This is a genomic window from Aureimonas phyllosphaerae, from assembly GCF_900113065.1.
Classification (GTDB): domain Bacteria; phylum Pseudomonadota; class Alphaproteobacteria; order Rhizobiales; family Rhizobiaceae; genus Aureimonas; species Aureimonas phyllosphaerae.
This window is the reverse complement of sequence record NZ_FOOA01000008.1, coordinates 56,970-166,347: the sequence shown is the minus strand read 5'-3', so window position 1 is coordinate 166,347 and position 109,378 is coordinate 56,970. Positions and strand designations below refer to the sequence as shown.

Here is a 109,378-nt window from a genome sequence, read left to right as displayed (position 1 = left end):
AGCTCGTGCGGGCGCCGAAGCAGTTCGACGTCATCGTCACCGACAACCTCTTTGGGGACATGCTGTCCGACATCGCGGCGATGCTCACCGGCTCGCTCGGCATGCTGCCGTCGGCCTCGCTGGGTGCGCCCGACGCCGCCACAGGCAAGCGCCGCGCGCTTTACGAGCCGGTGCACGGCTCCGCGCCGGACATCGCCGGACAGGGGATCGCCAACCCGATCGCGATGATCGCCTCCTTCGCGATGATGCTGCGCTACTCCTTCGCGCTGATGCGCGAAGCCGACGCGCTGGAAGCTGCGATCGCGGCGGTTCTGGAATCCGGCACCCGCACCGGCGACATCATGGCGCCCGGCTGCCGGCAGGTCGGCACCGCCGAGATGGGCGATGCGGTGGCCGCCGAGTTCGCGCGCCGCCTCGCGGCCTGATCCTTTCGATCATCCGAAACAGAAAGGGCCCCGGCATCGCTGCCGGGGCCCTTTTTCATGTCGGCCGTCTGCGTCAGTCGGCGAGGTCGACACCCTTCTTCTCGCGCACGAAGAGAAGGCCGATCGCGACCGTCAGCAGCGCGAAGATCACCGGGTACCAGAGCCCCGCGAAGATATCGCCGGTCGAGGCGACGATCGCGAACGAGGTGGCCGGAAGCAGGCCGCCGAACCAGCCGTTGCCGATGTGGTATGGCAGCGACATGGCGGTGTAGCGGATGCGCGTCGGGAAGAACTCGACGAGCGCGGCCGCGATCGGGCCGTAGACGATGGTCACGTAGATCACCATTACCGTCAGGATCGCAATGACCTTCAGGGCCTGGGTGTTGCCGAGCGCCGAGAAGAAGCCGTCGATCTTGACCTTGGCCGGGTCGGTGGCGGCGGGGTAGCCGGCCGCGACCATGGCGGGTCCGAGCGCCTCGGTGAAGGCCTTGGCGTCGGTGAAGGCGATCGGCGTGCCGCCGTTGACGACGAGCTGCGCCGGGGTGCCGGCGGGCGCATCGACCTGCGTGTAGCGGAAGGCCTGCTGCGACATGGTGCGGCGCATGACGTCGCAGGGGCTCGTGAAGGTGCGGATGCCGACCGGATCGAACAGCGAGCCGCAGGTGGCGGGATCGGCGACGACTTCGGCGCGCACGTTCTGGATGGCGCTAGAGTAGGTCGGATTGGCGGCCTGCGTCAGCGCGCTGAACAGCGGGAAGTAGGTGGCGGCCGCAAGCAGGCAGCCCGCCAGGATCACCGGCTTGCGGCCGATGCGGTCGGACAGCGCGCCGAAGATCAGGAAGCCGGGCGTCGCGATGATGAGCGCCCAGGCGATCAGGACGTTGGCGGTCAGGAGGTCGATCTTCAGCACCGTCTGCAGGAAGAACAGCGCGTAGAACTGGCCGGTGTACCAGACCACCGCTTGGCCGATCACGAGGCCGAACAGCGCGATCAGCACGATCTTGCCGTTCTTCCAGTTGCCGAAGGCCTCCGACAGCGGCGCCTTGGACTGCGTGCCCTCCTCCTTCATCTTCTGGAAGATCGGCGATTCGTGCATCTGCAGGCGGATGTAGATCGAGATCAGGAGAAGGATGATCGACAGGAGGAAGGGAATGCGCCAGCCGCCCTCGAGCCCGAAGAACAGGGGCTGCGAGGTCTGGAACGCGTCCTCGCCCATGTTGAGGCGCAGCGTCACGATCACCGCGAGCGACAGGAGGAGGCCCATCGTCGCCGTGGTCTGGATCCAGGCGGTGTAGAAACCGCGGCGGTTGCGCGGCGAATGCTCGGCGACATAGACCACCGCGCCGCCGTACTCGCCGCCGAGCGCCAAGCCTTGCGCCATGCGCAGCGCCACTAGGATGATGGGCGCCGCGACGCCGATCTGGTCGTAGCTCGGTAGGAGGCCCACCGCGAAGGTCGACAGGCCCATGATGAGGATGGTGAGGAGGAACGTGTACTTGCGGCCGACGAGATCGCCGAGCCGGCCGAACACGAGCGCGCCGAACGGGCGGACCAGGAAGCCGGCGGCGAACGTCAGGAGCGCGAAGATCGCCTGTGTCGCCGGCGGGAACTGCGAGAAGAACTGTTTGCCGATGATCGCGGCGAGCGTTCCGTAGAGATAGAAGTCATACCATTCGAAGACCGTGCCGAGCGAGGAGGCGATGATCACCTTCCGCTCCCGCTTCGTCATGGGTTTGCGTTCGGACGCCAGATCGGCGCTCGTTGGATAACTCGTCACGCCCTTGCCCTCCCAGGCCGCGTTGGTGCGGCGGCGCTCCGCGGCGCCTTAACCGGAAAAGTTACCGAATTCTGACGGAAAGGGAAGTTGCAAACTTGTCTTCGCCACAATCACAGGAATGTCATCCGGGTCGCGCCTGATGGAACCGACACTGGGGACCCGCATTCATCTCCCAACTCAACTGATCGGGAGCATCCCCATGATCCGCAGCATCCTCAAGGCCCTCTTCGTCGGCTGGGTCACCAAGAAAGTCACGCAGCGCGCCGCCCGCGACACGGTGCGCCCCCGTCCGATGGGCGGCGCCTATCCGGACCGTCGCATCTGACATTCGGCATCCGTTTCGACGGATCGCGGCCGGCGCCTTCGGGGGCCGGCCGTTTTCGTTTGCCGCCTCCATTTCGGCGACCTCATCCCGGCGATTGACTTCACCGCGCCGAGAGCGCATGAGCCTTGCCCATGTCCGCGCTCACCCTGACCAAAACCACGATCATTATCTGACCGCTCGTCCCGCTTGCCCCCGGGACGGGGCGACAGGAGCGTGACTTCAGGTTCTCGGGGCGAAGAACTGGCGGGTTTCAAGATGGGCTACAAGGTGGCTGTGGTCGGCGCGACGGGCAATGTCGGCCGCGAGATGCTCAATATCCTCGACGAGCGCGGCTTTCCGGCCGACGAAGTGGTGGCGCTGGCCTCGCGCCGCAGCCAGGGCACCGAGGTGTCCTACGGCGACAAGACCCTCAAGGTGAAGGCGCTCGAGAACTACGACTGGGCGGGCACCGACATCTGCCTGATGTCGGCCGGCGGCTCCGTCGCCAAGGAGTGGGCGCCGCGCATCGGTCAGGCCGGCTGCGTCGTGATCGATAACTCCTCCGCCTTCCGCTACGACGCCGACGTGCCCCTGATCGTGCCGGAGGTGAACGCCGACGCCGTCACCGGCTTCACCAAGCGCAACATCATCGCCAATCCGAACTGCTCGACGGCCCAGCTCGTCGTGGCGCTGAAGCCGCTGCACGAGAAGGCGACCATCAAGCGCGTCGTCGTCTCGACCTACCAGTCGGTTTCCGGCGCCGGCAAGGAGGGCATGGACGAGCTCTTCGAGCAGAGCCGAGCCGTCTTCGTCGCCGATCCGGTGACCGCGAAGAAGTTCACCAAGCGCATCGCCTTCAACGTCATTCCCCATATCGACGTCTTCATGGAAGATGGCTCGACCAAGGAAGAGTGGAAGGTGATGGTCGAGACAAAGAAGATGCTCGACCCGAAGATCAAGGTCACCTGCACCGCGGTGCGCGTGCCGGTCTTCATCGGGCATTCCGAGGCGGTCAACATCGAGTTCGAGAACCCGATCACGGCCGACGAGGCGCGCGAGATCCTGCGCGAGGCACCCGGCTGCCTCGTGATCGACAAGCAGGAGGACGGCGGCTACGTCACGCCGATCGACACCGCCGGCGAGGATGCGACCTATATCAGCCGCATCCGCGAGGACCAGACGCTGGAGAACGGCCTCAACATGTGGGTCGTCGCCGACAACCTGCGCAAGGGCGCCGCGCTCAACGCGATCCAGATCGCCGAGCTTCTCGTGAACCGCAAGCTGATCGGCCAGCGGAAGGCCGCCTGACGCCGCTTCCGCCCGAACAGATCGAGGCCGGTCTCCCTTAGAGGGGGCCGGCCTTTTTCGTGGGCCCCCGGTCGATCGGCAGTCGGCCACGATTTGCGCGCCGAACGGCCCGTGCCGTCCCGGCGTTCGTCCTGTGATTCAACGGGAAACGCAGCATGGCCGGTCATCGTCGCACGCTTTCGGGAATGGTGGTGGTGCTGACGGGCGCAAGCTCGGGCATCGGCCGGGCGACAGCGCTGGAGGCCGCCCGGCGCGGCGCGCGCCTCACACTCGTCGCGCGGGGTCAGGGGCAACTAGAGGCCGTGCGCGCCGAGGTCGAGGCGCTGGGGGCCGAGGCGATCGCCCTGCCGGTGGATGTCTCCTCCGACGAGGCCCTGCGCAGCGCGGCCGAGGCGGTGGTCGCCCGCTTCGGACGCTTCGATGCCTGGGTCAACAATGCGGGCGTCGCAGCCTACGCGACGCTCACCGACCTGCCGCTCGCCGATCACCGGCGCCTGTTCGAGACCAACTACTGGGGCACGGTCCACGGCTCGCTCGCCGCCGTCGCCCATTTCCGCTCGCGGCCGGGGCGTGGCCGCCTGGTCAATGTCGGCTCGGTCAACGGCGACGTGCCAGTGCCGCTGCTTAGCGCCTATTCCGCTTCGAAGCATGCCGTGAAGGGCTTTACCGACGCGCTGCGCATGGAGCTTCTGGCCGCCGGCGACCGGATCGACGTCGTGCAAATCAAGCCGTCCGGCATCGCCAGCGCCCTGCCCCACCATGCACGCAACCATCTCGCCGCCGAGCCGCGCGTCATGCCGCCGCTCTACGCGCCAGAACTGGTCGCCACGTCCATCTGCGACGCGCTGGAGCGGCCCGTGCGCGAGGTTACGATCGGCCTTCCCGGCGGTCTCCTGCGCCTCGGCATGGCGGTGGCTCCCAGCCTCACCGACCGGGTCATCGCCGCCGTCGTGCCGCCCATCACCCATTCGCGCCATCCCCTGACGCCGACCGACAATCTCGACCGGCCGACCGAGGGCGGCCGCATCCATTCGCCTTATACGCGCGGCATCCCGATCAGCCCCTACACCGCTCTCCAGCTGCATCGCGCGGCGCTCAAGATCGCCGGCCTGTCGCTCGGGGCGCTCTGGCTTCTCGCCCGGCGGCGGCGGCGATGACACGGCCGGGGCATTTATTTTCAGGCCGGAGACGAAAGCGGGTCGTCAGCCCCAATCCAGCCCAGACTGTTTTCTAGCCCTTTCCTCACGACCATCGAGGGCCTCCCGCCGCACGAGGAGCCCCGAACCATCGGAAGGCTGGAACTCGTCATGAAGAAGCTCATCCTGGCTGCCGTCGCGTCGGCGAGCCTTTTGGCCGGCTGCACCACCGACCCCTATACCGGCGAGCAGAAAATCTCGAACACCGCGGGCGGTCTTGGCATCGGCGCGGGCGCGGGCGCGCTCGGCGGCTACCTCGTCGGCCGCGCCACGGGCACCGATCCCGGCCGCGCCGCGCTGATCGGAGCCGGCATCGGCGCCATCGGCGGTGGCGGCATCGGCGCCTACATGGACCGCCAGGAGGCCGACCTGCGCGCCCAGCTGCAGGGCACGGGCGTCTCTGTCACCCGCCAGGGCGACCGGATCATCCTCAACATGCCCTCCAACATCACCTTCGACACCAACGAGGACCAGGTCCGCTCGGAGTTCTATCCGACGCTCCAGTCCGTCGCGATCGTGCTCAACAAGTACGACCGCTCGATCGTCGACGTCGCGGGCAACACCGACAACGTGGGCGGCGAGGGCTACAACTTCGCCCTGTCGCAACGCCGCGCCTCCTCGGTCTCGCAGTTCCTGGCAAGCCAGGGCGTCAACCCGCGCCGCCTCAACACGCAGGGCTACGGCATGAGCCGCCCGATCGCCTCCAACGCCACGGAAGCCGGCCGCGCCCAGAACCGCCGCGTCGAAATCTCCATCTCGCCGCTCGAGGCGGGCTGATCAAACGGGTCGTTCGTGGGAGACGCAGGGGTTTCACCCCTGCACCCCACCAGGGGAATGATTCCCCTGGACCCCCATCTCTCGTGACATGGAAAAGGGGCCGATGGCCCCCTTTTCCATGTCAAAAAGAAAGAAGGGTCCGGGAATTCTTTCCCGGATGGGGTTCGGGGCGATAGCCCCGCCGTTACCCCCGAGATGCCCGCCCGTCCATCCGCCAGCTGACGGCGGCGACGCCGAGCGCCGACAAGGCCAGCGCGGCGGAGGCGAGCGGCAGGGCGTCGTAGCCGAGGCCGGCCGAGATCATCATGGCGCCGAGCCAGGCGCCGAAGGCGTTGCCGAGGTTGAAGGCGCTCTGGTTGATGGTGGAGGCGAGGTTGCGCGCCCCTTGCGAGGTCGCGACGATGCGCATCTGGATCGGCGAGGTGAGGCCGAAGACCACCATGCCCCAGAGGAGCATCAGGGCGACCATGACGACGGGGCTCGACGCGAAGACGTGGATGCCGACGAGGATCGCGGCCATGGCGGCGAAGAGCCCCATGATGGAGGGCATGAGCTTCCAGTCGGCGAGCTTGGCGCCCGCGAGGTTGCCGATGGTCATGCCGGTGCCGAGCACGAAGAGGAGGTAGGGGACGCTCGTCTCGGCAAGGCCCGTGACGCCGACGAGGAGCGGCGCGATGTAGGTGTAGAGGACGAAGAGCGCCGAGGACGCGAGGACGCTCAAGGACATGGCGAGGAGCACGGGCGGACGTACGAGCGCCCGCAGTTCCTCGGCGAAGCGCACGCCCGGGCGCGGCCGGCTGACGGGCACGAACAGGTAGATCATCGCGGCGGTCGCGGCCGCGAGTGCACTGACCACGAGGAAGGCGGAGCGCCAGCCGAAGGCCTGGCCGATGACGGTGCCGAGCGGCACGCCGAAGACGTTGGCGAGCGTCATGCCGACGAAGAGCATGGAGATCGCCTGCGCCTCCTTGCCAGGCCGGGCGATCTCGGCGGCGAGCACCGCGCCGATGCCAAAGAAGGCGCCGTGGGCGAGCGCGGTGAAGAGGCGCGCGGCCATCAGGAGCGTGTAGGTCGGTGCAAGCGCGCAGGCGAGGTTGCCGGCGAAGAACACGAGCGCCAGCAGGAACAGCGTGCGCCGGCGCTCCCAGCGCGAGGTGAGGACGGCGAGGAGCGGTGCGCCGAACACGACGCCGAGCGCGTAGCCGGTGACGAGGAGGCCGGCCTGCGGGATCGAGACGCCGAGGTCGCTCGCCATCGTGGGCAGGAGGCCCATGATCCCGAACTCGCCCGCGCCGATCACGAAGGAGCCGAGGGACAGCGAGGCAAGCGCCAGGCCGACACGAGGTGCGGCGCGGTCACGCGCCTGCGTCAGGTCGGCCGGACGGACGGCGGGGGCGGACGGGTGGGTCATGGATCAATCACTCATGCGAATCAGCCGCAGGCTGACCACGAATCGGTATCGTGCACCATGTCCCGAATTGCATGTCAGGCATGCGAAGACGGGCCCGGTTCCGCGGCCACGTCGTCGAAGGTCTTAATATCGGCGATATTGGACAACTAAGGGTCGATAATTCAATAACGATGTTGTCGCGAGCCGCGGCGACTGGACCAATATACGCGACTACGTTATTTGTCCGAAAAACTTCGAGAGGGTTGAAATGGACAGCAGTAAGGACGTCTCGCGTCGGGCTCTGACGGCTCAGATCGTCAAGGCCTATGTCAGCAAGAACCATGTGACGCGCGACGACCTGGCGCCCCTGATCGGCGTCGTCTACGCCTCGCTCGACTTCGATGCTGCCAAGGAGCCGGAAGCGGCGCCGGCCGCACCGCTGGTGCCGGCGGTTCCGGTCAAGAAGTCGGTGACGCCGGACTATCTGATCTGCCTCGAGGACGGCAAGCAGTTCAAGTCGCTGAAGCGCCATCTGAAGACGCATTACGACCTGACCCCCGAGGCCTACCGCCAGAAGTGGGGCCTCGCGCCGGACTATCCGATGGTCGCCGCCAACTACGCCGCCAAGCGCTCCGAGCTCGCCAAGAGCATCGGACTCGGCCGCAAGGCCGCGCCCGAGTTGGAGCCCGAGGTCGAGGAGGCGCCCGCCCCCGTCGAGGTGGAGGCCGAGAAGCCCGCAAAGCGCCGCCGCGCCACCAAGAAGGCGGCCGCCGCCGAGTAAGTCATCCGCCCTCGGGCCGGCGTCTCGTCGGCCCGAGGCCTGACCGGCGCCGCCCGCTGCGCCGTCCTGCGCAGGCCTTCTCCCGATCGCCCCACGCCGGTCACCATCCGGTGATGCGACATCGCGCCCGCCCCGCGTGTGGGAACGATTGCCCCTCCCGCCGATTGCGCCACGATGCACACGGCCGGAGACGATTCCCAGATGAAGCCGCTTCCCACCGCGTTCGCCGTCCTGCTCGTCGCAGCCGGAGGGCTCGCAGCGACCGCCTATGGTTTCGGCTGGCCGGAGCCCGTGGCCGCGCTCCTGCCCGGCGCGACCGCGGAAGCCGAGGCGGAGGAGCGCGAGGAGCCGCCGACGCCGGTGGTTCTGGCGAAGGCGGGGCTCGCCGACATCGCCCTGACGCTCGAAGCCGTCGGCGACACGGTGGCGCGCGAAAGCGTGACCGTCTCGGCGCGCGTGTCGGGCCGGGTGCAGGAGATCGCCTTCACCGACGGGCAGGATGTCGCCGAGGGCGACATCCTCGTGCGCCTCGATCCGGCCGATGCGGAGGATCAGGTGCGCGTCGCGGAAGCGGCGGCCGACGAGGCACGCCAGGCCTTCGGCCGCGCCGCGCAGCTGGCGCAGGACGGCACGGGCCCCCGTGCCGTCGCCAACGACCTGCAGCGGCAGGCGGAAGCGGCCGAGGCCGAGGTCGCCTCGGCGCGCGAGCGGCTCGACGACTACAACATCCGCGCCCCCTTCGCGGGCCGCCTCGGCCTGCGCAACATCAGCCTTGGCGCCCTGATCCAGCCGGGCGCGGAGGTGGCGCTGCTCGATGCCGTCGATCCGATCGAGATCCGCTTCACGGTGCCGGAGCGCTATCTCGGTCAGATTCGCATGGGCGCGCCGATCGAGGCGACGTCCGTCGCCTTCCCCGACGAGCGGTTCCGCGGCGAGGTCACGGCGATCGCAAGCCGTGTCGATCCGGCGCTGCGCACCGTGACGATCGAGGCGAGTGTGCCGAACGGCGACGAGAAGCTCCTGCCGGGCATGCTGATGAACGTGACCGTGGAGACCGGCCAGCGCGAGGACGCCGTCGTGGTGCCCCCGCTCGCGGTGCAGGTCGAGGGCGCGAACCATTTCGTCTTTGCCGCCAACGACGGCAAGGCCGAGCGCGTCGAGGTGCGCGTCGGCCAGCGGGACGCCGACCAGGTCGAGCTTCTGGAAGGACTGGAGGCCGGTCGGGAGGTCGTGGTCGAGGGCTTCCAGGACCTCACCTCCGGCCAGGCGATCGAGCCGAAGGATGCGGGTGAGGGCGACACGCCGCCCGCCCGCGACGGGCCGGAGACCGGCCCCGGCGAAGCCCAGGCCGCCACCCCGGCCGCAAGGGGCTGATCGTTCATGCGCCTCCTCGACAGCGTCATCACCCGGCCGATCCTGGCCGCGTCGTTCAACCTCCTCCTGATCGCGATCGGCATCGGCGCGATCCTGTCCCTTCCGATCCGCGAGTTCCCCGACGTCGATCCGCCGTCCGTCACGGTGAACACGATCTACCGGGGCGCGCAGGCCGAGGTGGTGGAGCGCGAGGTGACGCGCATCATCGAGGAGAACCTGTCGGGCATCGCCGGCATCCGGCAGATCCGCTCGACGACGCGCGACGAGAATTCCGACATCGACCTCGAATTCGTGGCGGGCACCGACATCGACGCCGCCGCGGCGGACGTGCGCGACAAGGTCTCGGCAGTGCGCAACGACCTGCCCGACCTCGTCGAGGAGCCGGTGATCGAAAAGGCCTCGGCCGACGATCAGCCGATGATGTACCTGACGGTGCGCTCGGACGAACTCGACACCGCCGCCCTCACCGACATCGTCGACCGGACGGTGGTGGACGCGATCGGTGCCGTGTCGGGCGTGTCCCAGGTCCAGATCGGCGGCGAGAAGCGCTATGCCATGCGCATCTGGCTCGACCGGCGCGCCATGGCCGCGCGCGGCGTGACGGCCTCCGACGTGTCGGCGCGCCTCGAGGCCGAGAACGTCGAACTGCCGGCGGGCGAACTCGAGACCGCGACGCAGGCGATCACCCTGCGGGCCGACACGCGATTCTCGTCGGCCGACGAATTCCGCGAGTTGTCGCTCGTAGACCGGCAGGGCAACCGGGTCCGGCTCGGCGACATCGCGACCGTCGAGGTCGGCGTCGAGGACCGCAATTCCGGCTTTCGCGTCGACGGGCAGGACGCGATCTCGCTCGGCGTCGTGCGCCAGTCCAACGCCAACACGTTGGAGATCGCGCAAGGCGTGATCGAGGAACTCGATTCGGTGCGCGACCAGATCCCCGATTCGGTCGAGATCGCGGTCGGCTACAACGAGGCCGTCTTCATCCGCGAGAACCTGAAAAACGTCGCCTCGACGCTGATCCAGACGATCGTGGTGATCGTGGTCGTGATCTTCGTCTTCCTCGGCTCCGTGCGCTCCACCATCATCCCCGCCGCGACGATCCCCGCCTCGATCATTCCGGCCGCGATCGTCGCCGTGGCGATGGGCTTCTCGCTGAATACCCTGACGATCCTCGCCGTCATCCTCGCGATCAGCCTGTGCACCGACGACGCCGTCGTCATCATGGAGAACATCCGCCGCCGCCAGCAGCAGGGCGAGCCGCTGCTCCTCGCCGCCGCGCGCGCCACGCGGCAAGTGGGCTTTGCGGTCTTCGCGAGCGCGCTGGTGCTGATCGCGGTGATCCTGCCGCTCGCTTTTCTCGGCGGCAATGTCGGCCTCCTGTTCCGCGAGTTCGCCGTCGTCCTCGCCGCGATCGTCGGGTTCTCGACCACCGCGGCGCTGACGCTCGCGCCGATGCTGTCCTCGAAGCTCTTCACCACGCGCACCGAGCCGACGCGCATGGAGCGCTTTGTCGGGGACCGGCTCGAACGGCTCGGCAACGCCTACAAGCGCGTGCTGGGGGTCGCCGTCCGCCATGTCTGGCTGACGCTCCTCGCCGGCCTCGCCTTCGCCGGCATCGGCGCCTTCGCCTTCACCGTAGTGCCGAGCGAACTGGCGCCCGACGAGGACCGCGGCGCGATCATCGTGCGCGCGGAAGGGCCGGAGGGCGCCTCGCCCGCCTACATGTCGGACAAGATGCGCAGCCTCGAGACCGTGGTGCGCGAGACCAACGGCGAGGACGGGCCGATGCGCGCCATCCTCACCGTCCTGTCACCCGGCCGCACGGGACAGGGCCAGCCGACGGTCGGCATCCTCATCGTCCAGCTGAAGGACTGGTCGGAGCGCGAGGAAACCCAGATGGCCTTCCAGCAACGGCTGCAGGAGGCCCTGCCGGCGGTGACCGGCGTGCGGGCTTTCGCGATCAACCCGAACGGCCTCGGCATCGGCCGCGGGCGCCCGCTCTCGATGGTGGTGAAGGGGCCGGACCGCGACGTTCTCGACGCGTGGTCGCAGGAGATCGTCGAAAAGGGCCGCTCGATCCCCGGCCTCATCAATCTCGATTCGGACTACGACGACACGAAGCCCCAGGTGCGCGTCTCCGTCGACCGCTCGCGCGCCTCGGCGCTCGGCGTCGACGCGCAGGCGATCGGCGAGACGCTGCAGATCATGTTCGGCGAGGCGGAGATCACCCGCTATGTCGAGCGCGGCGAGGAATACGAGGTCATCCTCCAGGCGCGCGCCGAGGACCGGCTGACGCCGTCCGACATCGACAACGTCTTCGTGCGATCCGGCCAGGGCGAGCTGATCCCGCTGTCGAGCGTCGTGATCCGCGAGGAGGTGGGCACGGTGCGCGAACTCGAGCGCCTCGACCGCCAGCCCTCGATCACCATCGGCGCCAACCTCGCCCCCTCGCTCTCGCTCGGCGACGCGCTGGCGCAGCTGGAAGAGATCGCCGTGGAGACGCAGCCGACGGGCACCGAGATCGCCTATACCGGCCAGAGCCTCGACTTCCAGGAGACGGGGTCGGCCGTCCTCTTCATCATGCTGATGATCCTCATCCTCGTCTATCTCCTGCTCGCCGGCCAGTTCGAGAGCTTCGTCCACCCGTTCGTGATCCTGATGGCGGCCCCCGCCGCGCTCGCCGGCGGCGTCCTCATCCTCTGGGCGATGGGTCAGACGCTCAACATCTACAGCCAGATCGCGATGCTGCTCCTCATCGGCCTCGTCGCCAAGAACGCGATCCTTCTCGTGGAATTCGCCAACCAGCTTCGCGAGGAGGGCGCCGAGCCGTTCGAGGCGGCCGTGGAAGCCGCGGGCCAGCGGCTGCGGCCGATTCTGATGACGACGCTCACCACCATCATCGGCGCGGTGCCGCTACTTCTGGAATCGGGCGCGGGCGCCGAGGCGCGCACCACGGTCGGCGCGGTGATCGCCGCCGGCACGACGCTCGGCACGTTCCTGACGCTCTTCGTGGTGCCTGCGCTCTACGTCCTCCTGTCGCGCTTCTCGCCGCCGCGCAACGCGCTGGAGGCCGAGCTTGAGACACTGGAGCGCGAGAACCCCGACCGCGGCCAGCCCCAGCCGGCGGAGTGAGCGCGGCGGGATGAGGCAGGCCGGCTCGGGCCGCCTCGCTCAGCGGGACGGACGGGTGACGAGCCAGGAGCCGACGCAGACGAGGATCGCGGCGACGCCGCCGATGACGGCCGTCGGCGCGCCGGATGCCGCGAGCATGGCGAGGCTTGCGGCCATCGAGGCGCAGGCGAGGATCTTCGCCCGCACCGGGACGGCCCGACGCGTGCGCCAGTCGTGCAGGATGGGACCGAACCGGGGATGGTTTTCGATGCGCGCCGCAAGCTCGGGCGAGCCGCGCGAGGCCGCCCAGGCGGCCAGGAGTAGGAACGGGGTCGCCGGAAGTCCCGGCAGGACGACGCCGGCAATGGCCAGCGCGAGAGCCGTCGATGCCAGGAGGCGGTAGCCGAGGCGCTGAAGGTGTCGTCCTTCGACGACCGGAACCGGTGGATCCGCCGTGCCGGTCGCTCCCGTCGATGGCGACACCGGGTCCGGGTCCGGCCTTTCCTGCATGTCGGCATGCCTGTGCTTCAGGGCGTCGCGTCCGCCTCGCTTCCCAGTCTTGCACGGGATGAGAAGTCGATGTCGAGGACTTCGATCAGGCTTCGAAGGTGGTGGCGCACTTCCGGGCTGCCGATCCGGTCGAGCGCCGCAGCGAGGGTCGGCTCGCCGTCGGCCATCAAGGCCGCGGCATCGCTCTCCCCGTCGAGGCCGCGGAAGAAGTAGCCCGGGTCGACCGACAGGAGCACCGACAGATGGTAGAGCCGGCTGGCGCTCAGCCGGTTCTCGCCGCTCTCGTACTTGCGGATCTGCTGGTAGGTCAGCCCCATGCTGCGCCCCACCTGCCCCAGCGTCATCCGACGCATCTCCCGGGCTGCGCGCAGACGACTTCCGATGCGGGTGTCGATGGGGTCTTTGCTCGGCACGATCAACTCTTCACGCAAGGGGACGAAGTTCGACATTCGCGCCGGACCTCTCCTGGCGCGTATGTCTAGCCGTCGAATCGGGGCTGATTCAACCGGCCAAGATCAATTTGGACACGAAATAAGATGTGGTGCCCATTTCGATATCAGCCAGTGCTTCGGAATGTCGCCCTCACCCTTTCGTTCCGGGCTCCGCGATCTTTCTGTGCTGCTCCGCCAGGAGCCCCGAGGGGGTGATCGCGGCGAGCGTCGTCGCCAGCTTGTTCTTCCAGCCGCTGACGACGTCGCCGCGCCCCGACATCATCGCGTCGAAGCCCGCCTTGGCGACCGCGGCGGCGTCGTCCTTGGGTCCTTGCCCCATCGCTGTGTCCATGAGGCCGGCACGGCGGAAGAACTCGGTGTCGGTCGGTCCTGGCATCAGACAAGACACCGTGACGCCCGTGTCCTTCAGCTCGTTGCGCAGCGCGAAGGCGAAGCTGTCGATGAAGCTCTTCGTGCCGTTGTAGACCGCCTGGAAGGCGCCCGGCATGAAGCCCGCGATCGACCCGGTGAGGAGGATATGCCCGCGCCCGGCCGCACGCATGTCCCGGCCGATCCGGTGGATCACCTCGATCGTCCCGGTGATGTTGGTGTCGACGACACGCCGGGCGGCGTCGAAGTCCTGGTCGAGGAAGGCTTGGCCGAGACCGCGTCCCGCGTTGGCGAGGAGCGCCTCGACCGGGCGGCCGTGGAGCGCCTCGCAGAGGGCGGCGACCCCTTCGCGCGTTGCAAGGTCCACCTCCACCGCGTCGACCCGGGCGCCGAGCGCCCGGAGTTCCTCGGCGGCGTTGCGAATCTGCGGCTCGTCGGCCGCGACCACGAGGTCGAAGCCGTTGCGCGCGCAGAGCCGGGCAAGTTCCAGCCCGATGCCCGTCGAGGCTCCAGTGACCACGGCGAGCGGGCGCCCGTTCGGGAATGCGCTCATGGCTTCAGCACCACCTTGACGCAGCCGTCCTGCTTGTCGCGGAAGGTCTTGTAGAGCTCCGGCCCCTCTTCGAGGCTCGCCCGGTGCGTAATGATGAAGGACGGGTCGATCTGCCCCTCCTCGATCCGCTGGAGCAGGATCGGCAGGTAGCGCTGCACCGGCGTCTGCGCCATGCGGAAGGTGAGGCCGCGGTTGATCGCCGAGCCCATCGGGATCTTGTCGAGGAAGCCGCCGTAGACGCCGACGATCGACACGGTGCCGAAGTTGCGCGTGCAGTGGATCGCCTGCCGAAGGACATGCGGGCGGTCGGTGCCCATGAAGGTCGCCTGCTTCACCCGGTCGATCACCGCATCGAACGAACCCGTGCCGTGGGCTTCCGAGCCGACCGCGTCGATCGAGGCGTCGACGCCGCGCCCGCCCGTCAGCTCCTGGATGCGTTCGAAGATGTCTTCGTCCATGAAGTCGAGGACGATCGCGCCGCTCTCTGCCGCGATGGCCTTGCGCTCCGGCACCGTGTCGATCGCGATGACGCGGCCCGCACCCAGCATGAACGCGCTCTTGATCGCCATCTGGCCGACCGGACCGCAGCCCCAGACCGCGATCGTGTCGCCCTCCTGGATGTTGCAGAAATCGGCCGCCATGTAGCCGGTCGGGAAGATGTCGGACAGGAACAGGACCTGTTCGTCAGTGAGATGCGAAGGCACCTTGATCGGCCCGACATCGGCATAGGGCACGCGCAGGTATTCCGCCTGACCGCCCGCGAAGCCGCCGAGGAGGTGCGAATAGCCGAAGAGGCCGGCGGGCGAATGACCCCAGGCCTTGGCGGCGAGGTCCTTGTTGGGGTTGGAGCGCTCGCAGCCCGAATAGAAGCCGCGCTGGCAGAAGAAGCATTCGCCGCAGGAAATGGTGAAGGGCACGACGACCCGGTCGCCGACCTTGAGCTTGGAGACGCCCGAGCCGGTCTCGACCACCTCGCCCATGGTCTCGTGTCCGAGAATGTCGCCCGACTCCATGCCGGGGATGACGCCGTCGTAGATGTGCAGGTCCGAGCCGCAGATGGCGCAGGCCGTCACCTTGATGACGACGTCGCCGGCGTCCTCGATCGTCGGATCGGGGACGCTTTCGCAGCGGATATCGCTCTTGCCGTGCCAGGTCAGGGCCTTCATCGATCGCCTCCATGACTTTGGGATGTCGGAGGGGAAGGCGATGGCGTCCGCACGCGTTCCGGGTTCCAGGCCCACTGTTCGCTTAGGTGCGTATCGTTAGGCGGCTGGCGGCAGCGCCCGTTTCCCCAGGGATCGGAAGGCGATCCGCGGCGTTTCGGGCGCGGGGATTTGCAGCTGAGACCAGAGGGGACAGGCCATGGAGTTTTCCGCCCGCCGCCGGCGCCGGCACCGTATCGGAACCGGCGAGATCGTCGTCGGCCTCGCCTCGCTCGGGCTGCTCGGCGCGCTCGGGCTTCTGGCGCGCCGCGACGGCGCCGGCGAACGCCAGGACGAGACGGGTGAGGGCTTTCGCTCCGAAGGCGCCGGCCATGCCGACGCGTCGGCGGCCGTCGCGGAGCGCGGACGCGGCCGAGAGGCGCGCCATCCCGGCGAGATCCCGGCACGCGGCTGGATCGACGTCCTCTGGCGCACCGCCCTCGAGTTTTCCGCCGACCGGCTGATGTTGGTCTCGGCGGGCGTCACCTTCTACGTCCTCCTCGCGCTGTTTCCTGCGATCACCGCGATGGTCTCGATCTACGGGCTGTTCACGGACGCCTCGAACTTCGGCGACCAGATGCGCCTCCTGTCCGGGTTCCTACCGGGCGGCGCGATGGACATCATCGGCGAGCAGATGGCGCGTGTCGCCTCCAAGGGCGAGACCAAGCTCGGCCTCGGCCTCGTGTTCGGCCTCGGCCTCGCGCTGTGGAGCGCCAATGCGGGGATGAAGACGCTCTTCGACGCGCTCAACATCGTCTACGAGGAGGAGGAGGCGCGCGGCTTCGTCCGCCTGACGCTGGTCTCCCTGTTCTTCACCCTGTGCGCCATCGTGTTCCTGATCCTGGCGCTCGCCGCCGTCGTGCTCATGCCGATCGCGCTCGAGTTCATCGGCCTCGGCGGCATCGAGCCGTGGCTGCTCGTCCTGCGCTGGCCGCTGCTTCTCGTGGTCGTCGCGGGCGGCCTCTCGATCGTCTACCGATACGGGCCGAGCCGCGAGCGGGCGCGCTGGCGCTGGATCACGCCCGGCGCGGGTCTGGCGGCGGTGCTCTGGGTGATCTTCTCGATCGCCTTCTCCTGGTACGCGCAGAATTTCGGCAGCTACGACGAGACCTATGGGTCGCTCGGCGCGGCGATCGGCTTCATGACCTGGATCTGGGTATCCACCATGGTGGTGCTCGTCGGCGCCGAGCTCGACGCCGAACTCGAGCACCAGACCGCGCGCGATTCCACCACGAGCCCGGCGCGGCCGATGGGCCAGCGCGGCGCCCGCATGGCCGACACGCTGGGAGAGGCGCGCGGCTGAGGCTTCGGCGGCGCGGCCTTGCGCCGGGCGGGGCCGAGCGCTAGGGGAAAGGTGACTGAAGCACTCCACAAAACGGGCCGATGCTGCCGTTCTCCCTTCACCGCCGGGCTTTCCTGTCCGCACTCGTTGCCGCCAGCTGCCTGCCGGGCGTCGCAGCCGAGGCTGCCGCTCCCTTTCCCCGGCGTATTGCCTGCTTCGACTATGCGCTGGCCGAGCTCCTGCTTCTTCTCGGCGTCGAGCCGATTGCGGTGATGTCGGCGGCCGACTGGCCGGTCTGGACCGGCGAGCCGCCGCTTCCCCCCTCGGTCGCCGACCTCGGCGCCTCGCAGGAGCCCAATCTCGAGCGCCTCGTGGCGCTGAAGCCCGACCTTATCCTGTCGACCGACTATACCGCGATGGCCGAGGCCGCCGCGGCGCGCATCGCGCCGGTGGAGCGGCTGACGATCTACGGGGCGGGCACCGACCCCCTGCCGCGCGCCCGCGAGGTGCTCCTCACGCTTGGCCGGCGGCTGGGCCTCGAGGACCGCGCCGCGGCCGCGCTCGCCGCCTTCGACGCGGAACTCGCCGGCCTGTCGCAGCGCCTGCCGGCGAACCCGCCGCCGCTTCTCATGGTCGCCTTCATGGATACGCGCCACGCCCGCGTCTTCGGCCGCGCCAGCCTGTTCGGCAACGCGATCGAAGCGCTGGGGCTCGCCAACGCCTATCCCGGCGAGGTGAACCCGTGGGGCTTTGCCACCGTCGGCGTGGAGGCGCTCGCGCCCTACGGCGACGCGCTTCTCCTATCGGTCGACCCGGCCCCCGCCGACACCTGGCCGACGCTGGAACGCAGCCCGATCTGGACCGAACTGCCCTTCGTGCGCGAAGGCCGCGTCCGGCGGATCGATCCCGTCCTCACCTTCGGCGCCGTTTCGGCGGCGGCGCGCTGCGCCCGCCTCGTCACCGGTGCGCTGGCGGGGGAGGCCGCGTGAGCGCTGGCGCCCTGGCCCGGCCGCGCGGCGGCCTCGTCCTCGCGCTTCTCGCGCTGCCCGCCCTGGCGCTCGCTGCCTATGTCGTGTCCGGCCCCCTTCGCGCCGCGCTCGAAGCGCCGTCGGGCGGGACCTACGACATCGAGCGCATGGTGCTGCTGCACGCCACCCTGCCGCGGCTCGCGATGGCGGTCCTGTGCGGGGGCGCGCTCGCGGCCTCCGGCGCGTTCCTGCAGCAGGCCCTGCGCAATCCTCTGGCCTCGCCGACGACGCTCGGCGTCGAGGCCGGCGGACGACTGGCGCTCGCCGTCGCGACGCTCATGGCCCCCGCCCTCTTCGGCTGGGGCCGCGATCTCGTGACGCTCGCCGGCTGCGGACTGTCGACGCTCCTCGTCTTCGCGCTGGTGCGCCGCCGCCACTTCGCCGCGGTCTCGCTGATCCTCGCAGGCCTCGTGGTCGGCCTTTATGCCGGCGCCCTCTCGGCGCTCCTGACGCTGCTCAACGACCGCTACCTCGCCAGCCTCTTCATCTGGGGTTCGGGCTCGCTGTCGCAGCAGAGCTGGGACCCGTTCCTGTCGCTTCTCCTGCGCCTCGCGCTCCTCGTGCCGCCCGCCCTCCTCCTCGTGCGTCCGTTGGCGCTCCTCGATCTCGACGACGCCAACGCGCGCGCGCGCGGCCTCGATCCGGCGCGCCTGCGCGCGATGGCCGTGTTCCTATCGGTCGCGATCTCGGCCTTTACGGTCAGCGCCGTCGGCGTGATCGGCTTCGTCGGCCTCGTCGCGCCGCTTCTCGCGCGCCTGTCCGGCGCCCGCTCCTTCGCCGCGCGGCTGGCGCTGTCGACGGGGCTCGGTGCGGCGATCCTGCTTCTGACCGACGCCGCGCTGCAGGCCGTGCCGGGGCCGGTCGGCACCTTCCTGCCGACCGGCGCGGTCACCGCGATCGTCGGCGCGCCGCTTCTGCTTCTACTCCTGCCGCGGCTCGCCACTGCCGATCGTGCGCCGATTCCGGCCGACGGCGCCATCCGGCAGGCGGCGGGTGGGCCGATGCGCCCGCGCGCACGGCTCACTGCCGTCGCCTGCGGGCTCCTCGCGTTCGGCCTCCTTGCCCTCTTCGTCGGCCCCGATCCGGTGACGGGCGCCTGGGGCCTGCTCCCGCCGGCCCTCTTCTCCGACATCCTGCCGCTGCGCTGGCCGCGCATGCTGGGCGCGGGCGCGGCGGGCGCGATGCTCGGCACCGCCGGCCTCGTGCTCCAGCGCCTGACCGGCAACGAGATGGCGAGCCCCGAGGTGCTCGGCGTCAGCGCGGGCGCCGCCTTCGCGGCCGCGATGGTGCTGTTCCTCATGCCGACGCCGGGGACGGCGGCGATGGGCGCGGCGGCGGTCGCCGGCAGCCTCGCCGTTCTGATGGCGGTCCTTGCCTTCGGACGGCGCTCCGGCTTTCAGCCCGAGCGCGTGCTCCTCGCCGGCATCGCGCTCAACGCGCTGCTCGACGCCGTGGTCGGCCTCCTGTCGGCGGGCGGCGATCCGCGAGCGCTGATGCTGCTGGGCTGGATGGCCGGCTCGACCGGCGGGCTCACCCCCGAGGCCGCCATCGCGGCGGGCGTGGGTGCGGCGGTCCTCGTGTCGCTCGCCGCCCTGGCCGCACGCCCGCTGGCCCTCCTGCCGCTCGGGGCCCCGGTGTCGCGCGCGCTCGGCCTGCCGCTTGCCCGCACGCGCCTCGCGCTCTTTGCGCTGGCCGCGGTCCTCACCGCCGCGGCGACGCCAATCGCCGGCCCGCTGACCTTCGTCGGCCTGATGGCCCCGCATCTCGCACGGCTCGTCGGCGTCCACCGTCCGCTGCCCGCGCTCGGCGTCAGCGCCCTGTCGGGAGCGGCGATCCTCGTGGTCGCGGACTGGCTCGGCCGCAGCCTCGCCTTTCCCTGGACCCTGCCGACCGGCATCGTCGCGGCCCTTGTCGGCGCACCGTGCCTGATGCTGCTTCTCGCCCGCCGGAGAACCGCCGCGCCATGAACGATCGTTCCGACAGCCCCCGCTCCGGTTCGGGTTACGCCCTTCAGGGCGCGTCGTTCGCGGTGTCCGGCCGGACCCTGCTGCATCCCCTCGACCTCGAACTCGCACCTGGCCGCGTCGTCGGGCTCGTCGGCCATAACGGATCGGGCAAGTCGACGCTCCTGAAGCTTCTCGCCCGCCAGGAGCGACCGACGGGGGGTCGCGTCCGCTTCGGCGATCGCGATCTGGCCGCATGGGGCGAGCGCGATTTCGCCCGTCACGTCGCCTATCTGCCGCAGACGACGCCGCCGGCGCCCGGCCTCACCGTGCGCGAACTCGCAGCCCTCGGCCGCTACCCTTGGCACGGACCCTTCGGCCGCTTCACCGACAACGACCGCGCCCATGTCGAGACCGCGCTCGAGGCCACCGGGATGCTGGCCCTGGCCGAGCGCGCGGTGGACGCCTTGTCCGGCGGCGAGCGCCAGCGCGCCTGGCTCGCCATGCTGGTCGCGCAGGACGCCGGCTGCCTGCTTCTCGACGAGCCGATCTCGGCGCTCGACGTCGCCCACCAGATCGAGGTCCTCGGCCTCGTGCGGTCCTTGAGCCGGTCGCACGGCGTCGGCGTCGTGGTGGTCCTCCACGACATCAACATGGCCGCCCGCTTCTGCGACGAGATCCTGGCGCTGAAGGCGGGGCGGCTCGTCGCGCGCGGCCGCCCGCAGGAGGTCGTCACCGCGCCGGCGCTGGAGGCGATCTACGGCCTGGCGATGGCGATCCTCGACCATCCGGGCCAGACCGCGCCGGTCGCCATCCCGCTGTAACCCGAGGCGAAAAATTCCTGCAACTTTGACAGGTAGCCTTAATGCCGCCATCAACCGGAGCGTGGTATGCAACCGTAGAGCCTTTCCCCAGACGCCCCACGACTGGACGCATCGGGACGAAGGCCGAAGAGGGCGTCGGGGCACGTGCAGGACAGGTCGGAGCGAAGCGACGGCGGGAGGGATGATATCGCCACGCGCGATGCTGGGTCGCCCGGTGCCGACGTGTGGCTCGATCATCATGTCCGCGGTTTCGAGGCGCTCGAGCATCTGAACGATCAGGCGCGCATGCCGATGCATTTCCGGCCGACCGGCCGCGAGGCGCCGCAGGTCGATATCGGCGGGATCCGCTCGCCGCGCCTCGCGATCTGGTCGGTGCAGTCCTCCACCGGCTTCGAGAGCGCGCCCTCGGAAGGCCTCGATCTCTATTCGATCCGCATCCCCTTGCGCGGCGGCGTCGTGCGTCGCACCGCCAGTCGCGAGTTCGAGACGGTGGTCGGCACTGCGACGATCCTTCCGGCGAACGAGATCGTCGCCACGCGCTTCCAGCCGGGCTCCGACATCCTCAACTGCTCAGTCGGAGGATCGGATCTGCGCGCGCGCTTCGAACAGCTCGAAGGGGAGCGCCCGTCCGCCCTCCGGCTCCAGCCATCGACCAATCTGGAAGGCCCTCGCCTCCAGGCGCTGGTGCACACGATCCGCCAGATCGGCGACCACCTGGGAACGCCGGCCGCCACGCTGACCGGCCCGCTCCTGATGGATCTTCTCCTGAACCAGATCCTGACCTCCTGGCCGCGCGGGCAGGCCCAGCCCGCGGACGGCTCGCTGCGGGCGGCGGACAAGGCGGTGGACTTCATCGAGGCGCACCTCGCCGAGCCCATGACGATCGGCAGCGTCGCGGCGGCCGCCGGCGTCAGCCTGCGCACCCTGCAGTCGGCCTTTCGGATGCGCACCGGAAAGACGCCGCTCGGCTACATCCTCGACCGACGGCTGGAGAACGCCCATCTCGAACTCCTGGCGAACGAAGGGCGCCTGCCGGTCTCGCAGATCGCCTATCGCTGGGGTTTTCTTCACATGGGAGAGTTCGCGCGCCGCTACCGCGAACGCTACGGCGCGCCCCCTTCGCGCACCGGCCGGCGCAGCGCCTGACACGCGCCGCCCGGGCGCCGCCGCCCTAGATCGCGTCGATGATCTTCTTCACGGCCGATACCCATTTCAACGACCCGCGCGTCTTGCGCATCGACCGCCGGCCGTTTCCCGATCTCGCCGCCCACGACGCCGCGCTGATCGCCGCCTGGAACGCGGTCGTCGGGCCGCACGACGAGGTCTGGCACCTCGGCGACTTCGCGCGAGGTCCGAGCGAGTTGAAGGACGCGCTCCTCGACCGGCTGAACGGCGTGAAGCACCTTGTGACCGGCAACAACGACGATGCCGCGACGCGCTACAATCCGCGCTGGCAAAGCGTCCAGGCCTATGCCGAACTCACCGTCGAGGGCCGGCCGCTCGTCCTCTGCCACTATGCGTTCCGCACCTGGAACGGGATGGGCAAGGGCGCGATCGACCTCCACGGCCATTCCCACGCCCGGTTGAAGCCGATCCCGCGCCAGTACGACGTCGGCGTCGACGCCTTTCCCTTCCGCCCCGTCGCACTGGAGGAGATCCTCGTCTCGCGCCGGCGCGGCCGCGCGGCCCCTCGAGACGCCTCCCCCTCGCCGGCGTCCTGACGGTTCATATGTAGGCCGAACGGTCCGTTGGAGGCCGGCAGGGCGACGTGGAGATGTGACGATGAAGGCGATGGCGTTGAGGGCACCCGGCGGGCTGGATCGGATCGTGGCCGAGGACCGTCCCGATCCCGGCCGGCCCGGACCCGGCGAGATTCGCGTCGCCCTGCATGGCGGTTCGCTGAACTATCACGACCTGTCGGTCGCCACCGGAAAGATGAAGGCGGACGACGGCCGCATCCTTCTGGCCGACGGCGCGGGCGTCGTGGAGAGCGTCGGCGAGGGCGTGTCGGACTTTGCGCCGGGCGATCTCGTCGTCTCCTGCTTCTTTCCGGACTGGCAGGACGGAGCGCCGACGGCCGGCGACTTCGCCCGCACGCCGGGCGACGGTATCGACGGGTTCGCCCGGGACGTCGCGGTCCTGCCGGCGACGGCCTTCACCAAGGCGCCGAAGGGCTACGACGCGGTCGAGGCCGCGACCATCACCACCGCCGGTCTGACGGCGTGGCGTGCGCTGGTCGGCGACGGCGGGCTGAAGGCGGGCGACACGGTGCTCCTTCTCGGCACCGGCGGCGTCTCGATCTGGGCGCTGCAGATCGCCCGGATGTTCGGGGCCCGGGTCGCGATCACCTCATCCTCGGACGAGAAGCTGGAGCGCGCCCGCCAGCTCGGCGCCGAGTTCACCCTGAACTACCGCTCCGAACCCGAATGGGGCCGCCGCATCCGCGAGTGGACCGGCGGCGCGGGCGTCGACCACGTGGTCGAGGTCGGCGGCCCCGGCACCCTCGCGCAGTCGATCGAAGCGGTGCGGATCGGCGGCCATATCTCGCTGATCGGCGTCCTCACCGGCTTTTCCGGCGAGGTGCCGACCGGCACCTTCATGACCAAGCAGGCGCGGCTGCAGGGCCTTATCGTCGGCAGCCGCCGCCAGCAGCAGGACTTCGTGCGTGCGCTGGAGGCGAACGGCGTGCGCCCGGTCGTCGACCGCCGCTTTCCCCTCGCCGATCTCGCCGAGGCCTTCCGCCACGAGGAGGGCGCCAGCCATTTCGGCAAGATCGGCATCGAGTGGTAGCCAAGAACCTTTGAGGAGACGGTGCGCGGCCTTGCGGCGCGCACCTTTCCCGGCGGCCTCCGGCATCCATTTCCCGCCTGACGAACGGGCGCGCGCGTCTCGTCCCGCCAGCGCAAGGATGGAGCGCACCCATGTCCGACGAGAAGTCCGCCACCACGATCGACGACGCGTCGCCGCCCGAGACGGCCAAGAACGCCCTCGCCTATCTCGCCGCCAAGGTGAAGAAGCCGACCGGCGACGTGTTTCTCCTCGGCGCGCTGGCCGGCGCCTTCATCGCCTTCGGCGCGATCCTTTATCTCGTCACCGCGGCCGGCGAGGGCTTTTCCGGACCGCAGCATCTCCTGTCCGGTCTCGGCTTCTCCGTCGGGCTCGTCCTCGTGACGGTGGCCGGCGCCGAGCTCTTCACCGGCGACACGATGCTGGTGATCCAGCGCGTGCGCGACCGGCTCGACCGCGGCACGATGTGGCGCTTCTGGGGTGTGGTCTATGCCGGCAACCTCGCCGGCGCGCTTCTGGTCGCGATCCTCTTCGTGATCGCCGGGGGCCATATGGCGGGCGACGGCGCGGTCGGCCTCGCGGCGCTGGAAACCGCGGCGGGCAAGGTCGAGAAGGGCATCCTCCAGCTCGTCGCCAGCGGCATCCTCGCCAACATGCTCGTCTGCCTCGCGGTCTGGATGGCGCAGGCCGCCCGCACCGTGCCCGGCAAAATCCTCGCGATCGTCGGCCCCGTCACCGCCTTCGTGGCCGCCGGCTTCGAACATTCCGTCGCCAACATGTCGATCATTCCGATCGCGCTGTTTGTGAAGGGATTTGCGGGGTCGGACTTCTGGGCCGGCGCCGGCACAGACCCGTCGGCCTTCGCAGCGCTCGGGATCTTCGGGTTTCTGAAAAACCTCCTGTTCGCGACGATCGGCAACATCCTCGGCGGCGGCTCGGTCGGCCTCGCCTACTGGTACGCCTACCTGCGAAAGGTCGGCTGAACGGCAGCCGCGGTCTTGTAGCGCGGGGCACGCCACGCCTACCATCCCCAAACGGGAGCCGCCGGTCGCTCCCCGCAGATCGCCGCCAACGGGGAGCCGACCCATGCCCTTCTCGCATACGGTGGAAGGCACCGTCTTCCGGTTCGAAACGCTGGCCGACCTTCTCGCCAAGGCGACGCCCCAGCGCTCGGGCGACGCGCTCGCCGGGATCGCGGCGTCCGGCCCTGTCGAGCGCCTCGCCGCGCAGATGGCGCTCGCCGACACGCCGCTGAAGACCTTCCGCGCCGAGCCGCTGCTGGCGGATCGGGGCGACGAGGTCACCGACCTCATCGACCGGCAGTTCGACGAGGCGGCCTTCGCGCCCGTCGCCTCGCTCACCGTCGGCGCCTTCCGCGACTGGCTGCTCGCCGCCGACGGCGAGGCGATCGCAGCGCTTTCCTGGGGTCTGACGCCGGAGATGACGGCGGCGGTATCTAAGATCTGCCGCCTGCAGGATCTCGTGGCGATCGCCGCCCGGCGCCGCGTCGTCACCCGCTTCCGCTCGACCATCGGGCTCGAGGGTCGCCTGTCGACGCGCAACCAGCCGAACCATCCGACGGACGATTCCCTCGGCATCCTCGCCTCCGCGCTGGACGGGCTCCTGATGGGCTCGGGCGACGCGGTGATCGGCGTCAATCCGGCGACCGACACGGTCGAGGACTACCGGCGCGTCGTCTCGCTCTTGGAGGAGCTGCGCACCCGCCTCGGCGTGCCGACGCAAGCTTGCTGCCTCGGCCACGTCACCGTCGCGATCGAGGCGATGGCCAAGGGTGCGCCGGTCGACCTCGTGTTCCAGTCGGTCGCCGGCTCGCAGAAGGCCAATGCCGGCTTCGGCATCGATCTCGCCGTGCTGCGCGAAGCGGCGGATGCGGGACGCGCGCTCGGCCGCTGCCCGGCGGGCGGCCAGTTTATGTATTTCGAGACGGGGCAGGGTTCGGCGCTCTCGGCCGACGCCCATTTCGGCATCGACCAGCAGACGATGGAGGCGCGGGCCTATGCCGTGGCGCGCGAGTTCGATCCGCTCCTCGTCAACACGGTGGTCGGCTTCATCGGGCCCGAATACCTCTTCAACGGCCGCGAGATCATCCGCGCCGGGCTCGAGGACCACTTCTGCGGCAAGCTCCTCGGCCTGCCGATGGGTGTCGACGTCTGCTACACCAACCATGCCGATGCCGACGGCGACGACATGGACGCGCTCCTGACGCTGCTGGTCGCGGCCGGCGTCAACTTCGTGATCACCGTGCCCGGCGCCGACGACATCATGCTGAACTACCAGTCGCTGTCGCATCACGACGCGGCGTTCGCGCGCCAGACGCTCCAGCGTCCGCCGGCACCCGAGTTCGAGCGCTGGCTCGCCGAGACCGGCATCCTCGACGATCGCGGTCGGCTCGGCGCCTCGCGCGCGCTCCTCGACGATCTTGGGAACCGCCTGCCGCTTCTCTCCGGCTGGGGAGCGGCGGCATGAGCGGCGAGGATCGGCCGGCTCCCCAGGGCCCGCGCGCGCTCGACCTTCGCCGGCTTACCGGTGCGCGCGTGGCTCTCGGCGAGGTGGGCGGCGGCGTGCCGACCAACGCCCACCAGCGCTTCCTCCTCGATCACGCGCGGGCGCGCGAGGCAGTGTGGACGGAAGTCGACTGGCCGCGCGTGCGCGAGGCGGTCCTCGGCGGCGGGCTGGCAGCGCTCGACGTCGAAAGCCTCGTCGGGGACCGGGCGGAGTATCTGCGCCGACCCGATCTCGGACGCCGCCTGTCGGACGCCTCGCGCGAAACTCTCAGCAGCGAGGCGCAGGGCGCCGACCTCGCGCTGGTGATCGCGGACGGGTTGTCGGCGACGGCGGTGACGCTGAACGCCGCGCCGCTCGCGCTGCGCATCGCCGCGCTCGCGGCCGGGCGCGGCTGGCGGCTGGCCCCCGTGGTTCTGGCGCGCCAGGCGCGCGTCGCGCTCGGCGACGAGGTCGGCGCAGCGCTCGGCGCCCGCATCGTGGTGCTCCTGGTCGGCGAGCGGCCGGGGCTCTCGGCCGCCGACAGCCTCGGCGCCTACATCACACACGCGCCCGTACCCGGCACCCCGGACTCGCGGCGCAACTGCATCTCCAACATCCGCGAGGGCGGCCTGCCCGTGGAGACAGCCGCCCGGCAGGTCGAGGACCTCGTCTCGCGCATGCTGGCGCAGGGCCGGAGCGGCGTGGAGCTGCGGCGCGACGCGTCGCCTCTCCTGCCGGGCGGGTGAGAAACCGGCCGGGCTGGCCGCGTGCCGAGTTGGAAGATGTCCTTCGCCGTGCGAAGATGGCGCGCTGCGGAAGGGCAACCTGACGGGCGCAGCCAAGCCCAACCGGGAGCCGTCACCGGCTTCCGGTTGGGTGGTTGGCTTTGGGTCGAATCGGTTGCCGGAAGCGGGGGAAGATAGCTGGACGCCCGATGAAGGGCGCCCAGCCATAGGCACCTGCTCGCGAAGGGACGGGAGCAAGCAGGCGCTTCTCGTGAAGACACGTTCGATTTACGCCCACCCACATGAACGGCAGATGAACCGGTTCGACGGACTTCGAACCATCAGCCGCTGACGAGCCGACGCGTCGAGGACGGCGGCACGGACAAAATAGCCCCGGCCGGCTCCAAGCCGCGAGACAGCGGCTTGGCGGTGCGGGGGAGGCCCGATCGCCTCACCCTCGCCGTTCGATCTGCCGCCAAGGATCGTTCGTCAGCGCACCCGCTCGAGGATCGAGACGTAGCTCGCGACCGCCGCCCCGCCCATGTTGAAGATGCCGGCGCGGGCGGCGTTCGCGACCTGCATATCGCCCGCCTCGCCGCAAAGCTGCATGGCCGCCATCACATGCATCGAGACGCCCGTCGCGCCGATCGGGTGCCCCTTGGACTTGAGGCCCCCGGACGGGTTCACCGGCAGACGCCCGCCCTTGCTCGTGGTTCCCTCGCGCACCACGCGCCAGCCCTCGCCGGGCCCCGCGAGCCCCATCGCCTCGTATTCGATCAGCTCGGCGATGGTGAAGCAGTCGTGCGTCTCGACGAAGTCGAGGTCATCCAGCGACAGGCCGGAGGCGTCGAGTGCCTGCGCCCAGGCGCGTCGTGGCCCGTCGAACGTCGTCGGATCGCGGCGCGACATGGCGAGGATGTCGTTGGTGTGGACGCGGGCGCGAAATCCCACCGCCCGCTGCAGATCGGCGGCGACGTCGGGATGGGCGATGACCAGCGCCGCCGCGCCGTCCGAGATCAGCGAGCAGTCGGTGCGCCGCAGCGGGGCCGCGACATAGGGGTTCTTGTCCGACACCGTGTTGCAGAACTCGACCGAGACGTCCTTCCGCATATGCGCATAGGGGTTGAGGAGCCCGTTGGCGTGGTTCTTGGCCGCGATCATCGCAAGCTCCTCCGACCGGTCGCCGTAGCGCTGGAAATAGCCCTGCGCGATGCGCCCGAAGAGACCGGCAAAGCCGCCCTCGACACCGGCTTCCTCCTCGCGGAACGAGGCAGAGAGGAGAATGTCGCCGGCCCGCCCGGTCGGCACCGCCGTCATCTTCTCGGCACCGACGACGAGCGCGATGCGGCCGCGGCCGGCGGCGATGAAGTCCATCGCGGCATAGAGGGCCGCCGAGCCCGTGGCGCAGGCGTTCTCGGTGCGCATGGCGGGCGTGCGCGACAGCGCCTCGGTGCCCATGCCGACGAGCGCGGCCTGAAAATCCTGCGACGAGAAGCCGTTGTTGAAGACACCGACGAACAGGGCGTCTACGTCCTCCGGCTGCAATCCGGCATGGGTCAGCGCCGGCAAGGCGACCTCGGCCATGAGGTCGCGCGTGTCGCGGGCGTCGTCGCGCTTGCCGAACTGCGAATGGGCCCAGCCGACGATCTGCGGCTCGATCATGATGCGGTCTCCTCCCGTGCCGGCGGGCGAAGCCGCCCGCTGGTCCGGGGAAGCTTACCCCCGATCGGGGCCGGCACCAGCGGGAAAACGCCGCGACCGCCGCCAACCTCGCAGTCCGGCCGCAGCGAAAAATCATCCGGGCGAACCCGCCCCATGCGAACGTTTCGCGCGCCAGCGTCTTTACCGGTCGACCAGACGGGAGACAGCGATGGACATTTCGGACGACGAACGCGAGTTCCTGCGCGGCATGCGCGCCCTGACGATCGACGACGACGGGCACGAGGTCTTCGTCGGCCTCGACGCCGCCGAGAGCGAAGAGTTCTGGGCGCTTACCCGGCGCAACGAATCGGGCGAGGACATGAACGCCGTGCCGCGCTTCAAGGAGCTGCGCGACCGGCACGAGGCGGCGCGCCAGGAGATCGTCGAGGGCCGCGCCAGCCTCGACTGACCGGAGCCGGTCAGGCCGGGGCGGCGCGCTGCAGGAGACCGCGATAGATCTCGTCGTCGCCGCATAGGCCCGCCAGCCGCCCCAGCTCGTCGACGAGGAGGATCGGGTGGTTGGTCTGGCGCTTCAGCGCGATCGCGGCCCGCAGCTTGAGGTCGGCCGGCGCCACGATCACGTCGCAGGGGCGGTCGACCCGGCCCTCCAGCGCGTCGGCGTGGCCGAGCGTGCCGGCGCCCGCGCCGATCCGCACGCCCGCCGGCCGGTCGGCGGCGTCGAGCTCGAGGCGGATCGCGCCGTCCCGGTCGAGCAGCACCGTGTCGCCATCGCGCCGCAGCGTGCCGGCCGGGCGCATCAGCGCCGAGCCGCGCAGGACGTTGAGCGGGTTCATGTGCTGCACGAATTCGGCGACGTAGGGCGTCGCAGGCGACAGGAGGATGTCCTCCGCGCTGCCCTGCTGCACGATGCGCGCGTCCTGCATGATGGCGATGCGGTTGCCGAGCTTCATCGCCTCGTCGAGATCGTGGCTGACGAAGAGGATCGTCTTGCGGATCCGCTTCTGCAGCTCGAGGAGCTCGTCCTGCAGCTTGGTGCGGATCAGCGGGTCGAGCGCCGAGAAGGGCTCGTCCATCAGGAGGATGTCGGCGTCGGTCGCGAACGCCCGCGCAAGACCCACGCGCTGCTGCATGCCGCCCGACAGCTCGTGCGCATACTTGTCGGCCCACTGCGTGAGGCCGACCATGGCGAGCTTCTCGTCCACGATGCGCCGGCGGTCAGTGGCGGGCATGCCCTGAAGCTCCAGCCCGAGGCCGGCATTCTCGCGCACCGTGCGCCAGGGCAGGAGCGCGAACTGCTGGAACACCATGGAAACCGTGTGCGTGCGCAGGTCCCGCAACGTCGCCTCGTCGCAGGTCCCGACATCGACCGGCCGGCCGCGATGGCTGACGATCGTGCGTCCGCGCGACATGGTGTTGAGGCGGTTGACGGCGCGCAGGATCGTCGACTTGCCGGAGCCCGACAGGCCCATCAGGACGCAGATTTCGCCCGGCTGGATCGTCAGGTTCACGCCGGCCGCGCCAAGCACGGCGCCGGTCGCCTTCAGGATTTCGTCGCGTGTCGCGCCCTTGTCGAGCATGGTGATGGCCTGTCCGCCCCGATCGCCGAAGACGATGTCGACGTCGCGGAACTCGATCGTGGGAAGCGTGTCGCTCATGCCCGTGCTCCCCTGGCGGCGCGGCGCGCCGGCGCCTTGCAGATGCGGTCGAGAAGGATCGCGAGGATGACGATGCAGAGCCCCGCCTCGAAGCCCATGGCGATGTTGACCGTGTTGAGGGCGCGCACCACCGGCTTGCCGAGACCGTCGGCGCCGACGAGCGCGGCGATCACCACCATCGACAGGCTCAGCATGATGCACTGGGTGATGCCGGCCATGATGGTGGGCAGCGCGTAGGGCAGCTCGACCTTGAACAGGAGCTGACGCTTGGTGGCCCCGAAGGCGCTCGCCGCCTCGCGCAAGGCGCCCGGCACGGTGGTGAAGCCGAGATGCGTCAGGCGGATGGGCGCGGGGATCGCGAAGATCACGGTCGAGATGAGGCCCGGCACCACGCCGAGGCCGAACAGCACCAGCGTCGGGATGAGGTAGACGAAGGTCGGGATCGTCTGCATCAGGTCCAGAAGCGGGCGCATTGCCTGATAGAGCCAGGGCCGGTGCGCCGCCGCGATGCCGATCGGCACCCCGACGATGACGCAGACGAGCGTCGCGCAGAACACGAGCGACAGCGTCTGAATCATCTCGGCCCAATAGCCGAGGTTGACGATCAGAAGCAGCGAGAGGACGGCGAAGGCGGCGAGCGCAAGCGACCGGTGCAGGACATAGGCGCCCACCGCGACCAACGCGATGAACAGAAGCGGCGGGATCGCCTCAAGCCCGGCGGTCAGCCCGCCGATCAGGAACTCGAGGCTGACCGAGATCGCGTCGAACACCCCTTGCGCATTGGTGGTGAGCGCGTCGACGAAGGCGCGCAGCCAGGCCCCGAGCGGTATCTTGTGGTCGACGAGCCATTGCGTCATGCGGCCTCGAAGTTCGCGCGAGAAGGATGGGACGAGAGGCGGGAGGCGGGCGATCGACCCGCCGCCCGTGTCTTTCAAGGGTTCGGCGCCCCTCAGCCGCCGAGCGCTTGACTGAGCGCCGACTCGGCCGGCTGGCCGTCGAAGGTGGTGACGCCGGTCAGCCACGGCTTCCAGGCGTCCGGATGGGCGGCGAGCCAGGCCTTGGCGGCCTTTTCCGGCGCCTCGCCCCCGTCGAGGATCGCGCCCATGATCTCGTTCTCCATCGGCAGCGAGAAGACGAGATTGGCGAAGAGCTTGCCGAGGTTCGGGCAGTCGGTCGACAAGCCCTTGCGCGTCAGCGTGTAGATCGTCGCCCCGCCGTAGTTCGGCCCGAACACGTCGTCGCCGCCCGCAAGATAGGACAGCTGGAAGTTGGCGTTCATCGGATGCGGCTCCCATCCGAGGAAGACGATCGGCTTCTTCGAGCGCGTCTCGCGCGCGACCTGGGCCAGCATGCCCTGCTCGGAGGACTCGACGAGCTCGAAGCCCTTGAGGCCGAACTGGTCCTTGTCGATCATGCCCTGGATCAGGCGGTTGCCGTCGTTGCCGGGCTCGATGCCGTAGAGCTTGCCGTCGAGCTGGTCGCGGAACTTGGCAATGTCGCCGAAGGATTTCAGCCCCGCATCGAAGAGGTAGGTCGGCACGGCGAGCGTGTATTTCGCGCCCTCGAGGTTGGCGCGGATGATCTCGATTGAGCCCTCCGCTCGGTAGGGCGCGAGGTCGGCCTCCATGGTCGGCATCCAGTTGCCGAGGAAGACGTCGATGTCGCGGTTCTTCAGCGAGGCGAAGGTGACGGGAAGGGCGAGGACGTCGGTGCGGGGCTGGTAGCCGAGCCCCTCGAGGACCGCGGAGGCGGCGGCGGTGGTCGCGGTGATGTCGGTCCAGCCGACATCGGCAAAGCGCACCGCGCGGCACGAGGCCGGGTCGGCGGCCTGGGCCGCTGTCGCCCCGAGGAGAAGAGCCGTCAGCCCGGTCAGAAGGAGGGAACGCGATGACGCCATTGAGGTCTTCTCCTGATGTGACGGGCCGATGCCCCGACGCCGGTGATAGCAGATGGACCGACCTGCGGACCATTGCATCAATCGAACGACCTCGTGAATTGAGAACGGGCTTTCCGCAGCTGTCAAGCGTCAGTTGAACAGTCGTTCAATTCTTTTTAGAGCGCTCATGACTTCTGTCGAAACGAGAGACAGACTGCCCTTTTCCTGATCTCTCATGCTCAACGATTGAAGACCACGAGGCGCAGGCCAGCATCCCCCATGCAGCGCGATACGGGGATCAAGGGATTGCATTCCACCGGTTTTCGTTCGATTGAATGAGTGATCAATCCTGCCGTCCGATGCTTGCGCCGGAGACCCCCCGCATGACCCGCCTTTCCATCGCCCTCCGCTCCGGCTCCGAGGACCAGCGGCGCCGGCAGCTGATCGAGGCGACGATCGAGGCGCTGGCCGATGTCGGCTTCGCCGCCGCCAGCCTGTCGGAGATCGCGGGCCGCGCCGGCGTCGCGCCCTCCCTCGTCTCGCATTACTTCGGCGACAAGGACGGGCTTCTCGAAGCGACGCTGCGTCACCTCGCCTCGCGCGTCTCGGACGGCACGCGCTGGCGGCTGAAGCGCGCCGAGACGCCGCGCGAGCGCATCCAGAGCGTGATCGACGCCAATCTCGCGCCCGAAGAGTTCGACGGGCGCACGGGGTCCGTATGGCTCGCCTTCTGGGGCCAGGTCCTCCATTCCGCACGGCTGAAGCGCGTGCAGCGCGTCTACCAGCAGCGCATGCTCTCGAACCTGCGCCACGATCTCAAGGTGCTGGTGGCGGCCGACGATGCCGCGCGCATCGCGGTGGCGATCGCCGCCGTGATCGACGGCCTGTGGCTGCGCTCCTCCCTGTCGGACGCCGGCGAGACGGACAGTGTGCTCGCCCGCACCATCGCCACGAGCTTCACCGACGCGCAGATCGCCGAGGCGCGGCCGCCGCACGCCGGAGGGCAGCCGAAGGCGCTGGCGCGCGCCGCCGACGCCCCGGTGCTGACGAGCCATGTCGCCGGCGCCTATCTCCCCTGGCGCGAGGGCACCGAGACCTTCGCGACCGTCAATCCCGCGACCGGCGAGACGATCGCCGAGATCGCGATGGCCGGCGAGGCCGAGGTGGAGGCGACGGTCAGGGCGGCCCGCGAGGCGCAGCGCACGTGGGGCGCGATGACCGGGGCCGAGCGCGGCCGCATCCTCAACCGCGTCGCCATGCGGCTTCGCGAGCGCAACGAGGAGCTGGCGCTTCTCGAAACCCGCGATACCGGCAAGCCGATCCAGGAGACGATCGCCGTCGACGTCCTGTCGGGCGCCGACTGCATCGAGTATTTCGCCGGGCTGGCCGCCGGCATCGCGGGCGAGCATGTCGATCTCGGGCCCGCCGCCTTCGGCTATGTCCGGTGCGAGCCGCTGGGGCTCGTCGCCGGCATCGGCGCCTGGAACTATCCGCTGCAGATCGCCTGCTGGAAAGCCGCCCCGGCGCTCGCCGCCGGCAACGCGTTCATCTTCAAGCCGGCCGAGCTGACGCCGCTGACCGCCCTGAAGCTCGCCGAGGTTATGACCGAGTGCGGCGTGCCGCCCGGTGTCTTCAACGTCCTGCAAGGCGACGGGCGCACCGGGCGCCTCCTGTCGCGCCATCCCGGCATCGCCAAGATCTCGCTGACCGGTGAGGTCGGCACCGGCAAGAAGGTGATGGCGGACGCCGCCACCACCCTGAAGCAGGTGACGCTGGAACTCGGCGGCAAGTCGCCGCTGATCGTCTTCCCCGACGCCGATCTCGACGACGCCGTGGGCGGGGCGATGCTCGCCAACTTCTATTCCGCCGGCGAGGTCTGCTCCAACGGCACGCGCGTCTTCGTGCACGAGGACGTGCGTGAGGCCTTTCTCGAGAAGCTTGCCTCGCGCACCCGCGCCATGGTGGTCGGCGATCCCGCCGATCCCGCGACGCAGGTCGGCGCGCTGATCTCGCAGACGCACATGAATAAGGTCCTCTCCTATATCGAGGAGGGCCGCCGCGGCGGCGCCCGGCTCCTGTGCGGCGGCAACCGGGTGACGGCCGGCGCGCTCGGCCGGGGCTACTTCGTCGAGCCGACGATCTTCGACGGGTGCCGCGACGACATGACGATCGTGCGGGAGGAGATCTTCGGCCCGGTGATGACCGTCCTCCCGTTCCGGAGCGAGGACGAGGTGGTGGCGCGCGCCAACGACACGCGCTTCGGGCTGGCCGCCGGCGTCTTCACGCGCGACCTCGCGCGCGCCCACCGCGTCGTCGCCCGGCTCGAGGCCGGCACGACCTGGATCAACACCTACAACATCACGCCGATCGAGCTGCCCTTCGGCGGTGCCAAGGAATCGGGCCTCGGGCGCGAGAACGGGCGCGCCGCGCTCCTCGCGCATACGCAGGCGAAGAGCGTCTACGTCAATCTCGGCCGCGTCGACGCGCCCTACTGATCCGGAGCGGCAGGCGATGGAGATCGAACACTTCGACTACGTGATCGTCGGTGCCGGCTCGGCCGGCTGCGTCCTCGCGAACCGGCTGACGGAGGACGGGCGCAGCACCGTCCTCGTCCTCGAGTTCGGCGGTTCCGACCGCTCGGTGCTGATCCAGATGCCGAGCGCGCTGTCGATCCCGATGAACATGCGGAAGTACAACTGGGGCTACGAATCCGAGCCGGAACCCCATCTCAACGGCCGCCGGATGAACTGCCCGCGCGGCAAGGTGCTCGGCGGCTCGTCCTCGATCAACGGCATGGTCTACGTGCGCGGCGCGCCGGCCGATTTCGACCGCTGGGAAAACCAGGGCGCGACCGGCTGGAGCTACCCGGACGTCCTTCCCTATTTCCGCCGTGCCGAGAACCGGCGCGCGGGCGGCGACCCCTACCGCGGCGGCGAGGGCGCGCTTCACACGACCTACGGCACGCTCGCCAACCCGCTCTACGACGCGTTCGTGCGGGCGGCGGGCGAGGCCGGCCATGCGATGAACGAGGACATCAACGGCGCGACGCAGGAAGGCTTCGGCCGGATGGACATGACCGTCCACAACGGCCGCCGCTGGTCCACCGCCAACGCCTACCTGAAGCCCGCGCTCGGGCGGCCGAACCTCAAGGTCGTCACCCACGCGCTCGTCGAGCGCGTCCTCTTCGACGGGCGCACGGCGTCCGGCGTCGCCTTCCGCGTCGGCGGCACCGCGCGCCAGGCGCTGGCACGCCGCGAGGTCATCCTTGCCGCCGGGTCGATCAACAGTCCAAAGCTCCTGAAGCTCTCCGGCGTCGGGCCCGGCCACGAGCTGAAGAGTTACGGCATCGCGGTCGTCGCCGACCGGCGCGGCGTCGGCGAGAACCTGCAGGACCACCTCGAATTCTACTTCCAGGTCGCCTGCCGCGAGCCGATCACGCTGTTCTCAGCCATGTCGCCCTTCGCCAGGGGTTCGATCGGGGCGCGCTGGCTCTTCACCAAGCGGGGCCTTGGGGCGACCAACCATTTCGAGAGCTGCGGCTTCATCCGCTCGCGCCCCGATGTCGAGCATGCCGACATCCAGTACCACTTCCTGCCGCTCGCCGTGACCTATGACGGCCGGGGCCTCGCCTCCGAGCACGGGTTCCAGGCCCATGTCGGGCCGATGCGCTCGAAGTCGCGGGGGCACGTGCGCCTGGCCTCCGCCGATCCGGCGGCGGCGCCCCGCATCCTCTTCAACTACATGAGCCATCCCGACGACTGGGCGGAGATGCGCGCCTGCGTTCGCCTGACGCGCGAGATCTTCGCGCAACCCTCGTTCGACCGCTATCGCGGGCGCGAGATCCAGCCGGGCGAGGCCGTCCAGAGCGACGAGGAGATCGACCGCTTCGTCACCGAGCATGTCGAGAGCGCCTACCACCCGTCCTGCACCTGCCGGATGGGCGCGAGCGACGATCCGCTGGCGGTGGTGGACCCCGAGACGCGGGTGATCGGCATCGATCGGCTGCGCGTCGTCGATTCCTCGATCATGCCCTCGATCACCACCGGCAACCTCAACGCGCCGACGATCATGATCGCGGAGAAAGCCTCCGACATCATCCGCGGGCGCGAGGCGCTGCCGCGCGCCGACGTGCCCTACGAGCGCGTCGCCTACCTGCCGATGCCGGCGCAGGCCGCGCTCTGACAGGCCTCAGCCGGGACCGGCCCGGCCGTCGAGGATGGCGATCGTCGCCAGGTCCTCACGGCCTGCGAAGAACCCGGCCATGGCCTCGGTGAAGACCGCCTCGCCGCCCGACGCACGGGCGAACAGCGTCATGCTGGAATGGAACTTCATGTCGTCGGGCGGACCGAAGACGTCCAGGGCCGAGCGGCCGTGGTGCCGGTTCACCAAGTCCGTCAAACGCCGGAGGCGGGCCCCGAGAACCGGATGGGCGAGGAACGCCTCCGCCTCGGCGAGCGATCGAATGGCGAAGTGCCGGGCGGTCGGGCTGCGGCCGAGGCCGTCGATCTGCGGAAACACGAACCACATCCAGTGGCTGCGCTTCCGCCCGTCGCGCAACTCGCTCTCGACCGTTTCGATCACGGGCGCCTGCGCATCCAGAAACCGCTGGAGGTTGTGAGGGTCGTCCATCTCGAGTCTCCCGGCGTCGTCCGGTTCAACGCGAAAGGCGCGACCGTGGCTCCCGCCCCGCCTTCTCAATGCGTGACGCCGGCAAAGCACCGGTGCCGAACTGCGCCTGATAGGCCTTCGGGCTGATGCCGACGCGCCGCGCGAAATGGTGGCGCATCGTGTCCGCGGTGCCGAAGCCGGTGGCGGCCGCGATCTCGTCCAGCCCATGCTGCCGCGCGACGAGGAGATGCTTGGCCGCGTCCACCCGCTCACCGGCCAGCCATTCGCCGGGCGGCATGCCCACGGCCTCCTGGAAGCGCCGTGCGAAGGTGCGAAGGCTCATGCGGCAGGCATCGGCCATGCGCTCGACCGTCCAGGGATGGGCGAGGTCGGCGCGCACCGCGTCGAGAAGCGGCGCGACGGCGCCCGAGCGCTGCACGGGGACCGGCCGCTCGAGGAACTGCGCCTGACCGCCGCCGCGATGAGCCGGCATCACCAGCCGACGCGCCACCGAGTTGGCGGCGGCATCGCCGAAGTCCTCGCGCACGATCGCGATCAGGAGGTCGATGCCCGCCGCGCTGCCCGCCGAGGTGTGGATGCGCCCATGCGAACGGTAGAGTGAGGCGTCGTCCACCGCGATGCTGGGATGAAGCGCACGCAGGGCCTCCGCGTAGCGCCAGTGGGTGGTCGCCGTCCCACCGTCGAGAAGGCCCGTGGCGGCGAGCACGAAGGCGCCCGAACAGATCGAGACGAGCCGCGCGCCCCGCTCGTGCGCCGCCCGCAGCCGCTCGGCGAGCGTATCCGGCACCGCGACGCCCGCCCCTTTCCAGCCCGGCACGACGACGATGTCGGCCGCGTCCACGAGCTCGATCCCGTGGTCCGGCTGGAGCGCGAAGCCGCCATGGGCGCGCAGCGGCCCCGCCTCCACCGCCGCGCTCGCGAAGCGATACCACCCCTCCCCCATCTCGGGACGCGGCAGGCCGAAGACTTCGGCGACGATGCCGAACTCGAAGGTGCAGAGACCATCGTAGAGGAGTGCGACGATGAGGGGGCCAGCGGTGTTTGGCATGATCTGCCCGTACTCTGTCATCCCTGCCAATGGCAAGCGCCGGCGGCTTGCGGCGATATGGCGGCATTCCGCTGAAGGAGGTTTCCATGCCGTCCAACGTCACCGCCGTTCCCGCCGCCCCGAGCACGCTGGCGCGCGAGCACTTCGCCGCCGCCTTCCGCTTCGAGACCGACTGCTGGGACGTCCACGACGCCCTGTCGCACGGGCCCGACTTCGTGCTGCTCGACGTGCGGGGTCCCGCCCAGTTCGAGGCCGGGCACGTGCCGGGCGCGATCCATCTGCCGCATGGCAAGATCGTCCGCTCGCGGCTGGAGGCCTATCCGCCGGACACGCTCTTCGTCACCTACTGCGCCGGTCCCCATTGCAACGGGGCGGTGCGCGGGGCGTTGCGGCTCGCCGAACTCGGCCGCCCGGTGAAGATCATGGCGGGCGGCATCACCGGCTGGATCGACGAGGGCTTTGCCCTCGCGACCGGGGCGTAGGGGCGCTCAGGCGCCCCAGGTCCGCCGCAGCACCGACAGCCAGTTGCGCCAGGCGATGCGCTCGACGAGTTCGCGCCCGTAGCCAGCCGCCATCATCGCGTCCAGGAGGCGCGGGAGGCCGGCGGCCGATCCGACCGCGCTCGGGATCGTCGCCCCGTCGAAGTCGGAACCGAGCGCCACGCCCTCCTCGCCGAGATGCCGGAGGAGATGGTCGAGGTGGCGCAGCATCGGGTCGAGGCCGATCGTCTCGTCCATGCCGCCGTCGCCGAGAAACGCGGTCGCAAAGTTCAGGCCGACCAGTCCGCCCGTCTCGCGGATCGCGCCGAGCTGCCGGTCGGTGAGGTTGCGGCTGTGCGGCGTCACCGCGTGGGCGTTGCAGTGGGTGGCGACCAGCGGCGCTTCCGAGAGGGCGGCCACGTCGTCGAAACCCTTCTCGTTGAGATGCGAGCAATCGACGAGGATGCGCAGCGCGTTGCAGCGCTTGACCAGTCGCCGGCCGGCCTCCGACAGGCCCGGGCCGGTATCCGGGGACGATGGAAAGCGCATCGGCACGCCGTCGCCGAAGACGTTCGGCCGGCTCCACAAGGGGCCGACCGAGCGCAGGCCGGCGGCATGGAGCACGTCGAGCATGTCGAGGTCGGCATCGATTGCCTCCGCGCCCTCGATGTGGAGGACGGCGGCGAAGCTGCCGCGCCCGATCGCCGCCTCGATCTCGCCGGCCGTTCGGCAGACGGCGAAGCGCCCGCCGGACGTGCGCTCGAGGCGCAGGAGGATCGCGATCATCCGCAGCGTCGTCTCGCGCGCGTCGGCAAGGCTCGGCGTTTCGGGAAAGGGCAGCGCGTAAGGGGGCACGCGCATCGCATCCGACAGCGAGGCGTCCATGTGCGAGGGCGGGAACACGGCGAAGAGGCCGCCGACGAGCCCACCTTCGGCCGCCAGCGCCAGGTCGATATGGCCGCCGGCCCCCCCGTCGAAGAAGCGCCGCTCGGCCTCGCCGGTCGCGTCCTCCATCAGGCGGAGCAGCGTGTCGTTGTGGCCGTCGAAGACGGGAATGCGGGAGGTGTCTAGCAAGGCGGCAGTCCTCGAAGAGCGGGTGCGGCCCGAGGGAAAATCGCTCCCGCCCCGGCCGCCGTCGCCCCCTCGTATCACCGCTTGGGTCCATGTGCACCCGGCACCGGGCGTCGGCCGAGCAGCGCCTCAGAGCGTCGCCAGCACGCCCCCGTCGACATAGACGATCTGCCCGTTGACGAAGGTGGAGGCGTCGGAGGCGAGGAAGATGCAGGCGCCCTGCAGTTCCTCGACCTTGCCCCAGCGCCCGGTCGGCGTGCGCACCTGCAGCCACTCGGTGAACTTCGGATCGTCCACCAGCGCCTGGTTCAGCGGCGTCTCGAAATAGCCGGGACCGATCGCGTTGACCTGCAGCCCGTGACGGGCCCAGTCGGTGCACATGCCCTTGGTGAGGTTCAGCACCGCGCCCTTGGTCGCGGTGTAGGGGGCGATCGAATAGCGCGCCGCCTGCGCCTGGAGGCTCGCGATGTTGACGATCTTGCCGCGTCCGCGCCCGATCATGTGGCGGGCAACGGCCTGGCCGACGAAGAACACCGAATCGACGTTGGCCCGCATGATCAGGTCCCACGTTTCGGCCGGATAGTCCTCGAGCGGCGCGCGGCGCTGGATGCCGGCATTGTTGACGAGGATATCGATCGCGCCGATCTCGGCCTCGATGCGATCGACGCCAGCCTTCACGGCCGCAAAGTCGGTCACGTCGAAGACGGCCGTCTCCACCGCGATCCCCTCCCCGCGCAGCCGCTCGGCCGCGGCATCGAGCTTGCCCCCGTCGCGCCCGTTCAGCACCACGCGCGCGCCGGCCCGCCCGAGCCCTTCGGCAAGCGACAGGCCGATACCCTGGCCGGAGCCCGTGACGAGGGCCGTGCGGCCCGTGAGATCGAAAAGCTTCAACGACATGCCAGTCTCCCGAATGCGACGGCCGGCATGATACCGGTTTCGCCGCCCTCGCGAAGGAGGGACACAGGGGCCGGGCGGTGCGCACCGCCGCCCGGCCGTGTCGCCGGGTCACTTCGGCGACAGGGACGCGAAATCCTTGTCGAGCCGCGCCAGCGCCGCGTCGATATGGGCGCGGCGGTCGCCGATCCAGGTGGCCTGCGCGTCGAGGTTCTGCCGGGCGGCGACGATCATCCGCTCGAGTTCGACCGGCTGCGGGCCGCCGCGGGTCGTGCGGTTGCGCACGATCGCCGCCGGGTCGAGCGCGGCGCGAAATTCGGCCTCCGTCATCGGCAGCACCTGCGGGAACGCCGTGCCCTTCACCGTCTCGGCATAGATGCGCTGCGCATCCGCGAACGGGAAGTCGAGCGGCTTGATGCCGTTCGCCCGCGCATAGGTCACGATCTCCGAGGCGACGTGATGGCCCTCGCGGAACGGCAGCCCATGGTCGCGCATCAGGATGTCGGCGATCTCCTGCGAGGCGGTCCAGTCGCTGTTCAGCTCCTCCAGCGCCCGCTCCGGGCTGATCATGAGGCCCTTCAGCACCTTGTCGAGGCCGGCCAGCGTCTCGACGCCAGCGGCCACCACGGCGGAGTTCGCCTCGACGTCCTTCGGGTCGTTCATGCCGGGCGTGATGTTGTGGGCCTGGAGGATCGGCCCGAGCGCCAGCGCGATCGCGGCGGAGGCGTCGCTGCGGGTCGAGTTCAGGAGGCCGGGGTTGCGCTTCTGCGGCATGGCGGACGACACGTAGGTGTTGCCGCCGCCCTCCTCGAGCAGGATCCAGGGCCGCGTCTGCGCATATTGCGTCATCACGTCCTCGATGAAGTGCCCGGTGTGGAGGGCGATCGAGGTGACGATCGACCCGACTTCCACCGGATGTTCCATCGAGGAGATCTGCGAGGCGTCGTAGGCGTTGTCGACGATGCCGGCAAAGCCGAGATAGCCGGCCATCCGGTCGCGGTCGAGCGGCCAGCCGGTGCCGTTCAAGACCGTGGTGCCCATCGCCGACCGGTCGACGCGGGCATAGGCCTCGCGGATGCGCTCGGCATCGCGCCCGAAGCCGGCGGCGTGTCCCAGGAGATAGTGCGCATAGCTGTTCGGCTGGGCCGCCACGCCGTTGGTATAGTTCGGCACGATCGTCTCGCGATGCCGGTCGGCGAGGTCGACCAGCGTGCGCGTCGTCGCCTCGAGCTGCTTGGCCAGCGACAGGAGATCGTCGCGCAGGATCGCGGCCCGGTAGGTCGCATGCATGTCCTGGCTGGAGCGGCCGGCATGCAGCAGCGTCACCTCGACGCCGCCCGCCTTGATGAGGAGAGGCTCGAAACTGATCACGGTGGAGGGGCGCTTGGCGCCGGGCTGCGAACCATCGGCCAGCACCTTGGTGATCGCGGCGGCGATCGCCGGCACCTTGTCCTTGGGAAGCAGTCCGGCCTCGCTGTTGATGACGGCGGTCGCCTTGTTCATCTCGCCGAGCCAAAAGAACTCGTCGCGCCCGGCATCATCGGCTTGCGCGAAACCGGGCACGAGGGCGACGAGGCCGAGGGCAATCCCAAAACGCGCGAGCCCCGTGGCCCGAAGGGGAATGGCGGTCATGGCAGCTTTCCTTTGTGTGTGCGGGACGCCGGAGCGCCCCGGCCTTCGCCGTCATGGGAAGGGGCAAGGCGGGCGGCCGAAGCCGCCCCCTCGCGCCTTAGGGTGTGAGCTTCAGCACCTCGGCTGCGCTGGTCTCGACCGCCCCGCGCGAATACAGGAGCGGCACATAGGCGCCGGCCGCCCAGAGCGGCGCAAGGTCGCGGTAGTGCGGGCTCATCGGGTCGCCCGACTGACCCGGCGTGTTGATGGTCCGGCTGGCGTCCCAGTTGCCGACGTCGAGCACCATGCGGAACGAGGCGCCCGCGCGCACGCCGAAGTCCGGCCCGTAGCTCGTGGCGCGCGGGGTCGAGGCGGAGCCGCCGATCGCCAGCGGCCCGACGCTCATCTGCGCCTTGTCGCTGGCCGACAGAAGCGGCGCGACGTCGGGGACGAACAGCGCCCGATGGATCGCACCCCAGCGCCAGTCGGAGGGATCGTCGCCCATCAGGTCCTTCGCCTTGGCGACCGCCGTGGTGAGCGCGGCGGACAGGATGCGCTCGCGCGCCCCACGCGGGTCGGTGCCGAGCCGGTCGTCCGGCGCTTCCAGAAGATCGAGCACCGCGCCGATGTCGCCGTCGTCCACGATGGCGCGTGCGGGCTCGGGCACCGCGAGCTTGACGGTCTCGCGCCCGAGCGGCCCGGCCACCATGATCTCGGCGACCGCGGCCGCCGCGCTGTCCGCCCGCACCTGCCCGTCCCAGTTGCGCAGGCCGTCGAAGGCTTGCCGCTCCAAGGCATCGGCCGGCGCGGGCTGTCCGGCGAAGAGCTTGGCGATGCGCCGCCCGACCATGCTGCCGTCGTCGTTCTGGAGCCGCATGGCATCGTTCAGCGACACGTGGTCGTCGGCCGACAGGACCTCGGCGATACGCTGGTAGCGCGAGGGATTGGCCCATTCGAAGCCGATCGGCTTCTCGGCGGCGGGATGGTCCGCCGGCAGGTTCATCTGGTTGGCGGTCGCGAACCAGCCGTCGGCGGGATTATATACGGAGGGCAGGTCAGAGCGCGTGAAGAAACCCCATTCGTAGCGCCCGTCGCCCGGCACCGGCAGGAGCCCGTCCCAGTTGGTGCGCCGGGGCGTCATGCCGGCCGCGATCCAGCCGATATTGCCGCCGGTATCGGCATAGACCTGATTTTCGGACGGGGTCGCGAACCGGTCCATCGCCGCCTTGAACTCGTCCCAGTTGCGGGCGGTCATGTAGTCCGAGGAGCCGAAATAGGCGGAGGTGCCAGGCTCCAGCCAGACCGTGCGCAGCGCGAAGGCGCGGTTCTTGGCCGGATCGCTGCGGAGCACCGCGCCGTGCCGGGTGTAGCGCAGCTCGACCTCCTGCGGTGCGCCGCCCTTCACGGCGACCGTCTCGCGCTCCACCCGCATGTCCTCCCATCCGTCACCGTAGCGGTACTGGTTCGGATTGCCGGGATTCGTCTCGTAGACGTAGAGGTCCTCCTGGTCGATCGCGAAGATCGTGAGGCCGAAGGCGATGGTGCCGTTGTGGCCGATCGAGATGCCCGGCAGCGACGGCTCGCCCGCGCCGATCACCGACAGGCCCGGCGCGTTGAGATGGACGATGTAGCGCAGCGAGGGAACGCCGTGCGCCCGGTGCGGATCGTTGGCAAGGATCGGGCGCCCGGTCTCGGTGCGCTCCGGCGCGACGACCCAGTTGTTGGAGCCGATCGTGTCGCGCTTCCCGCGCGAGGCCGCCAGGAACGAGCGCGCGTCGAGCGCGGCGTCGCGCTGCGTCTCGGGCGAGAAGCTCACGCCCTTGGTCGCGAGCTCGTAGTCCTTGAGAACGTCCTCCGGCACGAGGCAGGGGTCCAGCCCGTCCGGCACCTTCGTCGTCCAGGCCGGCTCGAGCTTGGCGCGCAGGGCATCGGCCCGCAGCCCGGCAAGGCAGGCGACGCGCGCCCGCTCGACCTCCGAGGTCGCGTTGCGCGTCAGCCCGTGGCTGCGGATGCGCACGACGTCTTCGGGCGACCAGCGTTCCGGTCGGCTGTTGCTCGCCTTGAACTGGATCGGCAGCTCGAGCGTGCCGTCCGCGACCTGGTCGACATAGGCGTTGATGCCTTCGACGAAGGCCTGTGTGTAACCCTTGGCCTTGGGGCCGTAGGCGGACCACTCCTTGTCCATGTCGCCCCGGAACAGGAACAGGCGGGCCGCACGGTCCTGCTCGACATAGGCAGGGCCAAAGCTCTCCGACAGCCGGCCGAGACCGCGCTTGCGCCAGAGGTCGATCTGCCAGAGGCGGTCGCGTGCCGCGTTGTAGCCCTGCAGGAAGAAGGCGTCGCGCTCGTTGGCGGCGTAGATGTGGGGGATGCCCCAGAAGTCGACGACGATCTCGGCCGGGCGCTCGAGACCCGGTACGCGACGCGTCTCGGTCTCGACCGAACCGGCCATTTCGGCGTGGGCGAGCGGCGCGAACGCGCTCACGGTTCCCAGCAGCAGCGCCGCTGTGATGATGCGCTTGGTCATGATCGGCACCTCCCAATGCCGATCCCAGGTTTAGCCGCCCATCGCGATGATAAGCAAATCATAGGAATTTGACGGGCAGCCGACCGCCGCCCGAAAAGGCCCTCAGCCGAGCGCTTGGAGCACCGCATTAGCGATCGTGTCGGTTCGGTCCTGTCCGGGCCGCGTGCCGATGCCTTTCGCTGTCGCCGCCTCAACCGCGCGCATCACCGCGGCGCCCGCCTCGCGCTCGCCAAGATGCTCCAGCATCATCGCCCCCGACCAGATCGTCGCGATCGGGTTGGCGATGCCGAGATGCGCGATATCGGGCGCCGAGCCGTGGACCGGCTCGAACATCGAGGGCGCCGTGCGGTCGGGGTTGATGTTGGCCGAGGCCGCAAAGCCGAGCCCGCCCTGGATGGCGGCGCCGAGGTCGGTCAGGATGTCGCCGAAGAGGTTGGAGGCGACCACGACGTCTAACGTATCCGGCGCCATCACCATGCGCGCCGCCATCGCGTCGATGTGGTAGGGCGTCACCTCGACGTCGGGGTATTCGGCCGCGATCACCGTCGTCATCTCGTCCCAGAACACCATCGTGTGCTTCTGGGCGTTCGACTTCGTCACCGAGGCGAGCTTGCCGCGCCGCGCGCGGGCCTGCTCGAAGCCGAAGCGCAGGATGCGCTCGACGCCAACCCGCGTGAACACGGCCGTCTCGACCGCCACCTCGTCGGGCGTGCCGACATGCACCCGGCCGCCGGCGCCGGAATACTCGCCTTCCGTGTTCTCGCGGATGCAGAGGATGTCGAACCCTTCCTTGCGCAACGGTCCCTCGACACCCGGCAGGAGCTGGTGCGGGCGGATGTTGGCGTATTGCCGGAAGGCCTTGCGAATCGGCAGGAGCAGCCCGTGCAGCGAGACGGCGTCGGGCACGGCCGCGGGCCAGCCGACGGCGCCCAAGAGGATCGCGTCGAAGCCACGCAGCGTCTCGATGCCGTCCGCCGGCATCATCGCGCCGGTCTCTCGGTAGAAGTCGCAGGACCAGGGAAAGCGCGTCGCCGAAAGCTGGAAGCCGTGGCGAGAGGCGGCGCGCTCCAGCACCGTCCAGGCCGCATCCACCACGGGCACGCCGATCCCGTCGCCGGGAATGAGAGCGATGCGATATGTCGTCATGGGCGTCCTCGTGCGAACGGTCGGCGGGGGTTCCTTCCTAGCCGCAGATCGCCGGGGTTGCGAGGCGGGAAAACCGCCCCTGTCACGGCAGCGCCCGATATCGTAAGCCGGGGCGCATCACGAGGAGAGCCGTCCGCCATGAGCGACCCGATCACCATTCGCACCGACACGCTGACGGTCGTCGTCGATCCGCTGGGTGCGGAACTCTCGAGCATCCGCAGACGCGACGGGGTGGAACTTCTCTGGCAGGGCGGCACTGCCTGGACGCGCCGGGCACCGGTCCTGTTTCCGATCGTCGGACGCCTCACCGGCGACACGCTGCGCCACGAAGGCCGAGCCTACACGATGACGCAGCACGGCTTCGCGCGCGACCGCGCGTTCCGCGTGGTGGAGGCGAGCCCCGCGCGCGTCGTGATGCGCCTTTCCGACGACGCGGCGAGCCGCGCGATCTTCCCGTTTCCCTTCGCGCTCGAACTCGTCCACGAGGTCGAGGGCTCGACGCTCACCGTCATCGCTCGTGTCGAGAACCCCGGCCCCGGCACCCTGCCCTTCGGGCTCGGCGCGCATCCGGGCTTCCGCTGGCCGCTGGTGGACGATGTCGCGAAGGAGGACCATGTCGTCGAGTTCGACGCCAACGAGCTCCCCGAGGCGCTGTCGGTGGTCGGCGGGCTTCTCGGCCCCCCGCGCCCGATCCCGCTCGATGGGCGGACCCTGCCTCTGTCCGAAGCGTTGTTTGCCGACGATGCGCTGGTGCTGCCGGATGTCAGGAGCCGCTCGGTGCGCTTCGTCGCGCGCCGACCGGACGGGAGCGAAGCGCGGGCGCTCGCCTTTTCGTGGGAGGGCTACCCCGACCTCGGCATCTGGTCGAAGCCGACCGGCGCACCGTTCCTGTGCATCGAGCCGTGGCTGTCGATGGCGAGCCCCGTCGGCTGGGACGGGGAGTTCGCTGAAAAGCCGGGCGTCGTGAGCCTTGCGCCCGGCGAAAGCCGGACCATGACGTGGCGCGTCACGGTCTGACGAGGTTTTGGCAGCTTACCGCGCCGGCGTGAGCGACGCCTGCGCGGGTTCGGACTGCGAGACGCGCCAGATCGTGTTGGACAGGTCGTCCGCGATCAGGAGCACGCGCTTTCCCGGATCAAAGGCGACGCCGACGGGCCGTCCGCGCGCCTGTCCGTCCGCGGTCAGGAAGCCGGTGGCGAAGTCCACCGGCTCGCCCGCCGGGCGCCCGCCCTCGAAGGGCACGAAGGCGACCTTGTAGCCAGACAGGTCCTCGCGGTTCCAGCTGCCGTGCTCGCCGATGAAGGCGCCTTGCGCGAACGGGCCGCCGAAGCCGCCGTCGCGGGCGAAGGAGAGCCCGAGCGCGGCGACATGCGAGCCGAGCGCGTAGTCCGGGGCGATCGCCGTCTCCACGAGGTCGGGCCGCTGCGGCTCGACACGCGGATCGAGGTTCTTGCCCCAGTAGCTGTAGGGCCAGCCGTAGAAGGCGCCGTCCTTCACCGAGGTGAGGTAGTCCGGCACGAGCTGGGGCCCGAGCTCGTCGCGCTCGTTGACCACCGCCCAGAGCGCGTTGCTCGTCGGCTCGATGGCGAGCGCGGTCGGGTTGCGGATGCCGCGTGCGATGGTGCGCGCGGCCCCGGTCTCGCGGTCGATCTCCCAGACCACCGCGCGCTCCTCCTCGACCGTCATCCCCCGCTCGCCGACATTGCTGTTCGAGCCGATGCCGACATAGAGCTTCGAACCATCGGCGCTCGCCGCGAGCGATTTCGTCCAGTGATGGTTGATGGCGGAGGGGAGCTTCGTCACCTGCTCGCCCGGCGCGGTGATCTCGGTCTGCCCCTCCTGGTAGGGGAAGCGCGTCAGCGCGCCCTGCTCGGCGACGTAGAGGAACCCGTCGACCAGGGCGAGCCCGTAGGGCGCGTCGAGATTGTCAATGAGGACGGTGCGGACCTCGGGCTGGCCGTTGTTGTCGGCGTCGCGCAGGAGGGTGATGCGGTTGCCGCCGCTGCCGCTCGAATTGCCGCGCTTCTTGATGACGCCGGCGATGACGTCCTTCGGGCGCAGCGCCGGCGCATGGCCGCCGCGCCCTTCGGCCACCAGCACGTCGCCGTTCGGCAGCACCAGCATCTGGCGGGGGATCGACAGGTCGCTTGCGAAGGCCGCGATCGTGAAGCCCTGCGGCACCGTCGGCACCTCGCCGTTCCACCCGGTGGGCGTCGCGATGTTCATCGGCGGCACCAGCGTCTGGCGCACCGCCGGCAGGTCGGGCTGCGCGCCGGTCTGGTTCAGCGCGGGGTCGCTGCCCTCACACCCAGAAAGGGCGAGCGTGGCGAGAAGGGCGGTCCAGAGAGCCTTGGTCATCGCACGATCTCCACCGCCTGCGTCCGGGAAAAGAACATCCAGCCTGCGACGAGCGCCAGAAGGGTCGACACGGCGGACAGCGCGAGACCGGTGGTCCCGACCGAGCTCCATCCGTCCTGCGCGTGATGGAAGGCGTTGACGAGGCCGACCGCGAACAGGGCGGCCAGCACCAGGAGGTAGACGAGGCGCCGGACGCCGCCCGGCCGGCGGATATGCCGCAGCCAGCCGGCGAGCGCGAAGAGGACCGTCAGTCCCGTGAAGACCAGCGCCCCGGCGATCGCCCAGCTGGCGAAGTTCGTCCACTGGATCTCGGCGCTGCCGAGATAGGCGGCGTCCGCGGCCAGCGCCGTCGAGAACAGGGCGACGGGAAAGCTCAGGAAAATCCCGTGCAGCCCGCTCGCGGCGGAGCTGGGCGGATGGGTGAGGGTCGACATGGGGCCTGGTACTCCTTCAACGCGCGCCCGGCACCAACCGGCCCTTCGCGAGGAGGAGCCAGGCAGCGGCATCTCCGGATCGTGTCGGCCGCGTGGATGGAAAGGTATCGCTCGAAGCCGGTTTGCACAGGTCGAAGGATCGATACCCGGGTGCCGATCGCGGTCGAAGCTGCTCGCATCAACGTATGGGATTTCCTGTTCGTCGCTGCCGCATCCCGGTCCGTGCGGTACGCATCACCCTGCGCCGCCTTCTTTTCGCACAAGCCCATCGCGAACTCGAAACGCGCCCGATCGCAACGGCTCCCTCTTCTTCCCTCATTCTCGTCGCGCGTACCATCCTCGTCCCGGCAGAGCGTCGGACGAGCCATCGCCCCCGCAGATTCGCCGCAACATGTCGTGGGAGACCTGCCTTCGACGGCAACTGGCCGGCTTGAGGGATGGGTGTGTCGGTTAAGGTCGAGCGGCTATAGTCCCGGCCGCCGGAGGCGTCCGGCCGGAGGGATCATCGCTTGCGCCCATCGACCATCCTCGTCGCCGCGACGCTTATGGCGGCAAGCCTGACGGCCGGCACGGCGCGCGCCGAGGAGTCCTCGCGCGCCGTGATCTGCGCGGTGATCGACCGCGCCGCCGCGACCCACTCGCTGCCCGCCTCGTTCCTGACCCGGCTGATCTGGCGCGAGAGCAGCTTCCGGCCGAAGGCGGTCAGCCGTGTCGGCGCCAGGGGCATCGCCCAGTTCATGCCGGCCACCGCCAGCGAGCGGGGCCTCACCGATCCGTTCGACCCGGAGGCCGCGATCCCCGCCTCCGCCTCCTATCTGTCGGAACTGCGCGGCAGCTTCGGCAGCCTCGATCTCGCGGCGGCCGCCTACAACGCCGGCCCGGGCCGGATCGCGCGCTGGCGGAGCGGTGAAGCGAGCCTGCCCGACGAGACCCGCGCCCATGTGCGCTTCGTCACGGGTGCCAACCTGACGGCCGACGCGCGGGACGGGGACGCCGGGCGGCACGCCGACACCGGCGCCAACTGCCTGACAACGCTCGCCGCGATCCAGGCGTCGAACCCGCGCGAGACGCGCAGCGCGCTAGCGGAAGCGATCGCGCCCTGGGGCGTCCAGCTCGTCGCCGGGCCGAACAAGGCGCGCGCGCTCGACGACTACCGCGCGCTGCAGGGCCGGGTCGGCGCGCTCCTCACTGGACACCAGCCGACCGTGATCACGACGCGGCTCGGCGGGCGCGGGGCAAGGTCCTACTACCGCATCCGCGTCGCCTTCGACGACCGCGCCTCCGCCGACCGCCTCTGCCGGCGCATGCGCTCGGGCGGCGCGGCGTGCCTGACGGTGCGCAACTGAGGCGGCGGGCGGCGACAGATCGCCATCCACGGCCACAACCTCCGGTCCTCTGATAGACAGGTTGTTAACCACACATCAATGTTACCCCGGCAGGATGCACCCCGACGCGGCAGGCGCGTGCGATAGGGGGAAGGCATGGGTTTAGGATTGTTCCACCGCGCGCACGGCGCCAGCGCCCGGATGGCGCTCGAGGGCCTCAACGCCAACGTCATGCTCGCCGACGCGGACCTGCGCATCACCTTCGTCAACCAGGCGCTGACCAAGCTCCTGAAGGAAGCCGAGGCCGACCTTCGCAAGGAACTGCCGAACTTCTCGGTGGCGACCCTCATCGGCAGCAACATCGACATCTTCCACAAGGCGCCCGCGCACCAGCGCAAGCTCCTCGCCGCCCTGCAGTCGCGCTACAGCGCCACGATCCGCGTCGCCAACTGGAGCTTCGACCTGATGGTGACGCCGATGCGCCGCGACGGTCGGCTCCTCGGCTTCAGCGTCGAATGGGCGGACGCCAAGGAGCGGCTCGCCAACATCGATTTCACCGCTCAGATCGCCGCGATCAACCGCTCGCAGGTCGTCATCGAGTTCCGTCCCGACGGTACGGTACTGACCGCCAATGCCGCCTTCCTGAAGGCCTTCGGCTACCAGCTGTCCGAGATCGCCGGGCAGAACCATGCGATGTTCCTCGACGGCACGCAGCGCGCCGGCGAGGGCTACCAGAGGTTCTGGGACGAGCTGCGCGCCGGTCAGTTCCAGGGCGGCGAGTTCAAGCGCGTGGCCAAGGGCGGCGAGGCCGTCTGGATCCAAGGGTCGTACAATCCGATCCTCGACGGCAAGGGCCAGGTCGCCAAGATCGTGAAGTTCGCCACCGACGTGACGCCGCGCATCCGGGCGGTCAGCCAGATCGGCGGGGCGCTCGGGGCCCTTGCGGAAGGCCGGCTCGACCAGCATCTCGCCGCGCCCCTCACGCCCGAGCTTGACCAGCTGCGGCTCGACTACAACCGGGCGCGCACGACGCTGCGCGACACGATCGTCGAGGTCCAGAACGCCTCCAACCGCATCGCCGAGGGGATGACCGAGATCTCGGTCGCCGCCGGCGACCTCGCCCAGCGTACCGAGCAGCAAGCCGCGGCGCTTGAAGAGACATCGGCCGCCATCGGGCAGGTCAGCCAGGGGGTGCGCGAGACGACGACGGAGGCGACGCAGGCGCAGAAAACCGCGAGCGTCGCTCTCCGTAACGCCCAGAAGGGCGAGGAGATCGTCGCTTCCGCCGTCAAGACGATGGGCGCGATCAAGCAGTCGTCCGACATGGTGGGCAAGATCATCGGCGTGATCGACGAGATCGCCTTCCAGACCAACCTCCTCGCCCTGAACGCGGGCGTGGAAGCCGCGCGCGCCGGCGAGGCGGGCCGTGGCTTCGCGGTCGTCGCGCAGGAGGTGCGCGGTCTCGCCCAGCGCTCGGCCGAAGCCGCCAAGGAGATCAAGGACCTCATCCAGGCGTCCGGCCAGCACGTGGAGGCGGGCGTCGAACTCGTCACCGCGACCGGCCAGAGCATCGAGGAGATCGTCGCGCAGGTCGGCGAGATGAGCCGCCTCGTCAGCGCCATCGCCCAGAAGGCGCAGGACCAGTCGATCAGCCTGACGGAGGTCGCGACCGCGGCCAACCAGGTCGACAAGGTAACGCAGCAGAACGCGGCGATGGTGGAACAGACGACCGCCGCCACCAAGACGCTGATGGCCGAGACGATGAGCCTGTCGGAGCGGGTCGGAACGTTCCGGACCGACGGCGAGCGCGAGAGCCTGCACGCCGCCCCGCCCGCCCAACGCGCGCCCATGCGCCGCGCGGCCGGCGGCCGGCACTGACGCTCGCGGAGCGACGGCGCCTCAGGCGGCGGGCGCGAGCCCGCGTTCCACGCTGTCGTGAAACAGGGCCCGGCGCTTGCCGGCCCGCTTGCCCGCATAAAGCGCCTCGTCGGCCTGGCGCAGGAGCGCGAGCGGGTCGCTGCTGTCGCCGGGCGCCAGCGACAGGCCGACCGTCGCGCTGACCGAGGCCTCCACCCCGTTGCCGAGCGCGATCGGCGTCTCGATCGCCGCAATGAAGCGCCGTGCGAGGCCGTCCAGCCGGCCGCGATCACCACGCCCCGAAAACAGGAGCAGCGCGAACTCGTCGCCGCCGAGACGGGCCACGGTGTCGCGCTCGGCGGCGACGAGGTCACGCAGGCGCGCGGCGACCGCGCACAGGACCCTGTCGCCTTCGGCATGGCCATGCCGGTCGTTGACCGCCTTGAACCCGTCGAGGTCGAGATAGGCGACCGCGAACGGCGCGCCGCCCTCGCCGAGCGCCCGCGCGGCGGCATCGAGCCGCTCGAACAGGAGGACGCGGTTGGGAAGGTCGGTGAGCGCGTCGTGCGTCGCCCGGTGGACGCTGGCGGCCACGATCCGCGTGGAGGACCGAACCTGTCCGGTCCCGGTCCAGATCAGGAGCCCGAAGGCCGCCGCGACGGCCAGCCAGATCGGGATCGCGACCCGCAGGAGATCGTCGCCCGGCCGCTCGCCGTCCCAGGCAAGTCTGGCGATCGTTCGGCCCTCGTCGTCGACGATCGCCGCGCTCGCCGCCGCTGCGAACGACGGCGTCTCCAGCCGCAGATGGGCCAGCGGATAGGCGCGCTCGAACTGCGCGAGGGTTTTGTCGTCGAGGACGTCGACGAGGATCAGGACGTGGCGCTCGGCCTCGGCCGGCTGATCGTGCTCGCCGCGCCGGATGATCGCGGCGGCGGCGATCGCCGGGCCCGCATCGCTGAGAAGGAGTCCCGACGCGGCACCCTCGCCCGTCGGCAAGACCGCCGCGCGAACGATGGCGTCCGCCCCGTCCGGCAGCATCGCCGACATGGAGGACGAGACGCGTTCGCCATGGTCGGCGATATACTCGGCCTCACCGTCCGGCCCGACCACCAGCGCCATGTCGAAGCCGTAATGGCTGGACGACCAGAAGCCGATGTTCTCGTCGCTCCATGCGGCATCGGGTTCCGCGACGAGGTTCTGGTAGGCCTCGTCCCAGGTGCCGTAATCGAGCGCGATCTTGCGCATGTACTCGCCGCGCATCGCGAGCGCGCTGCGCACGAGCCGGATTTCCTCGCCCACCGCCGCGCTGGTCTGGTGCGCGGCGACGACCCACACGGCCGCGAGAAGCCCGACGAGAAGCAGCGCCACGAGACCGATCATCGGTAGCAGCACGCGTCGAACGAGGTGGGTGTATGCCTTTTGCGAGGCGATCATGTCGGACCTTCGGCGTTTCTCCGCCCAAGCTGGCGGATCCTGCCGAAGGATCGGTAAGCGCCAGGGGAATTTCCCCCGGCCTGGTGAATCGATGCTTGCGGGAATCGATCGCTATTCGGCGGCCGGACCGCCGTTGACGGCCTGGCCCGGCGTGTTCGATGATCCCGCGCTGTTCGTCGGGCCGTCGCCGCTGCCCGTCCGCTTGCCGGCCGTCGGGTTGCAGGCGGCGAGCGACAGGGCGGCCGCGACGATGAGCACGCCGCGCGCGAGCGAGGAAGCGCGCGCCGTCATGACGGGTGCGCCTCGGTCTCGTCCTCGCCCTCGACCTCGAGCGAAGCGGCCATGCGCTCCGCCTCGGCCTCGTCGACCATGACCGGACGACCGCTGTCGTCGGGAAGGCCGCCGGCGCTCTGGCCGATCGACGCGTCGCGGGGCCGGTCGTTCGCCCCGTCCGTGATCTTGGGATGGTTCATCGGATCAACTCCATCATGGATGCCGGTCCAACGCGAAAGGCGCCGGGTTGGATGCCGGGCTGTTTCGTCGCGGGGGAGTTCAACCGGCCGGCGCCTTTCCGCGCAGCCGCTCGGGCGGTGCGATCGCCTCGAAGTGCTCGGCGAGATGATGCAGCGCCGCGCGCATCGATGGTCCCGCCATCGCCCGGCCATGGCCGGTGACGAGAAGCTCCGGCTCCAAGGCGGCCAGATCGCGCGCCGAGCGCGCGGTCGATACCCAGTCCGGCGTGAAGTAGCGCGGGGGTCCGTGCATCTCCGGCGTCTGCAACGCCACCTCGTAAGCCGATTCCTGCCCCGTCGTGATCACGGCGTCGCCGGCGATCAGCGTCCGGTCCGCCTCGCGCCAGAGCGATACGTGGCCGGGCGTGTGGCCCGGCGTGTGCAGCCAGCGCCAGCCCGGCAGTTCGGCGATGCCGCCGTCGGGCGACAGGGTCCGGAGACGTGCGCGGACATCGACGGGGCGGCGCGGAAACAGGGGGGCGAGCTTCGGTATCAGCCCGCCGTCCGCGGAGATGTCCGGTGGCGGGTAGGATTGCCGCCCGTCGAGGAACGGATGCTCCAACGGATGGGCGAGCACCGGGGTGTCCCATTCGGCACTGAGGTCCTCCAACGCGCCGATGTGATCGAAGTGGCCGTGCGTCTGAAGGATCGCCGCCGGTCGGGCCCCCGCCCCGAAGCGGGCGGCGGCGGCGCGGGCGATCCACTCGAGGCCGCCGACGATCCCGGTGTCGACGAGCACGAAGCCGCGGTCGCCCGCCGAGGGCAGGCCGATGAAGACGACGTTGACGAGCGCGAGCCTGAGATAGGCGATGTCGGGGCGAACCTCGTGGAGGTGGGCGGGCCCGGCCTCTTCGGGCGCCAGCGCGTCATTGCCGAGCGGAATCTGGACGGTCATGGGTACCCCCGCCTCACGCCGTCTCGTCACCCTGCAGCGCGACGCAGAGGTCGAGCGCGGTGATCGCGGCGACCATCGCAAACGCGCCAAGGCCGACGGTCCGGTGCGGATTGTCGTGGCGCAGGGTCGGCGCGAGCACCGCCAGATCGGCGAGATCGCCCGCGACGCGGCCCCAGACCATGGCGACCGGGCGGCGCGAGGCGAGGATCGCAGCACCCGTTCCGATCTCGCGCCAGCCGAAGGCGCGTACGAGGCCGGACGATGCCGGCGCCCCGGTGCCGTCGCGGATCGCACGGGGCTTTGCCAACTCGGCGAGGCCGAGCGCGATCGAGAACCATCCGAGCCCGCGCGCCAGTGTCTGCGCATCGGTGTTCTCGTGGCGGGGTTCGATAAAATGAGGCATCGGATTTCTCCCTTTGAAGAGAGGAAAGGGCGGAAGGCCGAACTCCGTTCGCCGCAAAGTCCTTCGACGGCTGGCGGCCGTGTCGCCGACCGGTCTTCGCTTTGAAGACGATGAGGTCACCGCCCCGCACCTCGACAGGGACCCGCCGAGGGGGCACCTGTCGGCCATCGCGCGGCGCCCCCGGCCGCCCATCCGTTCCGGCGTCAGGAGATGACCCATGAAGTCCATCGGTTTCCTGTCCTTCGGCCATTGGTCGCCCTCGGCCCGCTCGGCCACGCGCTCGGCCGCCGACGTCCTCCTCCAGTCGATCGATCTCGCCGTCGCTGCGGAAGAGCTCGGCGCGGACGGCGCCTATTTCCGCGTCCACCATTTCGCCCGCCAGCTCGCCTCGCCGTTTCCGTTGCTGGCGGCCGTCGGCGCGAGGACGCGCCGCATCGAGATCGGCACCGGCGTCATCGACATGCGCTACGAGAACCCGCATTACATGGTGGAGGACGCAGGTTCTGCTGACCTCATCTCGGGCGGGCGCCTGCAGCTCGGCCTCAGCCGTGGGTCGCCCGAGCAGGTGATCGACGGCTGGCGCCATTTCGGTCACCTGCCCCGCCCCGGCGAAAGCGACGCCGACATGGGCCGGCGACACACGGAGACGTTTCTCGATCTCCTGCGCGGTGAAGGCTTCGCCGAGCCGAACCCGCGTCCGATGTTTCCCAATCCGCTAGGGCTCTTGCGCCTCGAGCCGCATTCGGATGGCTTGCGCGAGCGGATCTGGTGGGGCTCGGCGTCGGATGCGACCGCGGTCTGGGCGGCGCAGCAGGGCATGAACCTCCAGAGCTCGACGCTGAAAGCCGACGAGACCGGCGAGCCGTTCCACGTCCAGCAGGCCCGGCAGATTCGCGCCTACCGCGCGGCCTTCGAGGCGGCCGGGCACCAGCGGCGGCCGCGCGTGTCGGTGTCACGCTCGATCTTCGCGATCGTGAACGATCTCGACCGGGCCTATTTCGGCGGCGACACGTCGCACGACCAGGTCGGCGTCATCGACAACATGCGCGCCGTGTTCGGCCGCTCCTATGCGGCCGAGCCGGACCGTCTGGTGGACGAATTGCGGCGCGACGAGGCGATCCGGGAGGCCGACACGCTGCTCCTGACGGTGCCGAACCAGCTCGGCGTCGCCTACAACACCCATGTGATCGATGCGATCCTGACCCACGTCGCCCCGGCGCTCGGCTGGCGCTGACGCTCGCTACTCGAAGATCGGGACGTGGGGTGCGGCGTCCCGGGGCAGCAGGCCGGCAAGGCGCGGATCGTCGTTGATCTCGACCTCCTGGCCGACCGCGGTGAAGCCTGAGCGCGCGTAGAAGGCCAGCGCGCGCGGGTGGTCCATCGTGTTGGTGTGGAGCCAGAGGCGCGTCGCGCCGGACGCGAAGGCGTGGGCGATCGCGTGGTTCATCAGGCGGCGCGCCGCGCCGGTCGCCTGGCGCGCGGCGGTGACGCCGAAATACTTGATCTCGCAGTCGCCAGCGCCCCCCCGCCAGTCGAACTCGAGGAGACCTTCGAGGCGACCGCCGACGCGCTCGCCGAAGACCTGCGTTTCGGCGCTTGCGAGCTGCGCTTCCAGCGTCTCGCGCGCCATGAACAGGCGGGTCAGCCAGAGGTAGTCCTGCCCGACGCGGCGGAAGAGGTCGAGATACTCGTCCGCCGAGATGCCCTCGAGCGACACGACCTCGCCGTCGAGACCCGCCGGCACTGGGCGCGGCGGGGCGGGCGCGCGCATTTCCAGCGTGGTGGCGATCGCCGCGATCTTGCCGCGGCCGATCGGGGTGAAGCGGGGCGTCTCGCTCATGGGGGGTCCTCGGGAACGTCCGTTATCGCGTGCCGGATGCCACGCCACCGGGTGCCGGGCAAGGCGCGCGCGGACAAAAAGAGACCCGCGCCGGAGGTCCGGCGCGGGTCTCTCTGTCTCACGTGAAACGGGCGGCGCAAGCCGCCCGGATCGAAGCTTACTCGGCGTCGCGCTTGTTCATCGCGGCGGCGAGGATGTCGCCGAGCGAAGCGCCGGAGTCGGTCGAGCCGTACTGAGCCACGGCCTCCTTCTCCTCGGCGATCTGCAGCGCCTTGATCGACACGCCGACGCGGCGGGCCTTCTTGTCGAACTGCGTGACGCGCGCGTCGACCTTCTGGCCGACCGAGAACTTCTCGGGGCGCTGGTCGTCGCGGTCGCGGCCGAGGTCGTTGCGGCGGATGAAGGCGGAGTACTCGGTGTCCACGATCTGGACCTCGATGCCGCCCTCGTTCACCGACGTGACCTCGCAGGTGACGATCGCGCCGCGGCGCAGGTCGCCAGCCTCGGGGGCCGAGGTGACGGCGTCGCCGCCGACCTGCTTGATGCCGAGCGAGATGCGCTCCTTCTCGACGTCGACGTCGAGAACCTGGGCGCGCACGGTGTCACCCTTGTTGAACTCGTCGATGACCTGCTCGCCCGGACGCGACCAGTCGAGATCCGACAGGTGGACCATGCCGTCCACGTCGCCCTCGAGGCCGATGAACAGGCCGAACTCGGTCTTGTTCTTGACCTCGCCCTCGACGATCGTGCCAACCGGGAACTGGTCGCGGAACGCTTCCCAGGGGTTCTGGAGCGTCTGCTTGAGGCCGAGCGAGATGCGGCGCTTGACCGGATCGACCTCGAGCACGACCACTTCGACTTCCTGCGAGGTCGAGAGGATCTTGCCCGGATGGACGTTCTTCTTGGTCCAGCTCATCTCGGAGACGTGGATCAGGCCTTCGATGCCCGGCTCCAGCTCGACGAAGGCGCCGTAGTCGGTGATGTTGGTCACGCGACCCGAGACCTTCACGCCCATCGGGTACTTGACGCCGATGCCCTCCCAGGGATCCGCCTCGAGCTGCTTCATGCCCAGCGAGATGCGGTGCGTTTCCTGGTTGATGCGGATGATCTGCACCTTCACCGACTGGCCGATCTGGAGGATCTCGGTCGGGTGGTTGACGCGGCGCCAGGCCATGTCCGTCACGTGCAAGAGGCCGTCGATGCCGCCGAGGTCGACGAACGCACCGTAGTCGGTGATGTTCTTGACCACGCCGTCGACGATCTGGCCTTCCTCGAGGTTCTGGACGATCTCGGAACGCTGCTCGGCGCGCGACTCTTCAAGAACCGTGCGGCGTGACACGACGATGTTGCCGCGGCGCTTGTCCATCTTGAGGATCTGGAACGGCTGCGGGGTGTTCATCAGCGGGCCGACGTCGCGGATCGGACGGATGTCGACCTGGGAGCGCGGCAGGAAGGCGACGGCGCCGTCGAGGTCGACCGTGAAGCCGCCCTTGACCTGGTTGAAGATCTGGCCTTCGACCTTCTCGCCGGCGTTGAACTTGACCTCGAGCTTGACCCAGCTCTCCTCGCGGCGCGCCTTGTCGCGCGACAGGACGGCTTCGCCCAGCGCGTTCTCGATGCGCTCGACGTAGATGTCGACGACGTCGCCGACCTTCAGGGTGGACTCGCCGCCCTTCTGGCCGAATTCCTTGAGGGCGACGCGGCCCTCGACCTTCAGACCGGCGTCGATGACGGCCATGTCCTTCTCGATCGCGACGACCGTTCCCTTGACCACGGCGCCTTCGGCGACATCGTTCTCATGGAAGGACGCTTCGAGAAGCGCGGCGAAATCGTCGCGCGAAACTGCTGCGTTGGACATTCGTTCTCCTTGGGACCCCGCCTCTATCCGAGGCTCGGGGCATCGCGCCGGGGGTTCGTCGCTACGGGGCCGTCCGGCCGGTTCCGCCACCGGCCACGCCCGCGCTTTGCGGGGAGGGCTGGCGGCACGGAACCATGACGCCTCGAGGGCGACAGGTCCGTTTCGGCGCGAGGAACCGGCAGCCGGCGGTGAATTCTCGTGTTCCGGAACGCATGCGCGCCGCCCGGCACCGGCCCCCTCGAGGGTTCGGCGTTGGACGGCTCGGCGCTACGGTCCGTTCCGGTGATGTGGCGACGCGTCGACGATCCGACAAGCCGCCCGGAACGCGTCCTCTATATCGAGTTCGCTCGTGTCCAGCAAGGCGGCGTCGGGTGCGGCCTTCAACGGTGCCGCGGCCCGGCCCGAATCGCGCTCGTCGCGCGCGCGCACCTCCTGGAGGATCGTCGCGTAGTCGACGCTGCGCCCCTTGGCGACGAGCTCGGCGGTGCGGCGGCGGGCCCGCACCTCGGCCGAGGCGGTGACGAAGATCTTCACCTCGGCCTCCGGGCAGATCACCGTCCCGATGTCGCGCCCGTCCAGGACCGCGCCGCCCGGCCGGCGCGCGAAGCCGCGCTGGAACTCGGTGAGCGCCGAGCGCACGGCCGGGTGCACCGCGACGCGCGAGGCGAGCTCGCCCGCCTCGCGGCCGCGCAGCGACCCGTCGTCGAGGACCGCGGGATCGAGCGCACGCGCCACGGCGCCCATCGCCTCGCCGTCGTCGAGGTCGAGGCCGCGCTCCGCGGCCACCCGCCCGATCGCCCGGTAGAGGAGGCCCGTGTCGAGATAGGCGAAGCCGTAATGGTCGGCGAGGCGCTTGGCGATCGTACCCTTGCCGGCCGCCGCGGGCCCGTCGATCGCCACCGTGAACCCCATGCGCCCCAGCCCTTCCCGATCCGCCGTCCCGGCATCCGTTGTGAAGCCTCGGGCGCCGAAGCTCAACGGATCGTCGCGCTGCCCGGCGAATTTCCCCATCAGCGCGAAGGCGGCGCCGAGAATGCGGCCGAGCACGAAGGGTATGGTGACGAAGAACAGGATCGCGGCGATCGAGCCGAGGAACCAGACCAGAGACAGCGTGGCCGCAAGCGTCCCACTGCCCGTCGCCGCCTGCCATTCGGCGAGGTCCGAACCCGACAGGCGGAGCGCGAGGGCCGCAGCCAGGACCAGCGGCCAGACGAGCTTGGGCACTGCGACGGCCGCGACCGAGCGACCGCCGGCAGCGGCCCGCGCCTGCAGGCGCCCGGCGAACGCACGCGCATAGATGAAGGCGAGCGGCGAGAAGAAGAGAACCGCGAGAAGACCGGCCAGCCAGCCGTTCACCGGGCGGCCGGCTCCAGCACGCCGCCGAGGCCCGTCACCAACCCTTCGAACTCGGGAAAGCTCGTCGCGATCATGGTCGCGTCGTCCACCGTTACCGGCTTCTCCGACGCAAGGCCCATGACGAGGAAGCTCATGGCGATGCGGTGGTCGAGATGGGTCTCGACCGTGCCGCCGCCGAGGCCCCGGCCGTCCGGGCGCCCGGTGACCGTGAGCCAGTCCGGCCCCTCCTCATGGGTGACGCCGTTGGCGGCAAGCCCTGCGGCAACGGCCGCCAGGCGATCGGACTCCTTGACGCGCAGCTCCTCCAGCCCCTCCATCCGCGTCGTGCCGTCCGCAAACGCGGCGGCAACCGCGAGCACCGGATACTCGTCGATCATCGAGGGCGCGCGCGCGGCCGGCACCGAGACGCCGCGAAGCGCGGAGTGGCGCACATGGAGGTCGGCGACGTCCTCGCCGCCGGACAGGCGCGGATTGAGGATCTCGATATCGGCGCCCATCTCGCGCAGCGTCTCGACGAGGCCGGTGCGGGTCGGGTTCATCAACGCGTTCTCGATCACGACGTCCGAGCCCGGCACGAGAAGCGCGGCGACGACGAGGAAGGCCGCCGAGGATGGATCGCCCGGCACCACGAAGTCCGGCACGCCCCGCAGCTCGCCCTGGCCCTCGAGCCTGATGGTGCGCACGCCGGCGCCGTCGGTCTCCACCGCGACGCGGGCGCCGAAGCCCTCCAGCATCTTCTCGGTGTGGTCGCGCGTCATCACCGGCTCGATGACGGTGGTGACGCCCGGCGTGTTGAGGCCGGCGAGAAGGACCGCCGACTTCACCTGCGCCGAGGCCATCGGCACGCGGTACTCGATCGGGGCGGCGACGCGCGGGCCCCGCAGCGACAAGGGCAGGCGGTCCTTGGAGCGGGCGAGCACCTGGACGCCCATCTCGCGCAAGGGATCGAGGACGCGACCCATCGGCCGGCGCGACAGGGACGCGTCGCCGACGAAGGTCGTCGTGAACTCGAAAGGGCCGACGAGGCCCATGGTGAGGCGCGAGCCGGTGCCCGCGTTGCCGAAGTCGAGGACGCCCTCCGGCTCGAGCAGCGCGCCGTTGCCGGTGCCGTCGATCACCCAGGCATCGCCCTCGCGCTCGATCCGCGCCCCCATCTGGCGCATCGCGCGGCCGGTGGCGAGCACGTCCTCGCCCTCCAGGAGCCCGGTGACGCGGGTGCGGCCGGACGCGAGCCCGCCGAACAGGAAGGCGCGGTGCGAGATCGACTTGTCGCCGGGAACCCGGACGCGGCCCCGGAGGGCGCCGTCGCGCCGGCTGGTCAGGGGACGGGGATCGGAAGCGTGGGCGGTCATGGCATCCTCGGGAGGCTTCGGCAGGCGGCGGCGGGCGCCGGGATCTTCGGCGCAACGCCCTAACATGCGCGGTCCGGGGCGTCACGCGCGACGCGCTGGCGCCCCTCCGGCCCTCTTTGACAAGCCGGGCCGCAGGACGCTAAGGGACCACCGATTTTTCGGCGGGAACGATCGGCCGTCGCCCGGTTTCTCCCAACGACCCTCGAACGGCCGCTTCCACGGCCCGCCCCTCTCCCGTCCGCGAGGCCCACCCCATGGCAAAACCCGAACTCGGCACCAAGCGCATCGACCCGGAAACGGGCCGCAAGTTCTACGATCTGGGCAAGGACCCAATCGTCTCACCCTTCACCGGCAAGAGCTATCCGCTCTCGTTCTTCGAGACCGTCAAGGCGCCCCCGCGCGCCTCGCGCATCAAGGACGAGGACGAGGAGGAGCAGGAGGTCGAGGTGACCGAGGTCGCCGATACCGACGAGGAGACGGTGTCGCTCGCCGACGTCGCCGAGGACGAGGACGGCGGCTCGTCAAACGACCTGCCGAACGTCGACGGCAACGAGGATGACGACGTCATCGACGACGACGACGATTCGGACGACGACGACACGTTCCTCGCCGACGACGAGGACGAAGACGACGACATGACCGACATCATCGGCGGCGGTCGCGACGACGAGGACGACGCCTAATCGGGCAGGGAACTCCGGTTCTGCGGGGGCGGCGAGGGAAATCCTCCCGCCCCTTCTTTTTTCGCTTGCGCTCCCGCGAGCATTGTCATACCTAGCCGCCACACCGGTCGCGGGGCCAGCCCAAGGGTCCCGACACGATGTCCGCCGCAAGGCGGCGATGGGGCCATAGCTCAGCTGGGAGAGCGCTACAATGGCATTGTAGAGGTCAGCGGTTCGATCCCGCTTGGCTCCACCACCTTCCCTCCGACTGCGTCACCGCCGATCCGAACGAACCACCCCGCCCGCGACCTGCGTCGTCGGGCTTACTGCCGTTCGGGCTTCCCCTCGCACGCCGGCTTTCCCGCCGGCCGGGTTCGTCCTATGAGGGCGCGGCTCGTGCGAGAGCTGTGGCGGCCGGCAGGCGCGATGTCGGCGCCTCGGGGCGGATGGGGGATGACTTGGTTTCGTCGAGCGCCGCTGCGCCCTGGGGCTATCTTGCCCTCCTCGCCGTCTGGCCGGTGGCGCTCGGCGTCGCCTGGGGGATCTCGCGCTGGCGTCCCGGCCCGGCGACCGCAATGGCGCGCCTCGGATCGCTCGATGGGGTGCGCGGGGTCCTCGCGCTCGCCGTCATGGCGCATCACTTCCGCATCGCTTGGAACTGGCGTCTTACCGGGCGCTGGGACCTGCCGGCGGAAACGCTCTTCAAGAACCTCGGCCCGGCCGGCGTGATCGTGTTCTTCATGATCACCGGCTTCCTGTTCTGGGGCAAGCTGGTCGATGCGCGAGGGCGCCTCGACGTGCCGCGCTTTGCGATCGCGCGCGTGTTCCGGATCTATCCGGCCTATCTCCTGTCGCTCGTCGGGATCGCGGCGCTCTCGTGGGCGGCAGCCGATACGGTCTCGGCGCTGCCCGCACCGGAGGCGTGGGGCAGCCTATGGACCTGGCTCACCTTCGGCTTTTCCCCCGACATCGGCTTTCGCGGCACGCCGGAGGCGCATCTCATCAATGCCGGCGTCATCTGGACCCTTCAGTACGAATGGGTCTTCTATGCCGCCCTGCCCGTCATCGGCCTCCTCCTCATGCTGCGGCCGAGCGGCACGGCGCGCGTCGCGGCCCTCGTGATCGTCGCGGCGCTGATGAGCCTTGTCCCCGCCGCTCCCATCGACTGGTTCCAGTGGCATATCGCAGCCGGCTTCGCCTACGGCGCACTGACCTCGGAGGCACTGCGCGGGCAGGCGCTCGCTCGCGCGCTCCGTGGCCGGGCGGCAGCGATCCTCGGCATCGCCGCAGTCGGCGCCATGCTGGCGCTTCCCGGCTATCCGTTCGGGGCGATCGCCTTTCTTCTCCTGTGGATCCCCTTCTCGGCGGTGGCCGCCGGCAACACGATGTTCGGCACCCTCGCCTCGCGCCCGGCCGTCGCACTCGGCGACGCGAGCTACAGCCTCTATCTCTTCCACGGGCTGTTCGTGTTCGTCTTCTTCCGCATGGTGCCGGTGGAGGCGCTCGGCCACGCCGCGGTCTGGCTCGGCCTGCCGCTCGTCGCCGCCGCCGCGAGCGCCTTTGCGCTTCTCTGCTTCCGCCTCGTCGAAGCGCCATCGATGGCCGTGGGCCGACGGCTGGCCGGACGCGGCCGCTCGCCTCGGCCGAGCGAGGAAGTCGCGCCCTAAGGCAGGCACGAGGCGGGCAGCGGCCCGGCTGGGAGGTCCGTGCCGACAGGAGACGCTGCAAAATCACGGTCGCGCTGCCGCGACGCGGCCCTTGCCAAGGCAAAAATCCGACATAGCGTCGATCCCGGTTGCCAAATGGCGTGTAAAACCGTAAGCATTGGCAATCGAACTTTGTCGGTCGATCCCTTTTTTCAGCTCGACGCTGACTGAACGATCCTCTTCTGCACTGTCGATTTCTGCATCGCTGCGCACTCGGCGCCGCGAGCAATCCACTTTGTCTGAAGGGACACTGTCATGCCGAACGGAACCGTCAAGTTCTACAACGACACCAAGGGCTTCGGCTTCATCGCGCCGGACGAGGGCGGCAACGACGTCTTCGTGCACGCCACGGCGCTCGAGCGCTCGGGCATGCGTGGCCTCGCCGAGGGCCAGAAGGTCAGCTTCGAGGTCGTCGCCGACCGTCGCTCGGGCAAGAACGCCGCCGAGAACATCAAGGCCCTCTGAGCGCTGACGCCGTTCCGCCTCCGGCGGGACGCTCGCTCATCCTACGAGGTTGAATGGAAAGGCCGAGCCGATGCCCGGCCTTTTTTCGTATGGTTCGCCAGGCAATATTTAGCAAGGCATACTTGCCAAGCGAAATATGATACGGCCAATTATTGCAGAAATGCCGCTCGCCGGCCAAGTAAAACGAAATCATCGTCTCGGAACAACAGTTGTCCCTGCCGCTTAGTCGACCACGACGCTCGGTCGACAAAGGGACAACGATCATGAACAGACGACAGGTCGCCGGAAGCCTTCTCGGGGCTGCGGTCCTCAGCGCGGCGCCAGGCCTGGCGCTTGCCCAGCGGCGGGCGCCCACGGACTGGATGAAGATGCCGATCCTGATGGGCGGCGACTTTTCGACCGCCACCAGCAAGCTCGCCGCCCGCAAGGCGCGCGATCCGGCCGTGCGCGAGTTCGCCAAGCTCGAGATCACCGAACAGGCGGCCGTCGCCGAAGCCTTCGGCGCCCGCCCCGGCGGGGCCGGACTGCGGCCCGACCAGGCGGCGATCGTCGCCGAACTCGAGGCGGCGAACGGCGCGATGTTCGACATGATGTACATCGACGGCCAGATCGCAGGCCATCGCGAGCTTCTCGACCTCCATCGCCGCTATGCGCGCAGCGGCTCCGACCCGATGGCGCGCGGCGCCTCGCTCGTCGGCGTGACCGGCATCGAGACGCACCTGTTCCTTCTCCAGAACATCAAGCGCCAGATCGCCTGACCGGCGAGCGGTCGCTCCCAATCCGGCGCGCCGGGGACCCTTTCGGCGCTGCCACCCTTCGTTCCAGCGAGGATCATTCCATGGCCAAAGAGAAGACCCTGAACGACGCGTTCTATGAGACCCTGAAGGACGTCTACTACGCGGAAAAAGCCTCGGTGCGGGCCTTGAAGAAATCGGCCAAGGCCGCGCGCGCCGACGCGTTGCGCCAGGCGTTCCAGACCCATGCCGAGGAGAGCCAAGGGCAAGTCGAGCGCCTCGAGCGCGTCTTCGAGATCATCGGCAAGGCGGCGCGGGGCAAGACCTGCGAGGCCATGCAGGGCCTCACGGCCGAGATGGAGGAGGATCTCGAGGACTTCGGCGACACGGAAGCCGCCGACGACGTCCTGATCGGCTGCGCCCAGGCGATCGAGCACTACGAGATCGCCCGCTACGGCCTCCTGAAGTCCTGGGCCTTGAAGCTTGGCCTCGACGAGGCCGCCGATCTCCTCGGCCAGACGCTCGAGGAAGAGAAAAAGACCGACGCGCTCCTGAACGAGGTGGCCGAAGCGCTGCCCGCAGAGCGCGCCAGAGCGGCCTGAGCCGCCCCGACCTCCATCCGAAAAGCGACCATTTCCATGTTCTACACCGACGGCAAGCTGCAATATCCCGTGCGCGTCGAGCGCCCCAACCCGCATTTCGCGAGAGCCCTCCAGCAGGCGATCGGCGGCGTCGAGGGCGAAATCCGCGTCGCCCTCCAGTACATGTTCCAGGCCTTCGGCGCGCGTGGGCCCGCCAAGTACCGCGACATGCTCCTCAACACGGCGACCGAGGAACTCGGCCATATCGAGATGCTCTCGACCGCCGTCGCCCTCAACCTCGAGAACGCGCCGCTCTCATTCCAGGAAGAGGTCTCGGCCGACGCAATGGGCGGCGTCGTGCTGAACGGCATGGACATGCGCCACATCCTGTCGACGGGCCTTGCGGCCCTTCCCTCGGATGCCAACGGCGTGCCCTTCGACTGCTCGCACGTCTATGCGTCCGGCAATCTCGCCGCCGACATGTATGCCAATGTCACGGCCGAAAGCTCGGGCCGGGTGCTGGCCGTCCGGCTCTACAACATGACCGACGATCCCGGCATGAAGGACATGCTGAGCTTCCTGATCGCCCGCGACACGATGCACCAGCAGCAATGGCTGGCGGCGATCGAGGACATGGGCGGGGCGGTGGAGAACCTGCCGATCCCCAATTCCTTCCCGCAGTCGCAGGAGGCGGGCGAACATTCCTACGCCTATTTCCGACACATGGTGGACGGCTCCATCCCGGAAGGGCGCTGGAGCGCCGGCCCGTCGATGGACGGCCGGGCCGAGTTCACGGCGGTCAAGTCCGTGCCGATGGGCGACAAGCCCTCGCTGGCTCCGGCCCGTCCCGATGGCGGCGCGCAGGCACAGCAGAGCTCGAAATCCGGCACCACTGGCCTTCTCGGCAAGGTGGAAGGCGCGATCGAGCGCAATCTCTGACCATCCGTCCCGCGCCCAGCCCGACCGGCCCGGCGCGGGACGCCCTATGCCGATCGGGCGCCGCCGCTTAAAGGTGGGCGCGAAGCCGGGCAGGACCCGGCGCGATTTGCGGGGACCTTTCGACCCATGCCCATTTCCGACGATACGATCCGCGTGATGGCCGGCGCGGTGATGAAGCTGCAGGCGCAGCTCCAGGCGCAGGACCTTCTCCTGCGCGGCCTCTACGCCGAGCGCGCCCTGCAGCGCGGCACCTTCCCGCAGGAAGCCGCCGAAGAGGTGCTGGGGCTCGGCGCGTCCCTGCCGTCCGATCCCGAGGACTTCGAAGGCCACGAACGGCACCTGGCCGACGTGCGCGCCGCCCTCAACGCCTTCGCGATGACGCTGAAGGCGCAACTCGACGAAGCTCGAGTCTAGAAGAGGCCGGCCGGCGCCTTGTCGGCGCCGGCTGTTCTTGCCGCGTCAGACCACGGTGCCGAGGGTCTCGTCCGCGTCGCGATCGGGGTCCTCGTCCGAGGGTGTCGCATCGTCGTCCACCGCGAGGCCCGTGCCGCCGGTGCCGCCGGGTCCCGTCTGCGGGGTGCCGTTGCCGGGATTTTCCGAGGTCTGGTCGATCGGCTGGCGACCGACGTCGCCGATGCCGCCGCCATGCTGCGCCTCATCCCTTCCAGTGCCGTCTTTCACGTCTGCCATGATCGGTCTCCTTTCGCAGGGGAGACGTTTGGCCGCCGATCCCGTTCCGGCGATTCATTTCGGCGCGACACGATCGACTTGGGATAAGCGCCGCCTATCTCACCTTCCGTGTGTGGGAGGCTTCGATGAAACGTCTTCTGGTGCTGGGCGCCGCCCTTCTCGGACTGTCGGGCTGCGTGTCGGAATACCCCGTCTACGACGACTATCCCGTCTACGAACCGCGCCCGCGCATCTACGATCCGCGGCCCGTGGTCGTCTACGAGGACCGTTACCGGCCGCGGCCGATCTATCGCGATCGCGACCCCTACTGGCGCGACGACCGGCGCTATGGCCGCTACGACCGCCCGCGCTACCGCGAGGACGCCCGCCCCTATTACGGCCGGCCCGGCTACGATCGGCCGCGGCGGGACTACGACCGGCCCGAGCGCGTCGGCTACGACCGTCCCGGCCGCCCGCCGCGCGTCGCCCCCGCACGCCCCGACGTCGATCGTCGCTACGATCCGTCCCTCGTCCGTCCCGCCCCGGGGGCCCAGCCGGAGATCAACGCCGGCCGCGCCTTCGGCGGGCGCGCCCTGCCGGCGCCCGGCGGCGGCCCGCGGCCCTACATCCCGCCGCAGCCGGCGGACTGACCGCCAGCGCCGGGCGCGGATGCGTCCGGCACCACCCTCGCGTGTTGCGCGATCGCGGTGGCACGGTCGCGCAATGCGGTCGACGACCGGGATCATTTGGCCCTCCTCGGCGGATGGATCCCGCCGCCGATCCAGCCCCGCGCAACGCATGCCCTCGTGCCGACGCATTCGGTGTGTCATATTGGCCTCACGGAAACGAGAGCAGAGCGTGAAGCATGGCCGTTGGGGGATCGGTTCGACGGCGCGTGCGCCTTCGTCATGCGGCGGCGCTGACTGCCGGACTGATGGGCGTCGCGCTCGGCACGACGGCCACCGCGCGGCCCGAGACGCGAACGCTTCGCATCTACCACATCAACCTGCACGAGAGCTCGGAGATCACCTTCAAGCGTGACGGCAAATACCTGCCGGACGGCTTGAAGAAGGCGAACTGGGCGCTGCGCGACTGGCGCCGCAACCAGCCGACCACGATGGACCCGCGGCTCCTCGACCTCCTCTGGGAAGCCTACCAGAAGAGCGGCTCGCACATGCCGATCCACGTGATCGGCGGCTTCCGGGCGCCCGAGACCAACAAGATGCTCCGCTCGCGCTCGGCCCACACGGGCGTCGCCGAGCACTCCCAGCACATGCTCGGCAAGGCGGTCGACTTCTTCATCCCCGACGTGCCGCTCGCCAAGCTGCGCGAGATCGGCCTCAAGATGCAGATCGGCGGCGTCGGCTTCTATCCGCGCTCCGGCGCACCCTTCGTCCATTTCGACGTCGGATCGGGGCGCTACTGGCCGCGCATGAGCCGTCAGGAGCTGACCCGCATCTTCCCCGACGGGAAGACGATCCACCTGCCCGCCGACGGCAAGCCGCTGCCGGGCTATGCCGCGGCGATGGCCTCCTACAAGCAGCGCAAGGGCGCGTCCGAGCTGATGGTGGCGGATGCCGGCTCCACCGCGCCGCGCCGCTCGTTCCTGGCCGCGCTGTTCGGCGGCGGGCGCGACGAGGCCGAGGACGAGGCTGAGGCGAGCGACGCCCCGCTGCTTGCCAAGAAGGCCGCGCCGCCGGCCCCGGCGCCCGAACCCGTTCCTGCCGCCGCCGCACCGCCGAAGGCGAAGCCGCCCGAACTGCCGCCGGGCGTCGCCATGGCCGATGCCGGCGCGTTCGACGCCTCCGCCCCGACAAAGAGCGCCGAGGTCGTGGTCGCGGCCCTCGCGACGCCCGAGCGCGTGCCGCTGCCGACCCATGCCCCGGCCCGCGCGCCAGAGCCGGAGGCCCCGAACCCGATCGATGCCGTCCTCGTGGCGGCGCTCGCCGAGGAGGCCGACGGTGCGAGCGCGCTGCCGCACGGCATCCCGATGCCGCATGAGCGGCCCGCCCTGCCGGGTGCGGCATCCGAGATCGCACAGGAGATCGCGGCCGCGACGCCGGCTGCGCCGGCCGCTGCGCCCGCGCTGTTGGCGGCCGCCTATGCGCCGGAAACGTCGGCCAGTCTCGCACGCGCGCCGATGCCGCATGCGCGCCCGCCGATCCTCGAAGCCTCGCTCGATCGCCGCGCCGCGGTGCCTGTCACTCCTCCGCCTGCCTCGAGCCTGGCAGCCAAGGTGCGCGGCGGCCGTGTCGCGGGTGCCGCGCGTCCCGAGAAGCGGGCGCATCAGTCGCGTCCGTCGGGCTCGCAGACCGCGATCGCCGCCCTCCTCGCCGATCCCGAGCGCCGGGCGCTGGAACAGGCGCCCTCGCTGCCGAGCGCCGACAAGCTGGTGGCCGAGCGCCCGCACGACGTCCTCGCCCTCGGCTTCGCGCCGACCGGCGCCAAGCCCGGCAGCGCGGCGCATTTCTCGGGCCGCGCCGTCAACTTCCTGCCTGTGCGCCACATCGACTGACGGCCTTCAGGCCGCGAGCGACACCTCGCGCGTGGCGACGCGCCCAAGAAGCGCGCGGTCGTGGCTGATCGCGAGGATCCCGAGGCCGCGCTCGGCCGCAAGGGTCATGAGCACCCGCCAGATCTCGGCCTGCGCGATCGCATCGAGCGGGGCGGAAATCTCGTCCGCGACAAGAACCCGGACGCCCGGTCGAAGCGCGCGCAGGAGCGACACGCGCTGCAACTGGCCGCCCGACAGCTCGTGCGCAAAGCGCCGCTGCCATGCCGGCTCGACGCCGAGACGCGCCGCCAGCGCCGGATCGGGCGGGCCGGCCTCGGCGACGATTCGCCCGACGCGCCAGCGCGGGTTCATGTCGAGCACCGGATGCTGGGCGAGATACTGGACCGGGCGCAGGCCCGTCGCCGGCAGGGGCACCCCGTCGAGCCGCAGCGTGCCCGCCTGCAGCGGCAGCCGGCCGGCGAGAAGCTTGGCGAGCGTCGTCTTGCCGATCCCGGAGCGCCCGAAGAGGCCGACGATCTCGCCCGGCGCGATCGCGAGCGACACCGGGGCGAGCGCCGGACGGCCGGGCGCGTAGGCATAGGACAGGCCGGTCGCCTCAAGCATCGGTGAGAAACCCGTTCTGCGGCAGGGCCTGCCAGAGCTTCCGGCCGTAAGCGCTGGCAATGCCCTCGCCCGCCCCCAAGAAACCTGCGGCCGGCTCGACCGCCTCGATCCGGCTGCCGCGCATCAGCGCGACGCGGTGCGCGAAGGGCAGCGCCGCCGGCAGGTCGTGGGTGACGAGAAGCACCGCACCGCCGCGGCGTGCGACCTCCGCCAGCGCCGCGAGAACGACGGCGGCGCTGTCCGGGTCGAGATGGTCGGTCGGCTCGTCGGCCACCACGAGGTCGGGCGCTCCCGCAAGGCTCGCCAGCGCCAGGACGCGGCGCGCCATGCCCCCCGATAGCTCGTGCGGATGGGCTCGGCGCACGGCGGGGTCGAGCCCGAAGCGGCGGAACCCGTCCGCACCGGGATCGGGTGCGCCGGCGCGGCGCGCAGCCAGCGCCACCTGCCGCCCGACCGGCATCAGCGGATCGAGATGGGTGACGGACTGCGGCAGGAGCGCGATCCGCCGGCCACGAAGCGTGGGCAGCGTGTCCGGCCCGAGCGCCTGCCCCTCGAACCGGACCTCGCCGCAGACCACGGCACCCGGCGGCAGGAGACCGAGGATCGCATGCGCGAGAAGGCTCTTGCCCGCCCCGGATGCGCCGACGAGGGCGACGATCTCGCCGCGGTCGAGATCGAGCGAGAGGTGGCGAAGCACCGCGTCCATCGCGGTCGACCCTGGCGAGGCAAAGCGTACCGACAGGTCGCGGATCGACAGGAGCGCGCTCACCGCGCCGCCCGCGGATCGAGCCGGTGGCGGGCCGCCGAGCCGATCGCCTCGAAGGAGAGGGCGAGCGCAAGAAGCGCGAGGCCCGGAAACAGGGCAAGCCACCAGCGCCCGGCGCTCAAGGTTCGCATCGCGTCGGCCAGAAGCACGCCGATCGCGGGCTTGGAGGGCTCGAGACCGAAGCCGAGAAAGGTCAGCGCCGCCTCGTGCAGGATCGCATGCGGGAAAAGGAGCACGAGGCCGACGCCGAGCTGCGGCAGGAGATGGGGCAGGACATGCGCGCGCGCGACGAAGAGGCGCGAGCGCCCGAAGCCGCGTGAGGCTGCGACGTAGTCGCTGGCGAGGACGCCGAGGAGTTCGGCGCGCAGGATGCGGGCGAGACGCGGCCAATGCGTCAGCGCGACGGCGATCGCCACGGCCTCCGCCCCGCCGCCAAGCGAAAAGGCGATCAGGATCAGGGCGACGAGATGCGGCAGGCTGAGCGCCGCGTCGATCAGGAGCGAGACGGCGGCATCCGTGGCGCGGCCCAGCGTCGAGACGAGCGCCAGAAGAAGCGCAATGGCGGCGGAGGCGGTGGCGGCAAGGCACCCGATCCGCAGGCTCACCGACAGGCCCTGCAGGGTGCGGGCCAGCATGTCGCGCCCGAGCGCGTCGGTGCCGAAGGGGTGCAGGAGTTCCGGCGGCCGGAGCCGGGCGGCGAGATCGGGAGCGAGCCCCCGGTCGCCGAGCGCGAGCGGAGCCAGCGCCGTCAGGGCGACCGCGAGGATCGCCAGCGCAAGGAGCGGCCGGCGCCGGCTGGATGCCATCGGCGCCACGTCGGCTGGCCGGTCGAGCGGCAGGGCGCTCAAGCGATCGGGCCCGGCGCGCCGAGGCGCGGGTCGATGCGAGCGTAGAGCCGGTCCGCCACGAGGTTTCCGGTCGCGACCAGCGCGGCGGCCATGAGCGTCAGGGCGAGAAGCAGCGGCACGTCGCCCTGCGTGCCGGCCTGGACGGTGGCGCGGCCAAGGCCGGGATAGGCAAAGACCTGTTCGGCCAGCACCGCTCCGCCAAGGATCTCACCGAGCGAGGCGCAGACGATGGTGAGCGCCGGCAGGAGCGCTGCGCGCGCCGCGTGCCGCCAGGCGACGTCGCGGCGGCTCGCCCCTTGCGCAAAGGCGAAGAGGGCATGGTCGGAGCGCATGGCGGCGGCGATCGCCTCCCTCGTGTGCAGCGCCACCGGCGCGACGCCGAAGAGCGTGAGGACACCGAGCGGCAGGGCGAGGTGGGCCAGCGTCTCGGCAAGCGTCACCCGGTCCGGCGTCACGCCGATCGGGCCGGAACAGCAGAGCGGCGCCCAGCCGAGCTGGACGGAGAAGACGGTCAGCGCCACGATCGCCAGCCAGAAGGTCGGCGTCGCTGCGAGGAGATAGGCGTAGAGGCGCACCGCGCGATCGAGCCGCGAGCCTTCGCGCGTGCCGGCGAGGGTGCCGAGCGCGAAGCCGAGGGCGCCGGAGAGCACCAGCGCCGGCAGCGCGAGCCGCAGGGTCGCCGCGCCGCGCTCGGCGATCACGGTCGCGACCGGCGCGTTGTGGCTGGTGCTCCAGCCAAGATCCCCCGAGAGCACGTGCCCGAGCCAGCGACCGAACTGCACGGGCGCGGGTTGGTCGAGCCCCCACGCCGCCTCGATCCTCTCGCGCTGCTCCGGCTGAAGGCGCGCGATGCCGGGCCCGAGATAGGCGGCGACGGGGTCCACCGGCGACAGGCGCACGAGCGCGAAGGCGATACCTGCGACGAGGAGGAGCAGCGCCGCGAGCCGCAGGGTCGCCGGGAGGATCAGTCGCACGTCCAGGTCCAACTCGCGATCGAGGCGGTGATCGGCCAGCCGTGACCATGTGGCTCGATCTGCGGACGGCCGACATCGAGGCAGCGGTTCACGAAGTAGACGTGGTCGAGATTGACGAGCCAGGCCCAGGCCGCGTCGCCGCGCGTGCCGTAGCCCGTCTGCCCGTCGAAGGCGGCCTTCGCCCAGAGGGGATAGGAGGCCTCGAGGCTCGGCGCCCCCTGCGCCTCGGCGAACAGGTCGTCGACGCGGGCGTTCCCGTAGAAGGTCGGGTTCTGGTACTCCACGCCCGCCAGCGTCGATTGGTAGAGGCTGTAGAGCTGATAGGGCGAATGGCTGCCGAAGCCGAAGATCACCGGCTCGGCATGCATCACGCGCCCGATCGCGTCCCAGGACGAGCCTTTGGGGGTCGCCTCGATCCCGAGCGGACTGAGCAGCGCGGCCACCGTCTCGGCCAGCGCCTGCCGCGTCGCGTCGGCGGCCGGGTAGTTGATCGGGAACGCGGCGCGCACGCCGGTCTTCACGCGGACGCCGTCCGCGCCGGGCGCCCAGCCGGCCGCATCGAGGAGCCGCCGCGCGGCGTCGAGATCGGTGGCGACGGTCTCGCCCTCGCCCGCCCAGGGCAGCCCGTCCGCCGGGCCGAAGGCCGGCGTGCCGTGGCCGTTGAGAGCGACGTCCACCACCGCCTGCCGGTCGAGCCCGAGATTGATCGCGTGGCGGATCGCAGGATCGGCGGTCACAGCATTGCCGATCCGCCCGCCGTCCGGCGCGGTGCGCCCCTCGTCCGGCGGGAACGGCAGGCTGAGGCCGCGATTGTCGACGGTGCGCACGGGAAGGGCGCGAAAGCCCTCCGGTAGCGCATCGGCGAGCGGCGCGGGCACCGACACCATGTCAACCGCGCCGCCGCGCGCGGCCGCCAGCCCCGCGTCGTCGCCGGTGAACAGGAAGGTGACACGTCCGAAGGCGGGGGCTCGGCCGTAGTAGTTCGGGTTGCGCTCGACGATCAGCTGCTCGCCGGGCTGCCATGACAGGAAGCGGTAGGGACCCGAGCCGACGGGGCGGCGCCCGTAGTCCGGCCCGTAGGAGGCGGCGGGCACGATGCCGAGCGAGAAGAAGGTCTCGGTGAAGGTGATCCAGGGCTTCTTCAGACGCAGGCGGACGGTCGTGTCATCCAGCGCCTCGGCCCCGTCCAGCACCGACAGGTCGAGCGTGCCCGCCGTGTCGCGACCCTTCAGGTAGGTGAAGGCGACATCGCGGGCGGTGAGCTTCGTGCCGTCGGAAAAGACGGCGTCGGGACGGATCGTGACGGTCCAGGTCAGGCGATCGTCCGAGAGCGTCCACGCCGTCGCGAGATCGCTCTGCGTCTCAAGGTCCGGACCGCGCGTCAGGAGCGTCGACTGGAACAGGGGATGACCGTAGGCGCCCCAGCCGAGCAGCGGGTCGAATCCGGTCTCCGGCTCGCCGCCGATCGCCAGCACGAGGTCGGTCTTCGGCGCGGCGAGGGCCGGCGCCCCAAGGCAGAGAAACACGAGGCCGGCACGCAGGACGTTTGGGAACACGGGAACTCCGGAACAGGCGATCTTCGAATCGCCGCGACACTAGGGGAGCGCCAGTATGCAGTCTATCGGAAATCGTCATACTCGCGGAGCGGTGGTCGCATCCGCCCGCGGTTCCCGCTAGAAGCCGCGCTGAGCGATGGACGGAACAGGAGCCTTCTCATGCAGCGCGTGACGGTGACGCTGGACGACGATCTGATGGCCGACATCGACGCGGTGATGGCCGAGCGCGGCTATGCCAACCGCTCCGAGGCGATCCGGGACCTGGCCCGCGCCGGACTGTCGCGCGCGCGGGCTGATACCGGCGAAGGCGGCTGCGTCGCGGCGCTCGTCTATGTCTACGACCACGCCGCGCGCGATCTGTCGCGCCGCCTGACCCACGCCCATCACGACCACCACGACCTGTCGGTCTCCAGCCTCCACGTCCATCTCGACCAGGGAACTTGCATGGAGGTGTCGGTGCTCAAGGGCGAGATCGGCGCGGTGCGGCATTTTGCGGACCATGTGATCGCCGAGCGCTCGGTCCGGCACGGCGAACTGGTTCTGATCCCCGATGCCGGCGGTTCGACGGCGAAGGGCGCCGCGCACCCGCACGATCACGACTGAACGAGAGCCGCTTCAGGCGGCGCTGCGAAGGCCCTCGGCCGGCTGCATGTCGGCGCTGCCGACCTGCATCAGGAAGACCCGGCGCGCAGCCGCGCTCTCGGCGACCTCGCGGTCACCGACGACAGCGGCCAGACGCGCAACCTCCTCGCGAAAACGCTCGATCTCCTCGGCGGAAGGCCGAAGAACCAGATCGAAGCGGCGAGTCAGCTCGTCGCGCAGCCAAAGAATGTCCTTGTCGCGGTTCATGAGGGGCCAAGTGGCGCGAGGCGGCGGTTTGTCGAGCGGCCGCGTGCCGGCAAATCATCGAAGGCAGCCACATTTCGGCCCATCGGATCGGATCAGAACCCGCCTTCTTGCCGGGCGGCCGCGCCAAGGGGATGGGGCGGCCGCCCGTGAACCGGACTTCGAGGGGACGGCGCGCCTTGCGCCGATGCGACACGACCATGATCCGATCGACCCAGAGGCTGATCGCCGGCCTCGCCCTCCTGTTGTGTCTCGTCGGCGCCGGCATGCCGGTCGCTCTCGCGCAGGACGCGGGCGCCGCGCAGGAGACGATCGCCGCCGTCGACACGCAGGCGAACGATCTCGCCGCGATCCGCCAGGCGGCCGACGGCGACACGACGGTCGACCAGAAGGCGGAGCTTCGCGACCGCGCCATGGCGGTGGGATCGGCGGCCAACGAGGCGGTGGGCCTCCTCGAGCCGCAGCTCGCCGCGATCGACGCGCGCATCGCGGAGCTCGGCGAGGCGAACGAGACCGAGGCGCCCGACGTCAAAGCGCAGCGCGACCAGCTGGCCGCCCAGCGCGGCGACATCGATTCCGCGATCAAGCGCGGGCGCCTCGTCGGCGCCGACGCCAAGGAAACGATCGACCGGATGATCCGCGAGATCAACGAGGCCTTCAGCCGCGATACGTTCAAGGAGGTCGCCTCCCCGCTCTCGCCGCTCCTGTGGACCCAGGTCGCGAATCGGCTGCCCGACGATCTCGCCCGTGCCCGCGACTTTGCGCGCGACTGGCGCAACCAGATCCCGCAGACGGGCCCTCTGACGCGCGTCGCGGCGGTGGCCGGCTCGCTGGCGCTCGCCCTCGTGCTCGCCCTGCCGCTGCGCCGACGCCTGCGCGAGGTCGGCCGGCGCGTCGCCTCCGAACAGGTGCCGAGCACGCGCGCCCGGCGCTCGGCGCTGGCGCTGTGGTTCGTGGTGGTGGGCACGCTCACCGCCGCGCTCGGCGTCTCGGTCTTCTTCTTCGGGCTCGGCTGGGCCGGCGTCCTGACACGCACGGTGCGCCCGCTCGCCGAGAGCCTCGCCCAGACCGCGGCGCTCGGCGCCTTCGTCCTGTCGCTCGGCGCCGGGCTTCTCCTCGTCGGCCAGCCGTCCTGGCGGCTCCTGCCCCTCGACGAGACGGCCGTGCAGCGCCTGCGCCCCTTCCCGACGCTCGCCGCCGTCCTCACCTTCCTCGGCGTCCTCCTGGTGGAGGGCGGGCGGGCCGTGGGCGTCAGCCAGCCGGCGGCGATCGTCATCAACTACGTCGTCGCCGTCGTCTACGGCGCGCTGATCGTCTCCGTCCTCGTCACCCTCGGGCGCATCCGCCGCGCCCACCCCGACGCGGCCAGCCGCCAGCCGAGCGCGCGCACGACGCTCGTGACGATCGCGACGCTCCTCGCCTGGGCCTGCGTCGCGGCGAGCCTCGTCGCCGCGCTCCAGGGCTACGTGAACCTTGCCCTCTTCCTGACGCGGCAGGTGATCTGGACCGCCGTCGTCTCCGCCAGCGCCTTCCTGCTCCTCGTCGTGGTGGACGACCTCTGCACCACGTTCCTGTCGGGCGACAGCCGGCTCGGGCGCTCGCTCCACACGGGGCTCGGCCTCCGGCGCGCGCAGGTCGGGCAGCTCGGCGTCCTCCTGTCGGCGCTCCTGCGCATCGCCATCCTCGTGTGGGCGGCGCTTCTCCTGTCGGGGCCGCTGGGGCCAGGTGCCAGTTCCCTGTTCTACCAGATCGGCTCCTCGGCCGAGATCCAGATCGGCGGCTTCACCATCGTGCCGGGCGCGATCCTGAAGGCTGCCGTGGTGCTGGCGGTCGGCATCGGCCTGATGCGTGTCGTGCGCCACTGGCTGGAGGAGCGCTACCTGCCGGCGACCGATCTCGACCCCGGCGCGCGCAACTCGGTGTCGACGATCGTCACCTATGCCGGCATCCTGCTCGCCGGATTCTGGGCGATCACGACGCTCGGCATCGGCGTCGAGCGCATCGCGCTGGTCGTCTCGGCCCTCTCGGTCGGCATCGGCTTCGGCCTCCAGGCAATCACGCAGAACTTCGTGTCGGGCCTGATCCTTCTCGCCGAGCGCCCGGTGAAGATCGGCGACACGGTGCGCATCGGCACCGACGAGGGCGACGTGAAGCGCATCAGCGTGCGCTCCACCGAGATCCAGATCGCCGACCGCTCGACCCTGATCGTCCCGAATTCCGAGCTGGTGACGAAGTCGATCCGCAACATGACGCTGGCGGACCCCTTGGGGCGCATCCAGATCATGTTGTCGGTGCCGATCGACGCCGACGTCGCAGCGGTGCGCGGCGCGATCCTCGAGACCTTCGCCGGACACGAGGCGGTGCTGGCCGAGCCCGCGCCCTCGGTCTTCATCGACGGGATCGACGACGGCAAGGTGACCTTCAAGTCCTTCGCCTTCGTCGGCGGGCCGCGGCAGGTCTACGGCACGCGCAGCGCGATCCTCTTCACGCTGCTCGGCCGCTTCCGCTCCGAGGGCATCCACCTCACGGCGCCACCGGCCTGAGTCTCGCCGGCCGGCGCGCCCGTCAGGCGAGCGCCTCGCGGTCCGCTTCGGTTCCATGGCCGACCTCGTCCGCGCCGGGGCGGCGCAGGTGCAGGTAGCTCGGCTCGAAATTGGCGAGCCGCATCAGCGCGCCGAGGTCGTCGACCTGCAGCGAGCGCCCTTTCAGGACGATCAGCCCTTCGGCGCGCAGGTCCTGCAGCATGCGGTTGGTGTGGACGATCGAGATGCCGAGCGCATCCGACAGGTCGGCCTGCGTGATCGGGAAGGGGCAGGCCCCGGTCTCGTCCACGAGGCCGATCGAGCGCATGCGCACGAAGGTCTCGCAGAGGAGATGGGCGACACGTTCCGAGCCCGTACGCTGGCCGAGATTGGTCAGCCATTCGCGCGTCGTCGCCTCGCCCACCAGTTCGTTCCACCAGAAGGCGCGGCGCAGGCGCGGAAAGCGCGTCATCAAAACTTCGATCTCATCCGCCGCGATCTGCGCGATGCGCAGCGGCGAGATGGCGCCGATCGAATGGTCCATGACGCCGAGCACGTCGTTGTGAAGGTCGCAGAGGTCGCCGGGAATGAAGAAGGACAGGATCTGCCGCCGCCCGTCCGGCAAGATCTTGTAGCGGCAGGCGAAGCCCTCGAGCATGAGATTGACGAAGCCCGGCTTCTGCCCCTGCTCGATGATGTCGTCACGACTGTTGAGAACGCGAAGCCGCCGGCCGGCGAGATCCTGCAGCGCCGAGCGCTCCTCGTCGGACAGCGGCGCGAAGTTCTGCAGTTTGCGGATGAGATAAACGACCAAGACCAGTCCTCCGGAACAGGCCCTTCCGAATGGATTGGGGATCGTTCGTCCATTAACTAGTTTAACTTCGACAGGGACCGAAACGAGGCAGGCTGTCAGCCGCCCAACGATGCTCCATCCTTCTGGGGAACTGGAGGTGACATGCCTGATTCCCCATCCCTGTTCGTCGGTGCCGTGGAGCCGGAGGCGCGCGACCGCGAGCCGCGCCACGGCACCCGCCTCTTTGCCGTCCTGGCCGAGTCCTGGAGCGAGGCGGAGGGGCTGATCCGCGAGGCCGTGGGACGCGCGGACGCCGCGATCGTGCAGCGCGAGGACGCGCCCTCGCGCCTTTACGCACAGCGCCTGCCGCTGCGTCCGCACGCCGCCGTCGAGTTCAGCCTGGAGCGACGCGGCTGAGCCGCATCAGCCGAGAAGCCCGACCACGATCGGAACGATCAGCGCCGTCAGGAGCCCGTTCAGCGCCATGGCGAGCCCGGCGAAGGTGCCGGCCACGCCGTCCACCTGGAAGGCGCGGGCGGTGCCGATGCCGTGCGAGGCGAGGCCTGCGGCAAAGCCGCGCGCGGCAAAATCGCGGATGCCGAGCGTGTTCATGAGGGGCGTGACGAGGATCGCGCCGATGATGCCGGTGGCGATCACGAAGACGGCGGTCAGCGCCGGGTCGCCGCCGATCTCGCCGGCGATGCCCATGGCGATGCCGGCGGTCACGGATTTCGGCGCGAGCGCCAGAAGCAGCGGCTCGGGCACGCCGAAAAGGAGCCCGAGCCCGACGGCCGAGCCGGTGGCGGCCAGCGCGCCGGCGGGCAGCGCTAGGAGCACCGGCCCCAGCATCGAGCGGACCAGCGCGCGGTTGCGCCAGAGCGGCACGGCGAGCGCGACGGTCGCCGGCCCCAGCATGAAATGGACGAACTGGGCGCCCGAGAAATAGGTGGCGTAGGGCGTATCGGTCGCCGCGAGGAGCGCGACGAGGACCGCGATCGACAGAAGGATCGGGTTGACCAGCGGATGGTCGCCGCTCGCCCGTGCCACGGCGCGGGCGGCGAGGAAGACGCCGATGGTCAGCGTCAGCCAGAGAAGCGGGCTCGCGGAGAGATAGACCCAGAGCTCGAAGAGGGACGCCCCGCCGCTCATGCCGCGCCGCCTTCCCGCCGGCGGCGGACGAGACGGAAGACACCGACGGTGACGAGAAGCGTCAGGACCGTCGACAGGACGAGGGCGGCCAGCACGCCCGGCCCGTTGGCGAGGAGGAGATCGGGCGAGCGCGCGATGCCGACGCCCGCCGGCACGAACAGAAGGCCGAGATGGGCGAGAAGCCCGTCGGCGACCCGGCCGACCGGCGCCTCCGCCGACGCCACGCCGACCGCCCGGCGTCGCTCGGTGACGGCGAGGATGCCGAGCAGGAAGACGATGCCGAGCACCGGGCCCGGCACCGGCAGGCCGAGCAGGCGGACGACCGTCTCGCCGGCCAGCTGGCAGGCAAGAAGCACGAAGAGGCCGAGAAGCACGAGGGGCAGCCTTTCGGAACGGATGGAACGAACGTCCCCCATCCTTACGGGCTGCACCGCACGCAAGCCAGCAGGCGGCCGCCTGACGCAGCGTTCAACCCCGGCGCGTCGGGCGCCGGGCCGAGCCTCAGCCGAGCGCGCGGGCCAGCACGCGGCCGAGGCGCGCGGCAAAGGCCCGGGGGTCGGACGGCGCCTCGCCGTCGGCGACGCGCGCCTCGTCGAGAAGAAGGCGCGCGGCGTCCTCGCGCAGCGCAGCGTCGCCCGCATCGAGCCGCGCCAGCCGCGCGACGAGATCGTGGCGCGGATTGACCTCGAGGATGGGCTTTGCGGCCGCGCCGCCGAGCCGGCCGGCGCTCGCCAGGAGACGCTCCAGCTGACGGTCCATGCCGCGATCGTTGGCCACGAGGCAGACGGCGCTGTCGGTCAGGCGCTCGCTGGCGCGCACGTCCGCGACGTCCTCCCCGAGCGTCTCCTTCAGATAGGCGATGAAGCCCTCGACCTCCGGCACGGCCTCGGCGGAGGCGGGCTCGGCGCCCTCCCGGAGCGGCACGGCGCCGAGATCGGCAAGCCCCTGCGTCACCGAGCGCAGCGGCTTGCCCTCGAACTCGGGGACCATCGAGGTCCAGAATCCGTCGACCTGATCGGTAAGGAGAAGCACCTCGATGCCGCGCGCGGCAAAGCCCTCGAGCTGCGGCGACGCCTTCAGCCGCTCGGCATCCGTGCCGACGGCGTAGTAGATCGCCGCCTGCCCCTCCTTCATGTCGGCGACGACATCCTTGATGCTGCGCCAGGCGGTTCCGCCCGTCGTGGTGTGGAAGCGGGCGAGGCCGAGAAGGGCGGCGCGCCGATCCTCGTCCTCGTAGAGGCCTTCCTTCAGGACGGCGCCGAAATTCTCCCAGACGCCGGCGTAGCGGTCCGGGTCGCTCTCAGTAAGCTTGCCCATCTCGGACAGGACGCGGCTGGTCACGCCCTTGCGGATCGCCGCGAGCACCCGGCTTTCCTGGATCATCTCGCGCGAGACGTTGAGCGGCAGGTCGGCCGAATCCACGAGGCCCCGCACGAAGCGCAGCCAGCGCGGCAGGATCTCGGTCTCGTCGGTGATGAAGACGCGCCGCACGTAGAGCTTCATTCGGCCGGCGCGCTCGGGGTCGAAGAGGTCGAAGGGCTTGGATCCCGGCACGAAGGCGAGGACCGTGTATTCGTGCAGACCCTCGGCACGATAGTGCAGCGTCAGCGCCGGCTCGTCGAACTGGCCGGCGAGCGTGCGATAGGCGTCGGCGTAGTCGTCGGTCGAGATCTCGGACTTCGGCTTCGTCCACAGCGCCGCGCCGTCGGCGATGCGCCGCGGTTCGGCGTCGGGCGCGGTCTTCAGCGCGATCGGCACCGGCACGTGGCCGGACTGGGCGCGCACGGTCTCTTCGATGACGTGAGGCTCGAGGTAGGTTCCGGCGTCCTCCTTGACGTGGAGCGTGACGCGGGTGCCGCGCGGCGGCGCCTCGGCCGGATCGGCGGCGCCGACCGTGAAGGTGCCGAGGCCGTCCGAACTCCAGCGCGCCGCCGTGTCGCCGCCTGCGCGGCGCGAGACGACGTCCACCCGGTCCGCCACCATGAAGGCGGAATAGAAGCCGACGCCGAACTGGCCAATGAGCCGGCTTTCGCCGCCCTTCGCCTCCTCCGCCATCCGGTCCATGAAGGCGCGGGTGCCGGAGCGCGCGATGGTGCCGAGCGCTTCCACCATCTCGCCCTCGGTCATGCCGATGCCGTTGTCCTCGACGGTGAGCGTGCGCGCCGACGGGTCGATCGTCAGCGTGATCAGCGGCTCGCCGCCCGCGCTCAAAAGCTCGGGCGTCGCGATCGCCTCGAAGCGCAGCTTCTCGCAGGCGTCGGCGGCGTTGGAAACGAGTTCGCGCAGGAACACGTCCTTGTCGGAATAGACCGAGTGCACCATCAGGTGCAGGAGCCGGGCGACGTCCGCCTCGAAGCTCTTCGTCGTCTCGCCCGGTGCCGTATCCGCCGTCATGCCGTGTCCCTTTCTGGCCGCAAACCGAGCCGCGACATGGCGGCTCGGGGCCGAGGTTTCAAGCGGCCGGCGGGCCGTCTCAGATGTCGAAGTTCTGCGGCAGGAGCACGAGGTCGCGCACCACCGTGTTGCGCGGGCGCGTCAGCATGAAGAGGACGGCCTCGGCGACCTCGACCGGCTGGAACAGGGCGCCGTTCTCGATCGCCCGCTTCAGGTTCTCGGCCGGCCAGTCCTGGACGAGCGGCGTCACCACCGGGCCCGGCGCGATGGCGCCGACGCGCACGCCGTGCTTGGCGACCTGCCGGCGCACGGCGTGGGTGAAGGCCTGCACCGCGTGCTTGGAGGCGGTGTAGACCGGCTCCCAGGGGATTGCCTGATGGCCGGCGACCGAGCTCGTCACGATCACGTCGCCAGTGCCCCGCCCGATCATGTGCGGCAGGACGGCATGGACGCCGCGGAACACGGCGTTGACGTTGAGGTTCAGCATCCGGTCGAACGCGTCGGCGTTTCCGTCCACGAGGTCGCCGCCGATATAGGAGCCGGCATTGGCGTGGAAGATGTCGAGCTGGCCGGCCTCCTCCAGGATGCGCGGCAGCATCGTGTCGGTGCTCGCGGCATTGGTGATGTCGACCTTCAGTGCGCTCGCGCCCGTTCCGAGGTCCGCCACCGCCTTGTCCAGGCGCTCGTCGTTGTTGTCGACGATGAAGACGCGCGCCCCGTTCGCCAGCATGATGCGGGCGCATTCGAGACCGATGCCCGAGGCGCCGCCCGTGACGGCCGCGACCTTGCCCGCCAGTTTCTCTGCCATGTCGATGGTTCCTCCCTTTGGAAATTCGCCGGCGGGTGACGCGTCGGTCAACGCGTGACCCGCTGGTCAGCGGGTGAGATAGCCGCCGTCGACCGGCAGCACGGCGCCGGTCACGTAGCTTGCGGCGGGCGAGCAGAGGAACAGGGCGCAGGCCGCGACCTCCTCCGGCTGGCCGTAGCGACCCATCGGCGTCATCCGCCGCCAGACCGGGTCCCAGTCCGGGTTGTCGAAGCCGCCGCGCGTCATGTCCGTGTCGATGTAGCCGGGCGCCACCGCGTTGACGCGCACGCCGTCCGGCGCGAACTCGCTGGCGAGCGATTTCGTCAGCATGTGCACCGCGGCCTTCGACGCGTTGTAGGCCGCCTGGTTCTGCGGAATGTTGGAGATGAAGCCGGACACCGATCCGACGTTGAGGATGACGCCCTCGCCCGCCGCCTTCAGGTGCGGCAGCGCCTCCCGGCAGAAGCGGAAGACGGAGGCGACATTGGTCGAAAGGATCAGCTCCAGCCGCTCGTCGTCGAAGGTTTCGGTGTGGCCGTGCGAGGCGACGCCGGCATTGTTGACGAGGATGTCGATGCGTCCGAAGCGCTCGATGCACTGCGCGAGCGCGCGCGCCGGCATGTCGGGGTCGCGCACGTCGCCGCGCGCCACGTCGAACTCGGTGCCCGAGACGCGAAGCTCCGCCTCGCCGTCCGGGTTGTCGCGCCGGGCGGTGACGAGGCAGCGTGCGCCGGCATGCCCAAGCGCTTTGGCGATGGCGAGCCCGATGCCCCGGTTGCCGCCGGTGACGAGGGCGACCTTTCCGTCCAGTCGAAACCGATCGAGCATGGTGTGTGGTCTCCCGTCAGACATGAGCAGGTTCGGCGTCGGCCGCCAGGAACCGCTGGTGAAGGATGCAGGCGGCGCCGAAGGCCGCTCCGAAGGTCGGGTCGGCGTTGACGACGATGCCGGGCATGGGAAAGCCGGGGTCCTGGATGCGCGCCCAGTGCGCGGCGACGCGCGCGCCGACGAGCGGATAGAGCGCGGCCAGGGAGCCGCCGAGCACGATCTGGTCGGGGTCGACGAGCCGGCAGCCCTGCGACAGGCCGAAGGCGAGCGCGCGCGCCCATCCTTCCGCGATCGCGACGGCGCCCGGCGCGCGGTCCTTTACCTCGCCGAGGAACGCCTCCAGCGTCGCCGCCCCGTCGGGCGCGCTGGCGCGCCAGGCGGAGAGGACCCCTTCCAGCCCGACGAGTTCCTCCAGCCGCCGCAGCGCGCCGTCGCCCGCCGGCACGAGAAGGTGGCCGATCTCGCCGGCAAGCCCGTGGCCGCCCCGGAACAGCGCGCCGTCGACGAGAATGCCGCCGCCGACGCCCGTTTCCAGCACCAGCGCCAGCGTGACCCCGGGCCGCGCAGCATCGCGCCCGTAGGCGTCGCCGATCGCGAACGCGTTGGCGTCGTTCTCGGCGGCGACCGGCACCTTGTCCGGCAGGTGCGGGCGCATCAGCGCGGCGGGATGGACGTCGCGCCAGCCGAGAAGCGGGGCGACGCGCACCCGCCCGCCGCGCTCCATCTGCGCGGGGATGGCGATGCCGAACCCTTCGCAGCGTGCCCAACCGTCCGACGGCAGCGCGTCGGCGGCCAGATGCGCGGCGGTCTCGAACGCGTCGTCGAGCCCGGCCGCCGGCGCATCGAAGGCCGCGATGCGCTGCGCGACGATCGTGCCCGACAGGTCGATCGCGACGAAGCTGATATGCTCGACGCCGATCTCGACGCCGGCAAAGAACACGGCGTCCGGCTGGAGTTCGAGGAGAATGCCCGGCCGCCCTGCCCGACCCTTGGCCGCGCGCTCCGCCCCGTCCGACGCGTCCGCCACCTCGCGCACCAGCCCCTCGGCGGTGAGCGCGGCGACGATGTGGCCGGACGAGGAGCGGTTGAGCCCGAGGACGCGCGCCAGATCCGCTCGGCTCAGCCGCCCGAAGCGGTGCAGCGCACGCAGCGCCGCCATCTCGCTGCCCTGCCGGACGCGGCGCAGTGCGGGATCGAGGGACGCGACGTGCGACACGGGTGCTCCCGTCGCCTTACGGCCGCGCGTTGGTGGCGCGGCGGCGCTTGGCTTCGTCCTGCTTCAGCTCGATGAAGGTCTTGGCATGGCGGGCGAGCGGCATGTTGTCGGTCCAGGTGTCGCGCCAGATCGCGCAGGCGAGCGACAGCGCCTCGTCCACCACGGCGGAGGAGAAGGACTCGAACGTGATGTTGCGTGCGTAGTCGATGTCGAGCAGCGCGTCGAAGATCAGCTCGAAGTCGATCACGCCGTCGCCGAGATAGCCGCGGTTGCTCTCGCCGATGTGGAAGTAGCCGAGCTTGTCGCCGGCAAGGCGCAGGGCGGCGGCCGGGTTCGCCTCCTCGATGTTCATGTGGAACGTGTCGAGATGGAGCCGGACGTGGTCCGAGCCGGTCTTCTCGATGAAGTCGAGCCCCTGCGCGGTGGTGTTGAGGACGTTGCTCTCGAAGCGGTTGACGACCTCGAGCACGAGATCGACGCCGGCGTCCTTGGCGATGTCGGCGGTCTTGGCGATGGCCTCGATCGCGTTCTGGCGGCCGCGCTCGGTCGGCATCGCGCCGTATTTCGTGTGGGCGGAATAGAGGATGCCGCCGAGCGTCTTGCCGCCGACGTCGCGCACCGCCTTGACGGCGTCGGCGAGCAGCGCCTCGCCCGCCTTCACCACGCCCGCGTCGGTGCTCGACACGTCGGCCGCGAGCGGCAGGCCCATGGTGACGGCGATCTCGATGTCGAGCGAGCGCGCCTTTTCGCCCAGCCGGTCGAGGTCGAACTTCTCGGGGCGCAGGTAGGCGAATTCTATGAGGCGGTAGCCGCACTCGGCCGAGCGATCGAGCGCGCGCTCCAGTTCGTCCTGCGTTCCGCCGCCCGTCCACACGAACGAATGGATCCCCAGCCGCTTCATCGCGCCCTCCCTTATTGTTGAATTGCGCAACAAAATCTGCGCAACCTTGATTTGTCAAGCGGCGGATCGTGTTGCGACGCAAAGCAACGAATTCGCGGTGCAGCACAGTGTTATTGTGCATTCGCGAGAAGACAAGCAATCCTTTGGGTTATGAGCAACTCATCGATGCAGCGTTTCTTGTGCTTGTTGCAACATAATATGACAGAACACGCAACAAATGTTGTGCAGGGCCGCGTGATGGTCTAGGCATGAGGGCACGGCCTTCCCGCCCGCCGTGTCCGGCGGACCGACGGCCCGCTTTTCCAGAGGACAAACCGCCCGGCCAACAAGGGCGGCAGCAACGCGCCGCCGGACAAGGCGGACCTTCGGGAGGAACGAAACTCATGAAGCGAAACCTCAGCACCAGCCTGATCGCCCTGACGATCGGCCTCGTCGGCGGCCTGTCCGCCGCGCATGCGGACTTCTGGTCCGACGCGGGCGCCAAGTTCAAGGGCGTGACCCTGCACGGCGTGACCGAGAGCACGCCGCCCTCGAACTACGTCAAGGACGTGCTCGCCAAGCAGTTCGAGGAGAAGACCGGCATCAAGGTCGAACTTGAAACCACCTCGTGGGACCAGATGTACGACAAGGCCATCAAGGACATGGAAGCCAAGACCGGCATCTATGACATGGTCTATATCGAGCAGGACATCGTCTACGCCTACCTGCAGCGCAACTTCCTGACCGACATTACCAAGACGCTCGCCGACAAGCCGGACCTCAAGGCGCCCGAGTTCGACGAGAAGAACTTCACCACCTTCGCCGACTATTTCCGCGGCACGGACAACGACCTCTTCGGCGTGCCGATGGAGGCCTTCATCAAGGTCTACCTCTACCGCAAGGACCTCTTCGACGATCCGAAGATCAAGGAGGCCTTCAAGGCGAAGACCGGCAAGGACCTCGCGCCGGCGAAGACGCACGAGGACTACACGGAGATCGCCGAGTTCTTCACCGAATACGGCAAGGAGAACGGCGGGCAGCTCTGGGGCACGACGAGCCAGGCCCATACCGGCCACCCCGCCTCTTGGTACGAATATGTCGAGTCCGTCGCACCGACCTTCGGCGTCTACAACTGGGGCATCAACGCCGACGACAACTACGGCGCCACCGTCGAGCACGGCGGCACGATGAACAGCGACAAGGCCAAGGCCGCGCTGAAGTACTTCCTGCACCTGCGCGACATCGCGCCGCCGGAATCGGCCGCCTCCACTTGGTCCGAGGTCGCCACGACCTTTGCCGCCGGCCGCGCGGCGCAAGGCCTCGTCTACGGCGAGAACGCCGCCTGGATCGCGTCCGACCAGTCGAAGTCGAAGGTCGTCGGCAAGGTCGGCATCGCGCTGCCCCCGCTGTCGGACGGCGTCATGGCGGACGCGGAATCGGGCAAGGGATATATCGGCTACTACGATGGCGGCGCCTTCGGCGTGCCGGTCACGGCCAAGAACCAGGACGCCGCGCTCCTCTTCCTCCAGTACATCGGCCAGAACTCGGTGCAACCCGACTGGGCCGTCGCCGCGCCGCGCATCACCAACACCGCCACCTACGACGACCCGAAGGTGAAGGAGATGGATACGACGCTCGGCGGCTACTACACGATGCTGAAGAACGACGGGAAGCTGTTCGCCGGCGCGCCGAAGTATCCGTTCCACGCGCAGGTCCGCGAGACCGTCGCGCCGATCTTCTACCGCATCCTGACCGGCGAGGTCGGACCGGACGAAGGCCTCGACGAGATGGCCGCCGCGACGGAAGAGGAACTGACGAGCCTCGGCTACCGCAAGTAGGCCGCAAGCCTCGAGGCCGCCGGCATCGCCGGCGGCCTCGCCGACGCTCTCCTCCGGGGCGGGCTGTTTTCGCCGCCTCGGAGCGACCGCGACCGAGCAGGGCGCCCGCCTGCGGGCCGCCGCACGCCCCCTCGGCGTGCGCCCTTCCCCTTGCCCGGATCCTCGACCGCGAGCCCCTCGAGAGGATGGTTCCCATGCGTTCCAACAAGGTCGGCTGGCTGCTTCTCGCCCCGACGATCGTCATCCTGGCGACCTTCGGCATCGTGCCGTTCGTCTACGTGCTCTACGTCGCGTTCCACCAGTGGAACCCGTTCGGCGCCAGCCCGGACATGATCTTCAACGGCGCCAACAACTTTCGCCGCCTCGTCTTCGACAAGGCGTTCCTCACGGCCATCTGGTACACGCTGAAGTTCGCCTTCTTCGCGGTCGCCTCCGAAGTCATCATCGGCTACCTCCTCGCTCAGCTCTTCATGAAGGAGTTTCCCGGGCGCGGCTTCTTCCGCACGATCCACACCCTGCCGCTGATCGTCGCCCCGATCGTCGTCGGCTCGGTCTGGCGCCTGCTCACGACGCCCTCGATCGGCATCATCCCCTACTATCTCAACGCCTGGTTCGGCTACGAGCTGAACATCGGGCGCGACGCCAGCGCCGCCTTCATCCTCACCGTCATCATGGACATCTGGCACTGGACGCCGCTCGTCACGCTGACGCTTCTCGCCGCCCTCGTGTCCTTGCCCAAGGAGCCCTTCGAGCAGGCCCAGATCGACGGCGCCAGCCGCTGGCAGGTGTTCTGGCACATCACGCTGCCGATGATCCGCCCGGCGATCCTCGCCACCGTCTTCATCCGCCTGATGGACGCGCTGCGCACGGTGGACGAGGTGTGGATGCTGACCGGCGGCGGCCCGGGCGCGGCCACCCGCTACATCGGCCTCCACATCTGGAAGGTCGTGTTCCCGAAGACCGACTACGGCTACGGCTCGGCGATCTCGGTGATCGTCCTCTACCTCACGCTCGTGATGTGCTGGATCCTCTACGTCGCCCTCGTCGCCCCCCGCACCCGCAAGAAGAGGACGTTCTGATGCGCCAATCCCGGCCCTTCGTCTCGATCCTCCTGTGGATCGCGCTCTCCTTCCTGACCCTCTTCCCGATCTACTGGCTGTTCGTGATCTCGGTGAAGCCGGCGGTGGACCTCTTCACGACGCCGAGCGTCTTCCTCGACACCGTGTTCTGGGACAACTACGCCAACGTCCTCGGCAACGAGACGCTGCGCCGCTACATGATCAACTCGATCATCATCTCCAGCGGCAACGCGGTGCTCTGCACGACGCTCGCCTTCATGGCCTGCTACGCGCTGTCGCGATACGACCTGGGCGGCAAGGAGAACATCTTCTTCTGGACGATCACCAACCGCATGGCGCCGGCGGCGGTCTTCCTCCTGCCCTTCTTCCTGCTGTTCACGCAGGTCTTCGCGATCGGGGACTTCAAGCTCTACGACACGCGGATCGGCATGATCCTCCTCTACTGCACCTTCAACCTGCCGTTTGCGATCTGGACGCTCCGGCCCACCATCGACGGGCTGCCGAAGGAGCTCGACGAGGCAGCGACCGTCGACGGCGCCTCGACCTGGCAGGTCATCCGCGAGGTGATCTTCCCGCTCGCGCGTCCGGGTCTCTCCGTCACCTTGATCCTCACCTGGGTCTTCGCCTGGAACGAGTTCCTGCTGGCCGCCACGCTGACGAGCTTCAACGCCCGCACCATCACCACGGGCCTGTCGGAATACGTCACCACCACCGGCACCGAATGGGGCACGATGGCCTCGATCGCCATCATCACCCTCATTCCCGCCCTCGTCGTCTTCGCCGTCGTGCAGCGCCACATCGTGGCCGGCCTCACCTTCGGCGCGGTGAAGGAGTAACGCCATGGACAAGACCGTCGACCTCGACGCCGCAGACGAGGAAGCCAGCACGAAGCCACCCGCGGTGCGCCATGGCTTTCTGCCGATCACCACCAACTGGTTCGACCGGCTCTTCATCGGGATCTACCTCTTCGTCGCGCTGGAGCTCCTCTGGATGCGCTTCCTGGAGCAGGCGGTCCCACTCACCGTCTGCCACGTCATCGCGATCGCGCTCGGCGCGCTGATCGTCTGGAAGGGCTGAGGCGGGCTCGCTCGCCCGGCTCGCCCGACACGCCCCTCACATTCCAAGGTTCCCCATGGCACAGGTCACCATCAAGAACGTCGTCAAGCGCTACGGTCAGGTGCAGGTCATGCACGGCGTCGACGTCGACGTCGGCGACGGGCAGTTCGTGGTGCTGGTCGGCCCGTCGGGCTGCGGCAAGTCCACGCTCTTGCGCATGATCGCGGGGCTGGAGCCGATCTCGGGCGGCACGATCTCGATCGGCGGGCGCGTCGTCAACGACGTGGCCCCCAAGGACCGCGACATCGCCATGGTGTTCCAGTCCTATGCGCTCTACCCGCACAAGACGGTGGCCGAGAACATGGGCTTCGCGCTCAAGATCAAGGGCGCGCCGAAGTCCGAGATCGAGCAGAAGGTCAGGAAGGCCGCCGGGATCCTCGACCTCGACAAGTATCTCGACCGCTACCCGAAGGAGCTGTCGGGCGGCCAGCGCCAGCGCGTCGCGATGGGCCGCGCGATCGTGCGCGATCCGCAGGTCTTCCTGTTCGACGAGCCCTTGTCGAACCTCGACGCCAAGCTGCGCGTCGCCATGCGCGTCGAGATCAAGGAGTTGCACCAGCGCCTGAAGACCACGATCGTCTACGTCACGCACGACCAGATCGAGGCGATGACCATGGCCGACAAGATCGTCGTCATGCGCGACGGACGCGTGGAGCAGATCGGCGCGCCGCTCGACCTCTACGACAACCCGGTCAATACCTTCGTCGCCGGCTTCATCGGCTCGCCCGCCATGAACTTCGTCCACGGGCGGATCGAGGCCGGCCCGAACGGCTCCGTCTTCGCCGCCGACGGCGGCGCTCGCCTGCCGCTCGGGCCGACCGAGGTCGAGCCCGGCCGCACGGTCACCTACGGCATCAGGCCCGAGCACATCGACATCGGACCGGGCGGCGTTCCCGCCCGCGTCTCGGTGCTCGAGCCGACGGGCTCGGAAACGCAGGTCTTCGCCAAGGTCGGCAAGGATTCGCTCGACGCCGTGGTCAAGGACCGCATCGGCGCGCAGCCGGGCGAGGAGGTCTCCTTCGTGATCGACACGCGCCGCGTCCATCTCTTCGACCGCGAGACGGGGCGCCGCCTGTGAGCGCCGACTTCACCGGCCGACGCGTCGTCGTCACCGGCGCCGGCAAGGGCATCGGGCGCGCCACCGCGCTGATGCTGGCAAGGCGCGGCGCCCGCGTCGTCGCGCTGACCCGCTCGGGTGCCGATCTCGAAACCCTGAAGGCCGAGACGGGCTGCGAGACGATCGTCGTCGACCTCGCCGATGCGCAAGCGACACGCGCCGCGGCGCGGCAGGCGCTGCCCGCCGACCTTCTCGTCAATTGTGCCGGCACGACCGAGCTCGAATCCTTCCTCGACGTCTCCGTCGAGAACTTCGATCTCCTCTACGCCGTCAACACGCGCGCGCCGATGATCGTCGCGCAGGAATACGCGCGCGAACGGGTGGCCGCGGGCAAGCCCGGCGCGATCGTCAACGTGTCGAGCTGCGCCTCGTTCGTCGACATTCCCGACCACGCCGCCTACTGCGCCTCCAAGGCCGGGCTCGACGGGCTGACCCGCGTCATGGCCAAGGAGCTCGGACCGAAGGGCATCCGCGTCAACGGCCTCCATCCCACCGTGACCTTGACGCCGATGGCGGTGAAGGCCTGGAGCGACCCGGACAAGGCCGCGGCGATGCTTGGCCGCATCCCGCTCGGCCGCTTTGCCGAGCCGGACGACATCGCCGAGGTGATCCTGTTCCTCCTGTCGGACGCCGCCGCCATGGTCCACGGCCTGTCGATGCCGGTGGACGGCGGGTTCATGGTCGCCTGAGGAAGACCGCGATGCGCGCCCACGGGTTCGCCAAGCCGGCGGACCGGCGCGCCCCGGCCTCCGGCCGCCACCCCTTCATCGACGCTTGAGGAGACCTCGCGATGTTTCAGGAGAAGTTCCGTCTGGACGGGCGCACGGCCGTCGTCACCGGGGGCGGGCGCGGCATCGGCCTGTCGATCGCCGAAGCCCTGGCCGAGTTCGGGGCGCGGATCGTGATCGCCGACATCGACCGCGCGGTCGCGGACGCCGGCCTTGCAGCCCTCAAGGACAAGGGTTTCCAGGCCGAGGCCCACGTCCTCGACGTGACGAAGCCTCGCGACGTCGAGGCCTTCGCCGAGAGGATCGTCGCCGCGCACGGGCGCGTCCACATCCTCGTCGCCAATGCCGGCATCGGCATGTCCGGCGTCGCGGCGGAGGATACGGAGGACGAGCGCTGGCTGAAGGTCAACGACGTCAACTACAACGGCGTCTTCTGGTGCAACCGCGCCTTCGGCCGGCACATGCTGAAGGCCGGAGGCGGCGCGATCGTCAACATCGGCTCGATGTCGGGCTTCATCTCCAACCGGCCGCAGAAGCAGACCTACTACAACGCCTCCAAGGCCGCCGTGCACCAGTTGACGTCGTCGCTCGCGGCCGAATGGGCCGACCGGGGCGTGCGCGTCAACGCGGTCGCCCCGACCTATATCGAGACGGAGATGACGCGCTACAGCGAGGGCAACGAGGGCATGATCGACGTCTGGCTGCGCGACACGCCGATGCACCGCATGGGCCAGCCGCACGAGATCGCCTCCGTGGTCCACTTCCTCGCCTCGGACGCCTCCAGCCTGATGACCGGCACGACGGTGCAGGCCGACGCTGGCTTCACCTGCTGGTAGGCCGCATGCCGCCCCGCCCGTGAACCGGCCGTCCGGGCCGGTTCACGGGCGGGGCGAACGCGTGGATGAGCGCCGCGCGGGCGAAACTACCCCTTCGCGATGATCTCCAGCGTCCCGTCGGAGGCTTGCGAGACGGCGAGCGCATCGTAGCCGGATACGCTCGGATGGGGCGTATCGAGCCGGTGGCTGTGGGTGGCGTCGATCACGAGCACCGTCGCACCCGCCGCCTCGCCCGCCCGGATCCCGGCGGGGGCGTCCTCGAACACGAGGCACTCCTCAATCGGCACGCCGAGCTTCCGGGCGCCGAGGAGGAAGCAGTCGGGCGCCGGCTTGCCGTTCGCCACGTCCTCGCCGGTCACCATCAGCGGGGGAACCGGCAGGCCGGCGATGGCGAGCCGCTTCTCGGCGAGCGCGCGCGGCGCCGAGGTGACGATCGTCCAGCGCTCCGGCGGCAGCGATTTGAGAAAGATCGCCGCGCCCGCGATCTCGACGATCCCCTCGACGTCGTCGATCTCGGCCTGCACCAGCCCGGCGATCTCCGCCTCCAGTACCGCCTCCGGAATGCCGACGCGGCGCATCGTCTCGATCGCCCGCATGCCATGGATCGTCGGCAGGAAGCTGTCGACGTCGATGCCCTGACGGCGCGCCCAGGCCCCCCACACCCGTTCGGCCGCCACGATCGAATTCAGGATCGTGCCGTCCATGTCGAACAGGAAGGCGCCGAAGCGACGGTCGGGAAAGGGATGCTGCGCCATGGAAACCGGAACCGGAGGAACAATCGCTCCTCCTTGCCGGAAAGCCGAGGGGGTCACAAGGGCGAGCGGCGTCCGCAGCCGGCAACCTTTCCCGTCCGCCCGATGTTGAACGGTTCTACCTAGATGGAGCAGGATATGATCGCGCAAGCTGTACTCTACCGACCGGAGGTCGAGTTCGTCGATCCCGGCGAGAGCGAAACCGTCGAGGGCCTGAAGGAGACGTTCGACACGATCCTGGAGCGCACCGCGGAAGACTACGGCCATGCCGTTCGCTCCGTGCACGCGAAGTCCCACGGCATCCTGGAGGGCGAGCTGCAGATCGACGAGGGTTTGCCGCCCGAGCTGGCGCAGGGTCTCTTCGCAAAGCCCGGCACCCACAAGGTGTTCCTGCGCATGTCGACCAATGCGGGCGACATCCTGCCCGACGCGATCAGCCTGCCGCGCGGTCTCGCGATCAAGGTGCTCGACGTTGCCGGCGAGCGGCTGCCCGGCTCGGAAGGGTCGGCGCAGGACTTCGTGATGGTCAACGCGCCGGTGTTCCAGGCTGAGAGCTCCAAGCAGTTCCTCGGCAGCCTCAAGCTCCTCGCCGCCACGACCGACCGGATCGAAGACACCAAGAAGGTCGCCTCGAAGGTGCTGCGCGGCGTGCGCACGGCGCTGGAGACGGTCGGCATCGAGAGCCCGACCGTCAACACGCTCGGCGGCGCGCCGAACGTCGAGCCGCTCGGCGAGACCTACTATTCCACGACGCCCTTCCGCTACGGCGACCATATCGCCAAGTTCAGCCTGAAGCCCGTCGCCCCGGCGATGACGGCGCTGACCGGCCACGAGATCGAGGTCGAAGGCCGCGACAATGCGGTGCGCGAGGCGGTGCGGCGAGAGATGGCCGGTCTCGACGCCGAATGGGAGTTCCGCGTCCAGCTCTGCCGCAATCTCGATCGGCAGCCGGTCGAGGATGCGACGGTCGCCTGGGACGAGACCGAGGCGCCTTTCCAGCGCGTCGGCACCATCCGCGCCAAGGCGCAGGACAGCTGGGACGACGCCCGCGTGCAGAAGGTCAACGAGGAGATGCGCTTCTCGGTCTGGACCGGCATTGCGGATCACCAGCCGCTCGGCAACATCAACCGGGCCCGCCGCGAGCCCTACCGCCATTCGGCCGACTTCCGCGCCCGGTTCAACGGCTGCCCCTATCACGAGCCGTCCTGATCGACCGGCAGCGAAAGGGCCGCGTTGTCGAACCGGCGCGGCTTTCGCGCGTTGCGTCCGAATGCAAGGAGACTTCGATCGATGACGCTTCGCCCGACCCTCACCGCCGCCGCGCTTCTCGCCGTTCTCGGCCTTGGTGCCTGCAAGGACAACGGCACGGTGGAAACCCAGCCCGGCGCCGGCTCGGCCGCGACGCAGACCCTGACGCAGAGCCAGCAGTCCTCCGCCTCGGACGGCAGCGGCGGCGACGCGCACGCCGGCCACTGACGGGCTCCCCAGCGATGGCGACCGGGTGTCTCGAACCCCGCATCCTCGCCGAGCGCCTCGACGGCTGGCCGGAAGGCCATTGCGAAGGCTCGTTCGAGGGGCGGCGCTTCGGCGTCACGCTGCATCGGTCCGGCGACGGTCGCCGGATCTGGCTCTACGGCGAGGAGCGGGGCGGCGGCGGCATCGTCAGCGCCAACCTCTACCGTCTGGCGGACGGCGAGGCGCTCCTGCGCCCCTGCGAGATGCCGGCGGAGGTGGTGGCCCGCTTCGTCCTCGGCTTCCGGCCGGAAATCCCGTCGTAACCTTTCGTTAACCTCGCGCGCCGAGGCTGCTCCCTTCCCGCAACGGACCGGAGACGCCCCATGCGCCGTTCATCCCCCTCGCCCCGCCTCGGCATCGCCTTCGGCCTTTTGGCCTTCGCCCTTCCCCTGATCGTGGTCGCCGCCGTCGCCTGACGACGGCGCGCAACGGGGACGGGCCGACGACGCGGGGCTCTTTTTTTTAAGAAGGAGCCTGTCCCATGAGCCAACGCCCCCATGTCGTCTGTCATATGACGTCCTCGATCGACGGCCGTCTGCACCCGAGCCGCTACACGCAGAGCCCCGACGGCGCGGTGAAGGACTGGAGCGGCGCCTACGAGGCGATCCATGAGACCCTGAAGGGCGACGCCTGGCTCGTCGGGCGCACCACGATGGCCGAGATGGCCAAGGGTGAGCCGCACCGGCCCGAGACGTTCGACAAGCCGGCCCGCCCGATCCACCGTGCGCCCCGCGCGGATGAGCGCCCGCTGGCGATCGCGCCAGACACCGCGGGCAAGCTGCATTTCCGCGGCCCCGACGTCGGCGGCGATCCGGTGGTCGTGCTTCTCGGCAACGGCGTGTCCGACGCCCATCTTGCCGAACTCGTCGCCGATGGCGTCAGCTACGTCGTCTCGGACGGGCCTGAGGTCGATCTGGAGAAGGCGCTCGAGGTCCTGTCGAACGCGTTCGGCGTCCAGCGCCTCCTCGTCGAGGGGGGAGCCGCGATCAACGGCTCGTTCTTCGCCGCGGGGCTCGTCGACGAGTTCAGCGTCGTGCTGGCGCCCGCGCTCGACGGTGGCACCGAGGTCGAGGGCATCGTCGCCTTCGGCAAGGAGGGACTGAAGGGCAAGGCCCAGTTGTCGCTCCAGTCGGCGGAAACGATCGAGGGCGGTGCGGTGCATCTGCGCTACCGCGTCCTGCCGGGCTGACGGCGGTCGAGGGGCCGCGACGCTGCCGGCGCGGCGCTTCAATCCACCGGAATGGTCGAATTTGTCGCGCCGAGCCGGATTTTTAGGCAGTCGATCCTTTTCGTGCTGCAATGCGAAACGCTAGGGTCCTTCCGTCGGATCGCCCCCAAGTGCGATCCGCGCCATTCCAACCGGAGATACGCCGATGCGTCGCCCCTCGTCCTTCCTGTCCGCCCTGTCGCGCCGCACGGTCCTCGGCCTGATGTCCGGCGCGATGCTGGCCGCCACGGCCGCGGGCGCCGCGGCCGAGACGGTGAAGGTCGGCATTATGTCGGGCGAGGACGAGGCGGTCTGGCAGGTCGTTACGCAGGAGGCGGCGAAGGCCGGGCTCACCGTCGAGACCGTCGCCTTTTCCGACTACGTCCAGCCCAACGAGGCGCTGGCGAACGGCGAGCTTCAGGCCAACGCCTTCCAGCACCAGCCCTATCTCGACGCGCAGGTGCAGCAGCACGGCTACGACATCGTGCCGGTCGGCTACACGCTGGTCCAGCCGATCGGCCTCTACTCGCGCAAGCACAAGAGCGTCGCCGAGATCCCGGAGGGCGGCTCGATCGGCATCCCGAACGATCCGTCGAACGCCGGTCGCGCGCTGAACCTTCTCGCCGCGCAGGGTCTCCTCAAGCTCCGCGACGGGGCCGGCATCCTCGCCACCGCGATCGACGTCGAGGAGAACCCGAAGAACCTCGAGATCCGCGAGCTCGACGCCGGCATCGTCGGCCGCTCGATCGACGATCTCGACGCGGGCGTCGTCAACACCGACTGGGCGCTGAAGAGCGGCATCGATCCGGCTCGGGAGCGGATCGCGCAGGAGCCGCTGGAGAACAATCCCTATCGCAACTTCATCGCGGTGCGCGCTGCCGACAAGGACGCGCCCTGGGTGAAGACGCTGGTCGCGGCCTACCAGACCGATGCGGTGAAGGCCGCGCTGAACGACGCCTACAAGGGCACGACGCTGCCCGCCTGGTAAGCGCCCGCCGCCCGTCCCCTTCGTTTCGCCCAGAGGGCCCGCCTTCACCGAAGGCGGGCCCGGATGCGTTTTCATCCGGCCGGCAGGCCTTTCCTTCCGCGTCGGCCTTCGGCATGTCCCACCCATGACCTCTCCCGCCCCCATCCTCAGCCTCGCCGGCGTGCGCAAGCGCTTCGGCGACCACACCGCCCTCTCGGACATCGACCTCACCGTCGGCTCGGGTGAAATCCTCGGCATCATCGGCCGCAGCGGCGCCGGCAAGTCGACCCTGATCCGCTGCATCAACGGGCTGGAGCGCCCGGACGCCGGCACGGTCGCGATTGAAGGACGCGAGATCCAGGCTCTGGGGGAAAGCGCGCTGAAGCCCGTGCGGCGGCGCATCGGCATGGTGTTCCAGCACTTCAATCTCCTCGCCAACCGAACGGCGGCCGAGAATATCGAGCTGCCGCTCATCATCGCGGGCATGGCGCGGGGCCCGCGGCAGGCCCGCGTGCGCGACCTCCTGCAGCTCGTCGGCCTCGAGGGCCGCGAGGACCGCTATCCCGCGCAGCTCTCGGGCGGCCAGAAGCAGCGCGTCGGTATTGCCAGAGCGCTGGCGCCGGAGCCGGCGATGCTCCTGTCCGACGAGGCGACCTCGGCGCTCGACCCGGAAACCACCGAGCAGATTTTGGCGCTTCTTGCCGACATCAACCGCCGCCTCGGCCTCACCATCCTTCTCATCACCCACGAGATGGACGTCGTGCGCCGCATCGCGGGCCGCGTCGTGGTGCTGGAGAACGGCCGGATCGCCGAAGCCGGCGAGACGTGGCGCGTCTTCGCCGACCCGCAGGCGGCCGTCACGAAGAGCCTTCTCGGGCATGACGCCGCCGCGCTGCCGCCGGGCCTCGTGCTGGCACCGGGTGGCTCCGGCGAGGCATTGATCCGCATCGACCTCGGCGGGCCTGATGCCGGCGCCCCGCTCCTGTCGGACCTCGGCGCGCGGTTCGGCGCCTCGGCCCGCATCCTGTCGGGCGGTGTCGAGCCGGTCGGCGGCGTTCCGGTCGGGCGCCTCTTCGTCGGCGTGACCCCGGCCCGGCCGGACGATCTCGAGCCGATCCTCGCCCATCTCGCCTCGTCCACCATCCGCACGGAGCTTCTCGGCCATGTCGTCCGCGCTGACTGACCTCCTCATCCGCGCGACGTGGGAGACGATCCTGATGACGCTGGCCTCCGGCCTCGTCTCGCTCCTCGTCGGCCTGCCGATCGGCCTCCTCCTCACAGTGACCGCCAAGGGCGGCATCTTGGAGGAGCCCTGGACGAACCGCATCCTCGGCAGCTTCGTCAACGCCTTCCGCTCGGTGCCCTTCATCATCCTCCTGGTCGCGCTGATCCCGCTGACGCGCCTCATCGTCGGCACCTCGATCGGCACCTATGCCGCGATCGTGCCGCTCTCGATTGCCGCGATCCCCTATTATGCCCGGATCGCCGAGGTGAGCCTTCGCGAGGTCGATCCGAACCTCGTCGAGACGGCGCGCGCCATGGGCGCCGGGCGCTGGACGATCGTGCGGCACGTCCTCCTGTCGGAGGCGATGCCGGGCCTCGTCGCGGGCTTCATCGTGACGCTGATCACGCTGGTCGGCGCAACGGCGGTGGCCGGCGCGATCGGCGCCGGCGGGCTCGGCGACCTTGCCATCCGCTACGGCTACCAGCGCTTCCAGACCGAGGTCATGGTGGCCGTGGTCGCCGTCCTCGTCGTCCTCGTCTGCCTCCTGCAGTGGGCGGGCGACCGGCTCGTCGCCCGGCTCGATCACCGGCGCTGACGGATCAGGAGAAGAGGCGCTCCGCCGCGCCCGCGCCGGACGCCTCGATCTCGGCCGGCGAGGGAGCGCGCAGGAGACGGATCGCCTCGTCCCCCCAATCGATCAGCCCGGCGTCGCGGAACTGGCCGAGCCAGTAGTCCATGCACCAGCGCCCATGCCGCTCGCGAAACAGCGCGGCGTTGCGCAGGATGTGGTCGAAGTGGTGGAGCGGGGGCACCCGGACCGGGTGATGCTGATGATAGCACCGCGCCCCCGCCGTCCAGAAGAACGGCAGGCCGGAGGCGGCCATGCGCACGGCAAAGTCCGTCTCCTCGCCGCCATAGCCGACGAAGCGCTCGTCCATGCCGCCCACCGTGTGCCAGCGCGCGGCGGGCAGCGCGAAGGAGAGGCCCCAGAGCTCGCCCGCATCCGGCTCGCGGCGCACGCCCCGGATCGGCACGGCGGGCTTGGACGGGTGGACGCGGCCGAGCGCGTCGAGCCGCGCGAAGTCGAGCCCGGCCTCCGCCGCGCCGGCCGGAAGATAGAGGACCTCACCGAGAAACAGGCCGTCCTGCCTCTCAGCGGCCGCGCGATAGGCCTCGACCACGGTCGGTGAGGGGATGCAGTCGACGTCGAGGAAGATCAGGAGGTCCGACGCCGCCGTTTCGGCCGCCCGGTTGCGGGCCGCGGCGAGCGGCATCGGCTCGCCCGGCACCATGACGTGGCGCACAGGGCAGCCGGGATCGGGCAGATCGGCGAAAACCGCGTCCTGCATCCAGGCGATCACGAGTTCCGACGGGCGCTGCGTCTGGAGGGCGAGCCCCTGCATCAGGCGGGCGAGGTGATCCCGCCGCCCGCGTACCAGCGTCAGGACGCTGGCTTGCATGCGGCCCTCGCCTTGTCGCGGAAGTGGAGGACGCCCTCGATCACGCCGCGCGCATGGGTGTTGCGCGCGACATAGGAGTGGCGAAGCGCCGGCATGGCGGCGAGGCCGTCGGAGAAGTTGCCGACGATGATCGCCTGCGGAATGGTGCGCAGCATCTCGATGTCGTTGCCCGAGTCGCCGGCGACGAAGACGGCGTCCTGCGACAGGCCGAGCCGCGTGCGCACGAAGTCGACCGCGGTGCCCTTGGAAGCGCGGATCGGCAGGATGTCGAGATAGCGTCCGTGGCTGTGGATCACCGAGCATTTCAGCCCGGCCCGCTCCAGCGCCGCGCGCACCCGCCCGACGATGCCGGGCTGCCCCTCGGTGAAGTAGCTGAGCTTGTGGGCGCGCTGCTCGAGCGGCGCCTGCGGCAGGAGGCCCGGCACCCGTGCCAGCGCCCGGCGCGCCTCGTCCCGGTCCCAGGCGCGCGAGACGATGGCGCGCCACTCGGCGTCCTGCGTGTAGGTGGTGCCGTTCGGGTCGAGGTGATGGATCTCCGAGCCGACCGAGGAGATCACGACCTGCGGGCGCGGCGCGTCCTGCTGTTCGAGGATCGCGAGCGCCGAGTGGAACGAGCGCCCGGTCGCGACACCGAAGGCGAGCCCCGGCTGGCGCTCGCGCCAGGTGCCGAAGGTGCGCACGCCGTCGGCGCAGCCGACGAGCGTGTTGTCGATATCGCAGATGAGAAGCTGCTCAGGCCGCGTCGCGGCGTCGCTGAGGGTCGTGAGGGAGCCGAGTAGCGCATGGTAGCGCGCGGCGTGGCGCGTCCAGTCGTAGGCCGCCGCAACCTTGTCGCCCGCGGCCGCGAAGCGCACATAGACGGCCTCGTCCGACAGGATCGTCAGCGCGGCCTCGGCGATCGCCGCGTCGAGACGCGGGTTCACGAGGATGCCGTTGCCGCACATCTCGACGATGTCGTTGGGCCCGCCGGAATCGGTCGCGACCAGCGGCAGGCCGGCAGCCGAGGCTTCGAGCAGCGTCAGGCCGAAGGGCTCGTTCAGCGCCGGGTTGACGAAGAGGCCGCCGCGCGCCTTGGCGTGGGCGTAGATCGCTGGCACGTCCTCGGGCCGGTGGTGCTTCGGATAGGCGACGCGCCCGTAGAGGTCGTAGCGGTCGATCAGGGCGAGAAGCTCGGCGACGGTCTCGGCCATGTCGCCGTCGAGCGTCGCGTAGTCCTCGCGCGCGCCGGCGAACAGGACGAGATTGGCGCGCTCCTGCAGCGCCGGGCTTTCGCCGAAGGCCCGCACCAGGGCGGCGAGGTTCTTCTTGGCGACCGGCCGGGCGAGAGCCAGGATCACCGGCTTGTCCGGCTCGCGCAGGAAGCGGGCGATGGAAGCGTCGACGCGTGCGCAGGTCGGCGCGCCGGCAAAGCGCTGGAGATCGCTGCCCGGCGCGAGGATGCGGATCCGCCCGGGCTCGTACGCCTCGTAGCCCATCCACTGCACCTCGGCCTCGTCGCGCGAGGAGGCGATCACCAGCGAGGCGTCGGCGAGCGCCGCGTTCTCGGCCCCGATGCGCCGGTCGAGCGCCGCGTCGTCGCCGGGCCGGAGGCCGAGCGTCTCGCGCTTCACACGCCCCAGCGAGTGGGCGGTGAAGACGAAGGGGATGCCGAGCCGCGCCTCCACGATCGCGGCAACGCTCGCGGCGTCGGCATAGTGGGCGTGGAGGACGTCGGGGCGCCGGTCCCCGGCCTCGATGAAGGCGACGAGCGCGTCGGCGAAGCTGCCAACCTCGGTATGGAGCGCTTCCTTTTCGAGATAGGCCGGGTCCTCGGTCCAGAAGCGGACAATCTCGGTCTTCCCGTCGATCCGCTCGAAGCCTTGCGCGTAGTCGGCGCCGAGACGCATGTCCTCGAAGCGGCGCGTGGCGATCACGATGCGGGAGACGGCGGGGTCCGCCGAGGATGCCGCCACGAGGTCCAGGAGGTAGCGGATATGCCCGCCGGTATCGGCCGTCAGCCCGTATTCCACGTCCTTTGCGCGCAGGCACCCTTGAAGTGCGACATGAAGAATGAACATGGCTCTCTCCAACCCTTGACGCAAAACCACTCGAACAGATCAGAGCAACGGCTCATGCAGGTAAATCCAACGGCGAAGCCCGGTAAAAATATCCGGGTCGCCCAAGTTGCTCCGACAATATTTCCGGTGCCACCCAAAGATCACGGCGGGACGGAGAGAGTCATCCACGATCTCTCCATTGCGCTCCAAGACCTCGGAGTCGAGGTAACGCTATTGGCCCCGGCGGACAGTGCGACCGATGTACCAAGGGTCGGAATCTGGCCGAGTTTGTTTAGCTTGGAAGCGAAATACGGGGCTGTGCCGCCCTCCATCCCCGCCGTCCTGGAAGCGGCGCGGATGGAGGACCTGCGCACGCGTCTCGACGCCTTCGACATCGTCCATTGCCACGGCGAGTTCTTCCATGCGGCGCTGCTCGGCGAGCGCCGCCGGCACAGCCTCACCACCATCCACTGGCGGGTGGACGAGCTCGACCGGGAAATCTTCTTCCAGACCTTCCCGGACCTTCCCGTCGCCGCGATCTCGGGCGCGCAGGAGGCGATGCTTCCGGCCGCCAACCGGGCCGGCGTCGTCCATCACGGCATCGCAGAGGACCGCTATGCGCTGGCGGACGGCGCGGGCGGCTATCTCGCCTTCGTCGGCCGGATGACCGACCAGAAGCGGCCCGACCGGGCGATCCGGGTCGCCGACGCCGCGGGCCGCCCGATCCGCCTCGCCGGCACGGTGGATGTCGGCAATCCTACCTATTTCGAGCGCGAGGTGCGCCCGCTCCTGTCGGACACGGCGACCTATGTCGGCCCGCTCGGAGATGCTGCGAAGGGCGAGTTGCTCGGTGGTGCCGAGGCGCTGCTCTTTCCGATCGACTGGCCGGAGCCCTTCGGCCTCGTGATGATCGAGGCGATGGCCTGCGGCACGCCGGTCGTCGCCTGGGACCGGGGCTCGGTCCGCGAGATCGTCGACGAGGGCGTCACGGGCTTCGTCGTGTCGAGCGAGGCGGAGGCCGTCGAGGCGATCGCAAGGGCCCGGGCCCTCGACCGCGCGGGCGTGCGTCGCCGCTTCGAGGAGCGGTTCACCGCCCGTCGCATGGCCGCCGACTACCTCGCCCTCTACCGCAAGCTTCTGGACCGCTGATGCGCACCGCCCTCATCGCCTGGGACTACCCGCCCGCCCCGAGCGGCCTCTCGACCGCCGCGCGCGAGATCGCCGAAAGCCTCGTCGCAAGCGGCGCCGACGTGACCGTGCTGACGCTCGACCGGCGCGGCGTGTCGAAGGCGGGCGGCGTGCGGATCGTCGGCGCCGAACCCGCCGCAGGCGGCGGCATCGCGCGGCTGCGCCTCTACGGCGCGGTCGGGCATCTGGCCGCGCCGCTCGCCGTCCGCCGCGCGATCCTCGCCGAGCACGCCCGACGCCCCTTCGACGTCGTCGAGGCGACGAACTGGTATGCGCCCGCCTGCCTTCTCGCCCGCCGCCCACCGATGGCTCTCGTCACGCGCAATTCGACGCCGGCCGCCTTCTCGCGCGAGCCGGCGGACACCTTGCGCGACCGGCTCGACGGCTGGGCGGCCGACCGGCTGGAGGCGCGGCAGGCGCGCGGCAGCCATGGGCTCATCTCCAACACCGCCGACCACGGGCGGCGCATCGCGGCCGAATACGGGCTGGTCGAGGGCGACCGGCCGCATGCCGTGATCGGTCTCAGCCTGCCGCCCGCCATGCTGGCCCGCGCGCGAGCGGCGGGCTATCCCGGCGCCGCCGACGGCGAGCCGATCCGCCTTCTCTTCGTCGGCCGGCCGGAGCACCGCAAGGGCTTCGACGCGATCCTCGGGGCGGCGGAGATCCTCGGCCGCGAGGCGGACGCGGGCACCCTGCCCCCGTTCCAGGTCCGGCTGGCGGGCGTCGACGGGTCAGCGCTCGACGGCGTGGCGGCAGGGCCTAGCGCGCGCCTCGAACCGCTCGGCCGCCTGCACGAGGACGATCTCGCGCGCGAATACGAGGCGGCGCACGCGGTCCTCGCCCCGTCGCGCTACGAGAGCTTCGGCCTCGTCTACCAGGAGGGCATGGCCTACGGCCGGCCGATGGTGGCCTCGATGGAGGATGCCAGCGCCCGCGAGTTCGTGGGCGCGACGGGGGCCGGCGCCATGGCGCGCGAGACGACGGGGCCCGCGCTCGCCGAGGCGCTGCGCCCGGTGATCGCCGAGGCCGGTGTGCGCGAGACCCTGCGCCAGCGCGCGCTGACGGCGGCCGGCCGCTTCACCCGCGAGACGCTGGGGCGAGAGACGCTGGCGCTCTACGAGGAGGCGATCGCGCGCTTTCAGTCACAAAAGGGCTGAAGCAGGGCGTCCTCCTCCTCGAGCCGCCCCGCGCCGGGCGCCATCGCCTCGTAGGCGCGCGAGCGGGTCTCGACCCGCGCGCGGGACAGATGGTGGTCGATCGCCCCATGCAGCGCGAGGAGGCTGCGCTGCCACGGCCGGTCCGGCCGCTCGTGGACGCGGCCGGCATAGCGGACCTCGCGTCGGTTGAGCCGGTACTGCGTGTCGGGAAAGAGGTCGGCGAGGCGGCCGTCGACGAGATTGCGCCGCGGCAGGCCGACCGACACGGCGCCGCCCGCCTCGGCCAGCCTTGCGAGCGCCGGCAGAAGCGCGGCCGCGGCCGGCTCCAGCGTCTCGTCGGTGTCGAGCTGCAGCATCCACGGGGCGGGCGAGAGATCCTGCAGCGCGTTGCGCTGGGCAGCGAAATCGCCCGCCATCGGGCGGCGCGCAACGAGGATACCGGGCTCCGCCGTAAAGGCCGGTCCTTCGCCGTCGACGAGGATCACAATGGTCGCCCCCATCGCCAGGTGCAGGCGGAGCATCTCCCGTGCCGCGTCCCATTCCGCGGCCCGGCACATTAGTCCCATCGCGATGGGGTCGGCGCAATTTTCATCGAGATACGCGAGGTCGGCCTCGGCAGCAAGATCGGCATGCGGATGGGCCAGCGCCGCGCGCTGCGCGGCATCCGCGGGGGTCGCGCCGCGGCGCCAGCGCGTGGCGGCGGCGCGCAGCGTGAAGATGTCGAGGCCGTACGGGGCGTCCCGGTCGAGGCGGAACCGCTCGGCGGCCATTGCCGCGCCGAGATGCTCCAGCGCGTCGGGCCCCTCCGCCCGGTCGGTCAGGACGCCGCAGAAGCTGCAGGCCAGCGCGAAGCGCCGCGTGGCGCCGTCCGGCCAGGACAGGTGCCGGTTGCTCGGCGCAAGCGCCCGGCCGCCGCACAGGAAGCAGCGCGGCGTGGGTGCGCTCATGCGGCGAGCGAGTTGGCGAGCGGATGGAGGCGCAGGAGGCCGCCCGCCGCCATCGCCTCGAACCAGCGTCGCTCGCGCGCCCAGTCGTGCCCCTCCCAGCCCTCGAAGCCGAAGCCATGGACGTCGATCTCCACCATGCCGCCATAGCGGCGCAGGAGATGGAGCGACACGAGGAAGCCGGTGCTCGGCGGCGGCGGCGGGCTGCCGGGCGTGTGGATCAGCGCCGCCGCCTCGCGATGGACGGTGGCGGGCAGCAGCGTGATCGGCCGGCCGAGCGGGCGCAGCAGCGCCTCCGCCTCGTCGGTCCAGTCGCGCCCGTCCTTGCTCATCGGCGTCGGAGAAGGCGGCTTACGGGGAAAGGGAAACAGGAAGGTCTCGGCGGCCCGCACCACGGGACGATCGAGAAAACCCGGATCGTCCAGCCATTCGCGCATCTGCCCGCCGTGGTTGACGAGGGCGAGATGGGTCACGCGGCGCCCCGCACGGGTCCCGAAGCCGGCGGCGTTATTGAAGCGCACCACCCAGTCGGCGGCGTCGATCGCCGCGCCGCAGTCGCCGAGTTCCGGCGCGTTGCCGACGATCGCGATGCGACGCGGGGTTCGGCGCAGGGGCGAGGGCCCGCCACGCGGTGTATCCGACATCAGCCCGTCCTCGTTTCCGTCCGCCAGTCCCGCTACATGCCCCCGTGCCGCCCGAAGGAAAGGGCGAACCTGCGTCACTTCGCGCGGAGCACGGTGACAAAAGCGAAGGGAGCCATAGATTCTCCCACCTCGCATTCCGCCGGACGGGGGTTCGGCGCGGGAGACCCAAGGGGAACGCTCAGCCGTGCCGAAGCCGATCACCTTCTTCGTCCATCACCAGGGGCGTGGCCATGCCAACCGCACCATGGCGCTGGTGTCCGAGTTCTCGCGCGACCGGCCGGTCTCGGTGATGACGGCGGGGCCGCACCTCTTCGACGGCTTCCGGCGCGACATCGAGATCGTGCCCCTGCCCAACATGATCGGCGCGGCGGTGCCGACGCCGCGCCTCTACGCCGAGCCGACGCCGCAGGTGATGCACTGCGTGCCGCTCGGCCTTGCCGAGATGCGGCGCACGATGCGCACCATCCTCGACCACCTCGACGAGCGCGAGGTCGGGCTCTTCGTGGTGGACGTCTCGTCCGAGATCGCGCTCCTGTCGCGCATCGCGAGCGTTCCCGCCGTCCAGATCCGCATGCACGGCGACCGCTCCGACATCGGCCACATCGGCTCCTACGAGGCCTCGGTCGGCATGCTCGCGCCCTTCGACGAGCGGCTGGAGCAGGACGACTATCCCGTGCATCTGCGCGCCAAGACCTTCTATTCCGGTGGCCTGTGCACGACGCTCGACGCGGTGCCGGAGAAGGCCGAGGCGCGTCGCCGCCTCGGGCTCGACCCGACCCGCGAGATCATCGTGACCGTGACGGGCGGCGGCGGCAGCGGCACCCCTTACGCGCCCCTGACCGTGGCGGCCCGCGCCGCGCCGGATGCGCTCTGGCTGACGCTCGGGCCCACCCACCGCGAGGGGCACGAGACGGATTTCGCCAACCTGTCCGAACTCGGCTGGGTGCCCGGCGTGACCGATTATCTCGCCGCCGCCGACATCGTGATCGCGTCGGCCGGCGACAACACGATCCACGAGGTCGCGCGCGTCGGCGCCCGGCTGATCGTCATGCCGGAATGGCGCTATTTCGGCGAGCAGACGCGCAAAGCCGAGGCGCTGGTGAAGCTCGGCGCGGCGGTGACCGGCCCGATCTGGCCGGGCGATCTCGCCGGCTGGCAGGCGCTTCTGGCCGAGGCCCGCGCGCTCGACGGCGAGGCGATCCGCACGCTCCACGAGCCGGAGGCCGCCCAGCGCGCCGCCGGCTGGCTGGAAGGGCTGACGGACGAGCTCTGGGAGGGCGCGAAAAGCCGGGACGAGGCGGCCCCCGCCCTCAAGGTCGTCGGCTGACCCCAGCATGGCGACGCTTCTGACGGTGCTTCGCGGCGGTGGCCGCTACGACGCGCTTTGGGTCGAGCGGCTGGCGCGCGGCACGCGGCGCTTCGCCCCCGCCTTCACCCGCATCCTCTGCCTCACCGACATGGATCTCCGCGTCGAGGGCGTGGAAGCCGTGCCACTTCGGCACGACTGGCCCGTCTGGTGGTCCAAGATGGAAGCGTTCCGGCCGGGCCTCGCCACCGGCACCACGGTGCTCTGCGACCTCGACACGGTGTTTGCGGGCGATGCCTCGGCGCTCGCCGAGCCGGGCCTTTGCGCGATGGAGGACTATTTCCTGAAAGGCCGCGTCTCCACCGCGCTCCTGCGCTGGGAGGGCGACGAACTCAGGCGCCTCTACGAGACCTTCGCGGCCGAGCCGGAGCGCTGGATGCAGCCGGGCTCCTGCGGCGCCGTGCCCAACAGCGTCCATGGCGACCAGGTCGTGGTGGATCATCTCCTGCGGCGCGAGGACCGGGTGCCGCCCTTCCTGCAGGCGCGCCATCCCGGCCTTCTCGACTTCTACGATCCCGCGACGGAGCGGCCCGGCCCCGTCGTGATCTTCATCGGCCAGTCCAAACCCGACCTTGCGGGCGAGCCGGTCGCCTCGCTCTGGCGGGGCGAGGCCGCCTGATCACAGGAACGCGTGCGCCCCCATCCACAGCGCCATCGCGACCATCATCACGTTCTCGGTAAGCGAGACCGGCCCAAGCGGCACGTTGGACGAGCCGCCGACGCAGGCGCATTTCAGCTCGCGCCGGTCGATATAGACCGCCTTGAACACCGAGACCGCGCCCACCGTGCCAATGAAGAGGGCGACCGGCACGGACACGAACGTCAGGGCGCCCGCCAGCATCAGGACGCCCGCGAGCCCTTCGGCGAAGGGGTAGATATAGGAATAGGGCACCCAGCGCTTGGCCAGGAGATCGTAGTTCAGGAACATCGTCGCGAAGGTCTCGACGTTCTGCAGCTTCTGGACGGCGAGTAGGCACATGGCGACCGCGATGAACCATTCCACCGTGCGCGCGGTGAACGGCGTGCCGAGGGCAGCGTAGCTGATTGCGAGCGCCATCAGCGCGCTCATGGCGAAGATCGCGATCACCGGCTTGTAGGTCGTCGCCTTGGGATCGGCGACGGGCTTGCCGAAGTAGCGGCGCGTGTCGTCGTAGCCGCCGATCCGCTCCCCGTCGATGAAGATCTGCGGCGTCGTCTTCACGCCGTGCTCGGCCTTGAACGCGTCCGTTTCCTCGCGCGTGCGCAGGGGATGGTCCTCCACCTCGAAGCCCTGTCGCTTCAGGAGATCGAGCGCCTTCAGCCCATAGGGGCAAGTGTGTTTCGCCATCACCATGCGATGGATCGCGGCGCGGCGGTGGCTGGCGGTGGGGGAGATGGCGGCGGACATCGGGGCGGCTTTCGCAAGGGATGGCAGGAAGGAGGGCCGCACCCGATATAGGGTCCGTACCATGGTACGGAGTCAAGCGATGACGGGATGGACGATCGGGGGCCTTGCGGCGGAGGCCGGCGTCGGGGTCGAGACGGTGCGCTTCTACCAGCGGCGCGGCCTTCTCGACGAGCCCGAGCGCCCCGCGGGCGCCGGATCGGCGGGCGGGCACCGCCGCTACGACGAGCGGGATGCCGAGCGCCTGCGCTTCATCCGCGCCGCCAAGGTCGCCGGCTTCACGCTGGGCGAGATCGCCGAGCTTCTCCGGCTCGACGCGGTCCGGGACCGGCCCCGCGCGCGCGAACTCGCCGAGGCGCGGGTGCGGGCGCTGGACGAGCGCATCGGCGAGCTGACCGCCGCGCGCGACCGGTTGCAGCATCTGGCCGCCGCCTGCCGCGGGGGGACGGATGGCCCCTGCCCGATCGTCTCCTCGCTGGCGGGGGGCGGCTGAGCGAGCCTGCCGCGTTGCCGCAGCCGCGCATCGATTCCCCGGCTTCTTCGTTGCACGGCCAAGCAATCAACCCATCCGAGGCCAGAGCCATGAGCGAGACCGCCGAGAAGACCGATCCGAAGCTTTGGGAAAGCGTGAAGAAGAAGGTGACCAAGGGCGCCAAGGGCGGGAAGCCGGGCCAGTGGTCCGCCCGCAAGGCGCAGCTTGCCGTCCACGAGTACAAGGAGGAAGGCGGCGACTACAAGGGCGAGAAGTCCGAGGACAACAGCCTGCACCAGTGGTCGGAAGAGGACTGGGGCACGAAGTCCGGCAAGGAGAGCGGCAAGACCGGCGAGCGCTACCTGCCCAAGAAGGCGCGCGAACACCTGACCAAAGAGGAATACGAGCGCACCACCGCCAAGAAGCGCCGCGACACGAAGAAGGGCGAGCAGTTCTCCGCCCAGCCGAAGGATGTGGCCAAGAAGGCCGCTCCGTTCCGCAAGCACGGCCACGAGGCGACGAAGGCCGAACTCTACGCCGAAGCGAAGAAGCGCGGCATCGACGGCCGTTCCAAGATGACCAGGGCCGAGCTCGAAAAGGCGCTGGCGGCTTGAGAGCCCGTCCGGAACGTCTCCGGCGAAGGATCGGCAAGGGATGTTCGTCGCCCACGAGGCGCCGAACGCGGTCGATGCCGGTGGCATTGTCGAGGATCGGCAACGAAAGGAGCGGCGGACAGCACCGCCGCGCCGACCCGGCGGACGTTTCGGCCGGGCTTTGAGAGCCGCCTAGAAGTCGCCGAGGCTGAGCTGCGGCGACGGCGGGGCCCGGCGCCTTGCCGTCGCCGGCTTGATCGGGGGTTTCGCCGATGCCTTGGCCGGAGGCGCCGGGCGGCGCATGCGCTGGAGCGCGGCGTCGCGCGCCTTGGCTTCCGGCGCCTCCGGGTTTTCGGTCAGCCACTTGCCGCGCTTGATGACCTCGTTCACCCGGCCCTGGTTGACGCCGAGCTGGAAGGCGATCTCCTGCTGGGTCTGCCCAGTGGTCTCGTGCA

At 70.0% G+C, this 109,378-nt stretch carries 109 protein-coding genes and 1 tRNA gene (2 of these 110 only partly in view); 59 read left to right on the top strand and 51 right to left on the bottom strand.

The window, feature by feature from the left end:
- A protein-coding gene (gene leuB / locus BM175_RS12055; protein WP_090963357.1) for a 3-isopropylmalate dehydrogenase crosses the window boundary here: on the top strand, window positions 1–425 show its 3' portion. Its footprint begins 691 nt before the window's first position; only the last 425 of its 1,116 coding nucleotides appear in the window; the start codon falls outside the window, past its left edge; its stop codon occupies window positions 423–425.
- 73 nt (window positions 426–498) lie between these two features.
- Here the strand turns inward: leuB and BM175_RS12050 are convergent, their stop codons facing one another.
- Window positions 499–2,154, bottom strand: a complete 1,656-nt coding sequence (locus BM175_RS12050; protein ID WP_090963355.1) for an MFS transporter — start codon at window positions 2,152–2,154, stop codon at window positions 499–501.
- Between the two features lie 247 nt (window positions 2,155–2,401).
- On the opposite strand from BM175_RS12050, the gene BM175_RS23230 reads away from it, so the two are divergent.
- From BM175_RS23230 to BM175_RS12035, 4 genes are all read left to right on the top strand, one after another.
- The gene (locus BM175_RS23230; protein WP_280137645.1) at window positions 2,402–2,527 is read left to right on the top strand and encodes a hypothetical protein; all 126 of its coding nucleotides are present in this window, start codon (window positions 2,402–2,404) and stop codon (window positions 2,525–2,527) included.
- Window positions 2,528–2,782: 255 nt separating this feature from the next.
- Window positions 2,783–3,814 carry an aspartate-semialdehyde dehydrogenase gene (locus BM175_RS12045; protein ID WP_090963354.1) on the top strand — a complete coding sequence of 344 codons (1,032 nt, stop codon included), beginning with the start codon at window positions 2,783–2,785 and terminating at the stop codon, window positions 3,812–3,814.
- Between the two features lie 155 nt (window positions 3,815–3,969).
- Window positions 3,970–4,971: an SDR family oxidoreductase gene (locus BM175_RS12040; protein ID WP_090963352.1), complete on the top strand. Its 1,002-nt coding sequence runs from the start codon at window positions 3,970–3,972 to the stop codon at window positions 4,969–4,971.
- Between the two features lie 150 nt (window positions 4,972–5,121).
- A complete protein-coding gene (locus BM175_RS12035; protein ID WP_090963350.1) occupies window positions 5,122–5,787 on the top strand; it encodes a YiaD family glycine zipper/OmpA-like lipoprotein in 666 nt (221 codons plus the stop codon).
- A gap of 184 nt (window positions 5,788–5,971) precedes the next feature.
- Here the strand turns inward: BM175_RS12035 and BM175_RS12030 are convergent, their stop codons facing one another.
- Window positions 5,972–7,198, bottom strand: coding sequence for an MFS transporter (locus BM175_RS12030; protein ID WP_090963348.1), 1,227 nt, complete (start codon window positions 7,196–7,198; stop codon window positions 5,972–5,974).
- Between the two features lie 247 nt (window positions 7,199–7,445).
- Between BM175_RS12030 and BM175_RS12025 the strand changes: the two genes are divergently transcribed.
- The 3 genes from BM175_RS12025 to BM175_RS12015 all read left to right on the top strand — a co-directional run bounded on the left by BM175_RS12025 (window position 7,446) and on the right by BM175_RS12015 (window position 12,464).
- Complete coding sequence (locus BM175_RS12025) at window positions 7,446–7,958, top strand: Ros/MucR family transcriptional regulator (protein ID WP_090963346.1); 513 nt, start codon at window positions 7,446–7,448, stop codon at window positions 7,956–7,958.
- Between the two features lie 201 nt (window positions 7,959–8,159).
- On the top strand, window positions 8,160–9,332 hold the full coding sequence (locus BM175_RS12020; RefSeq protein WP_175526843.1) for an efflux RND transporter periplasmic adaptor subunit: 1,173 nt from the start codon (window positions 8,160–8,162) through the stop codon (window positions 9,330–9,332).
- A 6-nt stretch (window positions 9,333–9,338) separates the two neighbouring features.
- Window positions 9,339–12,464, top strand: coding sequence for an efflux RND transporter permease subunit (locus BM175_RS12015; protein ID WP_090963343.1), 3,126 nt, complete (start codon window positions 9,339–9,341; stop codon window positions 12,462–12,464).
- 39 nt (window positions 12,465–12,503) lie between these two features.
- On the opposite strand, the gene BM175_RS12010 is transcribed toward BM175_RS12015, so the two are convergent.
- The 4 genes from BM175_RS12010 to BM175_RS11995 form a co-directional block, all read right to left on the bottom strand.
- A complete protein-coding gene (locus BM175_RS12010; protein WP_090963341.1) occupies window positions 12,504–12,953 on the bottom strand; it encodes a YbaN family protein in 450 nt (149 codons plus the stop codon).
- 17 nt (window positions 12,954–12,970) lie between these two features.
- Window positions 12,971–13,402, bottom strand: a complete 432-nt coding sequence (locus BM175_RS12005; protein ID WP_090963339.1) for a helix-turn-helix domain-containing protein — start codon at window positions 13,400–13,402, stop codon at window positions 12,971–12,973.
- Window positions 13,403–13,535: 133 nt separating this feature from the next.
- A complete protein-coding gene (locus BM175_RS12000) occupies window positions 13,536–14,327 on the bottom strand; it encodes an SDR family NAD(P)-dependent oxidoreductase (RefSeq protein WP_090963337.1) in 792 nt (263 codons plus the stop codon).
- A complete protein-coding gene (locus BM175_RS11995) occupies window positions 14,324–15,493 on the bottom strand; it encodes a zinc-dependent alcohol dehydrogenase (protein ID WP_090963335.1) in 1,170 nt (389 codons plus the stop codon). Before BM175_RS11995 ends, BM175_RS12000 begins: the two co-directional genes overlap by 4 nt.
- A gap of 196 nt (window positions 15,494–15,689) precedes the next feature.
- On the opposite strand from BM175_RS11995, the gene BM175_RS11990 reads away from it, so the two are divergent.
- The 10 genes from BM175_RS11990 to eutC all read left to right on the top strand — a co-directional run bounded on the left by BM175_RS11990 (window position 15,690) and on the right by eutC (window position 26,644).
- Complete coding sequence (locus tag BM175_RS11990; RefSeq protein WP_090963334.1) at window positions 15,690–16,832, top strand: YihY/virulence factor BrkB family protein; 1,143 nt, start codon at window positions 15,690–15,692, stop codon at window positions 16,830–16,832.
- A gap of 80 nt (window positions 16,833–16,912) precedes the next feature.
- Window positions 16,913–17,800, top strand: coding sequence for an ABC transporter substrate-binding protein (locus BM175_RS11985; RefSeq protein WP_090963332.1), 888 nt, complete (start codon window positions 16,913–16,915; stop codon window positions 17,798–17,800).
- A complete protein-coding gene (gene fhuB / locus BM175_RS11980) occupies window positions 17,797–19,806 on the top strand; it encodes a Fe(3+)-hydroxamate ABC transporter permease FhuB (RefSeq protein ID WP_244545974.1) in 2,010 nt (669 codons plus the stop codon). Before BM175_RS11985 ends, fhuB begins: the two co-directional genes overlap by 4 nt.
- Window positions 19,803–20,606: an ABC transporter ATP-binding protein gene (locus BM175_RS11975; RefSeq protein WP_090963329.1), complete on the top strand. Its 804-nt coding sequence runs from the start codon at window positions 19,803–19,805 to the stop codon at window positions 20,604–20,606. Before fhuB ends, BM175_RS11975 begins: the two co-directional genes overlap by 4 nt.
- Window positions 20,607–20,828: 222 nt before the next feature.
- On the top strand, window positions 20,829–21,752 hold the full coding sequence (locus BM175_RS11970; RefSeq protein WP_139224613.1) for an AraC family transcriptional regulator: 924 nt from the start codon (window positions 20,829–20,831) through the stop codon (window positions 21,750–21,752).
- Between the two features lie 38 nt (window positions 21,753–21,790).
- Window positions 21,791–22,327, top strand: coding sequence for a metallophosphoesterase family protein (locus tag BM175_RS11965; RefSeq protein ID WP_090963326.1), 537 nt, complete (start codon window positions 21,791–21,793; stop codon window positions 22,325–22,327).
- Between the two features lie 61 nt (window positions 22,328–22,388).
- Window positions 22,389–23,396 (top strand): zinc-dependent alcohol dehydrogenase family protein, encoded by a 1,008-nt coding sequence (locus BM175_RS11960; protein ID WP_090963325.1) that lies wholly within the window; start codon window positions 22,389–22,391, stop codon window positions 23,394–23,396.
- A gap of 131 nt (window positions 23,397–23,527) precedes the next feature.
- Entirely contained in the window at window positions 23,528–24,376 is an 849-nt protein-coding gene (locus BM175_RS11955; RefSeq protein WP_090963323.1) for a formate/nitrite transporter family protein, read from the top strand.
- Between the two features lie 103 nt (window positions 24,377–24,479).
- Complete coding sequence (locus tag BM175_RS11950) at window positions 24,480–25,880, top strand: ethanolamine ammonia-lyase subunit EutB (protein WP_090963321.1); 1,401 nt, start codon at window positions 24,480–24,482, stop codon at window positions 25,878–25,880.
- Window positions 25,877–26,644: an ethanolamine ammonia-lyase subunit EutC gene (eutC, locus tag BM175_RS11945; protein WP_090963319.1), complete on the top strand. Its 768-nt coding sequence runs from the start codon at window positions 25,877–25,879 to the stop codon at window positions 26,642–26,644. Before BM175_RS11950 ends, eutC begins: the two co-directional genes overlap by 4 nt.
- 468 nt (window positions 26,645–27,112) lie before the next feature.
- Here eutC and BM175_RS11940 read toward each other — a convergent pair whose 3' ends face one another.
- A complete protein-coding gene (locus BM175_RS11940) occupies window positions 27,113–28,285 on the bottom strand; it encodes an acetyl-CoA acetyltransferase (RefSeq protein WP_090963317.1) in 1,173 nt (390 codons plus the stop codon).
- Window positions 28,286–28,493: 208 nt separating this feature from the next.
- Here BM175_RS11940 and BM175_RS11935 point away from each other — a divergent pair, with 208 nt between their 5' ends.
- Window positions 28,494–28,733, top strand: coding sequence for a hypothetical protein (locus tag BM175_RS11935; protein WP_090963315.1), 240 nt, complete (start codon window positions 28,494–28,496; stop codon window positions 28,731–28,733).
- Window positions 28,734–28,743: 10 nt separating this feature from the next.
- On the opposite strand, the gene choV is transcribed toward BM175_RS11935, so the two are convergent.
- The 3 genes from choV to BM175_RS11920 all read right to left on the bottom strand — a co-directional run bounded on the left by choV (window position 28,744) and on the right by BM175_RS11920 (window position 31,837).
- Window positions 28,744–29,940, bottom strand: a complete 1,197-nt coding sequence (gene choV / locus BM175_RS11930) for a choline ABC transporter ATP-binding protein (RefSeq protein WP_090963313.1) — start codon at window positions 29,938–29,940, stop codon at window positions 28,744–28,746.
- Window positions 29,937–30,797 carry a choline ABC transporter permease subunit gene (gene choW / locus BM175_RS11925; RefSeq protein ID WP_090963417.1) on the bottom strand — a complete coding sequence of 287 codons (861 nt, stop codon included), beginning with the start codon at window positions 30,795–30,797 and terminating at the stop codon, window positions 29,937–29,939. Before choW ends, choV begins: the two co-directional genes overlap by 4 nt.
- A gap of 92 nt (window positions 30,798–30,889) precedes the next feature.
- Window positions 30,890–31,837 carry a choline ABC transporter substrate-binding protein gene (locus BM175_RS11920; protein ID WP_090963311.1) on the bottom strand — a complete coding sequence of 316 codons (948 nt, stop codon included), beginning with the start codon at window positions 31,835–31,837 and terminating at the stop codon, window positions 30,890–30,892.
- Between the two features lie 362 nt (window positions 31,838–32,199).
- Here BM175_RS11920 and betB point away from each other — a divergent pair, with 362 nt between their 5' ends.
- Window positions 32,200–34,311 (top strand): betaine-aldehyde dehydrogenase, encoded by a 2,112-nt coding sequence (betB, locus tag BM175_RS11915; RefSeq protein ID WP_175526842.1) that lies wholly within the window; start codon window positions 32,200–32,202, stop codon window positions 34,309–34,311.
- Between the two features lie 16 nt (window positions 34,312–34,327).
- A complete protein-coding gene (gene betA, locus BM175_RS11910) occupies window positions 34,328–35,998 on the top strand; it encodes a choline dehydrogenase (protein WP_090963307.1) in 1,671 nt (556 codons plus the stop codon).
- Window positions 35,999–36,004: 6 nt separating this feature from the next.
- Here the strand turns inward: betA and BM175_RS11905 are convergent, their stop codons facing one another.
- Window positions 36,005–36,445 carry a DUF1810 domain-containing protein gene (locus BM175_RS11905; protein WP_090963305.1) on the bottom strand — a complete coding sequence of 147 codons (441 nt, stop codon included), beginning with the start codon at window positions 36,443–36,445 and terminating at the stop codon, window positions 36,005–36,007.
- A 25-nt stretch (window positions 36,446–36,470) separates the two neighbouring features.
- The gene (ftrA, locus tag BM175_RS11900) at window positions 36,471–37,514 is read right to left on the bottom strand and encodes a transcriptional regulator FtrA (protein ID WP_210185789.1); all 1,044 of its coding nucleotides are present in this window, start codon (window positions 37,512–37,514) and stop codon (window positions 36,471–36,473) included.
- Window positions 37,515–37,579: 65 nt separating this feature from the next.
- Between ftrA and BM175_RS11895 the strand changes: the two genes are divergently transcribed.
- The gene (locus BM175_RS11895; RefSeq protein ID WP_090963416.1) at window positions 37,580–37,975 is read left to right on the top strand and encodes a rhodanese-like domain-containing protein; all 396 of its coding nucleotides are present in this window, start codon (window positions 37,580–37,582) and stop codon (window positions 37,973–37,975) included.
- 6 nt (window positions 37,976–37,981) lie between these two features.
- Here BM175_RS11895 and BM175_RS11890 read toward each other — a convergent pair whose 3' ends face one another.
- The 5 genes from BM175_RS11890 to BM175_RS11870 all read right to left on the bottom strand — a co-directional run bounded on the left by BM175_RS11890 (window position 37,982) and on the right by BM175_RS11870 (window position 45,221).
- The gene (locus BM175_RS11890; protein WP_090963301.1) at window positions 37,982–39,046 is read right to left on the bottom strand and encodes a dipeptidase; all 1,065 of its coding nucleotides are present in this window, start codon (window positions 39,044–39,046) and stop codon (window positions 37,982–37,984) included.
- A 126-nt stretch (window positions 39,047–39,172) separates the two neighbouring features.
- Window positions 39,173–39,940, bottom strand: a complete 768-nt coding sequence (locus tag BM175_RS11885; RefSeq protein WP_090963299.1) for an SDR family oxidoreductase — start codon at window positions 39,938–39,940, stop codon at window positions 39,173–39,175.
- A gap of 108 nt (window positions 39,941–40,048) precedes the next feature.
- Window positions 40,049–41,569: an argininosuccinate lyase gene (locus tag BM175_RS11880; RefSeq protein WP_090963297.1), complete on the bottom strand. Its 1,521-nt coding sequence runs from the start codon at window positions 41,567–41,569 to the stop codon at window positions 40,049–40,051.
- Window positions 41,570–41,666: 97 nt separating this feature from the next.
- Window positions 41,667–44,075 carry a penicillin acylase family protein gene (locus BM175_RS11875; protein WP_090963414.1) on the bottom strand — a complete coding sequence of 803 codons (2,409 nt, stop codon included), beginning with the start codon at window positions 44,073–44,075 and terminating at the stop codon, window positions 41,667–41,669.
- A gap of 102 nt (window positions 44,076–44,177) precedes the next feature.
- A complete protein-coding gene (locus BM175_RS11870; protein WP_090963295.1) occupies window positions 44,178–45,221 on the bottom strand; it encodes a tartrate dehydrogenase in 1,044 nt (347 codons plus the stop codon).
- Between the two features lie 138 nt (window positions 45,222–45,359).
- On the opposite strand from BM175_RS11870, the gene BM175_RS11865 reads away from it, so the two are divergent.
- Window positions 45,360–46,238: an aldose 1-epimerase family protein gene (locus BM175_RS11865; RefSeq protein ID WP_090963293.1), complete on the top strand. Its 879-nt coding sequence runs from the start codon at window positions 45,360–45,362 to the stop codon at window positions 46,236–46,238.
- A gap of 15 nt (window positions 46,239–46,253) precedes the next feature.
- On the opposite strand, the gene BM175_RS11860 is transcribed toward BM175_RS11865, so the two are convergent.
- Both BM175_RS11860 and BM175_RS11855 read right to left on the bottom strand, forming a co-directional pair.
- Entirely contained in the window at window positions 46,254–47,579 is a 1,326-nt protein-coding gene (locus BM175_RS11860) for a PQQ-dependent sugar dehydrogenase (protein ID WP_090963291.1), read from the bottom strand.
- Window positions 47,576–48,013 carry a DUF2231 domain-containing protein gene (locus BM175_RS11855; RefSeq protein WP_090963289.1) on the bottom strand — a complete coding sequence of 146 codons (438 nt, stop codon included), beginning with the start codon at window positions 48,011–48,013 and terminating at the stop codon, window positions 47,576–47,578. The genes BM175_RS11860 and BM175_RS11855 overlap by 4 nt, the downstream gene beginning before the upstream one ends.
- A 509-nt stretch (window positions 48,014–48,522) precedes the next feature.
- On the opposite strand from BM175_RS11855, the gene BM175_RS11850 reads away from it, so the two are divergent.
- Both BM175_RS11850 and BM175_RS11845 read left to right on the top strand, forming a co-directional pair.
- Window positions 48,523–49,359, top strand: a complete 837-nt coding sequence (locus tag BM175_RS11850) for a lytic transglycosylase domain-containing protein (RefSeq protein ID WP_090963287.1) — start codon at window positions 48,523–48,525, stop codon at window positions 49,357–49,359.
- A 135-nt stretch (window positions 49,360–49,494) separates the two neighbouring features.
- A complete protein-coding gene (locus tag BM175_RS11845; RefSeq protein ID WP_090963285.1) occupies window positions 49,495–51,216 on the top strand; it encodes a methyl-accepting chemotaxis protein in 1,722 nt (573 codons plus the stop codon).
- A gap of 21 nt (window positions 51,217–51,237) precedes the next feature.
- Here BM175_RS11845 and BM175_RS11840 read toward each other — a convergent pair whose 3' ends face one another.
- The 5 genes from BM175_RS11840 to BM175_RS11820 all read right to left on the bottom strand — a co-directional run bounded on the left by BM175_RS11840 (window position 51,238) and on the right by BM175_RS11820 (window position 54,439).
- On the bottom strand, window positions 51,238–52,629 hold the full coding sequence (locus tag BM175_RS11840) for a diguanylate cyclase domain-containing protein (protein WP_090963283.1): 1,392 nt from the start codon (window positions 52,627–52,629) through the stop codon (window positions 51,238–51,240).
- A 111-nt stretch (window positions 52,630–52,740) separates the two neighbouring features.
- Window positions 52,741–52,920 carry a hypothetical protein gene (locus BM175_RS11835; protein WP_090963281.1) on the bottom strand — a complete coding sequence of 60 codons (180 nt, stop codon included), beginning with the start codon at window positions 52,918–52,920 and terminating at the stop codon, window positions 52,741–52,743.
- Window positions 52,917–53,102, bottom strand: a complete 186-nt coding sequence (locus BM175_RS11830) for a hypothetical protein (protein WP_090963279.1) — start codon at window positions 53,100–53,102, stop codon at window positions 52,917–52,919. The genes BM175_RS11835 and BM175_RS11830 overlap by 4 nt, the downstream gene beginning before the upstream one ends.
- Before the next feature lie 79 nt (window positions 53,103–53,181).
- Window positions 53,182–54,036, bottom strand: a complete 855-nt coding sequence (locus tag BM175_RS11825) for an MBL fold metallo-hydrolase (RefSeq protein ID WP_090963277.1) — start codon at window positions 54,034–54,036, stop codon at window positions 53,182–53,184.
- Between the two features lie 13 nt (window positions 54,037–54,049).
- On the bottom strand, window positions 54,050–54,439 hold the full coding sequence (locus BM175_RS11820; protein WP_090963275.1) for a hypothetical protein: 390 nt from the start codon (window positions 54,437–54,439) through the stop codon (window positions 54,050–54,052).
- 217 nt (window positions 54,440–54,656) lie between these two features.
- On the opposite strand from BM175_RS11820, the gene BM175_RS11815 reads away from it, so the two are divergent.
- Complete coding sequence (locus BM175_RS11815) at window positions 54,657–55,673, top strand: LLM class flavin-dependent oxidoreductase (RefSeq protein ID WP_090963274.1); 1,017 nt, start codon at window positions 54,657–54,659, stop codon at window positions 55,671–55,673.
- A gap of 6 nt (window positions 55,674–55,679) precedes the next feature.
- On the opposite strand, the gene BM175_RS11810 is transcribed toward BM175_RS11815, so the two are convergent.
- The 4 genes from BM175_RS11810 to aroA all read right to left on the bottom strand — a co-directional run bounded on the left by BM175_RS11810 (window position 55,680) and on the right by aroA (window position 60,845).
- Window positions 55,680–56,279 carry a GNAT family N-acetyltransferase gene (locus BM175_RS11810; RefSeq protein WP_090963272.1) on the bottom strand — a complete coding sequence of 200 codons (600 nt, stop codon included), beginning with the start codon at window positions 56,277–56,279 and terminating at the stop codon, window positions 55,680–55,682.
- A gap of 157 nt (window positions 56,280–56,436) precedes the next feature.
- Window positions 56,437–58,137, bottom strand: coding sequence for a 30S ribosomal protein S1 (gene rpsA / locus BM175_RS11805; RefSeq protein WP_090963270.1), 1,701 nt, complete (start codon window positions 58,135–58,137; stop codon window positions 56,437–56,439).
- Window positions 58,138–58,404: 267 nt separating this feature from the next.
- Window positions 58,405–59,049, bottom strand: coding sequence for a (d)CMP kinase (cmk, locus tag BM175_RS11800; protein ID WP_090963412.1), 645 nt, complete (start codon window positions 59,047–59,049; stop codon window positions 58,405–58,407).
- Between the two features lie 440 nt (window positions 59,050–59,489).
- Window positions 59,490–60,845, bottom strand: coding sequence for a 3-phosphoshikimate 1-carboxyvinyltransferase (aroA, locus tag BM175_RS11795; RefSeq protein WP_090963268.1), 1,356 nt, complete (start codon window positions 60,843–60,845; stop codon window positions 59,490–59,492).
- Window positions 60,846–61,099: 254 nt separating this feature from the next.
- Between aroA and BM175_RS11790 the strand changes: the two genes are divergently transcribed.
- The 3 genes from BM175_RS11790 to BM175_RS11780 all read left to right on the top strand — a co-directional run bounded on the left by BM175_RS11790 (window position 61,100) and on the right by BM175_RS11780 (window position 63,174).
- Complete coding sequence (locus tag BM175_RS11790) at window positions 61,100–61,528, top strand: TIGR02300 family protein (RefSeq protein WP_090963266.1); 429 nt, start codon at window positions 61,100–61,102, stop codon at window positions 61,526–61,528.
- A 159-nt stretch (window positions 61,529–61,687) separates the two neighbouring features.
- Window positions 61,688–61,763 (top strand) — tRNA-Ala (locus BM175_RS11785).
- A gap of 202 nt (window positions 61,764–61,965) precedes the next feature.
- Window positions 61,966–63,174 carry an acyltransferase family protein gene (locus BM175_RS11780; RefSeq protein ID WP_175526841.1) on the top strand — a complete coding sequence of 403 codons (1,209 nt, stop codon included), beginning with the start codon at window positions 61,966–61,968 and terminating at the stop codon, window positions 63,172–63,174.
- Window positions 63,175–63,237: 63 nt separating this feature from the next.
- On the opposite strand, the gene BM175_RS22385 is transcribed toward BM175_RS11780, so the two are convergent.
- Window positions 63,238–63,426 (bottom strand): hypothetical protein, encoded by a 189-nt coding sequence (locus BM175_RS22385; RefSeq protein ID WP_139224611.1) that lies wholly within the window; start codon window positions 63,424–63,426, stop codon window positions 63,238–63,240.
- 42 nt (window positions 63,427–63,468) lie between these two features.
- Between BM175_RS22385 and BM175_RS11775 the strand changes: the two genes are divergently transcribed.
- From BM175_RS11775 to BM175_RS11755, 5 genes are all read left to right on the top strand, one after another.
- Complete coding sequence (locus BM175_RS11775; protein ID WP_090963262.1) at window positions 63,469–63,678, top strand: cold-shock protein; 210 nt, start codon at window positions 63,469–63,471, stop codon at window positions 63,676–63,678.
- A gap of 263 nt (window positions 63,679–63,941) precedes the next feature.
- On the top strand, window positions 63,942–64,436 hold the full coding sequence (locus BM175_RS11770; protein WP_090963259.1) for a DUF4142 domain-containing protein: 495 nt from the start codon (window positions 63,942–63,944) through the stop codon (window positions 64,434–64,436).
- An 80-nt stretch (window positions 64,437–64,516) separates the two neighbouring features.
- Window positions 64,517–65,014, top strand: coding sequence for a YciE/YciF ferroxidase family protein (locus BM175_RS11765; RefSeq protein ID WP_090963257.1), 498 nt, complete (start codon window positions 64,517–64,519; stop codon window positions 65,012–65,014).
- A gap of 36 nt (window positions 65,015–65,050) precedes the next feature.
- Window positions 65,051–65,932 carry a manganese catalase family protein gene (locus BM175_RS11760; RefSeq protein WP_090963255.1) on the top strand — a complete coding sequence of 294 codons (882 nt, stop codon included), beginning with the start codon at window positions 65,051–65,053 and terminating at the stop codon, window positions 65,930–65,932.
- Between the two features lie 126 nt (window positions 65,933–66,058).
- Window positions 66,059–66,346: a hypothetical protein gene (locus BM175_RS11755; protein ID WP_090963253.1), complete on the top strand. Its 288-nt coding sequence runs from the start codon at window positions 66,059–66,061 to the stop codon at window positions 66,344–66,346.
- Window positions 66,347–66,391: 45 nt separating this feature from the next.
- Here BM175_RS11755 and BM175_RS11750 read toward each other — a convergent pair whose 3' ends face one another.
- A complete protein-coding gene (locus BM175_RS11750; RefSeq protein ID WP_090963250.1) occupies window positions 66,392–66,622 on the bottom strand; it encodes a hypothetical protein in 231 nt (76 codons plus the stop codon).
- 125 nt (window positions 66,623–66,747) lie between these two features.
- Between BM175_RS11750 and BM175_RS11745 the strand changes: the two genes are divergently transcribed.
- Both BM175_RS11745 and BM175_RS11740 read left to right on the top strand, forming a co-directional pair.
- Window positions 66,748–67,251, top strand: coding sequence for a hypothetical protein (locus BM175_RS11745; protein WP_090963248.1), 504 nt, complete (start codon window positions 66,748–66,750; stop codon window positions 67,249–67,251).
- A 245-nt stretch (window positions 67,252–67,496) separates the two neighbouring features.
- On the top strand, window positions 67,497–69,116 hold the full coding sequence (locus BM175_RS11740; RefSeq protein ID WP_175526840.1) for a peptidoglycan L,D-endopeptidase MepK: 1,620 nt from the start codon (window positions 67,497–67,499) through the stop codon (window positions 69,114–69,116).
- 6 nt (window positions 69,117–69,122) lie between these two features.
- On the opposite strand, the gene BM175_RS11735 is transcribed toward BM175_RS11740, so the two are convergent.
- Genes BM175_RS11735 through BM175_RS11715 form a run of 5 tightly spaced genes read right to left on the bottom strand, consistent with a single transcriptional unit; the run spans window position 69,123 to window position 73,863 of the window.
- Window positions 69,123–69,719, bottom strand: coding sequence for an ATP-binding cassette domain-containing protein (locus BM175_RS11735; RefSeq protein WP_090963244.1), 597 nt, complete (start codon window positions 69,717–69,719; stop codon window positions 69,123–69,125).
- Window positions 69,712–70,488: an ATP-binding cassette domain-containing protein gene (locus BM175_RS11730; protein WP_090963242.1), complete on the bottom strand. Its 777-nt coding sequence runs from the start codon at window positions 70,486–70,488 to the stop codon at window positions 69,712–69,714. Before BM175_RS11730 ends, BM175_RS11735 begins: the two co-directional genes overlap by 8 nt.
- Window positions 70,485–71,333 carry an ABC transporter permease gene (locus BM175_RS11725; RefSeq protein ID WP_244545973.1) on the bottom strand — a complete coding sequence of 283 codons (849 nt, stop codon included), beginning with the start codon at window positions 71,331–71,333 and terminating at the stop codon, window positions 70,485–70,487. Before BM175_RS11725 ends, BM175_RS11730 begins: the two co-directional genes overlap by 4 nt.
- Complete coding sequence (locus tag BM175_RS11720; protein ID WP_244545972.1) at window positions 71,330–72,307, bottom strand: ABC transporter permease; 978 nt, start codon at window positions 72,305–72,307, stop codon at window positions 71,330–71,332. Before BM175_RS11720 ends, BM175_RS11725 begins: the two co-directional genes overlap by 4 nt.
- A complete protein-coding gene (locus BM175_RS11715; RefSeq protein WP_244545971.1) occupies window positions 72,298–73,863 on the bottom strand; it encodes an ABC transporter substrate-binding protein in 1,566 nt (521 codons plus the stop codon). The genes BM175_RS11720 and BM175_RS11715 overlap by 10 nt, the downstream gene beginning before the upstream one ends.
- A 159-nt stretch (window positions 73,864–74,022) precedes the next feature.
- On the opposite strand from BM175_RS11715, the gene nikR reads away from it, so the two are divergent.
- Window positions 74,023–74,466: a nickel-responsive transcriptional regulator NikR gene (nikR, locus tag BM175_RS11710; protein WP_090963238.1), complete on the top strand. Its 444-nt coding sequence runs from the start codon at window positions 74,023–74,025 to the stop codon at window positions 74,464–74,466.
- A 12-nt stretch (window positions 74,467–74,478) separates the two neighbouring features.
- Here nikR and BM175_RS11705 read toward each other — a convergent pair whose 3' ends face one another.
- A complete protein-coding gene (locus tag BM175_RS11705) occupies window positions 74,479–74,712 on the bottom strand; it encodes a hypothetical protein (RefSeq protein ID WP_090963236.1) in 234 nt (77 codons plus the stop codon).
- Between the two features lie 197 nt (window positions 74,713–74,909).
- Between BM175_RS11705 and BM175_RS11700 the strand changes: the two genes are divergently transcribed.
- Window positions 74,910–77,252 carry a DUF3772 domain-containing protein gene (locus tag BM175_RS11700; RefSeq protein WP_090963234.1) on the top strand — a complete coding sequence of 781 codons (2,343 nt, stop codon included), beginning with the start codon at window positions 74,910–74,912 and terminating at the stop codon, window positions 77,250–77,252.
- 22 nt (window positions 77,253–77,274) lie between these two features.
- Here BM175_RS11700 and BM175_RS11695 read toward each other — a convergent pair whose 3' ends face one another.
- Window positions 77,275–78,045 carry a Crp/Fnr family transcriptional regulator gene (locus tag BM175_RS11695; protein WP_090963232.1) on the bottom strand — a complete coding sequence of 257 codons (771 nt, stop codon included), beginning with the start codon at window positions 78,043–78,045 and terminating at the stop codon, window positions 77,275–77,277.
- Window positions 78,046–78,186: 141 nt separating this feature from the next.
- Between BM175_RS11695 and BM175_RS11690 the strand changes: the two genes are divergently transcribed.
- Window positions 78,187–78,441 (top strand): hypothetical protein, encoded by a 255-nt coding sequence (locus BM175_RS11690; RefSeq protein ID WP_090963230.1) that lies wholly within the window; start codon window positions 78,187–78,189, stop codon window positions 78,439–78,441.
- Window positions 78,442–78,447: 6 nt separating this feature from the next.
- On the opposite strand, the gene BM175_RS11685 is transcribed toward BM175_RS11690, so the two are convergent.
- The 7 genes from BM175_RS11685 to BM175_RS11655 form a co-directional block, all read right to left on the bottom strand.
- Window positions 78,448–79,173: an LrgB family protein gene (locus tag BM175_RS11685; RefSeq protein WP_090963228.1), complete on the bottom strand. Its 726-nt coding sequence runs from the start codon at window positions 79,171–79,173 to the stop codon at window positions 78,448–78,450.
- Window positions 79,170–79,547, bottom strand: coding sequence for a CidA/LrgA family protein (locus BM175_RS11680; RefSeq protein ID WP_090963226.1), 378 nt, complete (start codon window positions 79,545–79,547; stop codon window positions 79,170–79,172). The genes BM175_RS11685 and BM175_RS11680 overlap by 4 nt, the downstream gene beginning before the upstream one ends.
- A gap of 127 nt (window positions 79,548–79,674) precedes the next feature.
- On the bottom strand, window positions 79,675–81,567 hold the full coding sequence (htpG, locus tag BM175_RS11675) for a molecular chaperone HtpG (RefSeq protein WP_090963224.1): 1,893 nt from the start codon (window positions 81,565–81,567) through the stop codon (window positions 79,675–79,677).
- A 79-nt stretch (window positions 81,568–81,646) separates the two neighbouring features.
- Window positions 81,647–82,375 (bottom strand): SDR family oxidoreductase, encoded by a 729-nt coding sequence (locus BM175_RS11670; RefSeq protein ID WP_090963222.1) that lies wholly within the window; start codon window positions 82,373–82,375, stop codon window positions 81,647–81,649.
- A 66-nt stretch (window positions 82,376–82,441) separates the two neighbouring features.
- Window positions 82,442–83,203, bottom strand: coding sequence for an SDR family NAD(P)-dependent oxidoreductase (locus tag BM175_RS11665; protein ID WP_090963220.1), 762 nt, complete (start codon window positions 83,201–83,203; stop codon window positions 82,442–82,444).
- Window positions 83,204–83,219: 16 nt separating this feature from the next.
- The gene (locus BM175_RS11660) at window positions 83,220–84,419 is read right to left on the bottom strand and encodes an ROK family transcriptional regulator (protein WP_244545970.1); all 1,200 of its coding nucleotides are present in this window, start codon (window positions 84,417–84,419) and stop codon (window positions 83,220–83,222) included.
- Between the two features lie 16 nt (window positions 84,420–84,435).
- Window positions 84,436–85,320 (bottom strand): sugar phosphate isomerase/epimerase family protein, encoded by an 885-nt coding sequence (locus BM175_RS11655; RefSeq protein ID WP_090963218.1) that lies wholly within the window; start codon window positions 85,318–85,320, stop codon window positions 84,436–84,438.
- Window positions 85,321–85,703: 383 nt separating this feature from the next.
- Between BM175_RS11655 and BM175_RS11650 the strand changes: the two genes are divergently transcribed.
- The 7 genes from BM175_RS11650 (at window position 85,704) to BM175_RS11620 (ending at window position 92,013) form a co-directional block, all read left to right on the top strand.
- Window positions 85,704–87,137 carry an ABC transporter substrate-binding protein gene (locus tag BM175_RS11650; protein WP_090963216.1) on the top strand — a complete coding sequence of 478 codons (1,434 nt, stop codon included), beginning with the start codon at window positions 85,704–85,706 and terminating at the stop codon, window positions 87,135–87,137.
- A gap of 194 nt (window positions 87,138–87,331) precedes the next feature.
- Window positions 87,332–88,216 (top strand): carbohydrate ABC transporter permease, encoded by an 885-nt coding sequence (locus tag BM175_RS11645; protein WP_090963214.1) that lies wholly within the window; start codon window positions 87,332–87,334, stop codon window positions 88,214–88,216.
- Window positions 88,216–89,052: a carbohydrate ABC transporter permease gene (locus tag BM175_RS11640; RefSeq protein ID WP_090963212.1), complete on the top strand. Its 837-nt coding sequence runs from the start codon at window positions 88,216–88,218 to the stop codon at window positions 89,050–89,052. The genes BM175_RS11645 and BM175_RS11640 overlap by 1 nt, the downstream gene beginning before the upstream one ends.
- 4 nt (window positions 89,053–89,056) lie before the next feature.
- Window positions 89,057–89,293 carry a DUF2160 family membrane protein gene (locus tag BM175_RS11635; RefSeq protein WP_090963210.1) on the top strand — a complete coding sequence of 79 codons (237 nt, stop codon included), beginning with the start codon at window positions 89,057–89,059 and terminating at the stop codon, window positions 89,291–89,293.
- 55 nt (window positions 89,294–89,348) lie between these two features.
- Entirely contained in the window at window positions 89,349–90,410 is a 1,062-nt protein-coding gene (locus tag BM175_RS11630; protein WP_090963209.1) for an ABC transporter ATP-binding protein, read from the top strand.
- A complete protein-coding gene (locus BM175_RS11625; protein WP_090963207.1) occupies window positions 90,407–91,138 on the top strand; it encodes an SDR family oxidoreductase in 732 nt (243 codons plus the stop codon). The genes BM175_RS11630 and BM175_RS11625 overlap by 4 nt, the downstream gene beginning before the upstream one ends.
- A 101-nt stretch (window positions 91,139–91,239) precedes the next feature.
- Window positions 91,240–92,013: an SDR family NAD(P)-dependent oxidoreductase gene (locus BM175_RS11620; protein WP_090963205.1), complete on the top strand. Its 774-nt coding sequence runs from the start codon at window positions 91,240–91,242 to the stop codon at window positions 92,011–92,013.
- Between the two features lie 86 nt (window positions 92,014–92,099).
- On the opposite strand, the gene BM175_RS11615 is transcribed toward BM175_RS11620, so the two are convergent.
- Window positions 92,100–92,768, bottom strand: coding sequence for an HAD family hydrolase (locus BM175_RS11615; protein ID WP_090963203.1), 669 nt, complete (start codon window positions 92,766–92,768; stop codon window positions 92,100–92,102).
- A 135-nt stretch (window positions 92,769–92,903) separates the two neighbouring features.
- On the opposite strand from BM175_RS11615, the gene BM175_RS11610 reads away from it, so the two are divergent.
- The 7 genes from BM175_RS11610 (at window position 92,904) to BM175_RS11580 (ending at window position 98,274) form a co-directional block, all read left to right on the top strand.
- Window positions 92,904–93,974 carry a catalase family protein gene (locus BM175_RS11610; protein ID WP_090963201.1) on the top strand — a complete coding sequence of 357 codons (1,071 nt, stop codon included), beginning with the start codon at window positions 92,904–92,906 and terminating at the stop codon, window positions 93,972–93,974.
- 81 nt (window positions 93,975–94,055) lie between these two features.
- The gene (locus BM175_RS11605; protein WP_090963199.1) at window positions 94,056–94,241 is read left to right on the top strand and encodes a hypothetical protein; all 186 of its coding nucleotides are present in this window, start codon (window positions 94,056–94,058) and stop codon (window positions 94,239–94,241) included.
- Between the two features lie 14 nt (window positions 94,242–94,255).
- Entirely contained in the window at window positions 94,256–94,543 is a 288-nt protein-coding gene (locus tag BM175_RS11600) for a hypothetical protein (protein WP_090963198.1), read from the top strand.
- A gap of 218 nt (window positions 94,544–94,761) precedes the next feature.
- The gene (locus tag BM175_RS11595; protein ID WP_090963195.1) at window positions 94,762–95,469 is read left to right on the top strand and encodes a dihydrofolate reductase family protein; all 708 of its coding nucleotides are present in this window, start codon (window positions 94,762–94,764) and stop codon (window positions 95,467–95,469) included.
- A gap of 184 nt (window positions 95,470–95,653) precedes the next feature.
- Window positions 95,654–96,475: a MetQ/NlpA family ABC transporter substrate-binding protein gene (locus BM175_RS11590; RefSeq protein WP_090963193.1), complete on the top strand. Its 822-nt coding sequence runs from the start codon at window positions 95,654–95,656 to the stop codon at window positions 96,473–96,475.
- Window positions 96,476–96,599: 124 nt separating this feature from the next.
- Entirely contained in the window at window positions 96,600–97,637 is a 1,038-nt protein-coding gene (locus tag BM175_RS11585; RefSeq protein WP_090963191.1) for a methionine ABC transporter ATP-binding protein, read from the top strand.
- On the top strand, window positions 97,618–98,274 hold the full coding sequence (locus BM175_RS11580; protein WP_090963189.1) for a methionine ABC transporter permease: 657 nt from the start codon (window positions 97,618–97,620) through the stop codon (window positions 98,272–98,274). Before BM175_RS11585 ends, BM175_RS11580 begins: the two co-directional genes overlap by 20 nt.
- Window positions 98,275–98,278: 4 nt before the next feature.
- Here BM175_RS11580 and BM175_RS11575 read toward each other — a convergent pair whose 3' ends face one another.
- Both BM175_RS11575 and BM175_RS11570 read right to left on the bottom strand, forming a co-directional pair.
- Window positions 98,279–99,139 (bottom strand): glycosyltransferase family 2 protein, encoded by an 861-nt coding sequence (locus BM175_RS11575; protein WP_090963187.1) that lies wholly within the window; start codon window positions 99,137–99,139, stop codon window positions 98,279–98,281.
- Window positions 99,121–101,196: an HAD-IIB family hydrolase gene (locus BM175_RS11570; RefSeq protein WP_090963186.1), complete on the bottom strand. Its 2,076-nt coding sequence runs from the start codon at window positions 101,194–101,196 to the stop codon at window positions 99,121–99,123. Before BM175_RS11570 ends, BM175_RS11575 begins: the two co-directional genes overlap by 19 nt.
- On the opposite strand from BM175_RS11570, the gene BM175_RS11565 reads away from it, so the two are divergent.
- Window positions 101,113–102,324 carry a glycosyltransferase gene (locus BM175_RS11565; protein WP_090963404.1) on the top strand — a complete coding sequence of 404 codons (1,212 nt, stop codon included), beginning with the start codon at window positions 101,113–101,115 and terminating at the stop codon, window positions 102,322–102,324. The two genes, BM175_RS11570 and BM175_RS11565, sit on opposite strands and share 84 nt — an antisense overlap.
- Window positions 102,324–103,520 (top strand): glycosyltransferase family 4 protein, encoded by a 1,197-nt coding sequence (locus BM175_RS11560; protein WP_090963184.1) that lies wholly within the window; start codon window positions 102,324–102,326, stop codon window positions 103,518–103,520. The genes BM175_RS11565 and BM175_RS11560 overlap by 1 nt, the downstream gene beginning before the upstream one ends.
- On the opposite strand, the gene BM175_RS11555 is transcribed toward BM175_RS11560, so the two are convergent.
- Window positions 103,502–104,467 carry a glycosyltransferase family protein gene (locus BM175_RS11555; protein WP_090963182.1) on the bottom strand — a complete coding sequence of 322 codons (966 nt, stop codon included), beginning with the start codon at window positions 104,465–104,467 and terminating at the stop codon, window positions 103,502–103,504. The genes BM175_RS11560 and BM175_RS11555 overlap by 19 nt on opposite strands.
- Window positions 104,464–105,108, bottom strand: coding sequence for a glycosyltransferase family 29 protein (locus BM175_RS11550; RefSeq protein ID WP_090963180.1), 645 nt, complete (start codon window positions 105,106–105,108; stop codon window positions 104,464–104,466). Before BM175_RS11550 ends, BM175_RS11555 begins: the two co-directional genes overlap by 4 nt.
- Before the next feature lie 184 nt (window positions 105,109–105,292).
- Between BM175_RS11550 and BM175_RS11545 the strand changes: the two genes are divergently transcribed.
- The gene (locus BM175_RS11545; RefSeq protein ID WP_090963178.1) at window positions 105,293–106,435 is read left to right on the top strand and encodes a glycosyltransferase; all 1,143 of its coding nucleotides are present in this window, start codon (window positions 105,293–105,295) and stop codon (window positions 106,433–106,435) included.
- A gap of 7 nt (window positions 106,436–106,442) precedes the next feature.
- Entirely contained in the window at window positions 106,443–107,093 is a 651-nt protein-coding gene (locus tag BM175_RS11540; RefSeq protein WP_090963176.1) for a hypothetical protein, read from the top strand.
- On the opposite strand, the gene BM175_RS11535 is transcribed toward BM175_RS11540, so the two are convergent.
- Window positions 107,094–107,861, bottom strand: a complete 768-nt coding sequence (locus BM175_RS11535; RefSeq protein ID WP_090963175.1) for a MauE/DoxX family redox-associated membrane protein — start codon at window positions 107,859–107,861, stop codon at window positions 107,094–107,096. It abuts the gene before it with no gap.
- A 61-nt stretch (window positions 107,862–107,922) separates the two neighbouring features.
- On the opposite strand from BM175_RS11535, the gene BM175_RS11530 reads away from it, so the two are divergent.
- Together BM175_RS11530 and BM175_RS11525 are read left to right on the top strand one after the other, a co-directional pair.
- Complete coding sequence (locus BM175_RS11530) at window positions 107,923–108,351, top strand: MerR family transcriptional regulator (protein WP_210185787.1); 429 nt, start codon at window positions 107,923–107,925, stop codon at window positions 108,349–108,351.
- Between the two features lie 89 nt (window positions 108,352–108,440).
- On the top strand, window positions 108,441–108,944 hold the full coding sequence (locus BM175_RS11525) for a hypothetical protein (RefSeq protein WP_090963171.1): 504 nt from the start codon (window positions 108,441–108,443) through the stop codon (window positions 108,942–108,944).
- A 171-nt stretch (window positions 108,945–109,115) separates the two neighbouring features.
- Here BM175_RS11525 and BM175_RS11520 read toward each other — a convergent pair whose 3' ends face one another.
- Window positions 109,116–109,378: the 3' portion of an RNA polymerase sigma factor sigma-70 region 4 domain-containing protein gene (locus BM175_RS11520; RefSeq protein ID WP_090963169.1), read on the bottom strand. 172 nt of this gene lie beyond the right edge of the window; 263 of the gene's 435 nt are visible here — the last part of the coding sequence; its start codon lies beyond the right edge, outside the window; its stop codon occupies window positions 109,116–109,118.

What these genes read in the sequence shown, in the direction of transcription:
- BM175_RS11940 (WP_090963317.1), bottom strand. Translation starts at nt 28,285, where the DNA reads ATGATCGAGCCGCAGATCGTCGGCTGGGCCCATTCGCAGTTCGGCAAG.
- BM175_RS11640 (WP_090963212.1), top strand. Translation starts at nt 88,216, where the DNA reads ATGCGCCAATCCCGGCCCTTCGTCTCGATCCTCCTGTGGATCGCGCTC.
- BM175_RS11580 (WP_090963189.1), top strand. Translation starts at nt 97,618, where the DNA reads ATGTCGTCCGCGCTGACTGACCTCCTCATCCGCGCGACGTGGGAGACG.
- BM175_RS11815 (WP_090963274.1), top strand. Translation starts at nt 54,657, where the DNA reads ATGAAGTCCATCGGTTTCCTGTCCTTCGGCCATTGGTCGCCCTCGGCC.
- BM175_RS11855 (WP_090963289.1), bottom strand. Translation starts at nt 48,013, where the DNA reads ATGTCGACCCTCACCCATCCGCCCAGCTCCGCCGCGAGCGGGCTGCAC.
- BM175_RS11530 (WP_210185787.1), top strand. Translation starts at nt 107,923, where the DNA reads ATGGTACGGAGTCAAGCGATGACGGGATGGACGATCGGGGGCCTTGCG.
- BM175_RS11700 (WP_090963234.1), top strand. Translation starts at nt 74,910, where the DNA reads ATGATCCGATCGACCCAGAGGCTGATCGCCGGCCTCGCCCTCCTGTTG.
- BM175_RS11600 (WP_090963198.1), top strand. Translation starts at nt 94,256, where the DNA reads ATGGCGACCGGGTGTCTCGAACCCCGCATCCTCGCCGAGCGCCTCGAC.
- BM175_RS11635 (WP_090963210.1), top strand. Translation starts at nt 89,057, where the DNA reads ATGGACAAGACCGTCGACCTCGACGCCGCAGACGAGGAAGCCAGCACG.
- BM175_RS11880 (WP_090963297.1), bottom strand. Translation starts at nt 41,569, where the DNA reads ATGACCGCCATTCCCCTTCGGGCCACGGGGCTCGCGCGTTTTGGGATT.
- BM175_RS11705 (WP_090963236.1), bottom strand. Translation starts at nt 74,712, where the DNA reads ATGAACCGCGACAAGGACATTCTTTGGCTGCGCGACGAGCTGACTCGC.
- BM175_RS11905 (WP_090963305.1), bottom strand. Translation starts at nt 36,445, where the DNA reads ATGGACGACCCTCACAACCTCCAGCGGTTTCTGGATGCGCAGGCGCCC.
- htpG (WP_090963224.1), bottom strand. Translation starts at nt 81,567, where the DNA reads ATGACGGCGGATACGGCACCGGGCGAGACGACGAAGAGCTTCGAGGCG.
- BM175_RS11895 (WP_090963416.1), top strand. Translation starts at nt 37,580, where the DNA reads ATGCCGTCCAACGTCACCGCCGTTCCCGCCGCCCCGAGCACGCTGGCG.
- BM175_RS11585 (WP_090963191.1), top strand. Translation starts at nt 96,600, where the DNA reads ATGACCTCTCCCGCCCCCATCCTCAGCCTCGCCGGCGTGCGCAAGCGC.
- BM175_RS11550 (WP_090963180.1), bottom strand. Translation starts at nt 105,108, where the DNA reads ATGTCGGATACACCGCGTGGCGGGCCCTCGCCCCTGCGCCGAACCCCG.
- choW (WP_090963417.1), bottom strand. Translation starts at nt 30,797, where the DNA reads ATGACGCAATGGCTCGTCGACCACAAGATACCGCTCGGGGCCTGGCTG.
- BM175_RS11745 (WP_090963248.1), top strand. Translation starts at nt 66,748, where the DNA reads ATGAAACGTCTTCTGGTGCTGGGCGCCGCCCTTCTCGGACTGTCGGGC.
- BM175_RS12025 (WP_090963346.1), top strand. Translation starts at nt 7,446, where the DNA reads ATGGACAGCAGTAAGGACGTCTCGCGTCGGGCTCTGACGGCTCAGATC.
- betA (WP_090963307.1), top strand. Translation starts at nt 34,328, where the DNA reads ATGGAGATCGAACACTTCGACTACGTGATCGTCGGTGCCGGCTCGGCC.
- BM175_RS11845 (WP_090963285.1), top strand. Translation starts at nt 49,495, where the DNA reads ATGGGTTTAGGATTGTTCCACCGCGCGCACGGCGCCAGCGCCCGGATG.
- BM175_RS12015 (WP_090963343.1), top strand. Translation starts at nt 9,339, where the DNA reads ATGCGCCTCCTCGACAGCGTCATCACCCGGCCGATCCTGGCCGCGTCG.
- BM175_RS11885 (WP_090963299.1), bottom strand. Translation starts at nt 39,940, where the DNA reads ATGTCGTTGAAGCTTTTCGATCTCACGGGCCGCACGGCCCTCGTCACG.
- BM175_RS11755 (WP_090963253.1), top strand. Translation starts at nt 66,059, where the DNA reads ATGCCCATTTCCGACGATACGATCCGCGTGATGGCCGGCGCGGTGATG.
- BM175_RS11995 (WP_090963335.1), bottom strand. Translation starts at nt 15,493, where the DNA reads ATGAAGGCCCTGACCTGGCACGGCAAGAGCGATATCCGCTGCGAAAGC.
- cmk (WP_090963412.1), bottom strand. Translation starts at nt 59,049, where the DNA reads ATGGGGTTCACGGTGGCGATCGACGGGCCCGCGGCGGCCGGCAAGGGT.
- BM175_RS11690 (WP_090963230.1), top strand. Translation starts at nt 78,187, where the DNA reads ATGCCTGATTCCCCATCCCTGTTCGTCGGTGCCGTGGAGCCGGAGGCG.
- BM175_RS11650 (WP_090963216.1), top strand. Translation starts at nt 85,704, where the DNA reads ATGAAGCGAAACCTCAGCACCAGCCTGATCGCCCTGACGATCGGCCTC.
- BM175_RS11955 (WP_090963323.1), top strand. Translation starts at nt 23,528, where the DNA reads ATGTCCGACGAGAAGTCCGCCACCACGATCGACGACGCGTCGCCGCCC.
- BM175_RS11820 (WP_090963275.1), bottom strand. Translation starts at nt 54,439, where the DNA reads ATGCCTCATTTTATCGAACCCCGCCACGAGAACACCGATGCGCAGACA.
- BM175_RS11860 (WP_090963291.1), bottom strand. Translation starts at nt 47,579, where the DNA reads ATGACCAAGGCTCTCTGGACCGCCCTTCTCGCCACGCTCGCCCTTTCT.
- BM175_RS11965 (WP_090963326.1), top strand. Translation starts at nt 21,791, where the DNA reads ATGATCTTCTTCACGGCCGATACCCATTTCAACGACCCGCGCGTCTTG.
- BM175_RS12005 (WP_090963339.1), bottom strand. Translation starts at nt 13,402, where the DNA reads ATGTCGAACTTCGTCCCCTTGCGTGAAGAGTTGATCGTGCCGAGCAAA.
- BM175_RS12000 (WP_090963337.1), bottom strand. Translation starts at nt 14,327, where the DNA reads ATGAGCGCATTCCCGAACGGGCGCCCGCTCGCCGTGGTCACTGGAGCC.
- BM175_RS11565 (WP_090963404.1), top strand. Translation starts at nt 101,113, where the DNA reads ATGCCCGCCGGTATCGGCCGTCAGCCCGTATTCCACGTCCTTTGCGCG.
- BM175_RS11775 (WP_090963262.1), top strand. Translation starts at nt 63,469, where the DNA reads ATGCCGAACGGAACCGTCAAGTTCTACAACGACACCAAGGGCTTCGGC.
- BM175_RS11560 (WP_090963184.1), top strand. Translation starts at nt 102,324, where the DNA reads ATGCGCACCGCCCTCATCGCCTGGGACTACCCGCCCGCCCCGAGCGGC.
- BM175_RS11975 (WP_090963329.1), top strand. Translation starts at nt 19,803, where the DNA reads ATGAACGATCGTTCCGACAGCCCCCGCTCCGGTTCGGGTTACGCCCTT.
- betB (WP_175526842.1), top strand. Translation starts at nt 32,200, where the DNA reads ATGACCCGCCTTTCCATCGCCCTCCGCTCCGGCTCCGAGGACCAGCGG.
- BM175_RS11655 (WP_090963218.1), bottom strand. Translation starts at nt 85,320, where the DNA reads ATGAAGCGGCTGGGGATCCATTCGTTCGTGTGGACGGGCGGCGGAACG.
- BM175_RS11750 (WP_090963250.1), bottom strand. Translation starts at nt 66,622, where the DNA reads ATGGCAGACGTGAAAGACGGCACTGGAAGGGATGAGGCGCAGCATGGC.
- nikR (WP_090963238.1), top strand. Translation starts at nt 74,023, where the DNA reads ATGCAGCGCGTGACGGTGACGCTGGACGACGATCTGATGGCCGACATC.
- BM175_RS11665 (WP_090963220.1), bottom strand. Translation starts at nt 83,203, where the DNA reads ATGCTCGATCGGTTTCGACTGGACGGAAAGGTCGCCCTCGTCACCGGC.
- BM175_RS11990 (WP_090963334.1), top strand. Translation starts at nt 15,690, where the DNA reads ATGGAGTTTTCCGCCCGCCGCCGGCGCCGGCACCGTATCGGAACCGGC.
- eutC (WP_090963319.1), top strand. Translation starts at nt 25,877, where the DNA reads ATGAGCGGCGAGGATCGGCCGGCTCCCCAGGGCCCGCGCGCGCTCGAC.
- BM175_RS11760 (WP_090963255.1), top strand. Translation starts at nt 65,051, where the DNA reads ATGTTCTACACCGACGGCAAGCTGCAATATCCCGTGCGCGTCGAGCGC.
- BM175_RS11620 (WP_090963205.1), top strand. Translation starts at nt 91,240, where the DNA reads ATGTTTCAGGAGAAGTTCCGTCTGGACGGGCGCACGGCCGTCGTCACC.
- BM175_RS11985 (WP_090963332.1), top strand. Translation starts at nt 16,913, where the DNA reads ATGCTGCCGTTCTCCCTTCACCGCCGGGCTTTCCTGTCCGCACTCGTT.
- BM175_RS11630 (WP_090963209.1), top strand. Translation starts at nt 89,349, where the DNA reads ATGGCACAGGTCACCATCAAGAACGTCGTCAAGCGCTACGGTCAGGTG.
- BM175_RS11765 (WP_090963257.1), top strand. Translation starts at nt 64,517, where the DNA reads ATGGCCAAAGAGAAGACCCTGAACGACGCGTTCTATGAGACCCTGAAG.
- BM175_RS11645 (WP_090963214.1), top strand. Translation starts at nt 87,332, where the DNA reads ATGCGTTCCAACAAGGTCGGCTGGCTGCTTCTCGCCCCGACGATCGTC.
- BM175_RS23230 (WP_280137645.1), top strand. Translation starts at nt 2,402, where the DNA reads ATGATCCGCAGCATCCTCAAGGCCCTCTTCGTCGGCTGGGTCACCAAG.
- BM175_RS11590 (WP_090963193.1), top strand. Translation starts at nt 95,654, where the DNA reads ATGCGTCGCCCCTCGTCCTTCCTGTCCGCCCTGTCGCGCCGCACGGTC.
- BM175_RS11575 (WP_090963187.1), bottom strand. Translation starts at nt 99,139, where the DNA reads ATGCAAGCCAGCGTCCTGACGCTGGTACGCGGGCGGCGGGATCACCTC.
- BM175_RS11865 (WP_090963293.1), top strand. Translation starts at nt 45,360, where the DNA reads ATGAGCGACCCGATCACCATTCGCACCGACACGCTGACGGTCGTCGTC.
- BM175_RS12040 (WP_090963352.1), top strand. Translation starts at nt 3,970, where the DNA reads ATGGCCGGTCATCGTCGCACGCTTTCGGGAATGGTGGTGGTGCTGACG.
- choV (WP_090963313.1), bottom strand. Translation starts at nt 29,940, where the DNA reads ATGAGCGACACGCTTCCCACGATCGAGTTCCGCGACGTCGACATCGTC.
- BM175_RS11935 (WP_090963315.1), top strand. Translation starts at nt 28,494, where the DNA reads ATGGACATTTCGGACGACGAACGCGAGTTCCTGCGCGGCATGCGCGCC.
- BM175_RS12010 (WP_090963341.1), bottom strand. Translation starts at nt 12,953, where the DNA reads ATGCAGGAAAGGCCGGACCCGGACCCGGTGTCGCCATCGACGGGAGCG.
- rpsA (WP_090963270.1), bottom strand. Translation starts at nt 58,137, where the DNA reads ATGTCCAACGCAGCAGTTTCGCGCGACGATTTCGCCGCGCTTCTCGAA.
- BM175_RS11920 (WP_090963311.1), bottom strand. Translation starts at nt 31,837, where the DNA reads ATGGCGTCATCGCGTTCCCTCCTTCTGACCGGGCTGACGGCTCTTCTC.
- BM175_RS11670 (WP_090963222.1), bottom strand. Translation starts at nt 82,375, where the DNA reads ATGGCAGAGAAACTGGCGGGCAAGGTCGCGGCCGTCACGGGCGGCGCC.
- BM175_RS11960 (WP_090963325.1), top strand. Translation starts at nt 22,389, where the DNA reads ATGAAGGCGATGGCGTTGAGGGCACCCGGCGGGCTGGATCGGATCGTG.
- BM175_RS11770 (WP_090963259.1), top strand. Translation starts at nt 63,942, where the DNA reads ATGAACAGACGACAGGTCGCCGGAAGCCTTCTCGGGGCTGCGGTCCTC.
- BM175_RS11685 (WP_090963228.1), bottom strand. Translation starts at nt 79,173, where the DNA reads ATGAGCGGCGGGGCGTCCCTCTTCGAGCTCTGGGTCTATCTCTCCGCG.
- BM175_RS11540 (WP_090963176.1), top strand. Translation starts at nt 106,443, where the DNA reads ATGGCGACGCTTCTGACGGTGCTTCGCGGCGGTGGCCGCTACGACGCG.
- BM175_RS11810 (WP_090963272.1), bottom strand. Translation starts at nt 56,279, where the DNA reads ATGAGCGAGACGCCCCGCTTCACCCCGATCGGCCGCGGCAAGATCGCG.
- BM175_RS11830 (WP_090963279.1), bottom strand. Translation starts at nt 53,102, where the DNA reads ATGAACCATCCCAAGATCACGGACGGGGCGAACGACCGGCCCCGCGAC.
- BM175_RS11615 (WP_090963203.1), bottom strand. Translation starts at nt 92,768, where the DNA reads ATGGCGCAGCATCCCTTTCCCGACCGTCGCTTCGGCGCCTTCCTGTTC.
- BM175_RS11610 (WP_090963201.1), top strand. Translation starts at nt 92,904, where the DNA reads ATGATCGCGCAAGCTGTACTCTACCGACCGGAGGTCGAGTTCGTCGAT.
- BM175_RS11525 (WP_090963171.1), top strand. Translation starts at nt 108,441, where the DNA reads ATGAGCGAGACCGCCGAGAAGACCGATCCGAAGCTTTGGGAAAGCGTG.
- BM175_RS11790 (WP_090963266.1), top strand. Translation starts at nt 61,100, where the DNA reads ATGGCAAAACCCGAACTCGGCACCAAGCGCATCGACCCGGAAACGGGC.
- BM175_RS11825 (WP_090963277.1), bottom strand. Translation starts at nt 54,036, where the DNA reads ATGACCGTCCAGATTCCGCTCGGCAATGACGCGCTGGCGCCCGAAGAG.
- BM175_RS12030 (WP_090963348.1), bottom strand. Translation starts at nt 7,198, where the DNA reads ATGACCCACCCGTCCGCCCCCGCCGTCCGTCCGGCCGACCTGACGCAG.
- aroA (WP_090963268.1), bottom strand. Translation starts at nt 60,845, where the DNA reads ATGACCGCCCACGCTTCCGATCCCCGTCCCCTGACCAGCCGGCGCGAC.
- BM175_RS11835 (WP_090963281.1), bottom strand. Translation starts at nt 52,920, where the DNA reads ATGACGGCGCGCGCTTCCTCGCTCGCGCGCGGCGTGCTCATCGTCGCG.
- BM175_RS12050 (WP_090963355.1), bottom strand. Translation starts at nt 2,154, where the DNA reads ATGACGAAGCGGGAGCGGAAGGTGATCATCGCCTCCTCGCTCGGCACG.
- BM175_RS11840 (WP_090963283.1), bottom strand. Translation starts at nt 52,629, where the DNA reads ATGATCGCCTCGCAAAAGGCATACACCCACCTCGTTCGACGCGTGCTG.
- BM175_RS11535 (WP_090963175.1), bottom strand. Translation starts at nt 107,861, where the DNA reads ATGTCCGCCGCCATCTCCCCCACCGCCAGCCACCGCCGCGCCGCGATC.
- BM175_RS11870 (WP_090963295.1), bottom strand. Translation starts at nt 45,221, where the DNA reads ATGACGACATATCGCATCGCTCTCATTCCCGGCGACGGGATCGGCGTG.
- BM175_RS11570 (WP_090963186.1), bottom strand. Translation starts at nt 101,196, where the DNA reads ATGTTCATTCTTCATGTCGCACTTCAAGGGTGCCTGCGCGCAAAGGAC.
- BM175_RS11595 (WP_090963195.1), top strand. Translation starts at nt 94,762, where the DNA reads ATGAGCCAACGCCCCCATGTCGTCTGTCATATGACGTCCTCGATCGAC.
- BM175_RS12035 (WP_090963350.1), top strand. Translation starts at nt 5,122, where the DNA reads ATGAAGAAGCTCATCCTGGCTGCCGTCGCGTCGGCGAGCCTTTTGGCC.
- BM175_RS12045 (WP_090963354.1), top strand. Translation starts at nt 2,783, where the DNA reads ATGGGCTACAAGGTGGCTGTGGTCGGCGCGACGGGCAATGTCGGCCGC.
- ftrA (WP_210185789.1), bottom strand. Translation starts at nt 37,514, where the DNA reads ATGACAGAGTACGGGCAGATCATGCCAAACACCGCTGGCCCCCTCATC.
- BM175_RS11605 (WP_090963199.1), top strand. Translation starts at nt 94,056, where the DNA reads ATGACGCTTCGCCCGACCCTCACCGCCGCCGCGCTTCTCGCCGTTCTC.
- BM175_RS11555 (WP_090963182.1), bottom strand. Translation starts at nt 104,467, where the DNA reads ATGAGCGCACCCACGCCGCGCTGCTTCCTGTGCGGCGGCCGGGCGCTT.
- BM175_RS11875 (WP_090963414.1), bottom strand. Translation starts at nt 44,075, where the DNA reads ATGACCAAGCGCATCATCACAGCGGCGCTGCTGCTGGGAACCGTGAGC.
- BM175_RS12020 (WP_175526843.1), top strand. Translation starts at nt 8,160, where the DNA reads ATGAAGCCGCTTCCCACCGCGTTCGCCGTCCTGCTCGTCGCAGCCGGA.
- BM175_RS11950 (WP_090963321.1), top strand. Translation starts at nt 24,480, where the DNA reads ATGCCCTTCTCGCATACGGTGGAAGGCACCGTCTTCCGGTTCGAAACG.
- BM175_RS11735 (WP_090963244.1), bottom strand. Translation starts at nt 69,719, where the DNA reads ATGCTTGAGGCGACCGGCCTGTCCTATGCCTACGCGCCCGGCCGTCCG.